This window comes from Clostridium sp. Marseille-P7770 (assembly GCF_902143525.1).
Lineage (GTDB): Bacteria > Bacillota > Clostridia > Lachnospirales > Lachnospiraceae > Pilosibacter.
Window position 1 is genome coordinate 398,125 of the sequence record NZ_CABFVC010000003.1, and the last position, 114,282, is coordinate 512,406.

At 49.1% G+C, this 114,282-nt stretch carries 118 protein-coding genes, 1 pseudogene and 1 CRISPR repeat array (2 of these 120 cut by a window edge); of the genes and pseudogenes, 12 read left to right on the forward strand and 107 right to left on the reverse strand.

Annotated features, from left to right (window positions below; translation table 11 throughout):
- On the forward strand, positions 1–1,750 hold the 3' portion of the coding sequence (locus FN001_RS08955) for a glutamine synthetase III family protein (RefSeq protein ID WP_142411586.1). The gene continues 350 nt to the left of window position 1, outside the view; only the last 1,750 of its 2,100 coding nucleotides appear in the window; its start codon lies beyond the left edge, outside the window; its stop codon occupies positions 1,748–1,750.
- 116 nt (positions 1,751–1,866) lie between these two features.
- On the opposite strand, the gene FN001_RS08960 is transcribed toward FN001_RS08955, so the two are convergent.
- The 6 genes from FN001_RS08960 to FN001_RS08985 all read right to left on the reverse strand — a co-directional run bounded on the left by FN001_RS08960 (position 1,867) and on the right by FN001_RS08985 (position 7,189).
- Positions 1,867–2,628, reverse strand: a complete 762-nt coding sequence (locus FN001_RS08960; protein ID WP_142411587.1) for a creatininase family protein — start codon at positions 2,626–2,628, stop codon at positions 1,867–1,869.
- A 358-nt stretch (positions 2,629–2,986) separates the two neighbouring features.
- Positions 2,987–3,169, reverse strand: coding sequence for a 50S ribosomal protein L32 (gene rpmF, locus FN001_RS08965; protein WP_015554505.1), 183 nt, complete (start codon positions 3,167–3,169; stop codon positions 2,987–2,989).
- Between the two features lie 2 nt (positions 3,170–3,171).
- Entirely contained in the window at positions 3,172–3,699 is a 528-nt protein-coding gene (locus FN001_RS08970) for a YceD family protein (RefSeq protein ID WP_118533007.1), read from the reverse strand.
- A gap of 371 nt (positions 3,700–4,070) precedes the next feature.
- Complete coding sequence (locus FN001_RS08975) at positions 4,071–5,264, reverse strand: acetate kinase (RefSeq protein WP_015554503.1); 1,194 nt, start codon at positions 5,262–5,264, stop codon at positions 4,071–4,073.
- 152 nt (positions 5,265–5,416) lie between these two features.
- Complete coding sequence (gene pta, locus FN001_RS08980) at positions 5,417–6,418, reverse strand: phosphate acetyltransferase (RefSeq protein ID WP_117470288.1); 1,002 nt, start codon at positions 6,416–6,418, stop codon at positions 5,417–5,419.
- Between the two features lie 438 nt (positions 6,419–6,856).
- Positions 6,857–7,189: a cyclic-di-AMP receptor gene (locus FN001_RS08985; RefSeq protein ID WP_118298009.1), complete on the reverse strand. Its 333-nt coding sequence runs from the start codon at positions 7,187–7,189 to the stop codon at positions 6,857–6,859.
- 272 nt (positions 7,190–7,461) lie between these two features.
- Between FN001_RS08985 and FN001_RS08990 the strand changes: the two genes are divergently transcribed.
- A complete protein-coding gene (locus tag FN001_RS08990) occupies positions 7,462–8,664 on the forward strand; it encodes a tRNA(Met) cytidine acetate ligase (RefSeq protein WP_185911883.1) in 1,203 nt (400 codons plus the stop codon).
- Between the two features lie 177 nt (positions 8,665–8,841).
- Here the strand turns inward: FN001_RS08990 and FN001_RS08995 are convergent, their stop codons facing one another.
- The 3 genes from FN001_RS08995 to FN001_RS09005 form a co-directional block, all read right to left on the reverse strand.
- Positions 8,842–11,649: an AAA family ATPase gene (locus tag FN001_RS08995; RefSeq protein WP_142411589.1), complete on the reverse strand. Its 2,808-nt coding sequence runs from the start codon at positions 11,647–11,649 to the stop codon at positions 8,842–8,844.
- A complete protein-coding gene (locus FN001_RS09000) occupies positions 11,646–12,779 on the reverse strand; it encodes an exonuclease SbcCD subunit D (RefSeq protein ID WP_118532999.1) in 1,134 nt (377 codons plus the stop codon). The genes FN001_RS08995 and FN001_RS09000 overlap by 4 nt, the downstream gene beginning before the upstream one ends.
- Before the next feature lie 217 nt (positions 12,780–12,996).
- Positions 12,997–13,311 (reverse strand): LysM peptidoglycan-binding domain-containing protein, encoded by a 315-nt coding sequence (locus FN001_RS09005; RefSeq protein WP_118298004.1) that lies wholly within the window; start codon positions 13,309–13,311, stop codon positions 12,997–12,999.
- 267 nt (positions 13,312–13,578) lie between these two features.
- On the opposite strand from FN001_RS09005, the gene lexA reads away from it, so the two are divergent.
- The gene (gene lexA / locus FN001_RS09010; RefSeq protein ID WP_118298003.1) at positions 13,579–14,196 is read left to right on the forward strand and encodes a transcriptional repressor LexA; all 618 of its coding nucleotides are present in this window, start codon (positions 13,579–13,581) and stop codon (positions 14,194–14,196) included.
- A gap of 396 nt (positions 14,197–14,592) precedes the next feature.
- On the opposite strand, the gene FN001_RS18440 is transcribed toward lexA, so the two are convergent.
- Entirely contained in the window at positions 14,593–14,712 is a 120-nt protein-coding gene (locus FN001_RS18440; RefSeq protein WP_243121980.1) for a GNAT family N-acetyltransferase, read from the reverse strand.
- On the opposite strand from FN001_RS18440, the gene FN001_RS18725 reads away from it, so the two are divergent.
- The 3 genes from FN001_RS18725 to FN001_RS09030 all read left to right on the forward strand — a co-directional run bounded on the left by FN001_RS18725 (position 14,671) and on the right by FN001_RS09030 (position 16,067).
- Positions 14,671–14,961 (forward strand): helix-turn-helix domain-containing protein, encoded by a 291-nt coding sequence (locus FN001_RS18725; protein WP_486463499.1) that lies wholly within the window; start codon positions 14,671–14,673, stop codon positions 14,959–14,961. The genes FN001_RS18440 and FN001_RS18725 overlap by 42 nt on opposite strands.
- Before the next feature lie 21 nt (positions 14,962–14,982).
- Complete coding sequence (locus FN001_RS09025) at positions 14,983–15,495, forward strand: hypothetical protein (RefSeq protein ID WP_182435761.1); 513 nt, start codon at positions 14,983–14,985, stop codon at positions 15,493–15,495.
- Between the two features lie 260 nt (positions 15,496–15,755).
- Positions 15,756–16,067 (forward strand): hypothetical protein, encoded by a 312-nt coding sequence (locus FN001_RS09030; protein ID WP_142411590.1) that lies wholly within the window; start codon positions 15,756–15,758, stop codon positions 16,065–16,067.
- A gap of 213 nt (positions 16,068–16,280) precedes the next feature.
- Here FN001_RS09030 and FN001_RS09035 read toward each other — a convergent pair whose 3' ends face one another.
- From FN001_RS09035 to FN001_RS18450, 4 genes and pseudogenes are all read right to left on the reverse strand, one after another.
- On the reverse strand, positions 16,281–16,928 hold the full coding sequence (locus FN001_RS09035; protein ID WP_142411591.1) for a hypothetical protein: 648 nt from the start codon (positions 16,926–16,928) through the stop codon (positions 16,281–16,283).
- A gap of 182 nt (positions 16,929–17,110) precedes the next feature.
- The gene (locus FN001_RS18445; RefSeq protein ID WP_243121981.1) at positions 17,111–17,305 is read right to left on the reverse strand and encodes a hypothetical protein; all 195 of its coding nucleotides are present in this window, start codon (positions 17,303–17,305) and stop codon (positions 17,111–17,113) included.
- Between the two features lie 25 nt (positions 17,306–17,330).
- Positions 17,331–17,654 (reverse strand): hypothetical protein, encoded by a 324-nt coding sequence (locus FN001_RS18090; RefSeq protein WP_185911884.1) that lies wholly within the window; start codon positions 17,652–17,654, stop codon positions 17,331–17,333.
- Positions 17,641–17,724 (reverse strand): annotated as a pseudogene (locus FN001_RS18450) (helix-turn-helix domain-containing protein); the annotation flags it as partial. The pseudogene FN001_RS18450 and the gene FN001_RS18090, both read right to left, overlap by 14 nt.
- Before the next feature lie 253 nt (positions 17,725–17,977).
- On the opposite strand from FN001_RS18450, the gene FN001_RS09045 reads away from it, so the two are divergent.
- Both FN001_RS09045 and FN001_RS09050 read left to right on the forward strand, forming a co-directional pair.
- On the forward strand, positions 17,978–18,256 hold the full coding sequence (locus FN001_RS09045) for a hypothetical protein (protein ID WP_142411593.1): 279 nt from the start codon (positions 17,978–17,980) through the stop codon (positions 18,254–18,256).
- Positions 18,257–18,281: 25 nt separating this feature from the next.
- Positions 18,282–18,836 (forward strand): RNA 2'-phosphotransferase, encoded by a 555-nt coding sequence (locus FN001_RS09050; protein ID WP_142411594.1) that lies wholly within the window; start codon positions 18,282–18,284, stop codon positions 18,834–18,836.
- 127 nt (positions 18,837–18,963) lie between these two features.
- On the opposite strand, the gene tnpB is transcribed toward FN001_RS09050, so the two are convergent.
- The 6 genes from tnpB to FN001_RS09080 form a co-directional block, all read right to left on the reverse strand.
- Entirely contained in the window at positions 18,964–20,067 is a 1,104-nt protein-coding gene (tnpB, locus tag FN001_RS09055; protein WP_142411595.1) for an IS200/IS605 family element RNA-guided endonuclease TnpB, read from the reverse strand.
- 17 nt (positions 20,068–20,084) lie between these two features.
- Entirely contained in the window at positions 20,085–20,489 is a 405-nt protein-coding gene (gene tnpA / locus FN001_RS09060) for an IS200/IS605 family transposase (protein ID WP_142411596.1), read from the reverse strand.
- A 149-nt stretch (positions 20,490–20,638) separates the two neighbouring features.
- Positions 20,639–20,827: a hypothetical protein gene (locus tag FN001_RS09065; protein ID WP_118529910.1), complete on the reverse strand. Its 189-nt coding sequence runs from the start codon at positions 20,825–20,827 to the stop codon at positions 20,639–20,641.
- Between the two features lie 144 nt (positions 20,828–20,971).
- Positions 20,972–21,700 carry a PHP domain-containing protein gene (locus FN001_RS09070; protein ID WP_142411597.1) on the reverse strand — a complete coding sequence of 243 codons (729 nt, stop codon included), beginning with the start codon at positions 21,698–21,700 and terminating at the stop codon, positions 20,972–20,974.
- 285 nt (positions 21,701–21,985) lie between these two features.
- Positions 21,986–22,477 (reverse strand): hypothetical protein, encoded by a 492-nt coding sequence (locus FN001_RS09075; protein WP_142411598.1) that lies wholly within the window; start codon positions 22,475–22,477, stop codon positions 21,986–21,988.
- Positions 22,478–22,618: 141 nt separating this feature from the next.
- Positions 22,619–23,218: an alpha/beta fold hydrolase gene (locus FN001_RS09080; RefSeq protein WP_118297999.1), complete on the reverse strand. Its 600-nt coding sequence runs from the start codon at positions 23,216–23,218 to the stop codon at positions 22,619–22,621.
- A 222-nt stretch (positions 23,219–23,440) separates the two neighbouring features.
- On the opposite strand from FN001_RS09080, the gene FN001_RS09085 reads away from it, so the two are divergent.
- Both FN001_RS09085 and FN001_RS09090 read left to right on the forward strand, forming a co-directional pair.
- Entirely contained in the window at positions 23,441–24,199 is a 759-nt protein-coding gene (locus FN001_RS09085; protein WP_182426747.1) for a GNAT family N-acetyltransferase, read from the forward strand.
- A 75-nt stretch (positions 24,200–24,274) separates the two neighbouring features.
- Positions 24,275–24,664, forward strand: coding sequence for a hypothetical protein (locus tag FN001_RS09090; RefSeq protein ID WP_142411599.1), 390 nt, complete (start codon positions 24,275–24,277; stop codon positions 24,662–24,664).
- 104 nt (positions 24,665–24,768) lie between these two features.
- On the opposite strand, the gene FN001_RS09095 is transcribed toward FN001_RS09090, so the two are convergent.
- The 18 genes from FN001_RS09095 to FN001_RS09180 form a co-directional block, all read right to left on the reverse strand.
- Positions 24,769–25,185, reverse strand: coding sequence for a hypothetical protein (locus FN001_RS09095; RefSeq protein WP_142411600.1), 417 nt, complete (start codon positions 25,183–25,185; stop codon positions 24,769–24,771).
- 432 nt (positions 25,186–25,617) lie between these two features.
- The gene (rsfS, locus tag FN001_RS09100) at positions 25,618–25,971 is read right to left on the reverse strand and encodes a ribosome silencing factor (RefSeq protein WP_142411601.1); all 354 of its coding nucleotides are present in this window, start codon (positions 25,969–25,971) and stop codon (positions 25,618–25,620) included.
- The gene (gene yqeK / locus FN001_RS09105; protein WP_142411602.1) at positions 25,886–26,608 is read right to left on the reverse strand and encodes a bis(5'-nucleosyl)-tetraphosphatase (symmetrical) YqeK; all 723 of its coding nucleotides are present in this window, start codon (positions 26,606–26,608) and stop codon (positions 25,886–25,888) included. The genes rsfS and yqeK overlap by 86 nt, the downstream gene beginning before the upstream one ends.
- A 114-nt stretch (positions 26,609–26,722) precedes the next feature.
- The gene (gene nadD, locus FN001_RS09110; RefSeq protein WP_142411603.1) at positions 26,723–27,331 is read right to left on the reverse strand and encodes a nicotinate-nucleotide adenylyltransferase; all 609 of its coding nucleotides are present in this window, start codon (positions 27,329–27,331) and stop codon (positions 26,723–26,725) included.
- Positions 27,332–27,459: 128 nt separating this feature from the next.
- Complete coding sequence (gene yhbY / locus FN001_RS09115) at positions 27,460–27,753, reverse strand: ribosome assembly RNA-binding protein YhbY (protein ID WP_142411604.1); 294 nt, start codon at positions 27,751–27,753, stop codon at positions 27,460–27,462.
- Between the two features lie 75 nt (positions 27,754–27,828).
- Positions 27,829–29,112 carry a GTPase ObgE gene (gene obgE, locus FN001_RS09120; protein WP_118322675.1) on the reverse strand — a complete coding sequence of 428 codons (1,284 nt, stop codon included), beginning with the start codon at positions 29,110–29,112 and terminating at the stop codon, positions 27,829–27,831.
- Between the two features lie 234 nt (positions 29,113–29,346).
- Positions 29,347–29,637: a 50S ribosomal protein L27 gene (gene rpmA, locus FN001_RS09125; RefSeq protein ID WP_015554473.1), complete on the reverse strand. Its 291-nt coding sequence runs from the start codon at positions 29,635–29,637 to the stop codon at positions 29,347–29,349.
- Between the two features lie 4 nt (positions 29,638–29,641).
- The gene (locus FN001_RS09130) at positions 29,642–29,971 is read right to left on the reverse strand and encodes a ribosomal-processing cysteine protease Prp (RefSeq protein ID WP_015554472.1); all 330 of its coding nucleotides are present in this window, start codon (positions 29,969–29,971) and stop codon (positions 29,642–29,644) included.
- An 8-nt stretch (positions 29,972–29,979) separates the two neighbouring features.
- Entirely contained in the window at positions 29,980–30,288 is a 309-nt protein-coding gene (gene rplU / locus FN001_RS09135) for a 50S ribosomal protein L21 (RefSeq protein WP_021905027.1), read from the reverse strand.
- A 258-nt stretch (positions 30,289–30,546) separates the two neighbouring features.
- Positions 30,547–31,794 (reverse strand): ribonuclease E/G, encoded by a 1,248-nt coding sequence (locus FN001_RS09140; RefSeq protein WP_185911885.1) that lies wholly within the window; start codon positions 31,792–31,794, stop codon positions 30,547–30,549.
- Positions 31,787–32,515, reverse strand: coding sequence for a TIGR03936 family radical SAM-associated protein (locus tag FN001_RS09145; protein WP_142411606.1), 729 nt, complete (start codon positions 32,513–32,515; stop codon positions 31,787–31,789). The genes FN001_RS09140 and FN001_RS09145 overlap by 8 nt, the downstream gene beginning before the upstream one ends.
- Positions 32,499–34,364, reverse strand: a complete 1,866-nt coding sequence (locus FN001_RS09150; RefSeq protein ID WP_142411607.1) for a TIGR03960 family B12-binding radical SAM protein — start codon at positions 34,362–34,364, stop codon at positions 32,499–32,501. The genes FN001_RS09145 and FN001_RS09150 overlap by 17 nt, the downstream gene beginning before the upstream one ends.
- Positions 34,365–34,502: 138 nt before the next feature.
- Positions 34,503–36,671, reverse strand: coding sequence for an ATP-binding protein (locus FN001_RS09155; protein WP_142411608.1), 2,169 nt, complete (start codon positions 36,669–36,671; stop codon positions 34,503–34,505).
- A complete protein-coding gene (locus FN001_RS09160) occupies positions 36,664–37,356 on the reverse strand; it encodes a response regulator transcription factor (RefSeq protein WP_142411609.1) in 693 nt (230 codons plus the stop codon). The genes FN001_RS09155 and FN001_RS09160 overlap by 8 nt, the downstream gene beginning before the upstream one ends.
- Before the next feature lie 102 nt (positions 37,357–37,458).
- Positions 37,459–38,760 carry a CitMHS family transporter gene (locus FN001_RS09165; RefSeq protein ID WP_142411610.1) on the reverse strand — a complete coding sequence of 434 codons (1,302 nt, stop codon included), beginning with the start codon at positions 38,758–38,760 and terminating at the stop codon, positions 37,459–37,461.
- A 96-nt stretch (positions 38,761–38,856) separates the two neighbouring features.
- Positions 38,857–40,041 carry a M20 family metallopeptidase gene (locus FN001_RS09170; RefSeq protein ID WP_142411611.1) on the reverse strand — a complete coding sequence of 395 codons (1,185 nt, stop codon included), beginning with the start codon at positions 40,039–40,041 and terminating at the stop codon, positions 38,857–38,859.
- A complete protein-coding gene (locus FN001_RS09175) occupies positions 40,038–41,786 on the reverse strand; it encodes a M28 family peptidase (RefSeq protein ID WP_142411612.1) in 1,749 nt (582 codons plus the stop codon). Before FN001_RS09175 ends, FN001_RS09170 begins: the two co-directional genes overlap by 4 nt.
- 18 nt (positions 41,787–41,804) lie before the next feature.
- Positions 41,805–43,199 (reverse strand): YfcC family protein, encoded by a 1,395-nt coding sequence (locus tag FN001_RS09180; RefSeq protein ID WP_117503438.1) that lies wholly within the window; start codon positions 43,197–43,199, stop codon positions 41,805–41,807.
- A gap of 177 nt (positions 43,200–43,376) precedes the next feature.
- Here FN001_RS09180 and FN001_RS09185 point away from each other — a divergent pair, with 177 nt between their 5' ends.
- On the forward strand, positions 43,377–44,264 hold the full coding sequence (locus FN001_RS09185; protein WP_185911886.1) for a LysR family transcriptional regulator: 888 nt from the start codon (positions 43,377–43,379) through the stop codon (positions 44,262–44,264).
- Between the two features lie 180 nt (positions 44,265–44,444).
- Positions 44,445–45,754: direct repeats of the CRISPR family, unit length 28 nt; unit sequence GGATCACCCCCGCTTGCGCGGGGAATAC.
- 44 nt (positions 45,755–45,798) lie between these two features.
- Here the strand turns inward: FN001_RS09185 and cas2e are convergent.
- The 19 genes from cas2e to FN001_RS09280 form a co-directional block, all read right to left on the reverse strand.
- Positions 45,799–46,665, reverse strand: a complete 867-nt coding sequence (gene cas2e / locus FN001_RS09190) for a type I-E CRISPR-associated endoribonuclease Cas2e (RefSeq protein ID WP_142411614.1) — start codon at positions 46,663–46,665, stop codon at positions 45,799–45,801.
- Positions 46,665–47,612 carry a type I-E CRISPR-associated endonuclease Cas1e gene (gene cas1e, locus FN001_RS09195; protein ID WP_142411615.1) on the reverse strand — a complete coding sequence of 316 codons (948 nt, stop codon included), beginning with the start codon at positions 47,610–47,612 and terminating at the stop codon, positions 46,665–46,667. Before cas1e ends, cas2e begins: the two co-directional genes overlap by 1 nt.
- Positions 47,609–48,259, reverse strand: a complete 651-nt coding sequence (gene cas6e / locus FN001_RS09200; RefSeq protein ID WP_142411616.1) for a type I-E CRISPR-associated protein Cas6/Cse3/CasE — start codon at positions 48,257–48,259, stop codon at positions 47,609–47,611. The genes cas1e and cas6e overlap by 4 nt, the downstream gene beginning before the upstream one ends.
- A 5-nt stretch (positions 48,260–48,264) precedes the next feature.
- On the reverse strand, positions 48,265–48,921 hold the full coding sequence (cas5e, locus tag FN001_RS09205) for a type I-E CRISPR-associated protein Cas5/CasD (RefSeq protein WP_142411617.1): 657 nt from the start codon (positions 48,919–48,921) through the stop codon (positions 48,265–48,267).
- Entirely contained in the window at positions 48,921–50,006 is a 1,086-nt protein-coding gene (gene cas7e, locus FN001_RS09210) for a type I-E CRISPR-associated protein Cas7/Cse4/CasC (protein WP_142411618.1), read from the reverse strand. Before cas7e ends, cas5e begins: the two co-directional genes overlap by 1 nt.
- Positions 49,999–50,598 (reverse strand): type I-E CRISPR-associated protein Cse2/CasB, encoded by a 600-nt coding sequence (gene casB / locus FN001_RS09215; protein ID WP_117471788.1) that lies wholly within the window; start codon positions 50,596–50,598, stop codon positions 49,999–50,001. Before casB ends, cas7e begins: the two co-directional genes overlap by 8 nt.
- 17 nt (positions 50,599–50,615) lie before the next feature.
- On the reverse strand, positions 50,616–52,229 hold the full coding sequence (casA, locus tag FN001_RS09220) for a type I-E CRISPR-associated protein Cse1/CasA (protein WP_142411619.1): 1,614 nt from the start codon (positions 52,227–52,229) through the stop codon (positions 50,616–50,618).
- The gene (gene cas3 / locus FN001_RS09225; RefSeq protein WP_142411620.1) at positions 52,222–54,891 is read right to left on the reverse strand and encodes a CRISPR-associated helicase Cas3'; all 2,670 of its coding nucleotides are present in this window, start codon (positions 54,889–54,891) and stop codon (positions 52,222–52,224) included. Before cas3 ends, casA begins: the two co-directional genes overlap by 8 nt.
- Before the next feature lie 184 nt (positions 54,892–55,075).
- Positions 55,076–55,825 (reverse strand): YoaK family protein, encoded by a 750-nt coding sequence (locus FN001_RS09230; RefSeq protein WP_142411621.1) that lies wholly within the window; start codon positions 55,823–55,825, stop codon positions 55,076–55,078.
- A gap of 238 nt (positions 55,826–56,063) precedes the next feature.
- Positions 56,064–57,305, reverse strand: a complete 1,242-nt coding sequence (pepT, locus tag FN001_RS09235) for a peptidase T (RefSeq protein WP_142411622.1) — start codon at positions 57,303–57,305, stop codon at positions 56,064–56,066.
- Positions 57,306–57,469: 164 nt separating this feature from the next.
- On the reverse strand, positions 57,470–58,345 hold the full coding sequence (hflC, locus tag FN001_RS09240; RefSeq protein ID WP_142411623.1) for a protease modulator HflC: 876 nt from the start codon (positions 58,343–58,345) through the stop codon (positions 57,470–57,472).
- Entirely contained in the window at positions 58,345–59,502 is a 1,158-nt protein-coding gene (gene hflK / locus FN001_RS09245; protein ID WP_486463500.1) for an FtsH protease activity modulator HflK, read from the reverse strand. The genes hflC and hflK overlap by 1 nt, the downstream gene beginning before the upstream one ends.
- Positions 59,493–60,059: a Holliday junction resolvase RecU gene (locus tag FN001_RS09250; RefSeq protein WP_142411625.1), complete on the reverse strand. Its 567-nt coding sequence runs from the start codon at positions 60,057–60,059 to the stop codon at positions 59,493–59,495. The genes hflK and FN001_RS09250 overlap by 10 nt, the downstream gene beginning before the upstream one ends.
- 103 nt (positions 60,060–60,162) lie before the next feature.
- Complete coding sequence (locus FN001_RS09255; RefSeq protein ID WP_142411626.1) at positions 60,163–61,164, reverse strand: RluA family pseudouridine synthase; 1,002 nt, start codon at positions 61,162–61,164, stop codon at positions 60,163–60,165.
- Positions 61,165–61,176: 12 nt separating this feature from the next.
- Positions 61,177–61,749, reverse strand: a complete 573-nt coding sequence (locus tag FN001_RS09260; RefSeq protein WP_243022229.1) for an O-linked GlcNAc transferase-like protein — start codon at positions 61,747–61,749, stop codon at positions 61,177–61,179.
- 105 nt (positions 61,750–61,854) lie between these two features.
- Entirely contained in the window at positions 61,855–62,619 is a 765-nt protein-coding gene (locus FN001_RS09265) for an SDR family NAD(P)-dependent oxidoreductase (protein WP_142411627.1), read from the reverse strand.
- Between the two features lie 64 nt (positions 62,620–62,683).
- Positions 62,684–64,792 carry a YgiQ family radical SAM protein gene (locus FN001_RS09270; protein ID WP_142411628.1) on the reverse strand — a complete coding sequence of 703 codons (2,109 nt, stop codon included), beginning with the start codon at positions 64,790–64,792 and terminating at the stop codon, positions 62,684–62,686.
- A gap of 194 nt (positions 64,793–64,986) precedes the next feature.
- A complete protein-coding gene (locus FN001_RS09275; RefSeq protein WP_142411629.1) occupies positions 64,987–65,643 on the reverse strand; it encodes an HAD family hydrolase in 657 nt (218 codons plus the stop codon).
- Positions 65,640–66,386: a pseudouridine synthase gene (locus tag FN001_RS09280; RefSeq protein WP_118322720.1), complete on the reverse strand. Its 747-nt coding sequence runs from the start codon at positions 66,384–66,386 to the stop codon at positions 65,640–65,642. The genes FN001_RS09275 and FN001_RS09280 overlap by 4 nt, the downstream gene beginning before the upstream one ends.
- Positions 66,387–66,657: 271 nt before the next feature.
- Here FN001_RS09280 and FN001_RS09285 point away from each other — a divergent pair, with 271 nt between their 5' ends.
- Positions 66,658–67,752, forward strand: coding sequence for a hypothetical protein (locus FN001_RS09285; protein ID WP_142411630.1), 1,095 nt, complete (start codon positions 66,658–66,660; stop codon positions 67,750–67,752).
- Positions 67,753–67,839: 87 nt separating this feature from the next.
- Here FN001_RS09285 and FN001_RS09290 read toward each other — a convergent pair whose 3' ends face one another.
- From FN001_RS09290 to FN001_RS09535, 50 genes are all read right to left on the reverse strand, one after another.
- The gene (locus FN001_RS09290) at positions 67,840–68,433 is read right to left on the reverse strand and encodes an ATP synthase subunit B family protein (protein ID WP_118297966.1); all 594 of its coding nucleotides are present in this window, start codon (positions 68,431–68,433) and stop codon (positions 67,840–67,842) included.
- Between the two features lie 21 nt (positions 68,434–68,454).
- On the reverse strand, positions 68,455–68,952 hold the full coding sequence (gene coaD / locus FN001_RS09295) for a pantetheine-phosphate adenylyltransferase (protein ID WP_118322729.1): 498 nt from the start codon (positions 68,950–68,952) through the stop codon (positions 68,455–68,457).
- A 143-nt stretch (positions 68,953–69,095) separates the two neighbouring features.
- On the reverse strand, positions 69,096–69,650 hold the full coding sequence (gene rsmD / locus FN001_RS09300) for a 16S rRNA (guanine(966)-N(2))-methyltransferase RsmD (RefSeq protein WP_142411631.1): 555 nt from the start codon (positions 69,648–69,650) through the stop codon (positions 69,096–69,098).
- A gap of 489 nt (positions 69,651–70,139) precedes the next feature.
- A complete protein-coding gene (locus FN001_RS09305) occupies positions 70,140–70,355 on the reverse strand; it encodes an alpha/beta-type small acid-soluble spore protein (RefSeq protein WP_118297964.1) in 216 nt (71 codons plus the stop codon).
- Between the two features lie 151 nt (positions 70,356–70,506).
- The gene (pgeF, locus tag FN001_RS09310; RefSeq protein ID WP_142411632.1) at positions 70,507–71,373 is read right to left on the reverse strand and encodes a peptidoglycan editing factor PgeF; all 867 of its coding nucleotides are present in this window, start codon (positions 71,371–71,373) and stop codon (positions 70,507–70,509) included.
- Between the two features lie 153 nt (positions 71,374–71,526).
- A complete protein-coding gene (locus tag FN001_RS09315; protein ID WP_118728215.1) occupies positions 71,527–71,874 on the reverse strand; it encodes a YraN family protein in 348 nt (115 codons plus the stop codon).
- A gap of 127 nt (positions 71,875–72,001) precedes the next feature.
- Entirely contained in the window at positions 72,002–72,646 is a 645-nt protein-coding gene (locus FN001_RS09320) for a ribonuclease HII (protein ID WP_118297962.1), read from the reverse strand.
- A gap of 41 nt (positions 72,647–72,687) precedes the next feature.
- On the reverse strand, positions 72,688–73,536 hold the full coding sequence (gene ylqF / locus FN001_RS09325) for a ribosome biogenesis GTPase YlqF (protein ID WP_118297961.1): 849 nt from the start codon (positions 73,534–73,536) through the stop codon (positions 72,688–72,690).
- 24 nt (positions 73,537–73,560) lie between these two features.
- Positions 73,561–74,106 (reverse strand): signal peptidase I, encoded by a 546-nt coding sequence (gene lepB / locus FN001_RS09330; protein ID WP_118297960.1) that lies wholly within the window; start codon positions 74,104–74,106, stop codon positions 73,561–73,563.
- 133 nt (positions 74,107–74,239) lie between these two features.
- Positions 74,240–74,587, reverse strand: a complete 348-nt coding sequence (rplS, locus tag FN001_RS09335) for a 50S ribosomal protein L19 (protein ID WP_118297959.1) — start codon at positions 74,585–74,587, stop codon at positions 74,240–74,242.
- 192 nt (positions 74,588–74,779) lie between these two features.
- A complete protein-coding gene (trmD, locus tag FN001_RS09340; protein ID WP_118297958.1) occupies positions 74,780–75,529 on the reverse strand; it encodes a tRNA (guanosine(37)-N1)-methyltransferase TrmD in 750 nt (249 codons plus the stop codon).
- A gap of 12 nt (positions 75,530–75,541) precedes the next feature.
- The gene (gene rimM / locus FN001_RS09345) at positions 75,542–76,057 is read right to left on the reverse strand and encodes a ribosome maturation factor RimM (RefSeq protein WP_118297957.1); all 516 of its coding nucleotides are present in this window, start codon (positions 76,055–76,057) and stop codon (positions 75,542–75,544) included.
- A gap of 153 nt (positions 76,058–76,210) precedes the next feature.
- Positions 76,211–76,438 (reverse strand): KH domain-containing protein, encoded by a 228-nt coding sequence (locus FN001_RS09350; protein WP_015554337.1) that lies wholly within the window; start codon positions 76,436–76,438, stop codon positions 76,211–76,213.
- Between the two features lie 14 nt (positions 76,439–76,452).
- Positions 76,453–76,695 carry a 30S ribosomal protein S16 gene (gene rpsP, locus FN001_RS09355; protein WP_015554336.1) on the reverse strand — a complete coding sequence of 81 codons (243 nt, stop codon included), beginning with the start codon at positions 76,693–76,695 and terminating at the stop codon, positions 76,453–76,455.
- Positions 76,696–76,772: 77 nt separating this feature from the next.
- Entirely contained in the window at positions 76,773–78,137 is a 1,365-nt protein-coding gene (gene ffh, locus FN001_RS09360) for a signal recognition particle protein (protein ID WP_142411633.1), read from the reverse strand.
- An 18-nt stretch (positions 78,138–78,155) separates the two neighbouring features.
- Complete coding sequence (ylxM, locus tag FN001_RS09365) at positions 78,156–78,497, reverse strand: YlxM family DNA-binding protein (RefSeq protein ID WP_015554334.1); 342 nt, start codon at positions 78,495–78,497, stop codon at positions 78,156–78,158.
- 223 nt (positions 78,498–78,720) lie between these two features.
- Positions 78,721–79,140, reverse strand: coding sequence for a twitching motility protein PilT (locus FN001_RS09370; protein WP_118297955.1), 420 nt, complete (start codon positions 79,138–79,140; stop codon positions 78,721–78,723).
- A 270-nt stretch (positions 79,141–79,410) separates the two neighbouring features.
- Complete coding sequence (locus tag FN001_RS09375) at positions 79,411–80,379, reverse strand: D-alanyl-D-alanine carboxypeptidase family protein (protein WP_142411634.1); 969 nt, start codon at positions 80,377–80,379, stop codon at positions 79,411–79,413.
- Positions 80,379–80,774: a methylglyoxal synthase gene (locus FN001_RS09380; protein WP_118297952.1), complete on the reverse strand. Its 396-nt coding sequence runs from the start codon at positions 80,772–80,774 to the stop codon at positions 80,379–80,381. The genes FN001_RS09375 and FN001_RS09380 overlap by 1 nt, the downstream gene beginning before the upstream one ends.
- An 11-nt stretch (positions 80,775–80,785) precedes the next feature.
- The gene (locus FN001_RS09385) at positions 80,786–81,916 is read right to left on the reverse strand and encodes an FtsW/RodA/SpoVE family cell cycle protein (protein ID WP_142411635.1); all 1,131 of its coding nucleotides are present in this window, start codon (positions 81,914–81,916) and stop codon (positions 80,786–80,788) included.
- A gap of 3 nt (positions 81,917–81,919) precedes the next feature.
- The gene (gene minE / locus FN001_RS09390) at positions 81,920–82,204 is read right to left on the reverse strand and encodes a cell division topological specificity factor MinE (RefSeq protein ID WP_118297950.1); all 285 of its coding nucleotides are present in this window, start codon (positions 82,202–82,204) and stop codon (positions 81,920–81,922) included.
- Complete coding sequence (minD, locus tag FN001_RS09395) at positions 82,205–82,996, reverse strand: septum site-determining protein MinD (protein ID WP_118297949.1); 792 nt, start codon at positions 82,994–82,996, stop codon at positions 82,205–82,207.
- 230 nt (positions 82,997–83,226) lie between these two features.
- The gene (locus FN001_RS09400) at positions 83,227–83,892 is read right to left on the reverse strand and encodes a septum site-determining protein MinC (protein WP_142411636.1); all 666 of its coding nucleotides are present in this window, start codon (positions 83,890–83,892) and stop codon (positions 83,227–83,229) included.
- A 114-nt stretch (positions 83,893–84,006) separates the two neighbouring features.
- Complete coding sequence (locus tag FN001_RS09405) at positions 84,007–86,886, reverse strand: penicillin-binding transpeptidase domain-containing protein (protein WP_142411637.1); 2,880 nt, start codon at positions 86,884–86,886, stop codon at positions 84,007–84,009.
- On the reverse strand, positions 86,879–87,409 hold the full coding sequence (gene mreD, locus FN001_RS09410; protein WP_486463501.1) for a rod shape-determining protein MreD: 531 nt from the start codon (positions 87,407–87,409) through the stop codon (positions 86,879–86,881). The genes FN001_RS09405 and mreD overlap by 8 nt, the downstream gene beginning before the upstream one ends.
- The gene (mreC, locus tag FN001_RS09415) at positions 87,402–88,247 is read right to left on the reverse strand and encodes a rod shape-determining protein MreC (protein WP_118297945.1); all 846 of its coding nucleotides are present in this window, start codon (positions 88,245–88,247) and stop codon (positions 87,402–87,404) included. The genes mreD and mreC overlap by 8 nt, the downstream gene beginning before the upstream one ends.
- Positions 88,244–88,951, reverse strand: coding sequence for a RadC family protein (gene radC, locus FN001_RS09420; RefSeq protein ID WP_118297944.1), 708 nt, complete (start codon positions 88,949–88,951; stop codon positions 88,244–88,246). The genes mreC and radC overlap by 4 nt, the downstream gene beginning before the upstream one ends.
- 110 nt (positions 88,952–89,061) lie before the next feature.
- Entirely contained in the window at positions 89,062–89,313 is a 252-nt protein-coding gene (locus tag FN001_RS09425; protein ID WP_118297943.1) for a DUF4321 domain-containing protein, read from the reverse strand.
- 110 nt (positions 89,314–89,423) lie between these two features.
- Entirely contained in the window at positions 89,424–90,704 is a 1,281-nt protein-coding gene (locus FN001_RS09430; protein ID WP_118529789.1) for a methionine gamma-lyase family protein, read from the reverse strand.
- An 11-nt stretch (positions 90,705–90,715) separates the two neighbouring features.
- The gene (miaA, locus tag FN001_RS09435; protein WP_142411742.1) at positions 90,716–91,666 is read right to left on the reverse strand and encodes a tRNA (adenosine(37)-N6)-dimethylallyltransferase MiaA; all 951 of its coding nucleotides are present in this window, start codon (positions 91,664–91,666) and stop codon (positions 90,716–90,718) included.
- Positions 91,666–93,765, reverse strand: a complete 2,100-nt coding sequence (mutL, locus tag FN001_RS09440; protein ID WP_142411638.1) for a DNA mismatch repair endonuclease MutL — start codon at positions 93,763–93,765, stop codon at positions 91,666–91,668. Before mutL ends, miaA begins: the two co-directional genes overlap by 1 nt.
- 34 nt (positions 93,766–93,799) lie before the next feature.
- On the reverse strand, positions 93,800–96,433 hold the full coding sequence (gene mutS / locus FN001_RS09445) for a DNA mismatch repair protein MutS (RefSeq protein WP_185911893.1): 2,634 nt from the start codon (positions 96,431–96,433) through the stop codon (positions 93,800–93,802).
- Between the two features lie 95 nt (positions 96,434–96,528).
- Positions 96,529–97,959, reverse strand: a complete 1,431-nt coding sequence (miaB, locus tag FN001_RS09450; protein WP_142411640.1) for a tRNA (N6-isopentenyl adenosine(37)-C2)-methylthiotransferase MiaB — start codon at positions 97,957–97,959, stop codon at positions 96,529–96,531.
- 83 nt (positions 97,960–98,042) lie between these two features.
- Entirely contained in the window at positions 98,043–99,284 is a 1,242-nt protein-coding gene (locus FN001_RS09455) for a glutamate-5-semialdehyde dehydrogenase (protein ID WP_118297937.1), read from the reverse strand.
- Positions 99,278–99,901 carry a 5-formyltetrahydrofolate cyclo-ligase gene (locus FN001_RS09460; protein WP_142411642.1) on the reverse strand — a complete coding sequence of 208 codons (624 nt, stop codon included), beginning with the start codon at positions 99,899–99,901 and terminating at the stop codon, positions 99,278–99,280. The genes FN001_RS09455 and FN001_RS09460 overlap by 7 nt, the downstream gene beginning before the upstream one ends.
- Complete coding sequence (locus FN001_RS09465) at positions 99,879–100,106, reverse strand: DUF896 domain-containing protein (protein WP_142411643.1); 228 nt, start codon at positions 100,104–100,106, stop codon at positions 99,879–99,881. The genes FN001_RS09460 and FN001_RS09465 overlap by 23 nt, the downstream gene beginning before the upstream one ends.
- Before the next feature lie 151 nt (positions 100,107–100,257).
- On the reverse strand, positions 100,258–101,103 hold the full coding sequence (proB, locus tag FN001_RS09470; RefSeq protein ID WP_118297934.1) for a glutamate 5-kinase: 846 nt from the start codon (positions 101,101–101,103) through the stop codon (positions 100,258–100,260).
- A 70-nt stretch (positions 101,104–101,173) separates the two neighbouring features.
- Positions 101,174–102,781: an NAD(P)/FAD-dependent oxidoreductase gene (locus FN001_RS09475; RefSeq protein ID WP_142411644.1), complete on the reverse strand. Its 1,608-nt coding sequence runs from the start codon at positions 102,779–102,781 to the stop codon at positions 101,174–101,176.
- Positions 102,693–104,129: a BaiN/RdsA family NAD(P)/FAD-dependent oxidoreductase gene (locus FN001_RS09480; protein WP_142411645.1), complete on the reverse strand. Its 1,437-nt coding sequence runs from the start codon at positions 104,127–104,129 to the stop codon at positions 102,693–102,695. Before FN001_RS09480 ends, FN001_RS09475 begins: the two co-directional genes overlap by 89 nt.
- A 149-nt stretch (positions 104,130–104,278) precedes the next feature.
- The gene (locus FN001_RS09485) at positions 104,279–104,686 is read right to left on the reverse strand and encodes a hypothetical protein (protein ID WP_118297931.1); all 408 of its coding nucleotides are present in this window, start codon (positions 104,684–104,686) and stop codon (positions 104,279–104,281) included.
- A 61-nt stretch (positions 104,687–104,747) separates the two neighbouring features.
- Complete coding sequence (locus tag FN001_RS09490; protein ID WP_185911887.1) at positions 104,748–106,412, reverse strand: polysaccharide biosynthesis protein; 1,665 nt, start codon at positions 106,410–106,412, stop codon at positions 104,748–104,750.
- Positions 106,402–107,532 (reverse strand): DUF3048 domain-containing protein, encoded by a 1,131-nt coding sequence (locus tag FN001_RS09495; protein WP_142411647.1) that lies wholly within the window; start codon positions 107,530–107,532, stop codon positions 106,402–106,404. Before FN001_RS09495 ends, FN001_RS09490 begins: the two co-directional genes overlap by 11 nt.
- On the reverse strand, positions 107,529–108,026 hold the full coding sequence (gene ybeY / locus FN001_RS09500; RefSeq protein WP_021904350.1) for an rRNA maturation RNase YbeY: 498 nt from the start codon (positions 108,024–108,026) through the stop codon (positions 107,529–107,531). Before ybeY ends, FN001_RS09495 begins: the two co-directional genes overlap by 4 nt.
- The gene (locus FN001_RS09505) at positions 108,023–109,045 is read right to left on the reverse strand and encodes a PhoH family protein (RefSeq protein WP_118297927.1); all 1,023 of its coding nucleotides are present in this window, start codon (positions 109,043–109,045) and stop codon (positions 108,023–108,025) included. The genes ybeY and FN001_RS09505 overlap by 4 nt, the downstream gene beginning before the upstream one ends.
- A complete protein-coding gene (locus tag FN001_RS09510) occupies positions 109,032–110,288 on the reverse strand; it encodes a sporulation protein YqfD (protein WP_142411648.1) in 1,257 nt (418 codons plus the stop codon). Before FN001_RS09510 ends, FN001_RS09505 begins: the two co-directional genes overlap by 14 nt.
- Complete coding sequence (locus FN001_RS09515; protein WP_142411649.1) at positions 110,281–110,553, reverse strand: YabP/YqfC family sporulation protein; 273 nt, start codon at positions 110,551–110,553, stop codon at positions 110,281–110,283. The genes FN001_RS09510 and FN001_RS09515 overlap by 8 nt, the downstream gene beginning before the upstream one ends.
- Positions 110,554–110,859: 306 nt before the next feature.
- Positions 110,860–112,329, reverse strand: coding sequence for a tripartite tricarboxylate transporter permease (locus tag FN001_RS09520; RefSeq protein WP_142411650.1), 1,470 nt, complete (start codon positions 112,327–112,329; stop codon positions 110,860–110,862).
- A 16-nt stretch (positions 112,330–112,345) separates the two neighbouring features.
- On the reverse strand, positions 112,346–112,810 hold the full coding sequence (locus FN001_RS09525) for a tripartite tricarboxylate transporter TctB family protein (RefSeq protein ID WP_142411651.1): 465 nt from the start codon (positions 112,808–112,810) through the stop codon (positions 112,346–112,348).
- Between the two features lie 108 nt (positions 112,811–112,918).
- On the reverse strand, positions 112,919–113,986 hold the full coding sequence (locus tag FN001_RS09530) for a tripartite tricarboxylate transporter substrate binding protein (RefSeq protein ID WP_142411652.1): 1,068 nt from the start codon (positions 113,984–113,986) through the stop codon (positions 112,919–112,921).
- Between the two features lie 259 nt (positions 113,987–114,245).
- Positions 114,246–114,282, reverse strand: partial view of a tripartite tricarboxylate transporter permease gene (locus FN001_RS09535; protein ID WP_243121982.1) — the 3' end only. It continues 371 nt past the right edge of the window; 37 of the gene's 408 nt are visible here — the last part of the coding sequence; the start codon falls outside the window, past its right edge — the gene reads right to left on this strand; the stop codon is at positions 114,246–114,248.

Here is a 114,282-nt window from a genome sequence, read left to right on the forward strand (position 1 = left end):
CGCCACCTTCGAAGCCCGCGGATATACCGCATGGGATCCTACCTCTTTCGCATTCATCAAGGGACATACACTCTGTATCCCAACTGCCTTTTGTTCTTACAGCGGCGAGGCACTCGATAAAAAGACTCCGCTGCTCCGTTCCATGGAAGCCGTCAGCAAAGAAGCTACCCACTTACTTCACATTTTAGGAAAAACAGACGTCAGACGCGTCAACACCACCGTTGGTGCAGAACAGGAATATTTCCTGGTCGATAAAGACTGCTACCGTCTGAGAAAAGATCTGATCTTCTGCAGACGTACCTTATTTGGTGCTCCGGCTCCGAAGGGACAGGAAATGGATGACCATTACTTCGGTTCCATCAAACCGAGAGTCGAAGCTTTTATGGAGGACCTGAACGAAGAGCTCTGGAAACTCGGCATCCCGGCAAAGACAGAACACAACGAGGTTGCTCCTGCTCAGCATGAGCTTGCTCCGGTATTTGAGACCGTCAATGTTGCCGTTGACCACAACCAGCTCGTCATGGAGATGATGAAGAAGGTAGCTGACCGCCATGATCTCGCGTGCCTGCTCCATGAAAAGCCGTTCGAAGGCATCAACGGAAGCGGTAAGCACAACAACTGGGCACTCTCCACAGATTCCGGCGAGAACCTGTTAAATCCGGGAAAGACACCGGCTGAGAACACACAGTTCTTACTGTTCTTAGCAGCTGTTGTTGAGGCTGTTGATGATTACGCCGATCTGTTAAGGATCTCCGTTGCCACAGCCGGAAACGACCATCGTCTCGGCGCAAACGAAGCACCGCCAGCTGTTGTATCCATGTTCTTGGGAGAAGAACTTGAGGCTGTTGTCGATTCCATTAAATCTGATACATATTTTGAAGGAAAGGGCGCTGTTCAGATGTCCATCGGACCGAAGGTGCTCCCGCACTTCACAAAAGACAACACGGACCGTAACCGTACCTCACCGTTCGCCTTCACAGGAAATAAGTTTGAGTTCCGTATGCCGGGCTCTTCCCTCTCCCTGTCCGGTCCGAACGTGATCTTAAATACAGCCGTTGCCGAGTCCCTCGCCGGATTCTGCAAAGTCCTGGACGGACTTACCGGGGAGAACCTCGATTCCGCAATTCATGAGCTCTTAAAAGATACCTTTAAGAAGCATGAGCGGATCATCTTCAACGGAAACGGCTACACAGACGAATGGCTTGCAGAAGCCGAGAAGCGCGGTCTTCCGAACTTCAAGTCCACACCGGAGGCTCTTCCGCATTTCATCGACGAAAAGAACATTGAGCTCTTCACAAAACATGAAGTCTTCACAAAAGAGGAGCTCTTCTCCCGTTACGAGATCCTTCTTGAAGATTATGCGAAGACTCTCCACATCGAGGCAAAGACTATGGAGGAGATGGTTCAGAAAGACTTCCTTCCGTCTCTGTTCTCCTATGTGAATGACCTTGCATGCACAGGAAGCTCTAAAAAAGAGCTCGTTCCCGGCATTACAACAAAGGCCGAAGAAAAGCTGATCACAAAGCTCTCCGGGCTCGCAGATGTGATCTCTGATGAGCTCGATACCTTAAAGGATATGATCGGTACCGCCGAAGGTATGGATGACTACTTAAAGGCCGGTACCTACTACCACGATACGATTCTTACCGAAATGGAAAAGATCCGTCTGGCTGTCAACGATGCGGAAGTCCTGATCCCGGAGGATTATCTCCCGTATCCGACATACGATGCATTGCTCTTCTACATTTAATTGTTTTGCTCATAGGGAAGACCGCCGGTTACCAGAGAAATCTGAACCGGCGGTCTTTTCGTATCACATTTTAAAAAAATTTCCAGCGTCACTTTCTTATCCGTTCTGACACCTCTTTATGAAAGTTTAACTTTCTTGAACTCTTCCATGAAATCAACAATATAGTTTGCTGTGGTCTCGAGCATTTCCTTGCCCCACTCTTCTGTAGCGGTACTTGGATGATCTGGTCCAATCCAGCCGCTGTCGGTAACATGCGGAGTTTTGCGAAGAATCTCAACGGTAACTCCCTTATACTCAACAGAACGGAAACCGGTTGTCTTCAGATTCTCAGACAGATGCTTAAACTGGAGTTCACCATCTATCTCACTCTTATCAACTAAAGATGGATCAATTCCAAGAATCGCAGCCGTTTCCTCACCACCGCCGTGGCCGCCTTTCCACGCCGGGTTCATATCCCATGCCATCAGCCACCAGTTAAGCATAGCAACCAGACAGCCCTTATCCTCGAATTCCATGCCAAGGCGCTGAATCATCTTGATGTTTCCGCCGTGTCCGTTCAGGAAAACGAATTTTCTTGCGCCGTGACGATACAGACTCAGGAAAACCTGACGGCAAAACTGATAGAGTACCTCGTCGTCAATATCAATTGTACCAGGATACGGAGCAAAATTGGGGCAGGAACCATATGGAATGGTGGGAGCAATCAAAACATCACTCTTCTTCTCAATTTTCTCCAACAAGTGCTCCGGAATCAGTGTATCGGTTCCAAGCGGCATGTGACGGCCGTGACACTCAATACTGCCGATAGAAACAAGTACCATATCATTTTTTTCAAAATATTCCTGAGCTTTCGGCCAAGTCAAATTTTCGAGTCTCATAGTTTCTTTCCTTTCATATATGATTTTATAATTTATATTAACTGTTAATAATCTACTGTTCCTCTTTAGTATTTGCTTTATTGTCTGACACTTTTTGGGTTTCTGAATATTTATTTATAAAACAAGTATAGTCTATGCTAATAGGATTGTCAATATTTTCAATCGACAACAATGGTTTAGCAGAATATGAATCATAAATTTAGGATGTCGATTTGTGGTTTTTACGCCATCGACATCCTTGACATCAATACGCATTTGCGTTTCAAAAGCAAAAAGCCAGACACCGCAGTATCTGACTTCTTGTTGTAGACGAAAAAATCCCCCGGGGAAAGCCGCCGGAGGATCTCATAATTCTTAATTAGTCTTCAACTTTAACGATTTCACGCTTGTTGTAGCTGCCGCATGCCTTGCATACTCTATGAGGCATCATTAAAGCACCGCACTTGCTGCACTTTACTAAGTTCATAGCGGACATTTTCCAGTTCGCTCTGCGGCTGTCTCTTCTCGCTTTGGAAGATTTATTCTTAGGACAGATAGACATGGTTACACCTCCTTAAACTGTTTGAAAATATCCTGGATGGCTGCCATCCGCGGGTCAGGAACCCATGTATCACAGCCGCAATCTCCTTTGTTGAGATTTGCTCCACATTTGCTGCAGATCCCTTTGCAATCATCCTTGCAGAGGATCTTCATAGGCAGGTACAACGATAATTCGTTGCAAACCAGCATATCGGCATCCAGATTATAACCAGATAAATAAGATTGTTCATCCAAGTCCTTCACTCTGTCCTCATCGGAAGCATTCATATCGATCTCCTGGTCGAACTCGATGTCTGTGGTGTAATTCACCGGTTCCAGGCATCTTGAGCAGGGAATCGCAAGAGTCACGGAAGTATTTCCCGTAAGACTTAAATGTCTGTTTCCAAGGTTTTTTACAGTGATCTTTACCGGGTTCGCAGAGACCACCGGATACTCAACACGGGTTCCCTTATAAGCTTTCGCCTCAAACGGTACTTCCCACGTTTTCTCTTTGCCTTCCAGAGTAAAAACTTCAGATAAATTAATCAGCATATTACGTTTCTCCTAATACGCACTAAGATATTATATATGAACAGGAACAATTTGTCAACATTTTTTCTAATAAAATATTAAATTTTAAAAGCTCTGTTTTCATGCATTTCTGCGCTAAAACCTTGTTCTTGTGACAAATTCTTAACCGCGCCAGAGCGCGCATTAAGAGCACCAGGGACGAAATATTTTCGTACCTGTGAGAACCCCAGCGTATGTCGTGAGGGCTCCAAAGCCGTCCTGAGGCCGTTAAAACCTCCAGACAGCACAGAAGCCAACCCGCTCATCTCCTGCTCTCACAGGGTTCTGAACGGGTCAGCGTCATTGCTAATCGGTTCACCGTGCAGATATCTGCACGGACAAACTGTCCAAAATTATTTTACGAGAGCCAGAGTCTCTCTTGCGATCGCAAGCTCCTCATTTGTCGGGATAACCATAACCTTAACCTTGGAATCCGGTGTGGAGATCACGATATCTTTTCCTCTTACGCTGTTAGCCTCGTCGTCGATCTTGATGCCGAGGTAGGATAAATGCTCGCAAACAGCTTTTCTCATGGACTTGCCGTTCTCGCCAAGACCTGCTGTGAATGCGATCACATCTACGCCGTCCATGGCTGCTGTGTAAGCACCGATGTACTTAACAACGCGGTAGTTGTAAGCTGCAAGAGCTTTCGCTGCGCGGTCGTTGCCAGCCTCAGCTGCTTCCTCAATGTCACGGAAGTCGCTGGATACGCCGGAAAGGCCAAGAACACCAGACTTCTTGTTCAGAACGTTCATAACGCCTGCGATGTCAAGGTTCTCTTTCTTAGCGATGAATTCCATGATAGCCGGATCCATATCACCGGAACGTGTTCCCATGATAAGACCCTCAAGCGGTGTAAGACCCATGCTTGTATCTACGGATTTGCCGTTCTTTACAGCAGAAAGACTTGCGCCGTTTCCAAGATGGCAAACGATGATCTTTAAATCCTCGTACGGTTTTCCAGCAACCTCAGCAGCTCTCTTGGATACGAAGCTGTGGGAAGTTCCGTGGAAGCCATATCTTCTTACTTTGTACTTCTCGTAGTACTCGTACGGAAGGCCGTAAAGGTAAGCCTCCTCCGGCATTGTCTGATGGAATGCAGTATCGAATACAGCTACCATCGGTACGTTCGGCATAAGCTCCTGGCAAGCGCGGATACCGATCAGGTTTGCCGGGTTGTGAAGCGGTGCAAGATCGTTGCACTCTTCGATTGCTTTCATAGCCTCATCTGTGATCACTGTGGAAGAAGTGAACTTCTCACCGCCGTGTACGACACGGTGACCAACAGCACCAACCTCTGCAAGGCTTGCGATAACGCCGCTCTTCTTGTTTGTGAGAGCGTCTAATACCATCTGGATCGCCTGTGTGTGTGTCGGCATCGGGGAAACGGTAACTTCCTTCTCTCCGCCTGCCGGCTGGTATGTGATCTGGCTTCCTTCGATACCAATTCTCTCGCAGAGACCTTTTGCAAGAACTGCCTCTGTATCAGAGTTGATTAACTGGTACTTTAAGGAAGAGCTTCCGCAGTTGATAACTAAAATATTCATGAGAGATAAAACTCCTTGTGATTATAAAATAGAATCTGTGTCTTCCGGTCTCCGGAACGAAGGCTGGATATTACAGTTGTTGCCAAAAAGGGAACGCCGTTTCCTCTTGATCGATTTTGCGTCGTTCCCCATTGTTGTTAAGTAATTATAGATTAAGCCATCTGAGCCTGTACAGCTGTAAGAGCAACTACACCAACGATATCCTCAGCGGAGCATCCACGGGAAAGGTCGTTGACCGGTCTAGCGATACCCTGGAGCATCGGGCCGTAAGCTTCTGCTTTGGCAAGTCTCTGAACCAGCTTGTAACCGATGTTACCACAGTCAAGGTTCGGGAAGATCAATACATTAGCATGTCCGGCAACTTCGCTTCCTTTTGCTTTTGCCTTTGCTACGGACGGAACGATTGCAGCATCAAGCTGTAACTCACCGTCAAGATCAAGCTGCGGGTACTTCTCGTTTGCGATCTTTGTAGCCTCTACAACCTTGTCTACGAGTGCGTGTTTCGCACTGCCCTTTGTGGAGTGGGAAAGCATAGCCACGATCGGCTTCTCACCAACAAGTGCACGGAAGCTCTTAGCGGAGCTGTCAGCGATTGCAGCGAGCTCTGCAGATGTCGGATCCTGGTTTAAACCACAGTCAGCGAATAAGAATGTGCCGTTTGCACCGTACTCGCAGTTCGGAACGTCCATGATGAAGAAACCGGATACGAGCTCTGTTCCCGGAGCTGTCTTTAAGATCTGAAGAGCCGGTCTTAATGTATCAGCTGTTGCGTGGCAAGCACCTGCAACAAGTCCGTCAGCGTCTTTTTCTTTTACCATCATAACGCCGTATGTGATGTAATCTGTCTTTAAGATCTCCTGTGCTTTCTCGAGAGTCATACCCTTTTTCTCTCTTAATTTGAACAGGGTCTCTGCGTAGTGGTCAAACTTCGGATCAGTATCCGGATCTACTACCTTAAGGCCAGTAAGGTCAACTTCCAGCCAGTGAGCACCATCCATGATCTTCTCCTCTTTTCCGATCATGATCAGGTCAGCGGTCTTCTCCTTTAATACCTGTGCTGCAGCAATAAGAGTTCTCTTATCGTTGCTCTCCGGCAGGATGATTGTCATTACATCCTGTTTTGCCTTTTCTTTCATAAGATCAATAAATGCCATGATGATTGACTCCTTCCTCAATATGGGTTTTCATACGTATTTTTATTATATCGCAGCTAAATACTGGATACAAGACTATATTCTCCAATTTTTTGCACTTTTTTCAGTACCTCTCGTTAAATTTAAAACAATGCGGTAAAAAAACGGGCGCATCGGAAGTTTGACCGAGAGCAGCTGTCTGCCTACCCGGAAATCTCATCGAACGTTCCGGTAACAAGTGAAAACACGCTTCGCGAGTTTCCCCTTGTTATCGCGACAGTCGCCAAGGTCTCGCGCAAGCACGGACTTTGGCTCGTTGTTCGCGTAAACAAACAGCTCCGGTCGACCAGGAATACTGATTGCCGGAGCTGTTTGTATCTTTTATCTTTTCTCTGCAGGACCGCAGTCATATTTATTGTTCACATTGCTGCAGCAGTCTCTGTCAGTATCATTTTTCGGTCAGATCTTCTCATACCGCTCAACATCTACAACAAAGATCGTCGCACCGCCGACATCGACCGACATCGGCATTGTTGCGCAGTGGACCATGGAGGAACCGGATACATACGGCATATTGATCGTGATCTTCTGGTGGTGGCCGCACTCCTTTTTAATAATATCGATCGCTTCATCAACCCGCGCTTCTTCCGTCACGATCATCAGGGTCGTATTCCCTTTTTTCAGGAATCCGCCGGTCGTAGAAAGACGGGTCACACTGAATTTGTGTTTTGTGAGTGATGTCGTCACATCGTCCTCGTTGTCATACCGGATAATTGCGTAGATCAGTTTCATATAGCATCCATCCTTTCTGCGTCTTATTTCGAAGATTGCGGTATGCGCCGCAAAGATATAACTGTAACGCTAAGGCAGCCGCTCCGAATTCCTTCTGATATTTTTGAATATTCTTATCATTCTGGAACAATCAGTCTTTCACACGCTGCTTAGTCGCAGTATATCACATTTTTTCTTTGAGAACAATAAATATTGCATTAAGATTTTGTTTCGACTATGATATTAGATAACGAATGCAGGCAAATGATCTGCACAAGTTGAGGAGATCTACTATGAAAACAGCTGCCATCATTGCAGAATACAATCCATTCCACAATGGCCATAAATATCAGATTGAAGAGACAAGACGCCGGACCGGAGCCGATTTCATCGCGGTCGTCATGAGCGGTGACTTCATACAGCGCGGGGCCCCGGCAATCTACAGCAAGTTTCTCCGGACTCGCTCCGCGCTTCTCTCCGGCGCTGACCTCGTTGTCGAAATGCCCGTTTTCGGAAGTCTGAGCGCTGCCCAGGATTTCGCACGCTGCGGAATCTCTTTGTTTCATCATATGGGGATCATCGATGTGCTCTCCTTCGGCAGTGAAGTAGGGGAAATCGAAAAATTGCAGGAACTGGCAGACCAGGCCGGCACAGAGACGGAAGAACAGTCGGATCTGATCCGTAAAAGTCTCCGAAGCGGCCTTACCTACCCACAGGCACTGGCTCTTGCCAGAAAAGATTCTGTTCCTGTATCGCCCAACGATATCCTTGCGGTTGAGTACCTGAAGGCATTAAAGGAATTTTCTTCCGCGGTCGAACCCTGGACCCTGAAACGCTCCGATCCCGGGTATCACTCCGAAGGGCGGGACGGCTCTTTCGCTTCTGCAACAGCGATCCGAAAGGCGATCTCTGCGCAGGATCCGGATTTTCTCTCAGCTGTTCTCCCGGATTCCCACTTTGAAAGTCTGCAGGCCGAATCCGAGGTTCCATTATTTCCGGATGATTTTTCTCTCCTGATAGAACAGAAGATCCTGACTTCCGCTCTGGAAAAAATTCAGAGCATTTCCGGTATGCCGGAGGACCTCGCCGCAAAGCTCTATAAAAACCGTCTGGAATTTCTCCGGACCGATGCACTGACCGCAGCCAGAAAAGACCGGCAGTATACTTACGCGAAGGTCAGCCGCGCTCTTATGAATCTCATGCTGGATATCACAGACAAAGACCAAAGGGGATTTGCTGCCTGCGATTACGCTCCATGGGTCCGGATCTTGGGATTCCGAAAAACATCCGCAGCACTTTTATCGGAATTGAAAAAGCATTGCGATATCCCTGTCATCGTCAAGACCGCTGATGCCAACGAGATTCTCTCCCCGGAAGTCTATCCGCTTTTTGAGAAAAATCTGACCGCATCTGAGATCTGCCGGATGGTGCGGGAGCTGAAATCAGGAAAGGTACAAAAAAACGAATTTACCCGTTCGCCGATCATGATCCCGTGAACTATATCGGCAATTGAATTACCGCGCATCTGCATTTTAGATCACCGTATCTACGATGTAGATGCTTCTTTTTTTCCGGTTCCTTTTCTCCGCATATTTGGCTGACACTTCTTCCGACTGCGACGGACATTGGCTGGAATAGCTCTCTTCCTGCCGGATCTGCTGTCACGCACGTTTTCAGATCACGCCGTCCGATATTCTGACACTGCTTCCCACGCCTTCCCGACCGCGTTTTTTTGTTATCACGATCTTTTTTTCAATCCTGTCTTTCAGCTCCGCAACATGAGAAATGATACCGACAAGTTTTTTTCCGTCCGCAAGATTTCCCAGTGCCTTTACCGCCTGGTCCAGCGCATCCTCATCAAGAGAACCGAATCCTTCGTCCACAAACATGGCATCCAGCTGGATCCCGCCTGCCATAGACTGGATCTCATCCGAAAGTCCCAGCGCCAGGGAAAGCGAGGCTTGGAACGTTTCGCCGCCGGAGAGCGTCTTTACACTCCGCTCACTTCCGTTATAGTGATCGATCACATTCAGTTCCAGTCCGCTCTTGTCCTTTTTGTTTCCCGATGTCTCACTTCTTTTCAGTTCATACTGACCGCTGCTCATCGTCATCAGCCGGATATTCGCCCGCCTCAGGATCCGGTCAAAATACGCCATCTGGACATAGGTCTCAAGTTCGATCTTCCGCTTTCCATTCAGTGTCCCGGCTGCCGTGTCCGCAAGTGAGTGGACCCAGATATATTCCTGTTCTGTCTGTTCCATGAGATTCTGCCAGGTGCAGACCTTCTCGTAGATCTTCCGGTTGTTCTGTAAAGCCGAATGGAGCTGTTCCCGCTGTTTTAATGTTCCTGTTTTTTTCGTCTCCAGGCGTTCCAGCATCTCTGAGAGTTCCGTTTCCTTCAGCTCTTCTTTTTTTCCGATCTGTTTTTCCAGTGTTTCCACCGCAGAATCCAGGCTCGCCATATCTCTCTGGTATTTTTCCATTTTAGCCTTCGCGCTGCTTTCTTCCAGCTCCAGCTCCCTTTTCTGCGTTTTCATCATTTTCAGGTTTTCTTCGATCTCTGCCGCATTTTGCCCTTCCAGCCTTTCCTGAAGCTCTTTCACCTGCACCTTCAGCATTGACAGGGATGTCAACAGGTTCTGCTCCGACAAGGCAAGCGCCGTATTTTTTTCTTTCGCCGTCTCCAGAGCCTTTTCCAGCTTCTTTATTGAATCTTCCAGCGTTTTTAGCTGTTTCAGCTGTTCTGCATTCGATCTGATACGGATTTCCAGTTCACAAAGTTCTTTCTCCGTCTTTGTTATCGCCAGTCTGGCTGCCGTCATACACTCCGTAGGATCCGATATCTCTGATATCCTGTTATACAGGTCTGCTTTCAAAACGGCAGGAAGCTCCGCTATCCTCTTTATCTCGAGATCCAGATTTTCTTTTAAGTTTCCGGCTCTCTCGCTCAGCCTCTCAGACTTCACTCCTGCCCGTTCAGCTTCCTTCTTTCTTAGTTTCAGTTCTTCCTGATCCGGGATCTCTTCTGCAAGCTCAGCAGGAGCCGGGTGATGACAGGAACCGCATACCGGACAGGGGATTCCTTCCTCCAGATCCTGTGCAAGAATGCCGGCCTGGGCATTCAGAAACAATGTTTCCAGGTGTCCATACCGTATGCGGCTCTCATCACGCAGGGAAATCGAGATTGCGTACTCTTTCTGCACATCTTTCAATTCCCTGTAAGTCGACTCAAGCCGCTCCAGGTGTTCTTCCAGTTCCTTTTTCTGTCGCAAAAGTGCTTCTTTCGCATTTGACAGCTGCTCTTTCTCCACCGGTGCTCTGGAAATCTTCTCTCTGTCCCCAGACCGGTTCTCCAGTTCTGTTTGCAGAAGATCCGTCTGTTCCTGCATCGACTTTCTATCTGTCTGAACGCTCAAAAGTGTCTGTTCTTTCCCAGCCGCTTCTCCTCTTTTCTGATCCAGTTCCAGAAATCTCTGACTATCCAGTTCCAGTTTCTGAACTTTCTTTGCCAGTTCTTCGCGAAGCTCCGACTTTTTCTCCACTTTTTTCCATTCTGCAAGGACCGCTTCATACTCCGGATTAAGTCGTTCCCGTTCCTGTTTTTTATTCTCCAGTTCTGCCTCGATCCGTCTGATCTGGGCCGCCTTTCCCTTTTTTTCATTTACCGCGCAGATCTGCTTTTCCAGGCTCTGCACAGATCCATCCAGCGTTTCCAGATGTACCTTTTCTTTTTCTGTCTCACTGCGCAGCAACTCGATCCCCCGCATTGTTTTTCCTTCAAAGTGTACCTTTTTTAAGGAATTAAATTCCTGTTCCGCCGCCGGATCTTCCTCAAAGCAGGCATCCTCCAGGTACTGGGTAATGCTCCGGCGCAGATCATCATAATCTTTTCGTCTGCGCTTTTCCTCGTCCCGCAGACGCCACTGGATCTCCTGAAAGATCTCCGTGTGAAAGATCTGACGGAAGATTTCTCCGCGTTCCGCAGTCCCTGCGATCAGAAGTTTCTGGAAATCCCCCTGGGCGATCATCGCAATCTGAGTAAACTGTTTATAGTCGAAACCCATCAGCTCCGTCACAGCCTTTGTGACCGCGCCCATCTTTGCCACTGGCTGACGTCCGTCAGGATAGATCAGTTCCGCATCCGCTTTTTTCGTTGTAAATCCGGTTCCTCGCTTTTTCGGGCATTCATATTCCGGATTTCTTCTGACGATATATTCTTTTCCCTGATAGGCGAAAGTCAGCTCCACAAACGTCTCCGTCTCTGCTTTCGCATATTTGCTCCGGAACATTCCGGCTTCCCGCACAGTTCCGCTTGCCTCACCGTACAGGGCAAATGTGATCGCATCAAAGATCGTCGTCTTACCGGCGCCGGTATCTCCCGTGATCAGGTAAAGACCGTGTTCTCCAAGTTGTTCAAAATCGATCGTGTTCTCCCCCGCGTATGGGCCGAAGGCACTGATCACCAGTTTTTCAGGTTTCATTCTTTTATCTCCCGGATCAATTGTTCTGCAAAATCCTTCTGTTGTTTCGTCATAGGCTGATTATTCTGAAGTTCATAGAACTCATAAAACAGTTCGATCTCTGTCTTTTTTTCTACGGCCTGTGCTGCATCGACCTCCTGGGTGGTTTTTGTCCTCTGATTGTCATACAAAAGCTGCATGATATTCGGGTAGATCACACGCAGTTTCTGAAGACCGTCCGGCACATCATCCTCGTCCGTCAAGGTCACCTGGATATAATCTTCACGGTTCATATCTCTGTAAAAAGAACGGTCGGTAAGTTCCAGATAAGTGCCCCGGAGCTTCCTCATATCCCGGAGAGGTTTTAACGGCAGCAGGCTGGTCCTTACTGTTCCTTTTTTCTCCAACTCCACGACTGTAATTGATTTCTCCTGGTCCACCTCCGAAAATGAATATTTTAAGGGAGTCCCGCAATAGCGAACCCGGTCAGTTCCTACGTTTTGGGGACTGTGGATATGTCCAAGTGCTGTATAATCAAACGGTGTAAAGACCGCTGCGTCAATGTTGTCGAGACCACCGACCTGAACATCCTCCGACTCGCACCTGGAAGCTCCCGTGACAAACTGGTGTGCGACAAGGATGTTTCTATCCTTCAGATCGATCTCCATATGGCGGATCACCGTCTCCGCCGCAGTCTGGACATCCGTTACCAGATCCGCCTCATTCTCAAATACATGCCGCACAGTCGAAGGGCGGATAAACGGGAGCAGGTGGATCCAGACTGTTCCGTATTGATCCTTCAGCGGAATCTTCGTGACACTCCCATCATATACAGGCGAAAGGTAGATCCCCCGGCTGTTCAACAGTCTTCCGCCGAAAGCCAGCCGTTCCGCCGAATCATGGTTCCCGCTGATAATAAAAACAGGAATCGCTCTCCCGGCAAGCCTTGTGATAAATTCGTCGAACACCTGGACCGCCTCCGCGGACGGGATCTGCTTGTCATAAATATCACCGGCCAGGATGATCCCGTCCGGCTTTTCTTCTTCCGCCAGATCAAGAATTCTTTTAAGAATATATTTCTGGTCTTCGATCATCGAAAACTCATTGACTCTCTTTCCGATATGAAGGTCCGATAAATGGAATAATTTCATTGGTTCCTCCTATTGCTCTCTCTTCTGCTCCTCCTATTGTACCGTTTTATCCCGGCAATAGCAAGCAAGGAACTTTTGGCCGCCGGTCAGCTGGAATGCAAGTATCCTGGAGAAAGAACAAGATCCCCGGACATCATTCTGCCCAAAGGATCTCTTTTGCAGCCCGGAGAGTCTTTCTCTCCGCATCCTCTCTTCTGTATCTTTCTGTCTTATATCATCACTTTATATACGGGTTTCCCGGCGTCTCCGCATAATACTCCACGGAGATCATATCACCGGCACGGAGTTCGTCAGAAACCATTCCGTTGATCAGTTTCAGCTCATATACATATTCCCGCACGGACATACCGGAATGATGATAATAAGTTTTTGCAACAGACCAGAGGGTATCACCTTTTTCCACCTCGATCGTCGTATAATAGCGGTTATAGACGGCATCATCCTCGTCTTCATTCGCCATAACCAGGGTCTTTCCAAAAAAGCAGGACATGATCATCACGATCATCACAAGAGCGATCAAATATTTCTTCATATTGGTTCCTCCTCTGTATTCAGTAAGTGCAAACTCATGTTTGGGAACATCTGTTCTGGTTTAGATTCTATCATGCGAACATATGTTTGTCAATTCTTTTTCTCCATTTTTTCGAACAAAGGTTTGCTTTTTTTCGCAGTTTATGATACTATGTATGCAGAGAAGAAATATTCTTTTGCAGATTATTACAGCGGTCGTCAAATGTCTCCCCGTGTATGCGCGGTTGCCATTTTCCTAATCGCCGTGACGAATAAAAGGAGGGGTCTCATGAGTCAGGGAAAAATTACTGATAAGCAGAAAGAAATACTTGAATATATAAAAGAAATGATCTTAAAGAAAGGATATCCGCCGGCTGTGCGCGAGATCTGTGAGGCGGTTCACTTGAAATCCACCTCCTCGGTCCACTCCCACCTGGAATCCCTGGAGAAGAACGGATATATCCGCCGGGATCCGACGAAGCCGAGAACTATCGAAATTCTCGATGATGATTTCGCTCTTACAAGACGTGAAGTTGTAAATGTGCCGGTGATCGGTACGGTCGCCGCCGGAACTCCGATCCTCGCGGAGCAGAATATCGAAGATTATCTTCCGATCCCTGCCGAAATGCTCCCGAACAAAGAAGTATTTATGTTAAAAGTAAAAGGAAACAGTATGATCGAAGCCGGGATCTACAGCGGTGATAAAGTCATCGTTGCAAAGCAGCCGGACGCCGAGAACGGCGATAAAGTCGTTGCGCTCGTTGATGACTCCGCGACCGTAAAAACGTTCTACAAAGAGAACGGTCACTTCCGTCTCCAGCCAGAAAACTCCACGATGGACCCGATCATCCTGGATCACGTAGAGATCCTCGGTAAAGTCATCGGTCTTTTCCGCATGATGAGCTGATTTGTTTATAACAAAAGAAAAATCCCCGGCAGTCCGCTGTGTTTTTGCAGTGGAACTGTCGGAGATTTTTTCATATCTTCCAGGCTGTGCTCTTGCGCTGTTGTCCCTTTCCCTATTTCGAGAATACCAGTCGAAATGTCTTATGCCCGAAATGAGATGCAGCCGTTTGTCGGGTTAAATATTATTTCATGATCTTCCAATGTATCATTTACTCCTATAGAGCTCGGCAAACCAGAATCTGCGATTCTAATGTTTTTGCTTTAATTCATAGGACGGATGATATAAGCCGGTTGGTTCGTAAAATTCGTCACCAATATAGTGAAAACCCAGCTTACGCAAAACCTTTGCAGATTCAGTATTATGAGGATTCTGTCCTGCAAACAGTGCGTCTGCTTTCTAAATGGAAAACGCGTAGTTGATGACAGCCGATGCAGCTTCCACTGCGTAGCCTTTTCTCCAGAATTGCGGAAGCAGATGAAACCCGATCTCATATTCATTCTTACGATATGGTTGCAATCCGCAGCATCCAATCGCGAGATCCAGGGTGCGTTCGGCTTTGAGAGCCCGCAGGCAATCTATAAGTGGATCGCCGGGAAATCACTTCCAAGCCTGGACAACTTTATCATTCTCAGCAGACTGTTACATACCAGCATTGAAAATATCCTCGTCATTGACGGGGATATTCCTCTTTTATGGGTTTCTTTAAACCAAGGGTTCAATGACATCTTCCCTCTCTCGCCTTATAATCGTGTCATAAGGAATTGATGCGAAGGAGGCGAATACATCATGAAAATGACTTCGGCTTATGCCAATAAACTGCTCAAAAGCCTGGCGGACGAAAAGTCCTACTGGGAAGCCAAGGAAGCGACATCCCGTACATACGTTGCCGCCGTCGGCGAGGAACCGGTCATCCCGGAGTATGACTACTCCGCCGTTTCCGAGACGTTGAAAGAAATTGATCGAAAAACCGTTATTATCAAGCACGCCCTGAACCTGGCCAACGCAACAGCAAAGATCATGGTAGGCGATACGGAAATGAGCGTCGACAGCATTCTGGTAAGGATGGCACAGCTCAACTCCCGCAAAGCGACCCTGGACACCATGCGGAAATGCCTTCCGAAAATGAGGGAATCTTCCCATGCATTCAGCTCCAGGAATGCCGTTCCTGAGTATCGCTATACCAATTACGATCCGGAACTGGTAAAACAGGATTACGAACATATCTCCGGCGAAATCATGGAAATGCAGATTGCCCTTGACCAGTACAATCAGACGTTCCTGTTTGAAGCGGACATTTAAAGAATTTTCCGTACAGGGTCTTTAAAAATGCAGATGGGATTGTTAACGTTCAGTGACATGGATTGTTTTGTTATTTTTTATCCGTTGTATCTTTCGGTTCATGGTACGCTAATTCAGCAAATATCAATGGTAAATAATCCCCCTGTAGAAAACCCGTGAGCGATCACGCTGGTGCCGGGGTACGGTTTCAGGCACCACGGCTGCGGAATGTGAATTTCGCAGCCTTTTCCTTACAGACAGCTATCACAAAGGAGGAGCCTATGAAAAATTTTCTGAGACTGGACGGCCTGTCCATCCTGTCCGTCCCATATATGTACATCGACCACAAGGACTATCTTGCGGATTCCCTGCTCGCACAGAACCATGTTTCCGTGCGGTTAGGAAACGAATTCTCACGGGACGATTCCCCGTACCGTATCATTCTCTGCAAAGTCAGAAAGAAAGATACGGCGGAATTTGAGAAATCCATGGAGTCCTTACGCAACAAGATGCTTCTTTTCGGGCACAACGATTACATGGAATTCTGCAACGGCATCATGGAAACACTGGAACAGAATCGAGATGCTGCATGAAGAAATCATTTGTCCCAATCAGCAAACAGAGTAAAAAAGCACAAAAAGCATACCATTCCGCACAGCGTTCCACCTGGGGAATTCTGAACCCGGCAACGCGGACCATGCCGAACGGCAAGGCATACAACCGGAAGAAACAGAAAGCCAACGACAGAAGCGGCAGGGGATCCTCCTTCGACTCCCCGCCGCTTCCTTTTTGCCCGTTCCTGCTGATCAATCCCACAGGTTCCAAAAATATTTCGTCATAAGCTCCATGCCCTGCTTCAGGTACCGGTCCCGGTACTCACGCAGTTCTCCCTCGGCCGCCAGCCACTTTTCCGATATCTCCGCATATTTCGGAACATCGCTCATCGTATACAGACGATGCGTATGCTCCCGCTTTTCCCTTGCAATCTCCTCTTCCGTTTTCAGTTTCTCTCCGAACATGCCGTATTTTGCCGTGAATTCTTCCCGTGCCAGGTCATGTTCTTTCTCATACGGATTTTTCTTTCTGCACGTGCCCTCATTTGCTTCCCGGAACAGAAATTCCATTCTTCCCAGAATACGGTCCCATTTCCGGATGTTTTCTTCTTCCGCTCCTTTAAAGGAGCCGGGGTAGCCATGACTGTTAACACGAAGGTCATGGATCATGTTCGAAACAACCGTAAGAAACCATTGGTCGATCGACCAGGTGTCACGGTAACAGTATCCGTACCTCAGTCTCTGATAAATGCAGACAATGTCCTCTCTCCATATGGAAATCCTTTCCCATAGCGATTCTCTCTTACGGTGCGACAGAAAAACGGAACATTCTTCCTTCCGTCTCTTTCCGTTTTCCTTCGGACTCATTCGCTTTGTAATTCTCTTTGCGGTTTCATCCATTGTGCTTTCTCCTTTCCCGTAATATCCCTGATACGACAGTTATATCACTGCACCGGAAAGACTGCATTGAACCTCTGGTTCAATTCCTGCAGGAAAAGAAAAAGTGCAAGCTGCGTGCCTGCACTTTCCTATTTTTCTTCTACCATTCTGATAAATCAACAGCCCCAAACTTTCTTGGTTTCTCATTCCTGTAAATCCTGAATATAAGACATCAGATCATCATACTGCGAAGATGACATTTCACCGTCATCGTATAATTCCTGTATATGAGCAGACAGTTCGTCAATATCATACTCTTCCATTTCTCCATTCACAATATCAACAATCTGGTCTTTCAGTTCTTTGTGTTCCCTGCAATAGATATGACTGTCATACATACATGCTCTCCTTCTGTTAACTGTGTCATTTGGATTTTCCATTCAGATATTTCGCATCCATAGTTGCTTTAACCCATGTTTTGTGTAGCTTTTTCGCAACATAGTATTGGAGAAAATTATCCTTTAGTTTGTATCGTCCATTTTTTATTTTTACTAGTACCGGCTTATCCAGTTTCTTATGCTCTTCATAATACCTCATAAGCTTTTCCAGTTCATCCGGATCCTGCTTCCACTGCTTATAGTTCTCAGTAACAACAATTTCTTTAAGCCGAATACTCTCTATTCCAGAAAATCGTTCGCAAGACTGCTGCGTTGTTTCTTCTGGCTGCTTGGTATATTCCGGCGGCATTACGCAAGTCCATCTTTTTCATGTTTTTATCAATAAGCAGTTTCCATAACTTGTTGTAACTGATTGCCACGTTTTCACCCTCTCCGCATAATTTGTGATCATCTGCCATATTTTGCAGTTTTGTGCGTTATGTTAATCAAGTCCATTATACAATGCGTTTACATAAACGACAATTAGTTTTGAAGGTGGCAATGAAATTTTGCATTCTGAAAATATTGTTTGCTCTTTTCTGGTAGAATTATGGAAGATAAATTTGCATTATTGGCAAAACACTTGTCTTCCGTTATGATAGAACTATCACTAATATTGAAGGGGATTTCTAAATGAAGATGAGCATGAACAACGGGGAATGGGGTGACCTTTATTTTGACGATCCAGACTTTCCAAGAAATCTGCATGTCTGGCTGGAATCACTGGACGATACCAACCTTGTCGTGAGTTCTCTTGCAATGTTTCTGGCTGAACACAATGTCGCAGGATGTGCAGTTCTGCTTTCTGAAGGGCTCGGCTTTTACTCGCCGGCGGAACGGATCGTCAATCAGTTCAACGAACATATGAAAGAACTTGGAATGCTGTTTGATGATACCGTTCTTCTCTCATAAAATTTTACGGAAAGGAAATACAAATATGAAGCCACAAGATAATACAGGAACAAGCAAATTCATTTCCCGTATCCTGCGTCACCATCCGGAATCCATTGGGATCCAGCTGGATGAACACGGCTGGGCTCGTGTGGATGAACTGATTGCCGGGATTGCAAAAACGCGAAAATTTGATATGGAGATGCTGGAGGAGATTGTTCGGACGGACTCCAAGCAGCGATACTCCTTTAATGAGAACAAAACCCTGATACGGGCAAACCAGGGGCACTCCATTCATGTCGATGTGGAATTGGAACAAAAAATCCCGCCGAACATCCTGTGGCACGGCACCGGAGAAAAATATGTGGAATCCATTAACCAAATCGGGCTGACCCCTAAGTCCAGACTGTACGTCCACCTGTCCAAAGACATTGACACCGCGAGAACCGTCGGAAGGCGACACGGGAAACCGGTTATCTATCGGATTGATGCTAAATCGATGTCTGCGGATGGCTACCTGTTTTATTTATCGACAAACGGAGTGTGGCTGACAAAAGAAGTCCCCGTACAGTATCTCTCGACAGAGAACAATTTTTCATAACTACGGAATTTGGTTCTCAATGTGGACTACCCATTGTCTTAAGCCAATGGGCTTCCTGCTTCATCGACCTCGTAACCTACTATCTCCACAGGCGTTAATTTGGGCAGTCCCTGCCCTATATATTTCTTTATGCTATTTGTCTTAATCCTTCTGTCAGTATATTTTTTGCGGCATTGATATCCCTGTCATGTTCTGCTCCGCATTTCGGGCATATCCATGTCCTCACTGACAAATCTTTTGTATCTGGATTCTGATACCCACAAACAGAACATAATTGACTACTGGCATAAAATGTATCTATTTTGATGTATTTCCTGCCATTCCATCTTGCCTTATACTCTAACTGTCTTGTCAGCTCATACCATGATACATCACTTATGGCTTTTGCCAGATGATGATTTTTTACCATGTTTTTTATCTGTAAATTCTCTGAAACGATCACTTGGTTTTCGCTGATAATCTCATGTGAAACTTTATGTAGATAATCTTTTCTCATATTCCTTATTTTCTCATGGCATAATGCTATCTTTTTCTTTGTTTTATAATAGTTCTTACTTCTCTTTCCTTTATGTGACAGTTGCCTTTGCAGCTTTACAAGCTGTTTCTCGTATTTTTTTATGATTTTTTGATTCTCATATACCTTCCCATCGGAAGTAATACATAAATCTTTAATTCCTAAATCGATTCCTATGTTATGATTTGTATGTGCCAGTTCCTTATGCTCCGTTTCTACAAGTATGGACACATAGTATTTTCCACTGGAAACCTGCGAAACGGTCGCTGACTTAATCTGCCCACGATATTCCCTGTGTAACCTTGCTTTTACCGCTTTTAATTTTGGCAATTTTATCTTTCCTGTCTCAAAATCTACCGCAATATTTCCATTTGTGAAGTTTGTTGTGTATGCTTTATGGTTATCGTGTTTGCTCTTGAATTTCGGATATCCTGCATGTTCCTTAAAGAATTTTTGATATGCAGCGTCCATGTGATAGATTGCGTTGGTCAGAGCAAATTTATCTATTTCTTTTAACCATTCATAGTCTTTCTTTAATTCTCTGTTACAGTAATTATTACAATCCGTTTTACTAACTGACTTTTTCTCTTTCTCGTATATTTCTTTCCGATATGCCAATGTCTGGTTGTAAACAAAACGGCAACAGCTAAATGTTTTTGCAATCTGAATTCTTTGTTCGCTATTAGGATATATCCTGTATTTATATGCTTTTAACACCCACTGTCGCCACCTTCCTACCCTTGATTTTCTATATATTTTCTCATCATCTCTTCTGATACATTTCCTACACTGCAGACAAAATATCCGTCCGTCCAAAAAGTATGTTCTTTCCAGAAATGTTTTCGTAGATAATCCGGATATCTTTTCCAAATATGATATGTTGTATAACTCTTCATCAGATTTACTATTTTACTGATAGACATTGTTGGTTCTGTTTCTATCATGTAATGAATATGATCTTTATCTGTCTCCATATGTCTGATAATGACTTTATGCTTTTGACATATCTCATAAGAAAACTGCTTTATATCATCTGATATTTGTTTTGACATCAGCAATTTCTTTCTATACTTGCATACGAAAATAATATGATACTGTAACAAATATTTGTGTCTGTTTTTTGATTTCCACGTTTCCATAACGCAAGTATAGCACAACCCTCCGCTTCCGGCTACCTTAACCCACCGTCTAAAGCCAGTGGGATTGCGGTAGCCCTATTTCAAAGAAGGATGAATGTCAGCTGATCTGAGCATTCATCCTCTTCCATTGTTTCCTATAATATTGCTATTTAGAAGTCATCATCCATATCACAATCATCGAAGTCAATGTCATCCTCGTCGTCATCATCTTCATCGAAATCTCCGGCATCTCCAAAAAGAGCCTCGTGTTCCTCTTTGCTGGTACACATTAATTCATCCCATAAGAATCTTTCAGTTGCATCAATTTTTCCATCACCGTTAAAATCCTTCCACTTCATACCGGCGCCCTCCTTAAAGATTGCTGATTTGTTTTTCTTTGTACCCTTATCATAACACAAATGCTGTCCAATAAAACGGACTATTCATATTTATTACTTTGTTTGAAATATCTTTTTGGAATCTGTAAACTCCCTATTACCTCGTTATTGGAAATCTGGCAGTTCCAGCCTTTTTAATTTGTGAGCATCCAATCCGATAACCGTCTCCACACCGTTCACTTCGGCTATCTCCCAGAACTCCTTCCAATAATGATGTTTGTGTCGCATGGAGGAACAATTCTTTTCCAGAGGCAATCCATATTTCACAGCTGCATCAATCACCCGTACAGCAACTGCTTCCATTTCCGGAGTCCAGATTTTCTGTCTTCTGAAAATCCGATCCGGATGAGCAACGATCTTGAAACAGCCTGTTTTCATTCCCGCGATCATCGCACCGCCAAGAACTGTGTATTCGTCAACCTGTAATCGTTCTTTCGGCCATTCGAACGTATAATGCTCTCTGTCTTCCGGGTCTTCTGCCATATGCTGTCCAAGCAAAAGAATTTCCAAATCCGGATTATTGGAAAGTTCTTGATAATATCCACTCTGATCATATCTGGAAAAATACTCAATCTCCAGTCCGATATGAATTTTGATTTTTCTCTGATACTGTTCCTTCAGATTTTTAAGAGTGGATATGTATTCCGGCAGTTCCTCATACTTCATCCGTCCACCAAACGGATTACCGGGGAACGGAGCGTGATCCGTAAAGCAGATATCAGTTGCTCTAAGACCAATCGCTTTTTTGATATATTCTTCATCGGATACCATCTCTGCATGTCCGCAGCGGAACGTATGCACATGGAAAAGATATCGTTCTCCTAATGAAATCATTTTTACGCTCTCCTTTCATGGTGCCAAACACATGACGGCATACCATTAAATACATTTTATAAACGGTAGGGTATCCGTTTGAATTGTAGAGCCGTATAATCCAGCTGTATAGCAGTTCTCGAGGATACGGCCGGAAACATGTCGGCATGGTTATTGCATTCATGTAATCTTCCCTCTTTCATCATTATTTTTTGTGAAAGAATTATGGAAAGAAAACGATTTGTTTTGGCAAAAAAGAAGCATGGACCGTGATGATCCGTGCCTCCTGTCGTAAGTACAAATGCTTTATATTTTGGGAATACCGAGCGAAATTTCTTCTGCCTGAAATGAGATGCAGCCGTTCTGAGTAAGGGAGAAGCCGTGAGTGATCATATTCTGGCACACCTGCATATAAACCAGTACATTTTTCTGTCTGGAAACCAGATTTTGCAGATGCAGTTTGATTTCCCAATCATTGACCTCACGACCATACTTAATTGCTTTCACAATACGAAGCATCGGATGAGCGGTCTCGCGGATCTCTTTTACCCATTTCTTCCGCTTTTCCTCAAATTCTTCCATGGACATATCCATAAATTTGCCATCCTTAATGTCCGTGATGATATCCGGATACTTTTTGGTTCCCCAGATATCCAGATATGAGCAGCGGGCTTCTACCGGAGTGAACAGCACCTCCAGCAGATACTCCAAATCGGGATCCGCGTCCACTCTTGAACCAAGCCCCAACCCGATATCATGGCTTTCTTTGGAGATCAGTTCTTCCTGTGTGTCGTACAAATCAAACATCTCATGAGTGTCCGGGATAAACATAGTTTTCCATCATATGAATTTCTCCTTTTCTTCCAGAACAATAGATTTTCTTCCGTATTCTTCGTTTTCCAGTTCAATCGCATTTGCCGAAGTTTTTATTGAATCTGATCAGATATATTTTTTGATCCATTGATCAAGGAATGCCATCTGATTGTCCGTGTGAAACCAATGTTCCCCGCCTTTCATGACGGTCAGTGTGGCACCAATCTGGTCTGCAAAACAGGAAATGGTTTCATAAGATGTCAGGCTATCCCGATCCCCGTACAAAATGTGTGTCGGAACATTCCACGCAACAGGATGTTCTTTTACATAACAAAGATATTCCCATGAAAGTGTTTCACCGAACGCTGTCGGGATATTCTTCCTGCACTTAAGCTCTTCTTCCGTAACATTGGCCCACAGCATCATATCAGAAATCAGCTTTTTCATGTCTACGACTGGTGAAATAAAATAAGCTTTGCTGATTTTTTTGTCCGTTAAAGCGTTCATGGAAAAGAAAGCTCCTATGCTGTTGGCAATGATTTCCACAGGCTGAGCATTCCGGCAGACCGTGTCAAAGAATTTCGGAAATTCTTCCCTGGCCTCCCATGGTGTCTGCGATTCATAATCAAAACCAATGACATCACAGTTGCCAAAAAGCGGCTTATAATGAATGGCTTCTTCGGCATTACCGCCTTTGCCGTGAATGTATATGATAGTTTTTGCCATAAAATGATTCTCCCAGTACGTTCAATTTATTCTGTCTCCAGTATAAGCCGCCGCACGGACTGCGTCAATCACACACTTGTGTATAAGAGAAACATAGAATCCCACGCGGCACTTCGGAGACGCAGGTTGAGTGTAATTACGGCACTCCGCCTGCTGTCCTTTTTACCTGCATTATGATAGAATGGACCCATAATGATCGAACACGCAAAGGAAATGATGGGTATGAACATTGAATTAAGAAAACTTCTGGATTCGGATAAGGAGACATACTTCGAATTGGAAAATGAAACATGGGTAAACAAGCGCATGCTGCAGGACGAAGAAGCGAACGACCGATCGTGGAAAGCCATGTTTGCCGATACCGAGGCTCATTATGCCGTTCTTATGGGCGATCAGATCTGCGGATTTGCTTCCATTCTGAAACTGGGCGAAGAAGTTCAAGAATTTGGGCTGGAACTTTTTGAAAGATTCCGTCATCAGGGGATTGGATATGCCGCTTTGGTTCGGTTACTGGAAATCTGTAAGAATGAATATCATGTGAAGAAACTCCACAGCAAGGTATACCCGGATAACTTTCCAAGCATTTTGCTTATGAGAAAGATCGGCGGTACTCCCTATGAAATCACGGAGAACCCGTGCATCGAGGAATCTTTACGGACAGAGTTTCAAAAAGACAATGCTGAACTGATTTCGGATAACGTGAAAAGAATGGCGGAACTCTTTGGCGTTGAACCGGAGCTGCTGCTTTCCAATTTGCTGGTATTTCAGATCCCGCTCCAGCCTGCGGAAATACGTTTTTCTCTTTCTTTGACCGGTGATCTCAGTTATGAGAAAAAGATAGAAACCAAAGCAATCAACCACATGTATCAGGAAACAACTCGGATTCTGAAATCCATACTGGAAAAGGCGAAAAAAGGCACAGAAGAAGATTTTAGGAAAGAAATGATGGATATGATTGAAAATCTTGAATCGCGTATGTAATACAAGACGAAGTTTTGCTAATCATCGATTTTTCAGGTAAAGAAAAATCACGGACGCTGGGTTCGTGCTTCTTCTTTGGGTAAAGTGTTGAGTTTAGATTGTTGGAATGAAGGTGCCGTTGTTCCAGGTACCTGCTCGTTTTGTGAATTTAGGATGAGACCAGTATCCTACAAACATATTTTCAAAATCGGATACATTTGTAATGTCCCAGTGTTTGATGCCGCTTTCCTGCCGATTCTGAAAGACTTTGCGGAGATCACCGGTTCCAGACTGAAAATCCAGCAAGACCCGTGGCATGACATCACGGCAACTTTCAGCAGTCAGTGCGGCATTGATATTACGCCGCGTGAAAAGAGAATGCATATGGTCATCTCGGCCGCCGATCATATCAGCATCAATAAACAGACCGATTCCGACCGGGTGGATTTTTCTCTTATCTTCGGTTTTCCGGATGATGCAGAATAAGAAACAACAGGGATGTACGGATCAATCTAAATCCGTCATCCCTGTTTTCGTATATATGATTCCATGATATCTTAGGCTTTAATCCCGGCAAATCTCCCATGAAATTATGATTCCGGTTCATGTCCGGTATTCAGAGACAATTCTTTTTCCATAACCTGTCGGATGGAATTCGATGGTCCAAACTCCTCATACATATCCGCCAACAGCAGTTTCATATCTTCATTTGGAATACAGGAATCATCCTGTCTGAAACGGTAAATGCTGTTTCTGGTAGTGAGTTTGATGATGCCGCCATCTTCCGTCTCCAAATCTCCAGGTGACGTTTTCAAATACTGTCCTGGAAAGCCGCTTGCCGGAGCTGTGAAGAAAACAAAGGCATGCTTTCCGGGGCGTGAATTGGATTCATAAATCATGAGCAGGCCGGAACGATCAATATACGGCGCCCGCCAATCCATATATGTCTCTCCTTCCCTGTTGGCTGCTCCACACAGGTATCCTTTCTTATGTTCGATCAGGTGCATGTTGTCTCCTCCTTTGCCCCAAGGACCAAACCAGACACTGATGGTGTTTGGATGATTGTTATTGCTGTTGGGAATGAATATAACATTACAGATTGGAAAATACAAGTGCTTCTGTAAAATTCAGAGTGTTGCATCCAGCAGATATTTTTCGTTCGTGTTCGCGATATAAAAGGAATAAAAAACAGCGTTTTCCAATCCTATGTTCAGGATATAAAAGGAAAACACTGTTGTGGTTTCCGACTGTCTTGTTCGCGATCTCGCGTAAATTACAGATATTCAGTTTAATACGCTTGTTCGCGATAGTTTGTAAAACATAAGATCATGTTTTTGACTGCTTGTTCGCAAAATGAAAGGAAAAATTTACACTTTCCGAACCTCTTGTTCGCGATATAAAAAGCATGTTCGCGAAATCAAGGGAAAACTACATCTCTCCTACAGCTCGTCCACCGACTCCACGATCCTTCCGTCTCTCCAGATCCTCTCAAGATCATAGAACAGACGGTCTTCCTTGGAGAATACGTGTACGATCACATCGCCGTAGTCCATGAGTACCCATGTAGAGCTCATGCTGCCTTCTTTCTGGTGGCACTCGTAACCTGCCTTGAAGAGCTTCTCCTCCACGTTATCAACTAATGCCTGTGTCTGGTTTGCGTTGGAAGCGCTCGCGAGAACGAAGTAATCCGCGATCACGGAAACGCCTTCAATGTCGATAATTTTTACATCTTCGCCTTTTTTCTCTTCCAAAGCCTCGACTGCAAGCTTTACCATTTCTTTTGACTGATTCAACTGATTGTTCCTCCTTGTCTTGATCGGTCTCTCCGGCCGCGCCGGCTGTCTCTTTCTGTTTTTCTGAAACGACACAGCGCATATCCTGGCAGGCCGCCTCCGTCATCGGATCGATCTGGCACCCGGTGCTCTTCAGATACTCGAGAATGCTCTCCATGATCTCAAAGCATGCCTGATCCAGGTCAATAAAGGCAAGCTTCCGCATTTCAGGAAGATTTGCCGCCTTGGACCGTCTCGGTTCAATATAATCCGCCACATAGAGGATCTTGTCGAGCAGACTCATGCCCGGCTTTCCCGTCGTATGGCAGGTGATCGCGCTTAAGATCTCCGGATCATCCACTCCATATTTGTTCTCAGCCATCCACGCCCCGAGTTTCGCATGGAGCAGGGACGGGTCGCGCTCTTCCTCGGCTGTCACCGGGATCCCGCGGTCCAGACATTTCTGAAGCATGACCGGATTTTCAAAGCGTTTTGCCGAATCATGCAGAAGTCCCGCAAGATCGGCTTTATCAAGATCGTACCCATACCGCATTGCAAGCGCCTGACAGGTAAATTCTACGCCGAGCGTGTGCTCGTACCGGTACGCATCGAGTTTTTTCTTTAAATGTTTTCTGATTTCAGGTACCCGACTATCCATAATGAATCTTCTTTCTGAATCTGCCCCGCCGGGATATCTCCCGCACGGGTCCTTCGTTTTCACCTGTTTTATTACAGTCAGGAGCCGGACTGTCTCCTTGCAGTTTACCTGCCTCTATTTCCTGTACAATCCCGTTTCCCTGATGTAATTTGCAACGGCTTCGGGCGTGTCTTTCGAGAGGTCCTCCCCCAGCGCCGCCCGTTTCCGGATATCCGCGGACGCTTCCTCGATCTTCGGGTTGTGGAGGATCCGGATATCAGCCCCATATTTTTTATTGAGGTAAGAAACCTCATCTTCAAGGGAAACACCGCCGTCCTCGTATGTCCTTCCGGAGACCAGGAGTACCGCCTGTGCCATCACCTGTTCGGGATGATACCAGGATTCCAGCTGATACAGGGAATCTGCCCCGATGATAAAATAGACCTCGATATCCGGGTACGCTTCCTTCAAAAGCGCCAGTGTCTGCGCCGTGTAGGTATTTCCTTCGCGTCCCATCTCAAAATCGGAGACCGAAAAATACGGAACGGATTCCGTGGCAAGCTCCAGCATCCGGATGCGCGCCGCTCCGTCTGTGATATGATGATCTTTTTTGTGCGGCGGAACATGAGACGGCATGAACCAGATCTCATCCAGCCCATACTCCCGGTAAGCCTGTTCTCCAAGGAGCAGGTGTCCGTTATGGACCGGGTCAAATGTTCCCCCAAGAATACCAACGCGTCTCATAGGATCCTCCATTACCGACAGGATTATCGTTTTTCCTGTTCTTCCCGTTCCGCAGTCCGTGCGGAGATCACTTTCGCAAATTTCCGGCACAAGGCGGACATTCAGGAATACAGGTATTTCCGCGGCAATTACGGAAGAACGATCTTCCGGTCTTTCTCTTCCTTCGCCGGTTTGTACAGAACGATCATCTTTCCGATCACCTGTACAACCTCAGAATGAGTACGCTCTGCAAGGATCTGTGCAAGGTCTTTTCCGTCATCCGCGCAGTTCTTCAGAACGTGGATCTTGATCAGCTCTCTCGCGTTTAATGCTTCCTCAACGGATTTTGTGATCTCCGGTGTGAGGCTGAATTTACCGATCTGTAAAACGGCATCCATCGTCATTGCAAGTCCCTTTAAATAGGAACGCTGTTTGCTTGTCATAATAACTCCTTTTCATATATGGAAAAGCGCGGCTCCCTGGATGTTCCCACGAAACGCCCGGGAAGCTCCGGCGCATTATTTATAGTAATCAAATACGAGTCCGTACATGCGGACGGTATCGCCCTCCTGGATCCCCGCTTTTTCAAGATCTGCAAGGATTCCGGACTGCTTTAAGAATTTCTGGAAGAAGTCAAAGCCTTTCTCGGAATCAAGATTCGTGTATCCGAGCATCTTCTCGATCCTCGGTCCCTCGACCACGTAAATGCCGTCCTCATCCTTCTCGACCGTGTACGGAAGGGAACGATCGCCGACATACTCGATCTCGAACTCTTTCTCGAAGATCTTCGGTGTGCGGTCTGTATTTTTGATCACGTCATAGAGATAATACAGAAGATCGTTCACGCCCTCGCCGCTGACTGCGGAGATTCCGAATACCGGGATCCCCATCGGCTCGAACTCTTTCTTTAAATCTGCAAGCGGATCTGCGCCCTCATCATAAACTGCATCCAGCTTGTTGGCTGCGATCGCCTGCGGAAGCTTTAAAAGCTCCGGATTGTAGGCGGAAAGCTCATCCATGATCGCATGAACATCCGCGATCGGATCACGTCCCTCTACGGAAGCCGCGTCAACCACATGGAGCAGGACTTTCGTGCGCTCGATATGACGAAGGAACTCATGTCCAAGACCGGCTCCCTCGGATGCGCCCTCGATCAGTCCCGGGATATCCGCCATTACAAAGCTGTTCCCGTCACCGAGATTTACAACGCCAAGGTGCGGATTCAGGGTCGTGAAATGGTAGTTTGCGATCTTCGGTCTCGCATTGGAAACGCGGGATAACAGGGTGGATTTTCCGACGTTCGGGAATCCGACAAGTCCCACATCCGCGATCACCTTTAACTCCAGCTGTACCCAGAGTTCCTGTCCCGGCTGTCCCGGCTGGGCATATTTCGGAACCTGCATCGTCGCTGTTGCGAAGTGCATATTTCCGAGGCCGCCCTTTCCGCCCTTTAAGATCACTTCACGGCGATTTTCGCCGGACATATCCGTGATCACTTTTCCGGTTTCCAGGTCCTTAACGACAGTACCTTCCGGGACCTTGACGATCAGGTCCTTTCCGTCAGCGCCGTGGCAGCGGCGTTTTCCGCCTTCCTCGCCATTTCCGGCCGCATATTTTCTTACATGACGGAAATCTACGAGCGTATTTAATCCATCATCCACTTCGAAGATGATGTCTCCGCCTCTTCCGCCGTCACCGCCGTCAGGTCCTCCATTCGGAACATACAGTTCACGCCGGAAGCTCACATGTCCGTTTCCGCCGTTTCCTGATCTGATAAATACTTTTGCACTGTCTGTAAACATGGAAAACCGTCCTCTCAATAAATCTTTTGTAACTACTCAGTATCCTCAAGCCTGTGTCTTATTGCGGTCAGCGCAGCAAGTGCGCAGACCTACTGGATTGTTACAATCTTTTACCTATAAAAAATGTAACAGCAAAACCTTTCTTTCCTGTTTCCATGAATCCCGAGTCTCACTGTTACACTGCCATCTAATCTTAAAAAAGCTCCATACCATCCAGTATGGAGCTCTTCGTTATTATTCGTTGATTGCCTGAGGATATACAGAAACCTGTTTTTTGTCTCTGCCCTTTCTCTCAAACTTAACAACACCGTCAACTTTTGCGAATAATGTATCATCGCCGCCGATGCCTACGTTAAGACCCGGATGGATCTTTGTTCCGCGCTGTCTGTAAAGGATGTTGCCAGCTAATACGAACTGTCCGTCTGCTCTCTTAGCTCCAAGGCGTTTGGACTCAGAATCACGTCCGTTCTTTGTGGAACCAACACCTTTCTTATGAGCAAATAACTGAAGGTTCATCTTAAACATATCGTTACACCTCCCTGAATCGAAATTTGATATATTCTGCTCCATATTCATCCCGGATATTTTCGAGTCCGAGAATCAGGGATTTCATGAGGAGCTGCGACTCAGAACTTATTTTGTCCGGGAAGGAAAAAGAAAAGCTTCCACCATCTTCCCCCACACTTCCTTCAAAGTGATCGTCCGTAAATGTTTCAACGGAGTTTGCCATGTTGAGAACCAGTGCGGAAACAGCAGCACAAATCACGTCCTGTCCGTATTCTGCATAGCCAGCATGACCATTGATATCGATTCCCTTTACTACTTCGTTCCTGTCACGCAGGATATTTACCTGAATCATAATCTTAATTAAGCATTGATCTTTTCAATCTTAACCTGAGTATAAAGCTGTCTGTGACCATTTTTCTTATGGTAGCCAGATTTGCGCTTATACTTGTAAACGATAACTTTTTTGCCCTTGCCAACTTTCTCTACTGTTGCAGATACTGTTGCACCCTCAACGGTCGGGCATCCGATTGTAAGCTCTCCGTTGTTAACAGCAAGAACCTGATCAAAAGTTACTGCAGAACCAACCTCTGCGTCAATTCTCTCGATCTTGATGCTGTCGCCCTCGGCTACTCTATACTGCTTACCGCCAGTTGCAATAATCGCGTACATATTGCACCTCCTATTATCATTACTCGCCAGTTATGGTGTCCTCCGTTATGGAGTCCTTGGAAACCTCACTGTGCGGCACACTAGATAACTATATCAAATACTTTTCTTGTTGTCAATCACTTTTTCTGCAATTTTTTTACATTTTTATTTTCTGTCTCCGGTGCTTCTCTCTTCATATCTGAAATCCAGCTCTCCCAGTGAATATTTTCATTCAGAGTGAAGATTTTTTCCGTTCACCAACTGTTATCTTCTTTCTGTCTACACCCGCACCTGCTCATGCAGTGGCCGCCGGATCTTCTTTCTCGTGAGCTCTACAAGGCCTAACGGCGTCATGTCCACGAGGACTGTCTTTACGGGATCGGCAGCAACCGCCCGCCGCATCGCCGCCAGGAGCGCTTTCCGGCTCTCCTCCTCTTTCATGTCGATAAAATCAACGATGATGATCCCGGAGAGATTCCGGAGTCTCAGCTGGACAGCGATCGCCTCCGCCGCCTCCAAATTCGTCTTCAGATACGTCTCCTCCGAAGTTTTCTTTGAGACACTCTTTGCCGTATTGACGTCGATCACCGTGAGCGCCTCCGTCGGCTCGATCACAAGATTTCCGCCGGATTTCAGCCAGATCGTCTTCGCGAGCGCCTGCGACAGGATCGTCTCCAGGTGATAGAGCGCGGTGAGTGGAAATTCATCCTCATAAAACCGGATCACCGGTCTCCCTGCGCCCATGCCTGCGGCGTGCTCTCCGGAGCCAGCCGCATTGGGAGATGCACCGGAAATCGCATCCGGAAGAACCGCCGTTCCCAGTGCATCCTGAAGTTCCTTATAAACTTCCGGCAGGTCCGTAACAACCTCAAGACCTTCCGAAATCTTCAGATCCCGAACCGTGCGGACTGCAAAGCTCTCCGGCCGGTACAGCACGCTGCAGCATGTCCGGCTCGCCGCTATCCTGCAGATCTCCCGGTAACGCTCAAACAGCGATTCAAACTCCGCAAACACCGCGTCGAGCCCGGCTGTCTCCCCATTTGTGCGGATGACGAGACCGCAGTTTCCGTGGGAAGTCTCTTCCCAGCGGCGTTTTGCCGCCTCCCGCCATTCCTTGTCGCGGATCTTTGCGGAGATCCCGAGGGAACTCTTCCCCGCAGTGAGCACCGCCGTCTGCCCGGACAGTGTGAGATTCGAGTTGAGGACTGCGTCCTTCGTCTTCACGGCGGACCGCTCCACCTGGACAAGGATCTCATCCCCCGCTTTTAACGGGCCATGATCCGGCTTCCCGTCCGCATACAGCGGGCAACTGTTCTCCTTCAAGCTGTAAAACCCGTTGACTCCCGGCCGGTACTCCACGAAGGCCGCGTTGATGTTCTTTGCGATATTCTTTACTTTTCCGACGAAGATGACCCCCGTCTCTTCCTCCGCCGCCTCCGGCTCAAAATCGATCCGGACGGCACGTCCATTTTCAAAAAGCACTGCGGCGGTCTTCCCGCGCAGTGCCGTAATGATCAGCTTATCCAATCTTTTCTCCAATTTCTTCCCCGAAGGATTCCAGAGTCACAAAATCATGGTCTCCTGCATCCGCGTAAACTTCCTCACGGTTGATGCGGAATGCAAACTGCGGATACTCTTTTCCGATGGACTTGCAGTACGCCTCAAGAACGAGCTCCGGCTTTACGTTGGCGGCACTTCCGGAGGATAACTGAAGGAACAGTCCGTCTCCGTTCTCCGCGCGGTGTGCCTTGTAGATCAGAGGCTTTAAGTCCATTTCCTTCTCGCCTTTTTTCGTCTTTTTCACGATGTTCAGGTTCCCGTTTTCGATGAAATCAAGGATTCCTGTATAGAACTCCTCCGCCGTCATGGAGAGTCCGTTCTCGTAATCATCCCTCAGGACGATCGTGTAGTCACAGGCTGCGACGATACTCATCGCATTCTCCGCATTGTCCGGGAGCAGACGGTAGCTTAAGACCTCCACGCCCTCGACCATCGTCTCATTTAAGCGTTTTACCATCTCCACAGAGGAATCCGTGGACAACACTTCGATATCGAGGTACTCTCCGCTTCCCGTGAGGCCGACACCGAGCGGAGCCGCAAAGGACATGATCTGGTGCGGGGAGAAACCTTCCGAATAGCGGATATCCACATCCGCGCGGCGCATGGCCTTCTGGAAATAGCGCATCGTGTCGAGATGTCCGATGAACTTCATGGCTCCCTGCTTGGAAAACTTAATTCTGATCTTCATAACAGACACCTCCTCCAAATCTTCTCACACCGCAGCCGGAACAGCGCATTCTGCAGTTCGGGGTGACAGTCTCTTTTGTCGCGTTGATCCACTCTCTCTTTAAGAATTCCTTCGTCACACCTGTGTCGATGAAATCCCACGGGAATATCTCATCAAGAGAGCGTGCTCTCGTCGTATAGAAATCGATGTCCACGCCGCATGTCTCAAATGCGTTCATCCAGACATCATTCTTAAAAGTCTCAGACCACGCATCATAGAGTGCACCCTGTCGGTAAGCCTCCTCGATGACAGCGGCAACCTTCCTGTCTCCTCGGGCCAGAACGCCCTCAAGGACGGTCACATCCGCCTCATGCCAGTTGTACTTTAAGCTCTTGTGGTTTAACATCTCATGCATCTTGTGGTTTACGACGCGCGCTTTTCCGAGGAATTCTTCCTTCGTGCTCATCTGCGCCCACTGGAACGGGGTAAATGGCTTCGGAACAAAGAAGGAGGTACTTGCAACGACCTGCACCTTTCCGTTTCTCTGGTCCTTCGGGATCTCGTAGTACTTCTCCGCGATCTTCTCGGAGAGCAGGGCGATTCCTTCCATATCTTCGACCGTCTCCGTCGGAAGTCCGAGCATGAAATAGAGCTTTACACGGTTCCAGCCGCCCTGGAAGGCCAGTGCGGATCCGTTTAAGATATCTTCCTCTGTCAGTCCTTTATTGATAACATTTCTCAATCTCTGGGAACCCGCCTCCGGCGCGAAGGTCAGGCTGCTCTTCTTGACATCCTGAACCTTGCTCATAACGTCGAGGGAGAAGGCGTCGATACGCAGGGACGGAAGGGAAACGTTCACGCCCTTTCCATGGAAGGTATCAATTAAGAATGTCACAAGTTCTTCCAGACTTCTGTAGTCACTGGAACTTAAGGAGCTTAATGAAATCTCCTCATGTCCCGTATTCTTTAACATCCTATAAGCCAGCTCTTTTAAGCGTTCTACGTTCTTCTCGCGGACCGGACGGTAGATCATCCCCGCCTGACAGAAACGGCAGCCGCGGATGCAGCCGCGCATGATCTCAAGAACCACGCGGTCCTGGGTCGCCTTGATAAACGGAACCAGCGGTTTCTCCGGGTAGACGGACTCTGTCATTTCCATAACAAGCTGCTTTTCTACCTTCTCCGGCACCCCCGGCGCTGTCGGCAGAAAGCTCCTGATCGTGCCGTCTTCCTCATATGTCACTTCGTATAAGGATGGAACATAGATTCCAGGAATTCCCGCTGCCTTTCTTAAGAACTCCTGTCTGGAATCCCCGTTCTTTCTGGACTCCTTGTAGATATCAAGAAGCTTCCGGTAGGAGACTTCTCCCTCTCCGATATAAAACATATCAAAGAACACCGCGATCGGCTCCGGGTTGTAGGAACACGGACCTCCACCGATGACGACCGGATCATCCCAGGTACGATCCTCCGCATGAAGCGGAATGCCGGAAAGCTCCAGCACCTGTAAAATATTCGTGTAGCACATCTCGTACTGAAGCGTGATTCCAAGGAAATCGAATTCCTTCACTGGGTCCTGGGACTCAAGGGCAAATAATGGGATATGTTTCTCCCTCATGATCTTATCAAGATCCGTCCACGGGGAGTATACGCGCTCACAGTACACGTCCTCGTACTTGTTAAACATATCATAAAGAATCTGGATTCCCAGATGGGACATTCCGATATCGTATACATCCGGGAAACACATGGCGAATCGGACGTCCACAGCGGACGGATCCTTCTTCACCATATTCACCTCACCGCCGATGTAGCGGGCGGGCTGCTGGATACTCAAGAGTATCTCTTCTGGCAATGCTAATTTTCTCATAATTACCTGTTTTTCCTGTCTTATTTAAAGTTTGCTGTTTCTATCTATCCTGTTGCGGACACACGAACCCGCAGAAACGTAGTCAATCCGCATCATTATACGTTATTTTCCTGTTTTCCGCAAGGGATTATTCTCGGTTTACCCCTCAAACATCTCCGCAAATTCCTCCGCAAACTCATCTTTCAGCATAAACCGGTCGATCATGCCGTTGTTCAGATACCATTCGAAATCGGCTCCTCTCTGTTCCGCGATGAGAATCAGGCGGATCTCCGGATTGATGCGCCGGACCACCTCACACAGCTCGATTCCGTTCATGGTCGGCAGTGTGTACTCCGCGATCAGAAGATCATAGGTTGACGGATCTTTCTGGACCCGGTCGATAAGGGCCGCCGGGTGTGCGTACAGATCTACCGTCTTCCGGCTGTGAGATGCGGCCGCTTTCCAGGTCTTCGCGGACTCTTCACTGGAGACAATCGCAATCTTTTGTACATGCTTCAGCCGTTTCCGGCCGTCATCTTCTACCTCTGTGCTGTTCTGCGGGATCTCCAGGATAAATGTGGTTCCCTCTCCCGACTTACTCTCCACACGGATCGTTCCACCCACGGATGTTACCATATTTTGAACCACCGAAAGACCAAGTCCGGTACCCTGTCTGGATCCTTTTGTCGTGTAAAACGGTTCAAAGATCTTCTGCATGGCATCGTCCCCGATTCCACAGCCGGTATCGGACACCTGCAGACAGATCATATCGTTCCCTTTTGCCTCCAGCCGTATCAGCAGTTCCTTTCTCTCCGTCTTTTCCATGGCCTGAAAGGCATTTTTACTCAGATTCAGCAGGATGTGTTCCGCCATCCGTCTGCGTCCTAAAACATATAGCGGTTCCTCCGTGATCTCTGTTTTCAACGTGATCGCCGCCGGGGCAAGCTGCCGCACGATGGATACCGCATTCCCGACTTCTTCTGTAAAGTTTAGCGGTTCCAGACGCACGCCGGTATCCTGTCTGGAAAAGGCAAGCAGTTCTTTTGACAGATTCGATGCCTGATCCACCGACTTCGTGATCTCATGGATCATCTCCTGATTCTCGGAAGAGATGGATTCATCATTCTCAAGAAGCTCCGCATAGATCAGCACCGGTGTCAGATAATTGTTGAATTCATGCGCAATGTGGCTCGCCATCATTCCCAGTGACTGGATTCGCTGGTAATGCCGGATCTCGTTGTTTTTCTGGACCAGCATCTCCATTCCGTGATTGATCTCTTTTAAGTACGTGATCTCCTTTTGCTGGGATTCCGCCAGAAAACGGTTTCTCAGGAAAAATACCATGATCACCACAAGGATCATCATGTACAGGATCATCACGCCGATCAGCATGGTCATCATGCTCTCAAGCGGTCCCGAAAGTTCATGGATCGGCAGTGTGGAATTGACGATCCAGCGTTCTCCCTGAATCGAGATTGCCTGAAACGCAACGACGCGGCGGACTCTCTTTAATTCAGGATCATCCCAGACATATGTATCGATCACACCGGTTCCGGAGTCCTCATTTTCCTGCCTCATGATCCAGGCATTCAGGCTGCTCATGTCAAGATATGGATACCTCTCAATACGTCCATCCACCGCTTCAAGACCGATCTGGTTTTTTACATGATGCATGATGATGTTCATATTCTGGTCTTTGACGCTGGAATATCCGGCTTCTCCGATCTTTACCGGCGCGACGATCTTCTCATACAGCGCTCCAAGATCCATGGCAAATGTGAGCATATAGACCTCAGATCCGACAGAGACATTCTTCTCAATATAAAGCTCATACCATCCCGTCTGATCCGATATTTCTTTTCCTGTGATCTCTGCAGGGTGATTTCCGTCCTTCGGATCCACTGCTTTCACTTCTCCGTCCGCAGATTCCCGAAACGTCTTTTTCCCCGGTTCATACCGGAATTTTGTTCCATCTGGTTCCGTCACAGTAATCCAGTTATAGACCCCTGCATTTTCCTTTAAAAAGTAAGCTGTCCTCGCATTGATTCCGCCAGACTCCGCCCAGACATTTTCCGGCATTCCTTCCCGGGAATAAAACAGGTCAATCTCCTCAAGCTGCTGTTCCATGTAGGAATTGAGGTTATTTCCGACGATTCCCGCCATGGTTAAAAGCTGGCTTTCCTCCGTCCGGATCACCTGCTCCCGGTACTGACTGTAAAGCCGGGAACCTGCAAATATCACAACCACTGATAAAATGATCAACAGACTGACCATCACCAGTCTTAATTTTCTTTTATTTAAAAATTCTTCCATTTTTTCTCTACACATTCAGCATATATCCGATTCCACGTACCGTCTTCAGATACTGGGGCTGCTTCGGGTCATCCTCGATCTTGTTCCGGATCCGTTTCACATAGACGGTGATGGTATTGTCATCCACCACCGCCTCATTCCACACCTGGGTATAAAGCTGTTCCTTCGTAAACACCTGTCCCGGATGCTCCATCAGGAATCGGAACAGGGTCATCTCTCTGGCAGTAAAATTTAACGGCTCACCGTTTTTCAGGCACTCCATCTTTAAGGTATCTACCGTAAACGGACCCTTACGGATCCCGGCGTCTCCGGATGCTCCCTGGCTGTAGATCTGACTTCTGCGGATCAGTGCCTTTGCTGTCTGGATCAGGATCGCAGTATGAAACGGCTTTGTCAGATAACTGTCCGCGCCAAAGCCCAGCCCCAACACCTGATCCATCTCATCGGATTTTCCCGACAGCATCATGACCGGCGTGTGGTCTCCCGCGGCGCGCATTGCCTGCAGCACATCATAACCACCCACATGTTCCATCATTACGTCCAGAATCACCAGGTGGAACTGTTGTTTCTTTAAAAGTTCCAGAGCCTCGCTTCCATCGGCTGCCTCCGTCACCTGCATTCCTTCACGGGTCAGGGCGGTCCGCACAGCCAGCCGGATCGCCCGCTCATCGTCCACCAGTAGGATTTTTTCTGTATTCATAAACTTTCTCCTGCGTCATTTTTCTTTCATTATAGCAAAAAATCCCGTTCTGCGGTACAAGATCCGTACTGCAGAACAGGATTTTCATTCGTCATGTATCGTTTAGATGGCAACAATGCCAAGGATCACACCGAATACCAGCATGATAAGGCTGATAATGTAGTACGGCGGAATGCTGAATTTCATATGATCTTTCAGCTCTGTTCCGGTCAGACCGATCGCAAGGTAAGTTGCCGGTACTAACGGGCTTACCATTAACGCAAGGTTCTTACCGATCAGCATGGTCAGGGCAGTATTCAGGGAAGCCACGCCATAGGTCTCGCCTACCTGCATGACTAACGGCATAATGCCATAGAAGTATGCGTCTGTTCCAACGCAGAGACCAAGCGGAAGCGCCAGAATACCAAAGATGATGTGAACGTACTTTCCGAGAGCTGCCGGAATGATCGCCATGATCGCATTTGCCATTGCTTCCAGCATACCGGTTCCGTCGAAGACACCTACCATAGCACCTGCGGCAAACAGTGTTGCGGAAATGATCAGGGCTGCCGGAGCGTGCTTCTTGATCAGCTTGTCCTGAGTCTTCTGGTTCGGGTAGTTGACAGCCAGAAGGATGCAGAGACCAAGCATGAAGATTACATAGGATTTACCGATACCTGTGGATAACAGGGCAATCACACCTACTGTAAGTAAGAAGTTGAAGATCAGGTAAGCGTTGGATTTTCTTAAATCAGCCGCCTCTTTCTTCGCTTTCTCATCGGAGTCTACCTCTACGCCCTTTCCGGCGCCGGCACCATGCTTGATCGCTAACATGCCGAGAAGTACAGCAAGAACGATGTTCATCATCAGGCCGACAACCTGAAGCGGGATCAGCATGTGCCATAACTCAGTGGCATCCATAGCGAGTACAGTAGCCGCTCTCGCTGTCGGACCACCCCACGGAAGCAGGTTCATAACGCCCATGCAGGCACCTGTCAGGCAGAGAAGGATACGGGAGTCAATGTTCATCTTCTTATATACCGGGTACATTGCCGGAATCGTAATGAGAACGGTGACAGCCGTAGTACCGTCCAGATGAGCGATCGTTGCGATCAGCGCTGTAACTACAGTGACCGCGATCACATTGTTGCCGGCTTTTTTAACCAGCCATCCTACGATAACATCAAAGAGTCCGGTGTCTGCCAGAACACCAAAATAAATTACTGAAAAGATAAATAAAATACCATTGCTTGTGGTGGTTTTGATTCCATCCGCAATGAAGTCCATGACCTCTACCGGGGAGAAGCCGAGAATCAGAGCTGCAATGACCGGAATCACCGCAAGTACCACGATCGGAGACATTTTGCCCTTTAAGAGCAGTGCTACGATCGCGATGATCATCAGAAAACCAATAGCTGCTGTCATAATCATCTTCCTTTCTGGATATTTGTTAAATTCCTTACAGATTCATATTTTACAGACAGCAGTTTAATTGTTCATGACTGGAAAATGACAATTTTGTCATATTTTTGCGTTTTCTTCCTGTTTCCGCTTCCAAAACTCCTCTTTGATCTGTTCCAAAAGCTCCGGTCTTTCAATTATGTCGATGCATGTTCCCGCAAGGATCTCCGAACCGGACCGGATCGCTTCATGGGCCCGCTCCGTCTTTCCCGCATCGAGATATTCCTGCGAATGCGCCGCGGTACCCTCCGGCACAAACGCTGTGCGGATGCAGCATCCGGGCACATCATACATGACATTTCCAAAGTCCGTGGAGCCTGTCTTTTCGCGCGGTCCGGCGAGCTGTGGTGCCTCAAATTTTCTGGCATTTTCCATGATCAGGTCATTCAGGGTGAGACACGGAATCTTTGCCTGAAACGGATAGCTTCTCTCTGTCTCACAGGTCGTTCCCGTCATCAGGCACGCACCCTTTATGATGTCCTGAAATCTCGGAACGATGACCTTCTCCAAGTAATCTGTACTATAAGAGCGAAGTGTATACTCTGCCTTTGCCGTTCCCGGAACGATGTTTGATGGACCGCCGGCGTCAAGGATCGTGTAATGCATTCTGGAATCCTCAAGGACATGTTCCCTCATAAACTCGATCCCCTGAAAGGAAAGAAGCGCGGCATCAAAGGCGCTCTTCCCCTTATGCGGGCTCATGGCGGCATGGGATTCTACCCCATGGAAGGTAACGTAAAAACACTCAAGGGCCATACAGCGGACATCGACGCAGGTATTGGGAGCTGCATGCATCATAAGCGCAAGATCGATATCCTGAAAGCACCCTTTCTCCTTCATAATGATCTTTCCGCCGACCGTCTCCTCCGCCGGTGTCCCGTAGATCACGATCTTATAGGGCTGATCCTTACAGAGATCCCGAAGTGCCAGGGCAGCTCCGATCACAGACGGTCCCTGCATGTGATGACCGCAGGCATGACCGATCCCTTTCAGCGCGTCGTACTCTGCCAGAAATCCAAAGGAGGGTCCTCCCTTTCCCTGTTCATAGACAGCACGGAAGGCGGTAGGAAGATCTGCGATCCCACGCTCGATCTGAAATCCTTTTTTTTCCAGATAATCTGTAAGGATCGCACTGGAGCGGACTTCCTCAAGCCCCGGCTCCGCCAGATCATAAATCCTGTCTGCCATTTTGGCAAGCTCTGCCATGTAAGGCGCAACGGCCTGTTTTATTGTTTCTTTATTCATATCTCCATTCTCCTGTCACAATTTCGTGAAGATCCAAAGCGGTCCGATCCATTCCTGAATTCCAGATCGATCTCTTTCAGCAGCTTTCTAAGCTCCGTCACCATCCGGTTTCTCTGTCTCACGAACGTCGTCTGATAGAACAGGTTCCAATCCGCGGGGCTATTTTCCGGAAGCGCCTTCGCGGAAGCTTTAAGGAGCTGCAGCGGACCATACGCAAAAGAAGTATCCTGTTCGTACGCGGAGCCTGTGGAGTGCATAAGACGGCTAAAAACTCCTCCGACAAGACGGCAAAGGCGGTTGTGTTCTTCGATCTTCTCCGTTCCCCATATATGTTCAAGCGTTTCACAACGATCAAGAACCTCTTTTAGAAGCGTTTCGATCTCATCAGCCGCCTGTTCATGCTCCTCTGAATTTTTCAACGTTTCAAAGTATGGAAGCCAGGTCCTTGCATAGCCGCGATAATCGGCAGGAAGCTTCTCCTTCGAGAGGAGTTCATACAGCAGAACGCCCACGACTCTTCCGTCCCGCAAAAGCCCGTCAAAATCGATCTTGTCAAAGGTATCGTCGATCGTATGCCACCAGTACACGCCGGGTCCGGGAGCATCCGAGTGTTTTCGTTCTTTTTTCGCCTCATAACGGGGATTGATGTGATATGGAATCTCCGCACCCCAGAGCGACTGGTCCGCTCCTCGCCCGATGCGGCCAAACATCATTTCAGCCGCCGGATCCACCTTCCGTACCTGCTCTTTCAGCCATTCCTCGCCCTCAAGCCCCGCTGTCCGGATCGCAAGCGTATGGTCTGCTCCTTTTGATCCCAGAAGGTCAAGATTCAGGTGAGCGATACAGTGCTCCTCAAGCTCATCCCAGTGATGATCACAATACCAGGTGGATCCCATATAGCGTCCGTTGGAATGTCCCGGCCACCAGGCGATCCGCAGGGAATAGAACAGCTCATCCTGATGTTCCTTCATATAACGCGCAAGATCCAGAGCCAGTGCATTTGCCGTGCAATTGTCAAAAGCGCCACGGTACCAGGTATCATAGTGACCGGAGAGCAGGACAAAATCCCTGCTCTTTCCGGGGATCTCGGCGATCGGCAGTGCGACGTTTTTTACGCATGTGTCCACCTCGCTGGAAAGCTGCGCAAAAAGCTGTTTTCCTTCTGCCTCATATGTTTTCAGCTTCCGAATCAGTTTCTCCCCGCAGGGCTTCGAGACGGCGACCACCGGCATTCGTAACTGGAACAGAGATGAGTCCATATCCGGAGTTCCCCAAACAGGACTTACCGTGTCCTCATGAACCGCGTCCTCGTCGGAGGTCCAGATCTGGATCCACCCGGCCGCTCCATGCTGCTCCAGCAATTTTGCGTAACGCTCATCAAATCCATACCCGAGGACAAGCTTTCCGGCAACTGTTTCCATAAAACGCTTCTGCTCTGAAAGGGAGACCTCCGTTTTTGTTCCGGGATCGTAGATCAGTGGGACCTCCATCATTTCTTTTGTGCTCTCCGAGAAAGACCTTGGACGGCATGCGAACTCCTCACCATCTGCGATAAGGACACTGCTCACCGGATTGCTCAGATAAGCCGGAAAATCCTCCTCATGGCAGGAGATCCCGGATTTCTCCAATACATCAAGTATATACTCGACTGCGCGATACGCCTCAGGTTCACCGGAAAGCTTGTCGAACGAACAAAGGTATTCCAGATGTTCTCTTAAGTGCTCCTTCACTTCAAAATCCTGCATGTTCTCTTTTCCTCCGCTTTAATAGCCGATCATGAGTGCCCCAAGCATGAACAGACATCCGAAGAATGTCCAGATCAGGAATAACGGCATCATGAATTTTAACCATTTTACATACGGGATCTTCGAAACGACGAGATAACCCATCAGCGCGGAGGATGTCGGAAGAACAGAGTTTGAAAATCCGTCTCCGAGCTGGAACGCAAGAACGGCTGTCTGTCTTGTGATACCGATCAGATCCGCAACCGGTACCATAAGCGGCATGGTAACCGCAGCCTGTCCGGTACCGGAGGTGATCACACAGTTGACAAGTGACTGTGCAAGGAACATTCCGATGGCTTTTAAGGACTGCGGAAGAATGTTTACGATGCTTGCGATCGCATGGACGATGGTGTCAAGGATCATCGCGTCAGATAAAGCAAGCTCAACACCGCGGGCAATACCGACGATCAAAGCTCCCACAACGATTCCCTTCGCTCCGTTTCCGAACGTAGCGGCGATCTTGTTTGGGCTATAGCGGTTCACGATACCGCAGAGCACACCCATCGCGATGAAGATCGCAGACATCTCCTCAAAATACCAGCCGAGTTTACTGAGTCCATAGATCAGGACTGCAAAGCCTGCTACGATCACTGCCAGAGTCAGTCCATGGGTCAGGGTCATCGCTTCTTCCGTATCATCGAAAACAAATTCCTGATCATCCGGCTCTCCGTAAATGATACTCTTTGTCGGGTCCGCTTTCACGCGCTTTGCGTACCAGGTAATGTAGACCGTATCGATCACCAGAAGAACCCCGAGAATAAAAATACGGTAACCCATACCGGAAAACATCGGGATCTCCGCAATATCCTGAGCAACACCGACATTGAAGGGATTCAGGATTCCAGCTGTAAATCCGGATGCAGCACCCATAGCGATCATTGCGGTACCTGTCACCTTGTCAAGTCCCAGAGATGCCGCGAGGGCAATTCCGATCGGCACAAAGATCATGACCTCAGCGGACATTCCCATCGTTGTTCCAAAAACAGAAAACAACAGCAGAAATGCTGGGATCACAAAATACTCACGGCCGCGGAAGGCTTTCGCCATCTTCTTACAGAGAACTGTGAGGATCCCTGTGGACGTGATGATCTCAAAGGATCCGCCGATGATAAGGATAAACGTAACTGTGCTTGCCGCCTTTACGATCGCCCTGTAGATCAGTGCCGGAACGGTTAAAAAGCTTACCGGATGAGATTCGACATAATGGAAGCTCCCCGCTTCCACCAGCGTTCTGTTTGTCGCCTCATCCGTGTACCGGGTATACTCTCCGGCAGGCACAACATAGGTGGCTGCGACTGCCAGAAGAATCAGCGCTACAAGGATCACAAATGTGTGCGGCGCCTGAAAAGGCTTTTTTTCTTTTAATGGTTTCATACTTCCAATCCTTCCTTGATTTGTTTTCTTTCTTAGACTATAATCAAGATATAAAATTAAAGCAAGTTTAATATTTTTATTGTTTTATTTAATATTGTTTATTTTTATGCGAAATTGCAAATATTTATTCAGGGAAAGGACCAGCGAAACGCCATGGATATGCGGGAACAGCTCTATATGCTTGAAATTGAAAAACACAGGGGAATTAAGGATGCGGCTCAGGCCCTGCACATCTCTCCGCCTGCACTCAGCATCTTTTTAGGGAATCTCGAAGAACGCACCGGGACAAAATTTTTTGACCGGATCGGGAAACAGTTTGTCCCAACCGAGGCCGGAAAGATCTATTTGGAACATGCAAAAGAAATGATAAAAATAGAAGCCCATTATGAAAATGAGCTTCAAAAATACCTGGGCGGTTCTTCCGGAACGATCCGTTTCGGAATCCATCCCAGAAGGACACTTTATCTTCTTGCGAAGGCACTGCCTGTCTTTTCCGCCCGCTACCCGGACGTGAAGCTGATCCCATATGAGGAATCCACTGAGCAGATGATCCGGCACCTGCTTGCTGGAGAGCTTGATTTTGCCATTGTCAACGAATCCTCCAGCCATCCGCTGCTGGAATACTGCCCTCTCTATGAGGACTATATGGTCGCTGTTGTCTCCGCCGACCATCCGTTATGCGCCGGAGCGGCAAAGAAAAGCCGGAAAGAACCATGTCCGAGGATTGACCTCAAACAATTTAACGGGGAACGTTTTATCCTGCAAAAGCCGGATCAGTCCTCCAGACACTACACAGACCTTGCCATCGCTTACGATCACGCCGAACCGGGACAGGTCTTTCTCCTCGAGAATCTTGAATCTGCCTGTCAGCTCGCAGCAGAAGGCTATGGGATCGCTTTCAATTTCTACCAGTATATGAAACATTTCCACTATCCCAAGCCGGTCCGTTGCTTCCGGATCGGAAATCCAGATGACACCACCAGCTACTCCATCGTTACGCTGAAAGGAAAACAGACACTTCCGGCGATGGAGGAGCTGATCCGGCTGCTGCGGGAGTCCGCGTGAGGGCTATTGATTGTTCATAAGCATAAAAGAGTGGATAGTGCCCCGTTCTACTACGGCAGGCAAAATGCCCAACACATAGCGGCTGCATCTATCCACTCATATTATAAGTATACGCAAAATAGCGGAGAATTGCAATGGGGGGATGGATTTTTTCTTTTTAGAGGCCCATGCTTTAATACGGGATCACCCCTGCTTGCGCGGGGAATACGTCACCGGCTGGCTGGTCTTGAAGTACCCGATGGGATCACTCCCGCTTGCGCGGGGAATACAAGTATCTGGATACCAGATCGGATCAGAATCCAGGATCACCCCCGCTTGCGCGGGGAATACTCTCGGCGATTGCTTTCGGCTTCTCCGAATCAAGGATCACCCCCGCTTGCGCGGGGAATACAATGCGGAACCAAGCCACCCGTGGGGCGGATGAGGATCACCCCCGCTTGCGCGGGGAATACGCGATCCCCGGTTTCGTACTGTCCGGATTTATGGGATCACCCCCGCTTGCGCGGGGAATACAATGCGGAACCAAGCCACCCGTGGGGCGGATGAGGATCACCCCCGCTTGCGCGGGGAATACGCGATCCCCGGTTTCGTACTGTCCGGATTTATGGGATCACCCCCGCTTGCGCGGGGAATACGCAGGCGTACTCATATAAGCAGTTATCACAGCGGGATCACCCCCGCTTGCGCGGGGAATACAGATTTTTGCATTTTAATCGAAGATCGTTTACAGGATCACCCCCCGCTTGCGCGGGGAATACTCCAGCTTGACACATTGCGGTATCACTGCGCTGGGATCACCCCCGCTTGCGCGGGGAATACTCCGCCGTGGAGATCTGCGGAACCTGCGAGATAGGATCACCCCCGCTTGCGCGGGGAATACGGCGTTTTTCTGGTTTAATGGACATACCGCTAGGGATCACCCCCGCTTGCGCGGGGAATACATCGTCAGCGTATAATTGTCCAGTACGGTATCAGGATCACCCCCGCTTGCGCGGGGAATACCGTGCACAGACGGTCGTTTCTTCTGTGAGTACGGGATCACCCCCGCTTGCGCGGGGAATACCGGTTGGAGCTGGAAAACTTGCAACGTCTGGCGGGATCACCCCCGCTTGCGCGGGGAATACACTATTCTAATGGCAAACGGATATTCCAACATAGGATCACCCCCGCTTGCGCGGGGAATACTCTTCGTGAATCCGCACTGTGTAAACGTCCTAGGGATCACCCCCGCTTGCGCGGGGAATACCTACTGTTCGCTGGTGGGGCATTCCTTCTATTAGGATCACCCCCGCTTGCGCGGGGAATACGTATTTTTATGGAATAAGCGACCAAATCAGCAGGGATCACCCCCGCTTGCGCGGGGAATACAATAAGGTCCTCCAGAAACACATTACAAGATGGGGATCACCCCCGCTTGCGCGGGGAATACCCGCTTGCCGTGAGCTTGCGGATATCCTGCTTGGGATCACCCCCGCTTGCGCGGGGAATACACTAAAAAAATCCCATATTTACAGCCTTTTCCCAATCTCCACATCTAAATTTCATTTAGTTTCTCAAACACCTGAAATGTCGTAATGCAATCACTTAATGCCCTATGTTCCTCTTCAACTTTTATCTGAAAATAGTCTGCCAGTGTATGCAGCTTATAATCATCAATATCGTCGATTCGCCTTCTCGCAAGATCTAATGTATCTTTTGCTGGATTTTTCAGATTCATTCGATTGGTCTTTCGACAAGCTTCCTTTAAAAAACTGCGATCAAATGCGATATTATGTCCCACTATTGTGCTTTCTCCAATAAATTTACAGAACATCTCCATCGCCGAAGAAAGAACCACCCCCTTTTCCTCAAGAATCTCCTCTGTAATCCCCGTAAGTTCAGTAATTACTTTTGGAACTTCTTTTTCTGTTTTTACTAGAACTTCCAATTTGTCTGCAATTTTGTGGTTAATAATTCTGATCGCCGCCAACTCAATAATCTCATCTGATGAACTATTTAATCCTGTTGTCTCTAAATCTATTACCACATAACCTTCCTGTCGTGCTTTATATGTTTGAGATTGCTTTTTCTTAATCAACATCTGTTGAACTTCTGCCCGGTTTGCTCGCGCTTTTGTTTCGCATTGTGCATGTTCTGGCCGCATAACCAATTGTATTCCATCAAAATCCATAGGTTTCCAGGCTGAGTTGTGAACACAGAATTCCATTCCCTGTTCATTATTAGTGCTATACACCATTGTTGCCCGTCCCTGCGACAGATTCTCACAGATTCGCATCCAAAGCATTTCCCGAATTCTTGCGCTCACCTTTCCAACGTATACTCCTGTATTGATCTCCATAAGCCACTTTGTAAGATCTCCGCGCAGTTTAGGTGGGCAATCAGTCAGTGTTACAACTACCATTATTCACCTTCTTCAAGATCTTCTCCATATGAATGTCCGTTCTCAACTTCCCCAACTCTGTTATCCCACAAATATACCGCATCCGAATCCTCAGCTTCTCCTTCTTGGGCAAGCAAAGATTTGATATCATGCACCATTTGTTTCAGAATATTCATTTTTACCATTTTATCTCTGGTTTTTCTCCGCATCACAGATGGAATTTCTTCCTTGGAAATCGTTGCAGCCACCTCAAACGCTAACGGAATCGTGATATCTGCCTTATATAAATCTGCAATATCATATACAAATGAATTTTCATGTCCGACATGTACAAATCCCAAACCCGGTGAACACCCTAACGCAGCAATTACCGCATGTGCCAGACCATAAAGACATGCATGACCGGCGGATAATGCCTGATTAACAGGATCTCCACTTGTAAAATCCTCTGGATCGTATTCGCGCCCATTCCAAGGTACATTCCACTCTTTTGATGCTTTTTTATATACTGCACGAATTCTTGCTCCCTCTCGTCCTCTCAACTGCTGAAGTGTGAGACGGGAAACATCTTCATTTGGAAATCGCATGCAATACATCTGCCTGACAACATTTAAATGCATTCTCATATTGCTGACTAATTCTGCCTGTCTCTGCAATAAAGCTGCACGGTGGGTGAGTGGACGCCCTGATGCATAATAACGCACCCCATGTTCTCCCACCCATATCACTGTGACCCCGGCATCTCCAATTAATTCCATCGCTCGATGAGTGATCTTCGTTCCAGGTCCCAACATAATCACACTGATCGCTGCTGCCGGCACAAAAACTGTTCCTCTATCATCCGCAACTGTAATTGCACTATCTTGTCGATTTAGTACACATCTCTCTAAGTAAAGAAATGTCAGGCGATCTGCAACCTGCGGCAGCATCTGGATTTCCGGCCGTATCATTCCAGGAATATTTGTCATACTGTTCCCTTCTCTACATGTACCAGTGTCATAAGACCTACTCCATATGCCTTTTCACGTCCAATACCATCTGTCAGCACCTTTCGTACTTTCTCTTCATCCACTACTTTTAAAATGCCTTCATATGTTACAGACAGCATACTAACCTGATTCTTTCCAGCAGTCTTATTAAAGTGGTACCATTTAGATTCCCTGATCTCAAAAGAATCTTCACTCACTGCAAAGCCATGCAGTTCACCCTGTTTTATAAGCCATTTTCGCTGATTATCTGCCGTAGTATGTGCACAAATTCTGCCTCTTTGATTTTTTCCCGCAGCTTTCTGGTATGTTGGATTTGCCGTCAAGCGAAAATGCCACCGTGAATCAGCTTTGATTTTCTCCAGAAAAGGATCATACTCTTTCGTTGCCCATCCTTCACCTTCCGGTGCAAATTGAGTTATCGCTTCAGAGAGATCCGGTTTTTCCCGGCTAAGAATAAGCAAATAATAATTTCCATTAAGTCGATCGATTCTCCATAGATTTCTCTGACGAACCGCTTCCGTCATATCAAACGAGGCCTCAACTGCTCCATGGAACAAGTTTGGTGAGCTTAATGCCCGCAATGTTTTCCTTTTAGTCACATCCAATGTCATTCTGCTTAAATACAAACCAATCACCCCAATTCTGCCATTGGATCATGGCATTGAAGCGGTTCTCGCACCACTCGATATTTCTCTGTCACTTTTCGAAACGTATGTTTTCTGTGCTCTGGATTGTAGGATAACGGAAGATCCTTAACAATATTTCCGTCTTCTCCTTCTTTTGCATCCATCACTATGCGTACTGTTTCAATTGATTCATTCCGCAATGCTTCTTCAAGCAAAGCTTCGTCCAATTCCAATTTTCTGATACCAAGGCATAATCTTCCAGTCGGCGGACACGATCTTCGTCCCAGATATAACGGAAACACTGGATTCAATAATGCATATTCGATCTTTTTCAAAAGTTCTTCATCCACACTTTCAAAACCTACCAGAAATTCTGCATCCGCAAGATAATAGCGATTTGTGACATATGGTTCTCCCTTTTTTGGTTTTACCATGTGAAAATCACGCACAAAATGCCCCTCTTTATCCACACGCACACCAAATCGCAGTGTTGCTAACTGGCTCACCATATCATCATCATCTCTCTTAATTCCAAGTGCTGCACAGATAAGTCCAATCACCCCGCTTTTGCTGGGTTCCCGTCCTGTCCGACGAATATCAAACTTCGAATCAATTCCCCATGACTGAAGTGGTGCTGCCAACCGAAGCAGCAATGTACTCATTATTCCTTCACCTCTTCCAGATCATTCAAAACCTGTTTTTCCAGTTCATCTAATAATTTTGTCAGATTCATTGTTGCCGCAAGCGGCTCCAACTCTCTTCCCACTGCAAATGCCATTTCCGGTTCATTTACATAATCTTCATAAGATTCCTTTGCATAATCAATCAACGCCTTTATTGATTGCTCCACATATCCACCCTTTGTGATAACAGGTTTCTCAAAAGCGCCTGCCATATTAACCGGCTGATCTCTGCGAACCGTCACATAAACAGCATCCGGACGTGTTCTGTTTGCAAATGTGTTTTGTTTTCCTGTCGGCATGCTAGTGATAAATGCCTCTGCAAAATTTCTAACTGCTTTCGGAGTATCTTCTCCCAAGTATCTTACAAGTTCTGCTGCATTCACAGTCGCATAACGATATAAGGTAGATGAATTATATTCTACCGTACCAAGATGTCCTGCCCCGGAATTGTCTTCCGATGTACAATCATCGACAGCCGTAAAGTAATCATATTCATTATGTACAGCATGTGTTGATATAGCATGAGCCACTTGTGCCGCCGCATCATAATTCAAGGAAGGTTCATCTGCCACCATGCGGCCAAACAATGCGAGATCAACTGAGGGGGAGTTTTTTAATGCCTCCTGCAATTCTTTTTTATCCTCTTTTTCAAATTTTCCATCCGGATGGGCAATGGCCTTTTCTGCCAGTTTTTCAATTTGTTTTGCACTAATAAAAAACAGAGCTCCTGTTTCTACTTTTCCATTTTTCTCTGTTAATTTAATTCCGGCTGCTTCTAATACCTTTTTTGCCAATTTTTCAGTACTCTGAATTTCCGAATCCAGCTCAGATATTTTCTTTGCAAGCAGATCTACAATTTTCTTTGTTCGAATTCCCTTTTCTTCTTCTGTATACATATCAGCAAACATAAGGCGCATTGCACGTTTCCAAGACTGACTTGAAACCCTCGCTCTGGTTACACCACCATAAATTGCTGTCTTTGGGCTGCCTGTATCATCACGATTTACGCAACTCGGCGGAAGTGTTTGAATTACATGAAGATCAATATACAAATTTTTACTCATTTTCTTTTTTCTCCTCTTCCTGTTTTACTACTCGATAAAAATCCTGTCCCCAGCGAAGCTTAACCTTCTGGGCACCATTCTCCGTTTGAAATTGATATAGATCATATGCCAGCTGAATGTAGTCCATCGGCACGCCCTTTGCCCGCAGAAGCTGTACTAATCCTCGAAGATAATACGCACATTCTTCCATATCTGCCGATGTTGCAAAAACAGTAAATCGTTTTCGAATTCGTGCCAGTTCTGATTCATCCTGTAAGGCTGCCAGTTTTCTAACTGCTTTTCCTAATGATTGCTGTTCACTATGCATGTTATTTTGATGAATATCACTTCCCTGCTGATGCAGAGCATACATGCATAACGAAAGAGATACCGCCCACTCAGCCCAACTGGGTTCTCCATTTCTGCTCATCAATTCTTCCGGAAATCCGTTAAATAAAAGTTCCCACATTTCAGGAACTTCTCCTGGCTTTTTTCCAATTCCATGACGAAGCTGAGCCAGCTCCCCTTTGACGCGTGCATCATTTGGCTCATTCTCCCATTGTTTCAGACGCATGGCCATATATTTTCTGACCATCTGTCCCTGGTTTCCCATACAATAATCCCTCCTTGCTACAGCTCAAAACACTTTTTTAATGACCACTTAAATATATTAAAAGCACTTGAAGATGAATAATAAACTTTTCTTTCAACTCCATCCTTTTTTTCTTGTATTTCCCGTCCAACGAAAGCCTTATCTCCTGCTTGTTCAACATAGTTCATACCAAGCTTTTCCGCTATCCGATATGCCTGGATTCTCCACTCACTTCGAACATTCTCATAATAATCAGAATCACTCTCACCTATCGGATCCAGTTCCTTTAACCAGCTGCGGAATGGTATATCTATCTGGTAAAAGTACTCTTCTTTTCCATATTGAGTTTTTTCACCTGAACAGTCTCCTGCTGCCTTCTTTAAGTCTTCTATTAAATGCTTAACTATATTTGCCGCCTTTTCACATTTTTCAATTTCTTCGCGTATGATTCTTACCATTTTTTTTCCATTTGCAGTTAATAGGTCTGTATGAAATTCCAGGTAATCGCCAAGAACATCTTTTACAAAAAAGTCTTTGTCCCCATACTGTACAGAGGCTGTCTTAAAACAAATGATTTTCTTTTTATCAATCATTTTCTTATCTTTCAACCAAGCGACCCATTCAAGTACTCCCGGTGTTCTGTTTTCCTGATCTGAAATAACAAGGTTTGAAAAATCGCGCCACATCTGTTTTTCTGGCAAATGTCTTCTTGGCTGATAATACGGAGCGGCATTTCCTTTCGGCTCATATCTTTTCCATACAGTCATTTGTTCCATATATGCTGCTTCTTTTGGAAAAAAATCACCTCCCAACACATAATAACCACTGACCCCTTGCTCCTCTTTTTTTAGAAGAATTCTTCTGGATTGTACTGTCAGTAGTTCTGCCTGATTTGATGGGACCGCGATCTCAGTTCTCTCCGCACCTTTAACTGTTTCTGCTTCCCACACAGGTTTTGGACTGTCCCAACATTCTTTATCTGAAATATTAACCAATACAAGATTCAACATCAGGGTTTCAAATAAATTATTTCCATCTGCATAAATTAATCCCAGTTTACCAAGCCATCCTGTTCCGGGTGATGGGAGTCCCTTTTCCTTTGGCTTTGCAGATGTATCATCATATCCATTCAGATACAACAACCATCTGGCTGCTTCTGAATTACTTAAAAATTCTTTTTCTTTTCCCGCACGATTTGAAAACAAGCGCAGCTTATTACTACTCTCTGAGATTTCACCATTTAACTTTGCTGCTTTACATTCTGTTCCAATTGCAGCTTTCGGCACCTGATAAAAGGGCCTGTCGCTATCATATAAATAGAAACGTGCCTTCCACTTTGTTAAATATTCCTGAATTGGTTTATCCGGCAGTTTTCCATCATTCCAAATTTCTTTCCACCGCTCATATGCATCTTCTGTTTCAACAAGTTCATCCTCATTGCCATCTGTATCATATCGGTAAACAACCGTTTGCAACACAGCCAGAAGCAATCTTAACACCGCAACATCCTGCGTCGGCAACTCTCCGGCCAATCTTCGGTACTGATGTGCATGGAGCAACACGTCCATCAGTGAAAGTTCCTTCACTTCTCCATTTTCTTTCATGACGCAAATCCATGGTTCGTCTAATAAATTATATTTTTTATCATCCACATTTCTCAACCTCCCATTCTAAGCCCTTCTTTTCATCATAAAACAGCCGAATCTCATCCAAACTCGCGTGATTTGTCGCATCTAAAAATAATATCAGCTCACCTTCAAGCATAGGGTTGTTTTGCCACTCTTTTGTATGCTGTTCCATATCTATCCGCAATTGTTTGACTACACGCTCTGCACACCATGGCTGTGCTAATCTTTGAGGAAGGCGAAGTTTTTGCTCTGATATTTCTCTGGCTTCGTCAATTGATATTTCTGCCATGAGATTATATTTTTTCCCTTTTAATTTTCCGGCAATTATAGATGCAAAACCAGATTCTGCTTCTTTTACAACAATCACTTCTATTGATGGATTTCCGTCTCGCACTGCAGCCTGTGCCTTTACATCATCAAGCCCGACAGACTTGTCCAAGAGCCCAACCAAAGTCCCTCCATATTTTCCTATCTCTGGTTTCTCCAGACAATATGGTTTCGCATTCTGCTTCCTAAGCATACACTCCTTCTTATACTCTTCATATGCAGTCTGAAAGCGTTGATTCTCATCTATTTCGCAATAGGTTTTCTGTACCAGTGAGCAGATGTCGGATGGTATCATAATCTTTTCCGGCAGGAGCGCTGATGTTTGCAACAGCAGATACTCTCCATAAACTGCTGTCGCTCCCTTTTCCAGATTATCTAACTCTGAATTCCATACTATACATCTGGCACTTTTAAGCATTTCCGGTCTTTTTCTCTCATGGCGATGAAGACGACCGATTCTTTGCAGCAAAAGATCCATTGGGCATAGATCTGTTATCAGTACATCAAAATCAAGATCCAATGATTGCTCCAGCACCTGGCTTCCAACTACAACCACATCTCTTCTCTGCTCATTCGCCGAATGTTTTCCAACACAGTTCAAAATTTTTTTCTCATGTTCAAGTCGATCCGGAAGTATAAACTGCGAATGATCAATCAATACTTTTGCTTCCGGAAATTTATCCTGTATGAATTTTGCAATTTTCTGCACTCTTGAAACAGTATTTAATATAATTCCCATACAACCGCCATGTTTCAATACATTGCGGACTTCTTCTTCCAGTTGTTCTTCATTCTCTCTAACAATCTGAACAACCCTGTCTTTTTTATCATAAGGAATTGGCATTAATTGTACCCGTTCATGATCTGACCATGTAATCAACGGGTATGAAGTTGTTTCCTTGAGCAAGACATTTTTACATTTTTTCTTTCCGGCATATGCCTGCATCAAAGCCAATCGTTTATCCCCCGGGAGCGTAGCTGACAAAAGAATTACTGGAATATGATAAATCCCCAGCCACTGCAAAATACGTTCCAAATATGTATTCATATAAGGATCAAATGAATGGCACTCATCAATCACTGCAACTTTTCCTGCAAGCCCCAGATGACGAAGCATCACATGTTTCTGCATCAATGCTGCCATCAGAAGCTGATCGATTGTGCCAACCACAATATCGGATAACATTCTTGTTTTCTTTCCTCTAAAAAAGCTGTGAACCATCAAAGCATCCTGATCATCGTCTTCTATGCAGACATCCCCATATTCCAGTTTTCTAAAATCTTCATTTAATTCCGCATTGGAATGATAAAGCTGGATCGAAACCTGATTAATATCTGACTGACCTGTTAGCCAGGAAATGATTCTGGTAAACATGGCATTCGTTGTTGCCTGTGATGGGAGAAAAAATGCAATTCCTTTTAAATCGAAACGATTCATAAGAATCTCAGCTGCTGCAAGAGCCGCCTCCGTTTTTCCTTCTCCCATTGGTGCCTCCAGAATGATCAATCCTGGTTTTTCCATTCTGGCTGCAACACCATACATTTCCTTTTGTACTCGATTTGCAGTAAAATGGAACCTCTCTTCAAAAAAATCCTCCTGTTTCCACGCAGAACCCATCAAACATCCGTCGGGCAGATTAAGATGCCTCATTGCGTCCCTTGACCGATTGTTATCATATGGTTCTGTATCATCTGTTACAGAAAGCAAAGGAAAATAGTAGCTGTTGCTTGCAATCCAATCTGCCATAATCAAAAGGCCGCAAAAAATCATCTGAGCCGCTTCTGAAATATCTGGAATCTCTCCCTTTTCCGAATAACCCGCCTCTTCTAATGCCCATTTCAAAAGTTCCTCTTGCATTTTCCGCCATATAGAATTTTTATCTCCATATTTTTTTCGTTCCAATGTTAATTCATCGAATGCATCATCATCCATGTTATTGGGTTCGGGAGAACCATGGTGTGCGCCTACAATTGCTGCCACTGATTCCGGATATCCCATTGCTCGAAGAAGGACAGCCCCTGCATGTGCATGTTTAATATCCATCTGTGTTCTATTCAAGTTTGTTTCAATTCCGGCCGATTCTTGAAAACACCTGATGTCCGGAAGCTGTTCCATTATTCTTGTCTGGAATGCCGGGATACCTTTCCCTATATCATGCAGCAATGCGAGCAGTTTTGCTAATCGTATTCCCTCTTTTCTTGAAATCTCCAGCTCATCATATACAGAGCCCGGCAGCCATCTGCTCGATAGGTACTCTATAACTCCAGCTGTATCTTTTAAGTGATCTAACAGTGGAAGCCACAAATTATCATTCTCCCTGCTGGTCTTTGCTGCAAGCAAGCGAATCTCAGGAATCATTTATACCCTCCATGACAATTTATATTTTGAATCATATAAGATATTCTAACACTACTGGTATTTTTGTAAACCATAAGCCATATAATATATTCAAAATTCCATAGTATTTCCTCTGTTACACAAAACAGGCAGCCGACCCATCCCTGAATCAACTGCCCATTCCCGTTCATCAAATATCCAATTTTTAAATTTTCTTCTTTTCTTCCTTCTCCAAAATCTTCGCCTCTTCCAGCATCTCTTCTGCCTCTTCCTCTGTCTCCTCCGGAGTCTCATCTTCTACCGGAAGTTCACCGATGCTGATAAAGATCCTGGCGACAGCAAGGGGAATAAAACCTACACAGGCACCGAGAGCGTTGCCGAAGGCCGCTACACCGGTGACACCGAGGAGAGCGCCGAGGAAGAACATAAGTACCGTGTTGCTGTAGAGCACCGCTTTTCTCTTAAATTCTTTATCTTTTGTCAACGCATACTGCGTCCAGCCGAGGACGGATTGTTTGAAGTTGTTTGTGATGAAGACCGTCGCGCTGTTGAAACCATCTGCGCCGGAATATACACCCCACTGGAATGCTGAGCAGAAAAAGATCGGGTAAACACCCGCAATCGGCGCGAACCAATCCGGCAGCAGGGCCGTAAGTCCGAGACCGGCCGCATCCACCCAGATCGCCAGCTTCCGCATATGTAAGTTTGTATAGTTTGTCAGCAAATAGGAGGCGATCACACCGCAGGCGAAGATCACCATCGCCAACAGACGGAGTCCCAATTCCTCCCATTCCATAAATCGGACGTTCGAAGCCATCTCCATCAGGTTCCCCGTCTGCGCGGAGCCGAAGACTCCGGCATGGGAAAGGATTGCATAACCGCCGAGGAAACCGCCCACAAAGGAAATATTCCAATGCAGGATCGCGTCCAGACGTCTTTGAATCGTTTTTATCATAATCTGTACCGCCTTTCTGCGCATGATTATATCGTGACTTCGTCACTCACTAATTTCGCCGTTCGCCATAACCGTGCAAGCACGCTTCTGACTCACTTTCGCTCATTATATCATGAATAATCTGCCCCTTCAACATGAAGCCATGTTCTAAATTGCATTCATACATCCAAAAAGAAAAGCGGGAAGCGATATCCAGCGTCTCCCGCATTTTCTAAACAGCCATATTCTGATCCAGATTTTATGCCCGCTTCTCAACCTTTGTAAATTTCTCTGCGATCTTAAGAAGCAGCTCCACGGTCTTCTCCATAGACTGGATGCAGATGAACTCATACTTTCCATGATAGTTATGTCCTCCGGTACAGAGGTTCGGACATGGAAGTCCCATGTAGGAAAGCCTTGATCCATCCGTGCCTCCGCGGACCGGATTGATCACCGGAGTCTCGACCCCAAGCTCCTTAAATGCCTCAGCAGCCACATCCATCAGGTACATATGCGGACGGATCTTCTCAGCCATATTGTAGTAGGTATCTGCAATCTCCACCTCGACTGTTCCCTCACCGTACTTCGCGTTCAGGAACTCGCCGATCTTCTTTCCGAGCGCTTTTCTCTCCTCAAACCGCGTCATATCATGGTCGCGGACGATGTAGTGGAGAGTCGTATTCTCCACGTTTCCGCCGATGTGGTTTAAGTGGAAAAATCCCTCGTACTTCTCAGTATACTGCGGCTTCTCGTTCTCCGGCAGCATCGACTGGAATTCCAGACCGATCAGGATCGAGTTTTTCATCTTGTTCTTCGCGCTGCCCGGATGAATGTTGCTTCCATGAATCGTAACTTTCATAGATGCCGCGTTGAAGGTCTCATACTCCATCTCTCCCCACGCGCCGCCGTCAACGGTGTAAGCCACATCTGCGCCCCAGCCGGGAACATCAAAGAAGTCAACCCCGTGTCCGACTTCTTCGTCCGGTGTGAAAGCAATCTTGATGGTTCCGTGCGGGATCTCCGGATGTGTCAGGAGTGTCTCCGCCATGGTCATGATCTCGGCAATTCCCGCCTTGTCATCTGCACCTAACAGTGTCGTTCCGTCGGTGGTGATCAGATCCTGTCCCACATAATTTTTTAAGAATGGGAACATCTTTGTTGTCATCTTTACACCGAGTGCCTTATTTAAAGTGATATCCTTTCCGTCGTAGTGCTTGACAAGCTGTGGGCGGACATTCTCATCCGGACAATCCGGTGAAGTGTCCATATGCGCGAGGAAGCCGACGGTCTGGCAGTTATAATCCCCGTTTGCCGGAATCGTTCCGTATACGTAACCGTGCTCACTCATGGAGACGTCCTTCACCCCGATATTCTTTAACTGTTCAGACAGAAGCTTCGCCAGAGCGAACTGTTTTTCCGTACTCGGAACTGTCCCCGCATCCTCTGCGGACTGCGTATCGAATGCTACATACTTGAGGAAATAATCAACTACTTTTGACATAACCCTTCTCCTTTACCGTATCATTATTTATCAGACATCCCCGGTCCTTTTTACTGGCCGCGGTTATGTCCCGCAGCGGCCTGCTTTGTCCGGATCGTTCCGGGTCCACGGCATCACTGCTTCACAGGAATTTTCCGCTGTTGCGGTTTTATCCTGTCCGTTCCTTAATAGTTCCCCCGGAGAATCTTCGCAAGCTCTGAATTTTCATCCAGAATGATCGTCTTATTGTCTCCCTTGAGACTTGCCTTTAACGCGTCCAGACTGCGGATATAATTATAGTAATCGGCCTTGCCCTCGTCATTGTATGCGCCGGAGAGGATCCGCATGTACTCCGCCTCGCCTTCCGCGCGGATCTTCTCCGCCTGGGCCTGGGCCTCGGAAATGATGATAGAGACTTCTTTATCCGTACTGTTCTTGATGACATTGGACTGGTACTCACCGTCCGCGATATATCCGGCGGCAATGTTCTGGCGCTCGGAGATCATGCGCTGGTAAACAGCCTCCTTGTTGGAATCCGGGAGATCAAGAAGCTTTGTCTCCACCTTCTTTACCTTGATCCCGTAACTGTCTAAGGATGTACCGATCTTTTCCGTGATCATCTCCGCGAGCTTTCCGTCGCGTCCGGAGATCACATCCGCCTGATCCGTCGATGAGATCACGTTTTTTACCGCGTTGTATACAACAACGGAGATCCTGCTCTCCGCATTCGCCTTGTTGGCGCCGAGTCTGGAGAGATATGCGAGTGGGTCTGTCACGCTCCAGAGCGCGAAGGAATCCGTCACCATGACCTTTTTATCCCTGGTGTTGACCTCACTCGGGATCAGGTCATAGATCATCTCATAATTCGGGATCGACTGGGTCGTCTGTAAAAACGGGATCTTAAAGCTCAGTCCCGGCGTGTCGATGACACGGACCACCCGCCCAAACTGGAGGACCAGCTTGTACTCGTCATTGTAGGTGCTCACCATACTGCCCTGAAGGACGATCAGCGCGAGGAGAAGAACGATAACTCCAATGATCTTTCTGCCTGTTTTTTTCATCAGTTCTCCCCTCCTGTCTGTGCTGCCGCTGCCGCGGATGTGCCGGAAAACGGTTCCAGCGGAAGTAATGTCTGTGTGCCGTTTCCACCTGTGATGATGACTTTGAGATCCGGAAGGACTTCCTCCATGGTCTCATAGAACATCCTTTTTTTCGTGATCAGCGGGTACTTCACATACTCCGCGTATGTGTCCTCGAAACGTGCCACCTGACCGTTCGCCTCGTTGATGCGCTGTTCCTTATAGGCCTCGGCATCCTGCAAAAGCTTATCGGCTTTCGCCTTCGCCTCCGGGATGTTCTCGGACTGATATTTCTTCGCGGAGTTGATCGCGGTCTCCATGCCCTGTTTCGCGTCCTCAACAGCTTTGAAGGCATTTGCCACATCATCTCTCGGCATCTCCGTATCCTGGATCGACACGTTGTAGATGCCGTATCCGATGTTCTCATCGACGAGACGGTTCGTGAGCTGCTCCTTGATCCGCTCCTGGATCTGGGTCTTTCCGGTCGTGATGACGTCATCCACGTTGTAGACGCCGACCGTGTCACGGATATAGCTCTGTGCGAGGTTTTTGATGATCGATTCGTACACGCTTCTGTGGCGTACCGCCTGGATCGGATCCGTAACCATGTATTCCACATAGAAATCAACATTCGTCAGGTTGAAGTCCTTTGTGATCATGAGACTCTCGTTCTCAATGGATACCGGATTGTCGATGGACGCGCCGTCCGCCCGGGACGGATCCGTCGTATATCCGATCTGCATGCCCGTGATCGCCTTGGAGACCTTTGTCACGCGCTGGATCACCGGGAGCTTAAAATGAAGACCCGATGCCTCCTCCACAGACGGTTTTCCGAAGGTCGTCACCACCGCCATCTCCTCCTCGGAGAGTGTGTAGAAGCTGTCGAAGGAAAGAATGGCGGCCGCAAATACCACCACGGCGACCGTCACCGCAAAGCCTGTATGCTTCGGTATCCGGATCTTTCCGCCGCTCTTCTTTTCCTTGTTCCCGTTTTCTTCTGTCTGTTCATATACCACGCGTTCAGCCTGGTTTTCTTTTCGCTTCTTTGCCCCGGCAAAGAGACCGTCGAGTGTTCCGTTCTGCTTTAACGCGCGGAACACGAATACCGCGATCACAACGAGCCAGATGATCAGTTCCATGATTCGCTGTCTCCTCCTTTTTCATCTTTCCGGTCAAGATCCTTCTGGATCCCTTCCAGGTAATGGACAAACATATCCCGGTGGCTCCGGATCCGGAAAGATTCCGGCACCACCTCTTCGTAGGTAAAGCTTTTCCTTCCTCCCTCTTCCATCCGCCTCCAGAAGCGGTACATCGTGTCAAACGGAACGTAGTAGATCTCGTCTTCCGACGTAAAGGAGAGGATAATGAAGGAGATCCCGCCCTGCGCCTCAAATTCCTTCATGAAGGCGATCTGGTGCGGATGGATGTTCTGGAGCGGAAAGGTCCGCACCGCACATTCCTTCGCGTCAAAACAGACCGGGAGTCCCTGGACTGCCCCGATGTAGTCCACGGTACTTTTCATGTCGAAATACGCCAGTGTGATATGGCGGCTCTTTTTGTCGATCTCGATGGGCGTGATCGGGGTCGGGATCTTCTGGATCAGCGCCAGCTTCTTTTCCCGGTAGCTGTCGTTGGTCCGGTTGATCAGATCTTCCAGTGTGGAACCCCTGAGGCCCCTGGTCTTCCATGTTCCCATAAATGTTCCTTATCTTCCGGATGCGGATCCTTTTTCCGGTCCCAGGGATCATCCCATAGAGGTCCACCCCGGGTTCATAAAGGTTCTGTCTCCGGACTTCTTTCTATTCCGTCCTGATCTCTGTCTCCTTTAAAACAGAGACAAAATTTCCCGGAAGCGGCGCCTCAAATGCCTTGCCGGAAAGGTAGGCAAACGGTTCCTCAAGCTTCGGGAACTCCAGCCGGTAAGAATGTAAAAGCTGATACTTTACCGTCCGGCCGGATGGGGAAACCTTTGAAACTCCGCCGTATTTGGAATCCCCGACGATCGGATGGCCTAAGGACGCCAGATGGGCTCGGATCTGGTGGGAACGTCCCGTCAGAAGCGTTACTTTTAACAGCGTGAATTTTCCATCCGACGAGATCGGCTCATATTTCGTCTGGATCCGCTTCGGCGCGTTCTCGGGATCGCCTTTTCCCGCATACCGTTTCGCCTCGGATTCCGTGAGGATCCGCACCTGATTCTTTCTCTCGTCCTTCAAAAGCCAGCCGTCCACGGTCTTTACATCCCGGATCACGCCGGAGACGAGACACTTGTAATATTTGTGGATCGACCTGTCTTTGAATACGCCGGAGAGCATCTGAAGACCCGCAAGGGACTTTCCTGCTGCCACGATTCCGCTCGTATTTCTGTCCAGACGGTTGCTGACCGACGGACGGAAGGCCCTGAGACCGCTCTCCGTGAGCTTTCCGCTCCCCAAAAGATAGTCGATCAGGTATTCCACGAGGGATTCATCCGTCTCCTTCGCCTTCTGGGACAGCATTCCCGCAGGTTTATTGATCAGGATGATCTCACTGTCTTCGTATAGGATATCGAGATCCACCTTTTTTACCGCCTGCACCTGGACGCTCGAAAATTTCCCGATCGTCTCCTCCGCAAGAAACAGCTTCACGACATCGCCTTCGGCGAGTTTTTCATTTCCCTCACACTTTTTCCCGTTCAGCGTGATGTTCTTCTTGCGCATCATCTTATAGAAAAAGCTCTTCGACGCCTCATTCATGTACTTCGCAAGGAACTTATCCAGGCGCTGTCCCGCCTCGTTCTTCTCAATCACGATCTCTCTCATTTTTTTATTCCCCTACATGGAAAGACTCTTTAATAACTTTAAAACATGCGGAGCGCTTCCGTCATCCTCTTCCTCTGTGACGGTCTTAAGCTCAGAAAGCCTCCGTAGGAACTTTTTCTCCTCGTTCATGACCTTCGCATTTCCGTCCAGCTTCCAGCCGACTAACATCTCGTTTAAAAATTTCTCCGCTTTCTTCCGGTCCACTTTCGGGTTCGTGCAGTAGAGATACACTCCGGTCGGATGAACGACCGCCGCATCGACCGGCATGATCAGATCGTTGGAGGTGATGACCAGATCATATAAGATCGGGAATTTGTCCTCGTACGGGAGACACGCCTTGTGGAGCTCCTCCGGGACCTCCGGGATCCTCGATGCGACGACAAGCGGGGATGCCAGGTTCGCCATTGGGAGTACCGTGAGGATCGCACTGATCGTGACGAGATTCTTATAGATCTGCTCCGTGACAAAATTTCTTAAGATAAGCTGTGCCACGATCGCCAGGATGAACAGGACAACGAAGAAAAGCTGACGCTTTTTGTAGGCAGTCCTGTATCCATAGGTTCCTTTTTCCAGTCGTAATTTCAAATTTTTTTCCTCTTTTCCGGGAACTGCTCAGATGTCCGCAGTCCCTTTTTCTATTGCTGTATGTGATGCGTAAAACCAGCCCGCATGCGGTGTGCGGTCCGGCAGTTACCAGTTGATAAACCCCATTAAGATCTCGTGGGGAACGATACGGCAGAGAACGTAAAGCGCCTTCATCCACGGTCCGTACACTGAGATCCGTTTGCCTTTCATGCTGTCCATGAGTGCCTTTTTTACTACCTTTTTCGGCTCCGCCATCGTGAGCTTCTTGATCGGAGCGAGTTTTCCCCCATCCAGGGCGATCCCGAAGAATTCCGTCTCCACCGGCCCCGGACATACTGCCGTCACATAGATATTTTTCTTCTTCAGCTCCACGGCCAGCGCCCGGCTGTAGCTTAACACAAAGGATTTTGATGCCGCGTAGACAGCAAAGCCCGGCTGGGGCATAAACGCCGCCGCGGAGGCAAACTGGATGATCCTGCTGTTCTTTGAGATATACGGAAGCACCATCTCCGTCACGGCAACCAGCGCCTCGTCGTTTAACTGCACCATGCCGACCGAGAGGTCCCGCCGGATCGTTCCGACCGCCCCGGTCTTTCCGTATCCTGCGCCGTTTACCAGGATCTTGACGTTCGGCTGCTCTCTCTTTAAAAGGACGGAGAGCGCGCCGATATCCTCCTCACTCGTGAGATCAAGCGGCAGGATCCGAAGATGGACCGGAACCTTTCCGACAAGCTCCTCGAGTCTCTCTTTTCTCCTCGCGACTACCCAGATCTCCTCCAGCGCTGCGAAATGATCCGCGAGAAGATACACCATCTCCCGTCCCATTCCCGATGACGCGCCGGTCACGATCGCAATTTTCTTTCCGCTCATGTGATCTGCCTTTCTGAATGAAATGTTGACCGGTATCTGTTCTGATATGATCCCGGACCGTTCTTTATTTCCTGTTTCTTCCCTGCTGCGGTCTTGGTTTCGGCTTCCTGCCGCCGGTCTGGCCTGCCATCCCTTTCGCCCTGCCGGATACAGCCTGACGGCTGTTTCCTGCTGAGCCGCCCTGACGGCTGTCAGTTCTGGTTTTTCCGGTCTGCGATGCGAAGCGGCTGTCATTTCTGCTCTTCTCGGACCGTGACGCAGCGCGGCCGTTATTTCCGCCATGTCTTTCGCCATCTCTCCGGACGGAACCGCCTCTGCCGGAAGCTGCCTTTCCCGAATGACCGGAATGGTCTCCGCCCGCCATGTCTTTCGCCATCTTCCGCGGCTTGATCAGGCATTTCTGGTCGAATCCGATCAGATCCTCTCGTCCGGCTTTGATCAACGCCTCTTTCACAAGATCGTAGTTGTCCGGATTCCGGTACTGGATCAGGGCGCGCTGCATCGCCTTTTCATGCGGGTTCGTCGGCACATAGACCGGCTCCATCGTCCGCGGATCGAGTCCCGTGTAGTACATACAGGTCGATATCGTCGAAGGTGTCGGGTAGAAGTCCTGTACCTGCTCCGGCATGTAGCCGAGGTCTCTCAGGTGTTCCGCAAGCTCCACCGCCTCTTTCAACGTGGAACCCGGGTGGGAGGACATGAGATACGGGACAAGGTACTGCTTTAACCCGAGCTTCTCATTCATCTTTTTATATTCCTGCGCGAACTTCTCGTAGACCGCATTTTCCGGCTTTCCGAGAAGGCGGAGGACCTGGTCGGAGACATGCTCCGGCGCGACCTTCAGCTGTCCGCTGACATGGTACATGCAGAGTTCCCGGAGGAAATCCTTCTTTTTATCCGCGAGCACATAGTCGAATCGGATTCCGGAACGGATGAAGACCTTCTTGACCTTCGGAAGCGCCCGGAGTTTCCTGAGGAGTGCAATATAATCCGTGTGATCCGCGATCAGGTTCTCGCATGGCTTCGGGAACAGACACTGTTTTCCCGGACAGGCTCCGTATTTCAGCTGTTTCTTGCAGGCCGGGAAGCGGAAGTTCGCCGTCGGACCGCCGACATCATGGATATAGCCTTTGAAATCCGGCTCGTTTGTCAGATATTTGGCCTCCTCGATAATAGACTCATGGCTCCGAACCTGGATGATCCTGCCCTGGTGGAAGGTCAGCGCACAGAAGCTGCAGCCGCCGAAACAGCCGCGGTTGCTGATGAGGCTGAATTTCACCTCAGAGAACGCCGGGATCCCGCCCGCCGCGTCGTAGGACGGATGCCATTTTCTCATATACGGGAGCGCGTAGACATCATCCATATCCTGGACGGAGAGCGGTTTTGCCGGTGGGTTCTGGACCACATATAAATTGTCGCGGTACGGCTCCACCAGGCGTTTTCCGGAGAACGCATCCGTATTCTTATACTGGATCCCGAAGCTCTCCGCATACCGTCTTTTATCCGTTTTGATCTCATCATAGGACGGCAGGATCACCGCATCGTAGACGGAATCCAGACTGTCCGTTTTATAGACGGTTCCGTCGATGAATGTGATGTCCTTCACATCAAGCCCGGAATTTAAGGCGTCCGCGATCTCAACGATCGACTTTTCCCCCATTCCGTAGGAGATCAGATCCGCCTGAGAGTCCACGAGGATCGAGTGTTTTACTTTGTTTGACCAGTAATCGTAGTGTGCGAGACGACGTAAGCTCGCCTCGATCCCACCGATCACGATCGGGATGTCTTTGTAGACCGAGCGGATCAGGTTGCAGTAGACAACCGCCGCGTAATCCGGCCGTTTTCCCATCACACCGCCCGGCGTGTAGGAATCTTTATCGCGCCTTCTTTTCGAGACGGAATAATGGTTTACCATCGAGTCCATGTTTCCGGCGCTCACGAGGAAGCCAAGTCTCGGTCTTCCGAGGATCTGGATGCTTTCCTTATCCTTCCAGTCCGGCTGGGCGATGATCCCGACTTTATATCCGTAGGATTCCAGCACACGGCTGATGATCGCCGATCCGAACGACGGATGATCCACATAGGCGTCCCCGCACACATAGACGAAATCGCACTGATCCCAGCCTCTTTTTTCCATATCTGCCCGGCATACCGGGAGAAAATCATGTATCATATTCTATGTCCTTCATATATTGTTTCCAGCCACCGCCAGTCTGACATATTTGTTCCGAACTTACCGTGGTCTGCCGTAGGCGGAGAACCCAAACTTTCATCCCCCGCCGTTATTATGTTTTTGTATTTCTTTCTGCATCTCCAGCGAATTTCCAGCTTAGGAAAGTCACTGTTTTCACTGAAATATTTGCAGCTTTATAAAAGTTCTCTGTAATCCGCGATCACCGCGTCCGCGAGTGCTCGTTTCTCGTCCATCAGGTCTTTTGAGAAATCATCCTCCACGGCGATCACCGGCATTCCTGCCGCTTTGCCCGCCATAATCCCGGCCGGGATATCCTCAAATACGAGGCACTCCTCCGGCTTTACGCCAAGGCGCTTCGCCACTTCCAGGTAAATATCCGGCTCCGGTTTTCCGTGAGCCACCTCGCAGGCCGTCACCACCACGTCGAAATATTCCTTCACGTTTAAGGAAGTCAGGACCGCGTCCACAATCTCGCTTCCGTTGCTGGTCCCGATCCCCGTGCGGATCCCGTTCTCTCTGCAGTATTTTAAAAACTCCGGCACACCCGGCTTCAGCGGGACCTCATAGCGGTACTTGTCGATCGACATCTGAACCCAGATTGCCTTGATCTCGTCCAGGCTTAACGGAAGCTTAAACCGTTCCTTAAAATACATGGCCGTCTCCGAAAAGCTCATTCCTTCAATGGCTCTCTGAAGATCCTCCGGGCACTCGTAACCATACGCTCCAAGGAATTCGATATCGATGGCTTCCCACATCCACATGGAATCCACCAGGGTCCCGTCGAGGTCAAAAAGCATCGCTTTTTTATGATCCAAAAAATTTTTTATCATAAGTTTTCCAACAACTCCCGTTCTTTATCCGTCAGTTTCCGGTACTCACCGGGTTTTAATGTCGCATCCAGCTTCAATGGTCCCATGGACAGGCGTTTCAGGTGGACAACCGGACAGCCGACTTCCTCCATCATACGCTTTACCTGATGGAATTTTCCCTCGTGAAGAGTCAGACTCACCAGACTCTCCGCCTCCGTCCCTGTCTCCGGATCCCCTGCCTTCCTCTCCAGGATCTCGAGTTCCGCCGGCATGCAGGAAAGTCCGTCCGAGAGTTCCATCCCGTCACGGAACTTCTGTACCGCTTCATCCGGGACAAGTCCCTCACATCTCGCCTCGTAGACCTTATCTACATGGTGACCCGGGGCAAGAAGGCGGTGGGCAAGCGCCCCATCGTTTGTGATGAGGAGCAGTCCTTCCGTATCGATATCAAGACGTCCCACCGGGAAGAGATCTTTCCTCTGCTTTTCATCGATCAGGTCCACGACCGTCTCCCTGCGGCGGTCCTCCGTCGCCGAGATCACGCCCTGCGGTTTATTCAAAAGATAATATTCCAGTTCCACGTACTCCACCGGCGCATTGTCGAGCAGGATCGTATCTTCGCCCTTCCGGATCTTTGTCTCCGGTTTTTTCACGACCTCGCCGTTCACCTTGATCCGTCCTTTCCGGATCATCTCCTTGAGCTCCGTTCTCGTACCTTTTCCCATATCAGCCAGATATTTGTCCAGCCGGATTGCTTTTTCCAAATATTTCTCTCCTTCCGATCACGCACTCTCCGACATTTCCACAGCCGCACCCGCAGACTTTCCAGGTTTCAGACTTTATCCCGGAAATGCATTTTAAACAGGAAAGCGCACTATATTTATCATATCAAAATTCCGGGGAAAGTACAATGAAAATAATAGAAAGAGTTCTGCAGCATCGGCGGGCAGGTTACAGTACGCGGGCAGTGCTTTTTTTTCGTAAGATCCTGATGCGGCCATGAATCCTGAAAAAATTCTGCAAAAAGGAGTGTTTATGATAAAACGAGCTTTTCTGATCTTGCTCTGCCTGATCTTTATGATCTTTCACGCGGATCTCGTAACAAAAGGGGCTGCGTCCGGACTTCTTTTGTGGTATTCCTCCGTCGTCCCGGCGCTTTTTCCGTTTATGGTACTGTCTTCCGTTCTCTCCGCCTCCGGCGGGGTCCAGGCACTCATGCGTCCGTTCCCGGTAATCTTCCGCTTTGCCGGACTGTCGGCGGACGGCTGGTATGTTCTCCTCACCGGTCTTCTCTGCGGCTGCCCCATGGGAGCAAAGACATGTGCCGATCTTTACGCGGAAGGGCGGATCAGCTCCGGGGAGGCGAAATTTCTCTTTGCACTCTGCAATCATCCAAGTCCCATGTTTCTCGCAGGTTTCGTCTGTCCCATGTTTGCTTCCCAGGTCCCGTTGTCATATTTTGTCTTTTCTATCTACGCACCTCTGCTCCTTCTCGCGGTCCCGGCCAGCCTGATCTACCGGAGAGAACACGTCCGGGCCTCCTTTCCGGCCAGCATCACCGCAAAGGCACAGACGAAGCATTCCGCGATCGCTCTCAACGCCGCGATCATGAATCCTGACGCCCCATCTGTCAGCAGGCTGACCAGACCCGCGATCACACTCGACGCCGCGATCATGAATTCCGCGGAGATTCTCGTAAAAATCGGCGGATATCTTATCTTTTACTCCATCCTGATCCTCGTTGTCCGGAACATTTCCCGGATCCCTGCCCCGGTCCGGCTGTTTCTCTGCGGCAGTCTGGAGATCACCACAGGGATCCGTACGGTTCATGGCTCCCTTCCGTATCCGGTTTCCGCCGTCGCCGCAGCTGCCATCTTTTCCTTCGGAGGCTTTTCCGCCCTGTCGCAGACAGACGCGGTGATCCAAAGTGGGAAGTCCCATCAGAACTTTCCGGCAGATAAAGAAGAAGGTTTTCCGGTGCATGGAAATTTCCCGTTAAACAATAAGCGAATAAAAAAAACTGCCGGACTCTCCATCCGGCAGTATCTTCTCTGGAAAATTGCCCATTCCGCCCTGACTGCTGCATTTATGGCAGTTCTCACCGGCATTCTGGGATTTCACTTTTTTTAAATATCGGTTCTCATAAAATACCACTCCCGCATCCTCTCGCAGATCCGGTCCGGTCAGGCCGGTACGCCGTCGACAGCGTTTCCGCAATCAAGCCTCAGTGGAATCCTGTTTTTCCGGCTCAGCGCTCTCCTCTTTCTCAGTGATGATCCCGGAGGAAAGCTCCTTTCTGTTGGAGGAGACGATATCGTAGCTGGACTTCATGGAATTCATGAATGCGTCGAAGCGGCCCTGAGCGCCCTCCATCGTGTGGTTCATGATCGTCTGGAGACTCTTTAACATATCATCGGTATACTGGATCGAACCCTGACGGACACTGTTCGCATCAGCGACCGCATTGTCAACGATCGTCTGAGCCTGCGCCTGCGCCTGCTCGATGATCTCATTTGCCTGGGCATAGGCTCTCTGCATGATCTCGTGTTCATTTACAAGCTCGTTTGTCTGAGCAGTTGCCTCTGCGAGCATCGCATCCGCTTTGCTGTGAGCATCGGAAAGGATCGCGTCCTGATTGCTGATGATCTTCTGATACTGCTTGATCTCATCCGGGATTCTTAAACGGAGCTCGACTAAAAGCTCGTCCAGTTCCTCTTTATTTACGATGATCTTTGATGTAGATAACGGCTGAAATTTACAGCTGTCGATGTATTCCTCAATTTCATTGATTAACTGTTCAATTCTGCTCATGTTGTTTCCTTTTCCTTTCCCTTACGCCTGACTGCCCTGTCTCTCACGCAGTCTCTTATGTACTTCATCCGCCACATAAGGCGTTACAAAATTTGAAATATCGCCGCCGTAAGCCGCTACCTCTTTCACGGTACTGGAACTTAAATACGCGTACTCGAGACTTGTCGTCAGGAATACTGTATCGATACTCGTATCCATCACGCGGTTTAACTGGGCGATCTGGAGCTCATATTCAAAGTCAGTGATCGCGCGGAGTCCGCGGACAACGGCGTTCGCGCCGCATTCTTTCGCGAAGTCAACGGTAAGACCCGCAAAACTTTTTACCTCCACGTTCGGAATGTCTTTTGTGACCTCTTTTAACATCTTAACACGTTCTTCCACGGAAAACAATGGCGTTTTCGCACGATTATTAAGAACGCCGATGATCAGATGATCAAACAGCTTTGACGCACGTCTGATCACGTCGATATGTCCCAGTGTAACCGGGTCAAAACTTCCCGGATAAATTGCTTTTTTCATAATTTCTGTCTCACACCGCGAAAACCCGCGGTTTTTCTCCTCGTTTTATATCGTTCCGTTTTTGTATTTTGACCCGGCTTCAGCCTTCAGTCTCTGACCGCCGGATCTGTCTTCCCTTTTTCAGTCCCCTGAACAGATGATTCTTAATTTTTTCTCAGGAATACATGCTTATTCGTCTTATATTCCTTACTCTTCTCAATCTCATACCCGAGCGCTCCGGCCCAGGAAAAATCAGTATCGAGAGCTTCCTCGACGATGATCAGCGTCTCCTCATCCGCAAGAGAAGTGTCCCTCAGCGCTTCCAGCACCTTCTTCGGAAGATCCATCCGGTACGGCGGATCCATAAAGATAAAATCAAACGCCCTTCCTTCCCGGTCAAGCTTCCGGATCGCCTCTGTCACATCCGCGGACATCACACGAGCCCTCTCTTCCAGATGGGTCGTCTTCAGATTATCCCGGATACAGGAAATCTGTCCGTCTCCCTTGTCCACAAAGACCGCTTCCTTCGCCCCGCGGCTCAGCGCCTCGATCCCGATCGCCCCGCTTCCCGCAAAAAGATCCAGAAATCTCGCCCCGTAAAGATCATTCTGAAGCATATTAAACAGAGTCTCCTTGATCCTGTCCGTAGTCGGCCTCGTCTCCATTCCCTCGACCGTCTTTAAAAGCAGCCGTCTCGCGCTGCCTGCGATTACTCTCATATCTCAACCTCTAACTCATAAAATACCACTGCAATTTTTATTCTCCGCCCCATTATAATCGTATTTTTTCTATTATACAAGTGTTTTCTGAGCCTTTTTCAGACATTGCATAAACCAACGATAAACTCCTCCCCGCTGTCATAACCTCACTTTTCAATCCGCCATCCCACAGCGGTGAGCTTCCGCCTGGGAGCGTCTTGATCCGGGGATCTGGCTTCCTCTTAGCTCGCGGGTGACTGCGTTGGAAAAAAGATGCTACTTGTTTGAGCGCAGCGAGTTGTATCATCTTTTTTCCGCCTTTAGCAGTCTCCCGCAAGCTTAGAGGAACCATCCCCGCATCCCCGGGCGCTCCCAGGCGGAAACTCACCGCGTACCCCTCGCCAATACGTTAATCACCACGTACAGAAAAAAGCCCCCGCGATCAGATAGAATCTCTGAAATCCCATCCCATCGCGAAGGCCTCTCCCTCAGACGCTCAGGCTCTAACCCTTATTTGCCCGCCATCTTCTTCTCCTGTTCCTCGATCATCTTCTTAACCATATAGCCGCCGACGCTGCCGTTCTGGTAAGAAGTCAGATTGCCGTTGTAGCCGTTTGTAAGCGGCACTCCGAGCTCATCCGCGATCTCCATTTTGAATTTGTCCATCGCTTCCTTTGCTTCCGGAACTACTACACGGTTAGAAGAAGAACTGCTTGTGTTAGACATAAGATACGCCTCCTTTTAGTGTAATGCCTTTCCTGCTCTCGCATCGGGCATGTTTGATGGTACGTTCCTAGTATGAGCGTCCTGAAAAATAATACACTGGAAGGTTTTTCGTCAAATGTCATTTTTTGCGAACACCCGCATTCTCACACGCCTAATTCTCCTTAAGCGCAAGAAACGCGCAGAGATTCCCTCGCTTCTCTCCCATCGCCCGGTGGGAAAACAACTTATCCGGATTGCATCTTGTGCAGATATCGGTGACGGAAATATTTTTTTCCGGGACTCCGGCCTCCAGAAGGATCCGCCGGTTCGCCTCCCAGAGATCCAGCTGCCTCTTTCCGATCATGCCCATCTTCGACGGCAGAACGATCGCCCTGCAGTCTTCCTTAGAAAACGCGTCATAAAACTTGTCCGCAACATCCTCTCCAACCTCGTAGCAGTCACTGCAGATACTCGGTCCCACACAGCAGACAAGGTCCTCCGGCCGGCTTCCGTATTCCCGCTTCATAGCCGCCACCATCTTTTCTCCCATACGGTTCACGGTTCCTCTCCAGCCCGAATGGGCGAGTCCGATCGCACGATGCTTCGGATCCACAAAGTATAACGGCACACAGTCTGCAAAAAACGTCACGAGCGTCACACCCGGCATATTGGTCAGGAGACCGTCAATATCCCGGTAATCCCGTTCCTTCACAACTCCCTTTCCAAGATCATCTTCCGATACAACGCGGATATTTGTCGTGTGCGTCTGCCAGGTTAAGACCATCTTTTCCCGCTTTACGCCGAGCGCCGCCGCCATCCTGCTGTAATTTTCCAGCACATGTTCCCGGTTGTCACCGCGTGTGAAAGAGAAATTCATGGTCGAATACCAGCCTTCGCTGACACCTCCCATCCGCGTGGAAAACGCGTGAGTGACGATCCCGGTTGCATCAAGTGCCGGGAATGTCAGGTAGGTGACACCGTTATTTGTCACTTCCTTCATATGATCCGCCGCATCTGTTTTTCTGATCCACTGATCCATAATTTTCCCCTTTCCGAGATATCTCATGCAGAATTTTTTCATTCACCGATATGCGCCGTTCTCAGCCATGCGGAAAGTACGCATGCTTGTTCCGGATACACGATCAAAAGCATAATGGATTTTTGCGAGTCCCACGTACATTTGGCCTGAACCTTAAAATGCATCCCTGATATATGTGATCTCATCCCCATCGATCCCCGCCGCATCAAACCGGCACGGTGTCTCCTCCGGAAGCTGGTGGGAATACAGATAATAGACTGCCGCATTCCGGATCCGAAGAGCCTTTCTGTGGTCGATCGCTTCCAGCGAAAACCCAGCTGAACCACTGGCACGGTATTTCACCTCGATAAACACGAAATATCTTCCATCTTTCGCAATAATATCGATCTCGCCCTGTTTACAGCGGTAATTCCGCTCCAGGATCACAAATCCGTTCTGTTTTAAAAAGGCAGCAATCTTTTCCTCGTAGATGCTGCCCACTGCCCGATTATTTCTTGTCACAAAAATCCCCCATCGATGACTCGCTCATCTTTGTTTCTCTGATACCGCATTGCTCCGCACTTCGTGCTCCCGCAATGCTCAAAAACATTCATAATCCGCTCATTTTTCTTCGAAAAATGGCTGCTTATCACACAAACTTCGTAATAAATGTCCGTCTGTGGATCGGGGTCGGTCCGAACTCTTTCAGCGCCGCGATATGTGCGGCAGTTCCGTATCCCTTATGCTTTGCGAACCCATACTCCGGGTACTCCTTATCATACTCTTCCATCATGTGGTCCCTGGTGACCTTTGCGAGGATGCTTGCCGCCGCAATGGAAACGCTCTTCGCATCGCCCTTGATGATCGGCACCTGCGGGATCGCAACCTGCGGGATCGTCACCGCATCGTTTAAAAGGATCTGGGGCGCCGGGTCAAGTTTCGCGATCGCCTGGCGCATCGCCTCATAAGTCGCCTGCAGGATGTTGATCTCATCGATCCGCTCAGGACCCACGATCCCCACCGACCAGGCGATCGCTTTCTCCTTGATCTCCAGGAACAGTTCCTCTCTCCGGCTCTCAGAGAGCTTTTTCGAGTCGTTTAAATAAAGGATCTGGCAGTCCTTCGGCAGGATCGCCGCACCGGCCGCAACCGGCCCTGCAAGAGGTCCGCGGCCCGCCTCATCGATCCCGCAGATAAACGCACAGTCCTCATACTGTCTCTCGAACTCCCGCATGAGGGAGAGGCGTTCCAGCTCCTTTTCCAGTTTTTCTCCGGTCAGCACACGTCTTGCCATATCTCTTTACTCCTTATCCCTGCGTATTCATGTTCCACACTTTATTCCGCCGGCATCTCCAGCGTGATCCTTCCGAGCTTTCCGCCGCGGAACTCATCAAGAAGAAGTCTCGCCGCCTTTGTCAGGTCATTCACGCCTCCCTTTGTCAGGCATGCACGCGCCGTTGCAATCTCATCGAGGAGCTCATACGGCTTCTTTCCTTCCTCCTCGATCCCGTAACGCTCTTTTAAGAGACCAGGAGTGATCTCCTTAAGATATCCCGCAAGTTCGGAAGCCAGTTCATCTTTCTCCAGGATCTCATCGTTGATGGAGCCTAAAAACGCCAGTAAAAGACCAACTTTCTGGTCCTCAAATTTCGGCCATAAGATACCCGGAGTGTCGAGAAGCTCCACCTGCTTATTTAAACGGATCCACTGATTTCCCTTTGTGACGCCAGGTTTGTTTCCCGTCTTCGCAGCTGCTTTTCCGGCAAAGCTGTTGATGAACGTGGATTTTCCGACGTTCGGGATCCCGACCACCATCGCACGCACCGGGCGGTTTAAGATGCCGCGCCTTCTGTCGCGCTCGATCTTCTCCTTACACGCCTCCTGGATCAGGGCATTCAGCTGTTTTAACGTCGCTTTCGCTCTTGCATCGATCTTCATGACCTGGAAGCCCTGTCCCTCAAAATAGGAGATCCATGCTGCATTTGCCTTCTCAGAAGCAAGATCTGCCTTATTTAAAAGGATCACACGGCCTTTTCCGGCTGCGAGGCTGTCAATATCCGGATTCCGGCTGGCAAGCGGCGCTCTCGCATCCACAAGCTCGATCACGAGGTCTACAAGTTTCACGTCCTCTTTCATAGCGCGTTTCGCCTTTGTCATATGGCCTGGATACCACTGTATATTCATAGTAATCGTCTCCGTCCTTTCCTGCTACCGGACGAAACCAAGTCTGGAAAATGGCTGAAACCGCAGCCAGACGCGTCCGATGAGATTTTCCCGTTTTATATTTCCAATGCCGGAAAACCGGCTGTCTTCACTTGATTCCCGGTTGTCACCCAGGAGAAAATATTCATCATCCCCGAGCTCGACCGGATACTCGGCTGCCCCGGCGATCGTCGCCTCGGCAAGTCCATTTTCCGCTTTTAAGAGTTCCCCATTGATATAGACGGATCCATTTTTGATCTGGACCGTCTCACCGGGAAGTCCGATGATCCTCTTGATCCCCGGCTGCTGTCCTTCCCGTTCAAAGACGACAACATCAAACCGGACCGGTTTCCCGACATCATATGCGAGTCGGTTTATCAGCACCACATCTCCGGACTCCAGCACGGGTTTCATGGAACTTCCATTCATCTCAACCCTGCTCCCAAAACAAAACACGAGATAGCACGCAAGAGCGATCATGACTGCGCAGTCGACCGCCCATTCCGTGATCCGGTGAAGTCTGTTCGGTTCCTTTTTCTCAAAAAATTCCATGAAGGGACCTCCTGAATCCATGACAGAACATCTGTACTTTAATGCAAGGGGAATTCCTGCTGTTTTATTAAAAACAAAGGGACAATTTTCATTGCCCCTTTGATCTACTGACTCTCTGTACAGTTGTTATGAATTATTTTACTAATTCTTTAACCTTTGCAGCTTTACCTACTCTTGTTCTTAAGTAGTAAAGTTTCGCGCGGCGAACTTTACCTCTTCTTACAACCTCAACGTTCTCAACAGACGGAGAATGAAGCGGCCATGTCTTCTCAACGCCGATACCGTTGGAGTTCTTTCTTACTGTGAAAGTCTCTCTAACGCCGCCGTTCTGTCTCTTGATAACAGTTCCCTCGAAGATCTGGATTCTCTCACGGTTTCCCTCTTTGATCTTAGCGGATACTCTTACAGTGTCACCTACGTTGAAGCTCGGTACAGACTCTTTTAACTGTGCAGCTTCGATATTCTTGATAATGTCGTTCATTGATATGAACCTCCTTAAAGTATTCGATGTTCTTACCCGCATCTTCTTTTCCTGCGGCAGCGGAACATCTCTTATGATTTAAGTCTCCGTATTGACAGGGTTCTCCCGTCTTTCGGATACCACAGTTTTGTATTTTATCATACCGCAAGCCAAAATGCAAGCGGTTTTCTCATATATCGTGCAATTTTTTGGTCACGGTTTTTCGGTCTCCTGCTGTCTCAGCAATTCATCCAGGAATTTCTGCTCCTTTTTCGAAAGGACAGCGTCCTCCAAAAGTTCCGGGCGGTTCTTCAGTGTGCGGATGATCGACTGCTCCCTGCGCCATTTCTCGACATTTGCATGATGCCCGGAAAGAAGGATATCCGGCACTTTTTTGCCCATGAACACTTCCGGGCGCGTGTACTGCGGATACTCCAGAAGGTTATCGTGGAATGTCTCGAACTCCGCAGACACATTGTTGTTCAGCACTCCCGGGACAAGTCTTGAAATACAGTCGATCATCATCATCGCCGGAAGCTCTCCTCCTGTGAGGACATAATCTCCTGCGGAGAGGTAATCCGTCGCGATCATCTCCAGAACGCGCTCATCGACCCCCTCATAATGACCGCAGAGGAACACCAGATCCTCCTCCTTCGCGAGATCTTCCGCAATATTCTGATTGAAAGTCTTTCCCTGGGGAGTCATGTAGATCACACGCGGTTTCTTTCCGATCTTCTCGACAAGTGCCTCATAAGCGCGGTAGATCGGCTCCGCCTGCATGACCATCCCGGCGCCGCCGCCGTAAGGATAGTCGTCCACCTTTCCGTGGCGCTCCAGCGTATAATCGCGGATATTCACCGCCTCAAACGATACGATCCCCTTCGCTGCCGCGCGGCCGAGAATGCTGGTCTCCAGACCGTTCATGATCATCTCCGGGAACAGGGTAAGTACATGAAAATTCATCGCGGCCTCCCCTTACAGATCCAGAAGTCCCGGAAGAACATGGACAAGCATCTCTTCCTTATCAAGATCCACATCGAGAATGCAGTCGTGGATCGCCGGGAGAAGAAGTTCCTTTCCCTCCGGTGTCTTTACACAGTAGACATCGTTTGCTCCGGTCTCCATCACATCCGTCAGCGTTCCGAGCGTATCCCCTTCGTCCGTGACAACAGTAAGTCCGATGAGGTCGGTGATAAAGAATTCGTCCTCCTGAAGAGGCACTGCCTGGTCTCTTGTGATCAGAAGGTCCTTCTGGCGCCATCCTTCCACCTCGTTCATAGTGTCAACCCCGTCGAATTTCAGGATGACCATGTTTTTGAAGAATTTTACCTGACGGATCTTTAACTCCCGGCTTTCTCCTCTTCCGAGGTCCAGGATCACATGATCTAATTTTTTAAAGCGCATCGCGTCATCGGTGGTCGGATAGACCTTCACCTCGCCGCGCACGCCGTGCGGGGAGGTAATGACGCCTACACGAAGATATTTTTCCATATTTGTCTCCTATCGTAACTGTGAGGGAACCCGGGCAGTCAGCTCCTGTCATTCTATCAAGCACGGCACGGCTGATACCTGCCCGCAGAAACCGTCTCTGATAACAGAAAGGGGACTGCAGCCGGGAAAAATCCTGTCCACAGTCCCTCACGATTACTGAATTTCAACAATCACTTTCTTATCCATCTTGGAAGAAGCCGCCTTCACAACGGAGCGGATGGCTTTCGCGATCCTTCCCTGCTTTCCGATCACCTTTCCCATATCGGTCGGGGCAACCTTGAGCTCGATGACGATCTCTTCTTCTTTTTCAGATTCCGTAACAACGACTTCATCTGGATTATCAACCAGCGCTTTGGCGATAACTTCTACCAATTCCTTCATTGAATCCACCTCGATTACTGGATACCGGCTGCCTTTAAGAGTTTAGCAACAGTCTCAGTCGGCTGAGCGCCTGTTCCTAACCACTTCTTAGCTGCTTCCTCGTCGAATTTGATGGTGCTCGGCTCTGTGTTCGGATCGTAGTATCCAACCTCTTCGATGAAGCGACCGTCTCTCGGGGAGCGGGAATCTGCAACGATAATTCTATAGAAAGGAGCCTTCTTCTGACCCATTCTTCTTAATCTCATCTTAACTGCCATGACAATTTCACCTCCTTGGTTTCTTTGTGTATCAGCCATGCGGGAATCGCATTTGCCTTCTTATCATAATGCGGTACTTAGAATGGTAATTTCATCTTTCCAAGCATACCGCCCAGCCCGCCAAGCCCTTTCCGCTTTCCGCCTCCCATCATTCCAGGAAGCTGCTTCATGAGCTTTTTCGACTGTTCAAACTGTTTGACGATCCGGTTCACCTCGGCAATATCTACGCCGGCTCCCTTCGCGATCCTCTGTTTTCTCGACGGATTCAGGAGTGACGGATTCGCCCGCTCCTCCTTTGTCATAGAGAGAATGATCGCCTCCACTTTATCCATGGATTTCTCGTCTATTTCAACATTTCCCTTCATCTGAGACATTCCCGGCATCATGTTTAAGATGCTGTTCATGCCGCCCATCTTTTTGATCTGGCGCATCTGATCCAGGAAATCGTTAAAATCAAATTCTGCTTTGCGAAGTTTCTGGCTCATTTCTTTTGCCTTCTCTTCGCTCACCTCAAACTCGGCTTTCTCAATCAGGGAAAGGATATCACCCATTCCAAGGATTCTCGAAGCCATACGGTCCGGATAAAACTGTTCCAGGTCAGAGAGCTTCTCGCCCATACCGACGTAGAGGATCGGTTTTCCCGTCACGGCACGGATCGATAACGCCGCACCGCCTCGTGTATCACCGTCAAGCTTTGTTAAGATCACGCCATCGACGCCGATCTTGTCATTGAAGCTTCCGGCAACATTGACTGCATCCTGACCGGTCATCGCGTCGACAACGAGGATCGTCTGGTCGACATCGACTGCTTCTTTGATGTTGACGAGCTCATCCATCATGGACTCATCAATCTGAAGACGTCCTGCCGTATCGAGGAATACAAGATTCATGCCTTCTTTTCTGGCATGTTCCACAGCGGCTTTTGCGATATTCACCGGATTCTGGTTATCTCCCATTGTGAAAACCGGAACTCCGACTTTCTCACCGTTTACCTGTAACTGCTTGATCGCAGCTGGTCGGTAGACGTCGCAGGCCGCAAGAAGCGGCTTTCTGCCTTTTGCCTTGAACTTTCCGGCAAGTTTTGCCGTAGTCGTTGTTTTACCTGCGCCCTGAAGACCGATCATCATGATGACCGTGATCTCATTCTGGGGCTTTAAGGCAATCTCTGTGGTCTCGGAACCCATCAGTTTTACGAGTTCTTCGTTTACAATTTTTATTACCATCTGTCCCGGAGTCAGGCTCTCTAAGACATCCTGTCCGATCGCTCTCTCCTGTACAGAACTGATAAACTGTTTAACAACTTTAAAACTTACGTCGGCTTCCAGGAGAGCCATCTTGACTTCCTTCAGGGCAGCTTTTACATCCGCCTCTGACAGTCTTCCTTTGCCTCTTAAGTTTTTAAAGACATTCTGTAATTTATCGGCTAAACTTTCAAATGCCATGAAAACTCTCCCTCTGGCTTACAGCTTCCCGATCTCTTCGGAAATCGCTTCGATCCTGTCGATCAGGGATCGGTCGCCGTCCTTTTTGTATTGGCCAGCCAGTTCCTTAATCTCTTCTACCATTTTCTTTGTCTGGTTGAATTTCTCGACAAGCTTCAGTTTTTCCTCGTATCCGGAAAGAATCTTGTCACAGCGCTTCACCAGGTCATGCACGCCCTGTCTGCTGATTCCCTGTTCTTCGGCGATCTCGCTGAGGGACATGTCATTAAATACCACATCTTCATATACACGCCGCTGGTGCTCCGTTAAGAGCTCTCCATAGAAATCATACAGAAGACCCTGTGCTACAATTTTTTCCATATCAGGTCACCTGCGATATCATACTATAAACGGAGATGGTTGTCAAGTGTTTTTGCTTGACATTTTATTTATTTTAAATTTTTTCTTTTCAGATACCTGATATATATTTCTGCTAGTCTGGAAATATCCCATTAAACCGGGCTTTTCATTTTTTTCTGTAAAACATAAACACCCGCCGTCAGGCAGGTGTTTATGTACTCTTATATAGGAAGGAGCGATTATTTTATAAAGCTACCAGCACCATATCTTTTGCAGATTCCGGAAGTTCTTCACCATCCATGGATACGCTTAATACAAAGTTTACATGGTACTTTGTACTGATCTGATCCAGCTCTGCGAGAGTTGCAGTGATATCTTCTCCCTCAAGACCGGCGAGCTTTAAGAAACTGTCAAGATACATAGCCTCGAGATCGTGATCCTGGGAAATAATTCCGCAGATGAAACCGATAAAGCCTTCAGCCGTACTTACGGAGAACTCAGCCACGTTGATTAAACGGATCTTGTTGTTAAGCTCGTACATATGTTTCGAACTTTTATCAAGGTAAACGATTGAACCTTTTGCCTCTTTTACAGCTGTGTTAGCCATGTCAAGTAAATATTTAGTTTTTCCTTTTCCCTTCCGTCCTGCGATGATCTGAACCATAATGCACTCCTCCTTGGATTTTATATATTTTGTATAAAAAATCTCTTGTTTGTAAATTTATTATAGACTATTTGCTGAAAATTTGCAACCATTATTTCTAAATTTCGAAATAATTTCATACAAAAGCAGAATGTACTTCCAACACCGGTAGAATCTGCTGTCGACAGTTCTTTACGGTTGCCCGGGAGTAAAAACAGGACATGAAAACCTTCGGATCCCCCGAAAACTTTCATGTCCTGTTCATTCACGTATTCTTCCTCCTGTTTTCTGCTACCGGTCGATCTTCTCCATGATCGTCGACATATCCGAATAGAGGGCATCGCGGCTGTCCGCATGCATCACGACAGATGCGTACTCTTTCCCGTCCGCGTCCTTCTCCCCCATGATCAGGCAGTAGCCCGCCGCCTGGGTGGTTCCGGTCTTTCCTCCGAATACGGAGAGTCCCTCCGGCGTCTCCTTCTTTCCGAGCATGTAGTAGTTGCTGACACTCCAGGATGCGGTTTTATCCGATCCGTCCGCCCCTTTATAGGACGCCGTGTATGTCTTCGTTCCGATAATATCCCGGAACTTCTCATACTTTAACGCCTCATGGAACATCAAATAAAGGTCGTAGGCGGTCATATAGTGGTCCTCGTTCGTCAAGCCGTTGGCATTTGCAAAATGCGTCCCTGTGGCACCGATCCGGGCTGCTTCCTCGTTCATCATTTCAACAAATCCTTCGATCGATCCGCCCATATGAACTGCGATTGCGTTTGCCGCGTCGTTTCCCGACGGGATCAAAAGACCATAAAGAAGCTGCTCCAGTGTCAGCTTATCTCCGGGAACAACCCCCGCCATGGAGGAACCGCTCTCCGTGATTACCGACTCCTGAGGAACCGTCACCATATCTTCAAGATTTCCATATTTCAGGGCGACAAGCGCCGTCATGACCTTCGTCGTGCTGGCAGGATTTCTGCGTTCAAAAACATCCTGCGCAAATACGGCATTTCCCCCATCGAGCGGAAATACCCCGGCAGACTGCGCTGTGAGTGTTCCGTCTCCGTCGGTCCCATCCGTTACCACCGCCAGGTCTGCCGCAAAGCCGTCCGCCGTTCTTCCGCTGCCTGAAGATGCGAACGTCTCGATCCTCTGATCCAGGGCGTAGGTATTTCCCATATCTGCAAGTCCGGCGCAGCCAGTCGCGCCAAGGATCAGGCAGAACCCCACGATCCCCGGGATCCATCTTTTCTTCTTACTCATTACTTATACATCTCACGCCACTCAAGATCTCCGCGATCCAGAGCCTTGATCAGAAGCTCTGCTGTCGCAAGGTTTGTCGCAAGCGGGACGTTGTGGATATCGCAGAGTCTCACAGCCTTGTTGACATCCGGCTCGTGGGACTTCGGTGACAGCGGGTCTCTCAGGAAGATCACAAGATCGATATCATTGTTCTCGATCTGTGCTCCCATCTGCTGCTCCCCGCCAAGGTGGCCAGGAAGGAATTTATGGATATTTAAATTTGTGACTTCCTCAATGAGTTTTCCGGTCGTTCCGGTCGCATAGAGGTTATGTTTACTTAAGATCCCTTTATACGCGATACAGAAGTTCTGCATCAGTTTCTTTTTGGAATCATGCGCGATCAGTCCAACATTCATAAGAATACCTCCTAGAATTCCAGTTTATTTTGCTGCAGTCCGACGTTTAAAAGAACGCCGATGCCGATATAAAGACTTACCAGAGAACTTACACCATAACTGATAAATGGAAGCGGAAGTCCGGTATTCGGGAAAATCCCGGTGGCAACCGCAATGTTTGTAAATGCCTGGAATCCAACGAGAGCAGCCATCCCCGTACAGAGGAGCTTTCCGGTCAGATCTCTCGTTCTCCCTGCCATTCGCAGGCATTCAAATACGAAGAGAATGTAGAGGACCAGCACAAGCATGCAGCCCACAAACCCCATCTCCTCACCGATCACGGCAAAAATAAAATCGGTGTGTTCCTCAGATAAGAAATTTCCGTTTTTTACGGAAATGGCCGTCTCGTTGAGCAGACCTTTTCCATACAGCATTCCCGATCCGATCGCCATCTTTGAGTTATCCTGCTGGACATTTAAGTCTGAGAATTTTCCCGGATTGATGAAGGCGAGGATTCGGTTTACCTGATATCCTGTCAGGAACGGAACAGCGCCCCGCTCAGCAAGAAATACCGTGAGTGCCAGCCCCGGGATCCCGACAGCAGCCGCGCCGATGATCCACTTATAGCTGAGTCCTGCGACAAAGATCAGGCATACAATAATGAACACGATAACGATACTCGTGGACAGGTCCGGCTGTTTCATAATGAGAAGCAGCGGAACCGCAGCAAAAGCCCCGACGATGATCAATGTGCGGGGATCGTTGATCTTCTCCTGATTTCGCTGCAGAAACCAGGAGAAGAAAATGATCAGACCGATCTTAACAAATTCCGACGGCTGGAAGCGTCCGATCACAGGAAGTGTGATCCAGCGTCTCGCACCCGTTCCGGCTCCTCCAAACTGTCCTGCGACAATGATCGCCAGCAGGATCGCCACACAGGCAAGATAGATCACGCCGGTACAGCGCATCAGTTTGTGGTAATCCATCAGAGCCAGGAAGATCATGATCACCAGTCCGCCAAAAAGGCCGATCAACTGGCGGTTGATATAGCTTCTGTCTCCGTTTACCGCACTGTTGATCACAAGAAGCCCGATCACATTTAACGCCAGGGCGTAGAACAACAGACGGAAATTGAAGTTTTTAAAATTGTATTCTGAAAGCATGTATTAAAATGTCCCCTTAACCAGCAGTTCCCGAACCGGAACACTGGCATACAGGACCGGGAGCTTTTCTCCCGCCTTTCTCTGATCCATGTGGATCACCTTGACCTCCAGTTGTTCCGGATCGATCATCATATATCTTGATATGACTTTTATCATGTCGTTTTTTAACATCTCCAGGATTTCCGGCGTACATCCGGCCCGGTCCGCGATCAGCAGAAATTCAAGCCGTTTTTTCGCGATACTTCCGGAATTTCTCCCTGTCAGGATATGGAACAGTCTCTTTTTCATTTATGCCCTCTTTAAGAGGCCGCTAAACATATGGAAGAATCCTTTGTTTTTCTCAAGCCCCATAAGCGGCACCTCCTGACCAAGTATCCGCTTACAGATGTTAAGATAAGCCTGTCCGGCAAAGGAATTCATTCCCACCAGAGGTTCCCCCTGGTTCGTGGAGATCACGATCTCCTCATCGTCCGGGATCGCGCCGAGGATCGGGATTCCAAGGATATCCGTCACATCTTCCATCGACATCATATCCCCCCTCCGGACCATATCCATCCGGATCCGGTTCACGATGAGATCCATCTTTGAGATTTCTTCCGCCTCCAGCAGGCCGATGATCCGGTCTGCGTCACGGATCGCCGATACCTCGGGAGTCGTGACGACAAAAGCACGGTCCGCTCCGGCAATGGCGTTTTTAAATCCCTGCTCGATCCCCGCAGGACAGTCTAACAGTACATAATCACACTCTTCTCTCAGATCATCCACCAGCTTTCGCATCTGACCGGGAGTCACGGAGGACTTGTCCCTGGTCTGGGCGGACGGAAGTAAAAACAGGTTCGGATATCTTTTGTCCTTTATCAGTGCCTGCTTCAGACGGCAATTCCCCTCCACGACGTCCACAAGGTTGTAGACGATGCGGTTCTCCAGTCCCATCACCACGTCGAGATTCCTGAGACCGATATCTGTATCGATCAGGATCACTTTCTCCCCGAGCATGGCAAGTCCTGTACCGACATTCGCTGAGGTCGTCGTCTTGCCAACACCCCCTTTTCCGGATGTAACAACAATGACTTCACTCATAAGAATATCCTCCTGTATTAAGTTATGAATGTACTCGCATCTCCTCTGTTTTCAGAGATTGATACCGGATTGGCAAAAGCTCAAAAATTTTCCTGCGGGCAGACCTGCACCCGTTTTCTGATCTTTGCCCCTGGTACCACAAGATATATTTTACATGAAAAAAGCAAAAAATTCCAGTAAAAAATAGATTTTATAAAAGCTTTATAAAAGGAAACTGATACGGACCTCTTTTATATAAAATTCAGCGCACTCAGAAAGCTCTTTTTGATCGGTTCTTCGACAACTTTTCCGTTCTCAGAGAGGATCATCATCGGACCGCGCCCAAGATGGCGTCCTTTCTCCGCTTTTTTCAGGGAAAGTCCCGCGATCCGGACCGATATCGGTGCCATCTCAAAAGCAACGATCACCGCATCCTCATTTCCGCAGATCCCCGCATGGGCCGCCCCACGGAGCGCTCCTAAAATGATGATGTTCCCTTTTGCGCTGACTTTTGCTCCTTTTTCCACATCACCGATCACCACGATGCTGGTCTCTGATTCCAGCTCGTCCCCGTCCCGGAGATTCCCTTTATAAAACTGACCTGTGAGGGAAGACAGCTCCATTAGTCTCTCATTGAGTGCTTTCTCACATTTTCTCGTCCGGTTTCCGTCCGTGTCGAGAAGACACAGCACCTCGATATCGGAATTTTCCGTGATCGTCTGCACAACACGGTACTCTTCCTCCGGAGTCAGGTCCCGTCCCTCCAGGGTCAGCGTCATCTGGGCAGCTCCCCAGAATTTCGCCGTCGCCTTGAACTTCTTTGCAATCGCCTGAAGAACCTCCTCAAAATCCAGGTCTTTCTCCAGATAGACCGTCATTCCCGCTTTATTTCCCTTGATTACGACAGCATCTTTCATCTTGAAATCCCCCTTTATGTAACTTCGGCAGGTAAACCAGACCGCCGGTCCGTCAACGCCTTACAGCCCGGCAGATTCGCCGGGCTGCAGCTTTTTGTCTGTGCAGTGCGTGGACTAGTCTCCGATCTCTACGTTCGAAGAGTTCAGCGCACTGTTATTCAGAATGTAATTCAGGTCTGTATATCCGTAGTAGAACCGGTAAATATTTTTCGCCGCCGTCGCCGCGTTGGAGGAAGAATATCCGTATAGGATATTCACCGTCACCGCGATCTCCGGATTCTGGTATGGAGCAAAGGAAACGAAGAACGCGTGGTTAATGCGGTGTCCGTTTTTAATCTCCTCAGCGGTACCTGTCTTACCGGCGATATCGACTTCCAGGTCACTGAAGATCTTTCTCGCAGAGCCGTCAGAGATTACACGGCGCATTCCGGTGTGGACAGCGTTCCATGTGGAATCTTTGACGTCGATGGTCGAACGTACTTCCGGTGTGAAATCTTTTAAGAGATTTCCCTGGGAATCCGTCATCTTGTCGAGCAGACTCAGTTTGAATACCGTTCCCTTATTGGCAACTGCCGTGATATATCTGGAAAGCTGGATATTGGAGTAAGAGTTTTTACCCTGTCCGATCGAAGATGCCTCCGTTTTCTCCGTCGTCATCTGCGGCTCTCTCTCAGCAATCTCGATTCCGGATGTCTCATCGAGTCCGAACATGGACGCATACTTTTGGATCTTCTCGATACCGAGTTCCGGTGAATAGTTTCCGTTTTCATCCATGGAGAGGCGGTGTCCCATCTCAGAGAAGAACACGTTGCAGGAGTTCTGGATGCCGTGGACCACATCGAGAGGTCCATGCTGTCCCGGGTAGATCCAGCAGCGCAGCGCCGGTGTGATCTCCTTGTAGATACCGGTACAGTTCACCGTATCATTCAGCCCGATCACGCCTTCCTCAAGAGCCGCCACCGCGATGATCGGCTTGAAGGTCGATCCAGGCGCCTTCTGTGCCTGTGTGGCATTGTTAAAGAGCGGCAGGGACTGATCGTTATTTAACTTGTTGTAGTACTCCGCATCCACGGTTCCGGAGAACTTGTTGTTGTCGTAGCTCGGGTAGGTCACGAGTGCCCGCACCTCACCGGTGTTGACGTCCGTGATCACGGCACTGGCAGAACACGGGTCCAGGGCAAGCTGGGCAGGTGTGATCTCGATATCGGAGATCTTGTTTCTGATAAACTGGAATGCGTACTCATCTCCGCCCGCCTCCAGCATCCGGACTTCATTCTCGTCGTAAGCCAGAATATTCTGGTCATAGAGGGCGAGGCAGAGTTCCTTTCCGGACACGGTGCCGTTATTGACAAGGTAGCGGAAGATCTTCTTCGTGAACGCCGCATCGTTCTGCAGGTCATCCATCACATATTCCACGATCGTCTGGTAAATACTGTCCGCATCAGAGTATCTGGACTCGATCTTCAGCTTTGTCGTATCGATCCAGCTCTCCGCGATCCCGTCGTACAGGTAATCCCTGAGGCTGATGGAATCGTTCTTCCATGCGTTGTATGTGTCAGACTCCTGGTCGATCTTGTCTGTCTGTATGATCCCACGGTCGGAAAGCAACGTATAGATATACTGCATGTAGGCAAACATGTCTTCCGGCAGGTCTGCCATCTTTCTCGCGGATCCATCCGTGAGCTCGCTCCGGATCTGTGCGAGGATCTGTTCTCTCGACTGGCTGTACTTCGCATAGATGTTTTTCTCTGTCTGGGACGCCTCCGGCGCGGAAAACGCTGCAAGGTCCAGGACATTGTTGTTGATCAGCTGGTAGTAGACATCCTTCACAGGGATCGGGATATTTGCCGCCTTCTTGTAATCGTTGTCATCAAGATCACGGTTCACGAGCTTGTCCGTGATGATACCGGCAAGCTGCTGCTCCAGAATGTGATACACACCGATCTGGAGATCGCGGTCCAAGGTCAGGTAGATGTCATGTCCTGCCTCCGGCTCTGTTCTCTCAACGACCTCAAGGATCCGTCCCATACTGTCCACATACATAGTCTGGGAACCTTTCTTTCCCTGAAGCTCCGTCTCCATGGACGCCTCGATACCGGTCTTTCCGACAAGGTCCGTCAGCTCATAGTCCGGATTCGTCTCCCGGAGTTTTTCGAGCTCATCATCCCAGACTTTTCCGATGTATCCGATGATCGGTGCAAAATAAACGCTGTCATTGTATACACGGATCGTTGATTCCTCGATGCCGACGCCTTTTAAGTTCGCGGAGTTTTCCAGAACATCCGTCATGGTCTCTTTGCTGACATCGGAGGCGATGGTCGTGGACTCATATTTCCGGTACGCGGTGAGTCCCATCGTATAGCGGATATTGATGATCCCGAGAGCTTCCTCATCGGTAAGTTTGATCGGGTTGTCATTGTCATCCTTCAGCTGGTCCAGACCGTAATATTTTACCCTGGCGTCAAAGACTTCCCTGGCCGTCACATCGGACGGATATTTTCCATCCGCGTCATCCAGTTCATCCGTCTTTTTTAATCCGTAATAGTCACTCAAAAAGCGTTTTCTCGCCGCCTCGCTGGTGGTCGTGAAGATCATATTCCCGGAGGAGTCATAACCCACGGAAAAATCTCCTTCCACGTTCTCGCCGTGACGGTTTAAGATCCGGACAAGATCCAGGAGCATCCGGTTTCTGTCGTTGGATCTTTTGTAATCTCCGTTATCCTGAAGCGTCACATTGTACGACAGTTTATTATATGCAAGAAGATTCCCGTTTCTGTCATAAATATTTCCGCGGGTACCGGCAAGACTGATCTTTTTTTCCGTCTTTGCCATATAGTTTTCCTGGTACTGCTCTCCTTCCATGATCTGAAGATTGAACAGGCGCATGCCAAGGATCGCGTACAGCCCCACAAATACCACCGCCAGGATCACAAGTCTTGACGACAGCAGCTTTTTCATAAACTCTTTCAGAATTTCAGAAAAATCGTTAAACAATCGTTGTGTCTCTCCTTTTTTCCATCTCTTCCAGTCTGCGGCTGATATAGAGGAACAGCCGGTACAGGATCAGTGTTGTCACCACGGTGAAGATCATCTCCGGCAGGATAATGTTGATGAAATAATAGCCGAAATGTAATCTTCCCCGCACCAGGAAGCCGAATACATAAAGATAGAAATTATAAAACACTTCGTTCAGCGCTGAAAGCACCAGCGGCAGCGTAATATAGTCCTCATAATAATACTTCGTGCAGATTCCGTTTACATAGCCCATCCAGATAAAGATCAGCGTGTGAAATCCGAGCGGACCTCCGGACGAGAGGTCCATCAGAAGTCCCGCGATCAGTCCGTATCCCATCCCCCAGGCACTTCCCCGGATAAACCCGAAGGAAAAGACAAGGATCACCATGAGATTCGGATATACCGCCAGGAACGGCAGCAGCGGGAAAATACAGGTCTGCACGATAAATGCCAGGATCACCAGCAGAAAACTCGCGATGATCCGCTTCATATTGCTATTCATTGATCTCCGGCCCCGCATCCTTTAAGTCTGTGATCACCAGGACCTCCTGAAGTCTGTCGAATCTCGCGGCAGGGATCAGGTATCCTGATTTTGTCAGGTTGTCATTGTAATCTACCGTGATATCCGTCGCATATCCCACGAGGATTCCTGGCAGGAATTTTCCGCTGATATTGGAGGTGACGATCATGTCACCGTCCTTGATATCATCGTCCTTTTCCATATAGGAAAGCTTTAACCGGCCGTCTTTAAACAGCTGAAGATCTCCCGCGACGATACAGGAATCCCCGGACTGCTGCGCCATGGCGCTCACACGGCTGGAGTCATCGATGATCGAGCGGACTGTCGCGTAGTTCGCTCCCACATCTGTGACGATACCGACAAGACCGCCTCCGGCGATGACGTTCATATCCTCTTTGATCCCGTCATCGGATCCTTTGTCGATCCGGAATACGGAAAACCAGGAACTCGAGTCTTTTGCAATGATACGGGCACCGATCTTATGGTACTGCATATATTCCTGATCCAGTTCATAGAGACTTCTGAGGCGCTCCAGCTCGAACTGTTCCGAGCGGAGTCTCGTATTTTCCTCCGTCAGCTCATCCACTCTCGTCTTTAAGGTCTCATTCTCTGCCAGAGCCGTCTTCAGTTTTCCGACGCTGCTCAGTTCATTGTAGAGTCCGCCGCCGACCCTGTTCACACCGGACTGGATCGGCACCAGCACATATCCCACCGCGGTCCGCAGCGGATTTAAGATGCTTCCCCTGATCGTCGTAATACCGATCATACAGATACAGAGAAGCGACAGTCCAAATAGAAAATATTTCGTATTGTTTTTCATGTTTCAAAAATTCCCCGTTCTCTCAGGCTCACATAGGAATTATCTCCGATAATGATATGGTCCAGAAGCGGGACTCCCATGAGCTTTCCTGCTTCCATGACACGTTCTGTAAAGAGGCAGTCCTCCCTGCTCGGCGTCGGATCCCCGCTTGGATGGTTGTGGAGCAGAATGATCCCGCAGGCCCTGGACCGCAGCGCCTCGATAAAGATCTCCCGCGGCGTCGCGCAGGAGGCATTCACCGTTCCGATCGAGACTGTTGTATCCTTTAACAGAATGTTCTTTGTATTCAAAAGCAGAAGTTTCAGATTCTCCTGTTCCAGATGGCGCATTTCCTCCATATAGAATGCAGCCACCTTTGACGGCGCATCAAAAACGACCGTCTTTTCTGATGCCGCCGTTTTCCAGATCCTCGCCGAAAGTTCTCCGACGCACGCGAGCTGGATCGCTTTCACTTCCCCGACCCCGCGGATCTCTTTATAATCCTCCACGGCGCCATGGAGGAGTCCCGCCAGCCCCGGTGGATTTCCGGAATTCAGAATCTCCTCCGCCATCTCCCGCACCGGGATATTCTTTGTCCCGGATCGCAGGATCACGGAGAGGAGTTCCGCATCAGAAAGCGACGCCGGGCCTTTCTCCAGCACCTTCTCATAAGGGCGCTCCGAGACCGGCAGCCCCTTCATCGTCTTTCCACATTTCTTTTCCATACTGACATCCCGCCTTTCCGGTCTCTCCAGGTACACGGTGCGGCAGATATCCCCTTTTTGTTATCCGTACATTCCCCGGCTGACAGAAGTTTCCCGGAAAACAGATCTTCCTACAGGAAACGGTAGATCAGGATCGCAACGATCACGCCGATGATGCTCGCCATCGTGATCCGGATGCTGAGTCCGAACGTGATCACAAGGATCCCGAGGTTTAAGACGAGCGGATCGTTCAGTCCGAACGATTCCCCGAAATTTAACCAGGAAAGTCCCGGCACTCTCGCTGTCATCTCTCCGATAAAGCCTCCAAGAACGATCCCGGAAAGCAGAAGGAGAAGCAGGACCCAGGAGCTTTTACTTTTCATACTGTTGATTCCTCCCGATCGCCGGGACCGCATAGCAGTCCCGGCACTTTATGCACAGAAGTTTAGCATATTTCCGGCTCAAAAACAATGAGTTAAGAAAAAGTTCACATTTACAATGTCACGATACCAGCATCGACTAATTTCTGCAGGGACATCAAAATACCGAGTTTTGCGTGGAACCAGGTAAGTCCTCCCTGGAAGTATACCGCATACGGCGGCTTGATCGGACCATCGGCGGAAAGCTCGATGGAGGATCCCTGAACGAAGGCGCCTGCTGCCATGATGACGTCGGAATCGTATCCCGGCATCGCCCACGGTTCCGGAGTCACAAAGCTGTCCACCGGCGCTGCCGCCTGGATGCCCTCACAGAATTTGATCACGCCTTCCGGTGTGCCGAAGGTGATCGCCTGGATGATGTCGTGACGGCTCTCCGTTCCGTTCGGAACGACGCCGAATCCAAGCTTCTCATACACATTTGCAGCAAAGATCGCACCTTTCAGTGCTCCCGCAACAACGGTCGGGGAGAGGAACAGTCCCTGATAGAGAGACTGGCTGACGCCAAGGCTGGCGCCGACCTCTTTTCCGAGTCCCGGAGCTGTCAGGCGGTATGCCGCTCTCTCCACACAGTCCTTCCGTCCGACGATATAGCCGCCGATCGGGGCAAGTCCGCCGCCCGGGTTCTTAATTAAGGAACCGACGATCATGTCAGCTCCTACATCCGTCGGCTCCAGCTCCTCGACAAACTCCCCGTAGCAGTTATCGACCATGCAGATCACATCCGGCTTGATGGACTTGATAAAGGAGATCAGTTCGCCGATGCGCTTTACGGATAAGGTCGGTCTCGTCGCATATCCCTTGGAGCGCTGGATCTCGATGAGCTTTGTGCGCTCGTTGATCGCTTTTCTGATGTTCTCGAAGTCGAAATCTCCATTCGGAAGAAGATCCACCTGGCTGTAGGTGATGCCGAATTCCTTTAAGGAGCCGACGGAATCACGGATCCCGATGACTTCCTCCAGCGTATCATACGGCTTTCCGACCGGGGAGAGGATCTCATCGCCCGGGCGGAGATTTCCGGAAAGGGCGATGGTAAGCGCGTGGGTTCCGGAGATCAGCTGCGGGCGAACAAGAGCGTCCTCCCCGTGGAATGCCTTCGCATAAACCTCTTCCAGCGTGTCACGGCCAAGGTCATTGTAACCGTAACCGGTCGTTCCGGCAAAATGAATATCGCTGACTCTCGCCTCCTGCATGGCTTTGATGACCTTCAGCTGATTGTACTCCGCTGTTTTATCGATCGCCTCAAAGCGGTCATGCAGACTCTTTTCGATCTCCCTTCCGTAATTTAAAACTTTCTCAGAGATTCCAAGCTCTCCGTACATCTTTGTAAGTTCCATGTCTTCTCCTTTTACTTTATCACAATTCCTCTGTCCTGCAGATCTTTTAACATCCACGCGAGGATCTTTTCTCTGTCAAAATCAAAGTTCCCCTGGTCCACCCAGGTCACTTCTTTTTCCCTCTTAAACCAGGTAAGCTGGCGCTTCGCGAAATGTCTCGTGTCGCGCTTGATGATGTAGACGGCCTCATCCAGGGAAATTGTCCCTTCCAGGGCATCCAGAATCTCCTTGTATCCCAGCCCCTGCATGGATACCATCTCCCTCGTGCAGCCCATCTCTTTCAGTTTTTCCACTTCCGCCAGCAGCCCGTTCTTCATCATGAGGTCCACCCGCAGGTCGATCCTCTTATACAGGCGGCCGCGGTCCATGTTGAGCACATAGTAGGCAAAATTGTAGGGCGATTCCTTTTTGCGCTCCGCCTCGTTGTGGGAGGAAATCTTTGTCCCGGTCTTTTTATAAAACTCCAGGGCGCGGATCACACGCTTTACATTGTTCTCATGGATCGCCTCCGCTGATTCCGGATCCACTTCCTTTAACATGTCGTGGAGAGCGGAAGCTCCTTTCTCTGCCGCCAGGCGCTCCAGCTCCTCCCGGTATCCCGTATCCCCGTCGTTTTCCGTGAAGTCGATGTCATTCACCAGCGCCTGGATATAAAATCCAGTCCCTCCGGCGATGATCGGGATATGTCCGGCCGCGTAGATCTCCTCCATAGCCTCTTTCGCGAGTTTCTGGAATACGACAACGTTAAATTCGTCCCACGGGTCCAGAACGTCAATCAGGTGGTGGCGGACACCGTCCATCTCCTCCTTCGTCACCTTCGCAGATCCGATATCCATGTGGCGGTACACCTGCATGGAGTCGGCGCTGATGATCTCCCCGCCGATCTTTTTCGCGAGTTCCACGGAGAGGGCGGTCTTTCCGGACGCTGTCGGCCCGGTGATTATGATCAAAGGCTTTTTCATCATACGATCCTCTTGAATTTCTTTTCCATCTCATATTTGCTGATCGCAACGATCGTCGGTCTCCCGTGCGGGCAGTTATATGGATTCTCCAGTTTTAACAGTTCATCGATGAGCTGATCCGCCTCCGCGAAGGACAGCTCGTTGTTTCCCTTGACTGCGGCTTTGCAGGACATGGTGGCGATCCGGTCGTAGACGGACTCCACATTCTTCCCCATGCTGTCGTCGGAAAGACCGTCGATGAGCTCCATCAGGAGATCTTTCTTTGCCAGGGAGAACAGGTTGTCCGGCACTGCGCGCACCGCGTACTCATTTCCGCCGAACGGTTCGATCTCGAACCCGATGTCCGTGAACACCTTCATGTGGCGCTTTAAGAGGTCTGCCTCCTGAAGGGAAAGTGTCAGGATGATCGGCGGGCTTATGAGCTGGGAAGTGTACTCTCTCGTCTTTAATGACGCAAAATTCTTCTCAAAGAGAACTTTCTCATGGGCGGCATGCTGATCGATGATATAGAGGCTGCCGTCATATTCCACGAGCCAGTAAGTCTCAAAGACCTGCCCGATCAGGCGGTGGCGCTTTCTCGCAGATTCCGAGAGGAGACGGTTGTCGAACATCTCCATCTGGGTCGGCTGGAGGTCTTTTGTTTTTTCCGCCCGGGGTGTGATTCCCGGCTGGTCCTGTTCAGACCGTACTTCCTGACTATCTTTTCTGTCCGCAGAGTCAGCACTCTTTGTCACGGCACCGGAAATTCCGGCTGCCGGAGGAACCGCACTCATTTTTCTTTCTGCCTGATCCGTTCCCGAAAGACCTTCCATGATATACTCTGCCGTCTGTCCGGTCGATTGTCCGGCCGCCGGCTCCGGTTTCAGTTCCCTCGTGAGCGGCTTCGGAGGCAGGATCCATTTGCTCTCCTGCTTCTTCTCCCCGTAGGTCGGGCGTTCTTCGCGGATGCCCATCGCCTCCATGCGGCGGTGTTCAAACGGCTCCGGTCCATGGGCGTTTTTCGCCGCCGGATTCATTCCACTCCCCGGCACCGGATTCCGTGCCACGGCAGCTTCTTCCTTTGCAAGCTCGCGCTCTTCCTTTTCCGACATAAGACTCACATTCGGGATCAGCTCTTTCCCGGAAAGCGCGTCGAGAACCGCCTGCGAGATCACTCGGTACATATTCTCGCCGTCTTTGAATCGAAGCTCCATCTTCGAAGGATGAACGTTCACATCGATATACTCCGGCTCCACCGTGAGGTGCAGCAGCGTGAACGGGTATTTATGCTGCATCATATAGCTCTTGTACCCATCCTCGATCGCTTTGGAGACGAGTCCGCTCCTGATATAGCGCCCGTTGATAAAATAATTCTCAAAATTCCGGTTTCCCCGGGCGATCACCGGCTTTCCGATAAAGCCCGAGATCTTCACGATCCCGGTCGACACCTCGATCGGAAGAAGGTTTGCCGCGATCTCCCGCCCGTAGACCGTGTAGATGATGTCCTTCAGGTTGTGGTTTCCCGAGGTGTGGAGACGGCTCTGGTTGTTCACGATGAGCCGGATCGAGATCTCCGGGTGGGACAGGGCGATCTTTTCCACGAGATCCGCCACATGAGCGCCCTCCGTGGCCTCCGTCTTTAAAAATTTCCGCCTTGCCGGCGTATTGAAAAAGAGGTTTCTGGAGATAAACGTGGTCCCCTCCGGTGCGCCGATCTCCTCGAGACCTTTCTCCTCACCGCCTTCGATCCGGTATCTCGATCCGGTGAGACTTCCGGAGGTTTTTGTGATCAGTTCCACCTGGGAGACTGCCGCGATACTGGAAAGCGCCTCACCGCGGAATCCCAGGGAAGACACGGTAAGAAGATCTTCTGCCGTCCGGATCTTGCTTGTCGAGTGGCGCAGAAAAGCCAACGGCAGTTCTTCCTTTTTGATCCCGCAGCCGTTATCCGTGATCCTGATAAACCCGATGCCGCCCTGGCGGATCTCCACAGTGATCGCCGTGGAACCGGCGTCGATGGCGTTTTCCATTAACTCCTTCACCACGGAGGCCGGCCGCTCCACGACCTCGCCCGCGGCGATCTGGTTGATCGTACTCTGATCCAGAACCTGAATCGGCATAGTCTCTCTCCCTCTCTTTCTTTTTCAATCCCTGCTACTGCCAGCGGTTTTTCAGCTTCGTCTGCAGCCGGTACAGGGTATTTAACGCATCGATCGGGGTCATGCTGGAAAGCTCCAGATCCCCGAGTTCTTTTATAATGTCATCGTCCTTCACGGTATCAAAGATCGACATCTGGTTGAGATCCACCTCGTCCGGCTTCGCCACCGCCTTATGCTGCGGGGACGCGCTCATCTGGGCAATCTCTTTTGCCTGGGCTGTGATATCGGCGCTCGCGAGCTCCTCAACAAGCTCCTTCGCGCGGGCGATCACCGGCTCCGGAACACCCGCGAGTTTCGCGACCTGGATTCCGTAGCTCTTATCTGCCCCGCCCTTTACGATCTTTCTGAGGAATACGATATCATCCCCCTGCTCCTTGACGGCGATGCAGTAGTTGTTGACACCGCTGATGGTCCCCTCAAGCTCCGTGAGCTCATGATAATGGGTCGCAAACAGCGTCTTAGCGCCGAGGATCTTCGGGTTGCTGATGTGTTCGATGACTGCCCAGGCGATCGAGAGACCGTCAAAGGTACTCGTGCCGCGGCCAATCTCATCGAGGACGAGGAGACTGTTCTTCGTGGCATTTCTTAAAATATTTGCAACCTCCGTCATCTCGACCATAAAGGTACTCTGTCCGGATGCCAGGTCATCGGAGGCGCCGACTCTCGTGAAGATCCTGTCACAGATCCCGATGTTCGCCTCGTCAGCCGGAACAAAGCTTCCGATCTGCGCCATGAGGACGATCAGTGCCGTCTGTCTCATGTAAGTGGATTTACCCGCCATGTTCGGTCCCGTGATGACGGCGATCCGGTTCTTTCCGTTATCCAGATATGTGTCGTTCGCGACAAACAGGCTGTCTTTGATCATCTTCTCGACAACCGGATGACGGCCGTTTTTGATGTTGATCAGTCCTTTTTCATTGATTTTCGGCTTCACGTAGTTATTCCGCATGGACACTGTGGACAGGGAGGTAAAGACATCAATGCCCGCGATCGCTTTCGCAGTGCTCTGGATCCGCAGGACCTCCGCAGCGATCTTATCGCGCACATCGCAGAACAGATCGTACTCCAGAGTGTACAGGCGGTCCTCCGCGCCCATGATGATGTCTTCCAGCTCTTTTAACCGGTCTGTCGTGTAGCGCTCTGCATTTGTCAGAGTCTGTTTGCGGATAAAATAATCCGGGACCAGGTCCTTGAAAGAGTTTGTTACCTCAAAGTAGTATCCGAACACCTTGTTGTATTTGATCTTTAAGTTCTTGATGCCGGTCTTTTCCTTCTCCTCGGTCTCAAGATCCGCCAGCCATGCCTTTCCTTCCGTCTTCGCCTTCCGGTACTTGTCGGCTTCCTCGCTGTATCCGTCCTTGATGATGTTTCCCTCACGGAGCGAGATCGGCGGCTCATCGACGATGGAGCGGTCGATCAGCTCATAGAGATCCCTCAGCGGATCCAGATCCTCGTTCATTTTCTTTAAAAGCTCACAGGAGAACTCCCCGAGAATATCTTTAATATACGGCAGCATCTCCAGGGAATTCTTAAAGGAAAGAAGGTCCCTCGGATTTGCCGTCTTATAGCTGATCCGCCCCATCAGGCGCTCCAGGTCATAGACGGAATTCAGGTACTCCCGGATCTCCTCCCTGGAGATATAGTTCATGTTCAGCTCTTCGATCGCCTGCTGCCGGCGCTCGATCTCCATCTTGTCGATCAGCGGCTGTTCGATAAAGGAGCGGAGAAGTCTCGCCCCCATGGCCGTCTTTGTCTTATCGAGGACCCAGAGAAGGGAGCCTCTCTTCTGTTTTTCACGCAGTGTCTCCACAAGCTCCAGATTTCGTCTTGTGGAGGTATCGATCATCATGAACTGCCCCGTTGTGTACGGTGTGATCTTCGTCAGATGGGACAGGTCATTCTTCTGCGTCTCATAGAGATACTGAAGGACCGCACCGGATGCGATCATTCCGTTCTCATAATCTCCGAGTCCAAGTCCCTCGAGACTCATCACATGGAAATGCTCTTTTAAGATCTTCCTGCAGTCATCATCCGAGAAAAACCGGTTCTCCAGTGCCGTCACGGCAAAATGATACCGCTCTTTTAACTCATCCATATCAAGTCCGGACATGAAGAGTGCCTCATTGCACACAAGCTCCGACGGCGTGAACTTGTTGATCTCATCGAGAAGCGCCCGCTCACTCGTCACCTCCGTGACAAAAAAATCGCCGGTCGTGATGTCGACCGTCGCAATCCCGTAATTGTTTCCGGTATACACAACTGCCATCAGGTAGTTGTTCTTTGTCTCGTCCAGAGCCTGGGAGCTCGTAATCGTTCCCGGCGTCACAACGCGGATGACTTCACGCTTTACAAGACCTTTCGCGAGCTTCGGATCCTCCATCTGCTCCGCGATCGCAACCTTATAACCTTTCTGGACGAGTCTTGTGAGATAGCCTTCCACCGCATGGAACGGGACTCCGCACATCGGAGCCCGTTCTTCCAGACCGCAGTCCTTTCCCGTCAGTGTCAGCTCCAGCTCCCTCGAAACCGTCTTCGCATCCTCAAAAAACATCTCGTAGAAATCACCCAGCCGGTAAAAAAGGATACAGTCCGGATACTGCTTTTTTGTCTCGAGATAATGTGTCATCATTGGTGAAATCTGTCCCACGTCTTTTCTCCTATTCCATAACATGCCCACAGCGCCCGAAGCACTCGGCTCCGGGCGTCACATGTTTTTCATCCTTATTATTTAACAAGGGAACCCATATAGTAGAATCCCTTTGCCTCGTCTAAAGAGACATCCACGCTCTTTCCGATCAGGGACGCGTCCCCGGCGAAATGTACGACTGTGTTGTTGGAAAGCCTTCCTGTCACAAAGCCGGCCTCGTGGGTATCGATCTCCTCCACAAGGACTTTTTGTACCGTTCCCTCATGGCGCTTTACAACCTCAGCCGCAATATCCTGGACTTCCTTTAACAGGCGGTCAAAACGGTTCTTTACGATATCCTCCGGAACCTGGTTCGGCATGGCCGCCGCCGGAGTTCCGGTGCGCTTGGAGTAGATGAAGGTGAAGGCGCTGTCGTAGCGGACCTTGCGCACCACGTCCATCGTCTCCTCGAAGTCTTCCTCAGTCTCCCCTGGGAATCCCACGATGATATCCGTAGTCAGGGAGATATCCGGGATCGCCGCGCGCAGTTTCTCCACCAGTGCAAGGTACTGTTCCTTCGAATATTTCCGGTTCATGCGCTTTAAGATCTCACTGCTGCCGGACTGGAGCGGCAGATGTAAATGGCTGCAGATCTTCTTCGAATCCCGCATCGTCTCGATCAGCTCGTCGGAGAGATCCTTCGGGTGGGAAGTCATGAAGCGGATGCGCTCCAGTCCTTCGATCTTCTCGACTCTTCTTAAGAGCTCCGCAAAGGTGATCGGATGTTCCAGATTCTTTCCGTAGGAGTTGACGTTCTGTCCGAGAAGCATCACTTCCACAACACCGTCAGCCACAAGCTCTTCGATCTCTTTGATAATGTCCTCCGGCTCTCTGCTCCTCTCGCGTCCGCGCACATACGGCACGATGCAGTAACTGCAGAAGTTATTGCAGCCGAACATGATATTGACGCCGGACTTGAACGGATATTTTCTCTCGACCGGGAGTTCCTCCACGATCTCATTCGTTCCTTCCCAGACATCCACCACCATCTTCTTTTCCATGAAGCGCTCGTAGAGCAGCTCCGCAAGTTTGAAAATGTTGTGGGTTCCGAAGATCAGGTCAACATGGCGGTAACTCTTTTTGATCTTTGCGACAACCTCCGGCTCCTGCATCATGCAGCCGCAGAGCGCGATCATCATATCCGGATTTTTTCTCTTCACGCCGCTCAGATATCCAAGACGGCCATACACCTTTAAGTTCGCGTTCTCACGCACGGTACATGTATTGTAGAGAACGAAATCCGAGTTCTCATCGGTTCCCTCCACATATCCCGCTTCTTTTAAGATCCCAAGGAGCTTTTCGGAGTCTCTGGCATTCATCTGGCACCCGAATGTATTGATAAAACAGGTGAGCGGGCGTCCTTTTTTCGCGCTCTCCGCCTCCACGAGCTTTTTCACCTGTTCCATAAAGTACTGCTGTCTCGCCGGTTCCTCCGTCGGAGCCCCTGCGATGATATTTTTATCTGTCATTCTTATGTTTCTCCAAATTTCTAAATTCAATCCTGAATGATTATAACCAAGATTCTCCGAAAATGCAACCTTGTTGTTTCACCTTACTTCCGGATCTGCCCGTCTCCGTAGATGATGTACTTCGTGGACGTCAGCGCAGGAAGTCCCATCGGACCTCTCGCGTGGAGTTTCTGGGTACTGATCCCGATCTCAGCTCCGAATCCGAATTCGAAGCCGTCGGTGAATCTTGTGGACGCATTGACGTAGACAGCTGCCGCATCCACCTCATTCAGGAATTTCTGGGCATTCTCGTAATCCTTCGTGATGATCGCCTCGGAGTGACCGGTATTGTAGTGGTTGATGTGGGCGATCGCCTCGTCCACGGAATCCACGATCTTGCAGGAAAGGATATAGTCCAGGTACTCTTTCCCCCAGTCTTCCTCCGTCGCCGCCGTAAATTCCGGTACGATCGAGCAGGCGTCCTCATCTGCGCGGATCTCCACGTTCTTCTCATCCAGACGCTTTTTCATGAGCGGCAGGAATTCCTTTGCGATCTTCCGGTGCACCAGTGTGGATTCGCAGGCATTGCAGACGCCGATCCTCTGGGTCTTCGCGTTGAAGATGATGTCGAGCGCCATATCGAGATCTGCACTCTCATCCACATAGATATGGCAGTTTCCGGTTCCGGTCTCGATCACCGGCACTGTGCTGTTCTCCACGACCGTGCGGATCAGTCCGGCCCCGCCCCGCGGGATCAGGACATCGAGATATCCGTTCATCCGCATGAACTCGCGCGCCGTCTCATGGCTCGTATCTTCGATCAGGGCGATCGCATCCTCCGGGATATTTTCCTTCTTCAGTCCATTCCGGATCGCTGCGACGATCGCCTTGTTGGATTCCAGTGCATCGCTCCCGCCGCGGAGGATCACAGCATTTCCTGCTTTAAAGCAGAGAGCGAACGCATCCGCCGTCACATTCGGTCTCGCCTCATAGATGATCCCGATGACGCCTAACGGGACGCGTTTCTGTCCGATCAGCAGTCCGTTCGGGCGTTTTTTCATGGAGATGACCTCACCCACCGGATCGTCCAGTCCGACAACCTGGCGCATGCCTTCCACGATGCCTTCGATGCGTTTATGGTTCAATTCCAGGCGATCCACAAGTCCCGGAGCCATTCCTCTCTCCTTCGCTCTCGCAACGTCCGCCGCATTTGCCTTTAAGATCTCGTTCTCCTCATCCAGGATCTCCTGAGCAGCTGCCAGAAGTCCTGCATTCTTTAAATTTGTCCCCATTTTTCCGAGAACATAGGAAGTTTCCTTTGCTTTCTGTCCGATTTCTGTTAACATGGCTGTTCCTCCCTGATCCGTGTTCCGGCATCCCGGTCTTTGCACCGGATCACACGCTTTTCTGTCACGATCAAATCTACATTCTTATCATACGGTCCCACCGGGATCTCCCCGAGGATCTGGAACTCATAGGCCAGCGCGATCGTCATATGACCGTCATGCTGTTCCAGATACCGGTCATAGAATCCGCCGCCTTTTCCCAGACGGGCACCGGTTTCCACAAATCCCATTCCCGGGACCAGGATCGGCGCCGTCCGGAGGATTTCTGATCTGGTCTCATCCGCTTTTCGGCATCCGTTCTTTGGTTCCATGATATGAAATGAACCTTCCGAGAGATCCTGCTCCGACTCCGTCACAAAAAACTCTATCGTCTCCCCGGTAACTTTCGGAAGACAGATGATGTATTTTTGTGCCCGGAGTTCCTCCAGAATCTCCCCGGTTCCCGCCTCCCAGCTCAGGGACGCATATCCATACACGGCTTTCGTTTCTGCAATCTCCGGAAGACCCAGGACGCGTTCCGCGATCTCCCTGTCAAGTATCCTCTTTTCTTCTTCCGGCATCGCTTTCAGACGGCTCCGTATGTCTTTTCTGAGCTCAGCTTTCTGTGTTTCCCACATTTCCGTATTTCTTTCCGAGGTCTGTCACGGAGCCGTCCTTCTCAACGATCGAAATGTTGTTCAGATGGCCTCTGAGACTTGCCTTGATGTCAGCGACATACTGCTTTCTGAGCGCCGCCTGCTCCTCTTTCTCCGTATCCGTAAGTCCTACGGACTGGGATTTATGGTAAAGTTCATTGATTCTGTCGATCTGTTCCTGTTTCATGTAATTTTCTGTCCTCTCTGTTTGTTTCCGGGATCTGCGGTTTTCCCCGCTTCCGGAAGGCAGGTTCCTGCCATCTGATGCACACTCACGCGAAGATGATGATCGACGCAAGCGACTGCGCAAGGCACCCGAATATGCCGGGATACCTTTTTTACGCGTGAATACTCTGGATATAATCCAGCAGCGCAAATTCGCTGCTCTTATTTGCTTTAAAGAGTGTTCCGATCTCCTCACCCTTTAAGATGCGCCACATGACTTCCACATCGTCTGCGTTCGCGATCACCATGTCGGCACCGCTCTCTGTCGCGATCTTTGCCGCGTGAAGTTTTGTCGCCATTCCTCCGGTTCCGACGTCGCTTCCTGTGGTCCCTTTGCCCATCGCCATAAACTCATCAGTCAGGTCATCCACCTGGCTGATAAACTTTGCATCCGGATTTTTCTTCGGGTCATCCGTGTAGAGCCCGTCGATGTCGGAGAGAAGGAATAACAGATCTCCCTCGACAAGAGCCGCAACGATGGCGGAAAGGCGGTCATTATCACCGAATTTGATCTCATATGTAGATACGGTATCGTTCTCGTTTACGATCGGCACCGTTCCGAGTTTTAGAAGTTCATTGAACGTATTTTTCGCGTTTGCGCGGGAAGTATCGTCCAGGATCGTCGCCTTTGTGATCAGGATCTGTGCCGCCGTCTGGTTGTACTCGGAAAAGAGTTTCTGATATACCATCATGAGGCGTGCCTGACCGACCGCCGCGTAAGCCTGTTTCTCGGCAACCGTCTCCGGCTTCTTTCCGCCGAGCGTCTGGCGCCCCGTCGCGATCGCACCGGAGGAGACAAGGATCACTTCTTTTCCCATTCCTCTCATATCGCTGATGACGCGGACCAGTTTCTCGATCTTTGCAAGGTTCAGGTCTCCGGTCTCCGCATGTGTCAATGAGGAAGATCCGATTTTGATCACGATCCTCTTTTTATCTTTTAATAATTCTCTCTCTGTCATATGAAAGTCCCCTTTCCAACGGAATCAGGCAGTACCGCCTTTTTCTCCGGCGCACTGCCGCTTTTACAGTTTAACCTACCGCTGCATACCGCTTGATGATCTCTTCCGCAACCTTCAGGCCGTCCATGGCCGCCGATGTGATCCCTCCGGCGTACCCGGCTCCCTCGCCGCATGGATAAAGCCCCTTTAAACTGCTCTGAAGGCTCTCATCGCGGCAGATCCTGAGCGGTGATGACGTACGGCTCTCGATTCCTGCAAGGACAGCGTCCGCACGGTCGAATCCTCTGATCCGCCTTCCGAACTGCTCCATCCCTTCAAGAAACGCTCCGTTTAAGGCCTCTGGCATCAGTTCCCGCAGGTTCGCGAAGGAATATCCCCCGCAAAACACAGGTTCCACATCTCCCAGGGCCACCGTCGGTCGGTTTGCGGCGAAATCGCCGTAAAGCTGGACGGGGATCTTTCCTCCGCCGAGCGCGAATGCACGCTCTTCCAGGGTTCTCTGGAATGCGATGCCGCCCAAAGGACCGGCTGTCGGGAAATCGGCCGGAGTGACCGCCACGATCAGGGCACTGTTTGCGATGCCGCTGTCCCGCTTAAAATTGCTCATTCCGTTGACCGCCAGTCGCCCTTTTTCCGATGAGGCATTCACCACCATTCCTCCCGGACACATGCAGAACGAGTAGACGCCGCGGCCGCTGGTTGTCTTCGCGGTCACTTTATACGGCGCGGCGCCGAGTTTTCCGGCGTCCTCCAGCCCGTACTGGTTCCGGTTGATCTGCGCCTGCGGATGCTGGATCCTGAGTCCCACCGCAAACGGCTTCGGCTCCATAAAGACCTTCATCCTGTCAAGTTTCTCAAAAAGATCTCTGGCACTGTGTCCCACAGAGAGAATGACCTTCTCTGTCTCGACCACAGTCCCATCCGCGAGCTTTACTCCGGAAACTCTGCCGTTTTCCTCCAGGATCTCCGTGACTTCCGAGCGGAAATGGACCTCCCCGCCTCCGGCGATGATCCTGTTTCTCAAATTTCTGACCACATCTCTCAGCACATCGGTCCCGATGTGAGGTGCATGGTCATAAAGGATCGACGGATCCGCCCCCATCTCCACAAAGGTGGAGAGGACTTTTCCGTTCCTTCCCGAAGTATCTTTTACAAGTGTATTTAACTTTCCGTCGGAAAATGTTCCGGCTCCGCCCTCACCGAACTGGACGTTCGAGCGGATATCGAGCGCCGGATCCCCGTTTTTCCAGAAATCTTCCACTTTTTTCGTTCTCTCCTCAACGGCATCTCCCTGTTCAAAAAGGATCGGGGCATAGCCGTTTTCGGCGAGTGCCAGCGCCGCGAACATCCCGGCAGGACCTGCCCCGATGATCACCGGGCGCTTTCTCATCTCCTGCGTTCCATGTTCCGGGTACGCATATAGTTTCGAGTCTTCTGCCCGGACATTCTGGTTTGCCGCCTTTTTGATGACTGCTGCCTCTTTTTTTCCGCCTGCAAGTGTCACATCCACAATATAACTGAACAGCAGATTCGGCTTCTTTCTCGCGTCGATGGACCTGTGGACGATCCGGATCTCCCCGATCGCCGATTCATCGATTTTTAAGAGCTTTGCCGCCTTTTTCTTTATCGCCTCTTCCGCGTGATCCACGGGAAGTGTGAGCTGATTGATCCGGATCATATGTATGTTTTTTCCTTTCCTGTCTTCCCCGGGCTCTGTTTCCTTCCGATCCGGAGAATTTCACCTGTTTTTCCTGTCCCCGGACAGTTTTTCTGTATCCTGGGACGACCCCTGCGGCTGCATGCGATCCGGCTGCATATCCGGATGACCATGCCCACTGCAGGTTGTATCCGCCGCAGATCCCATCGACATCCAGAAGCTCCCCGACCATGTAAAGTCCGGGAACGCGTTTTGACTGCATAGTTTCCGCTTCTATCTCTGTTGTATCGACACCGCCTGCACAGATCTGGGCCTGTTCAAAAGGATTTGTCTCCTTCACCGGGATCACAAACTCCCGGATCACAGAAGCCAGACTGTCCAGCTCCTCTTTCGTCAAGAGTCCCGTCTGTCTTTCGGGCCGGATCTTTGCCGCTTTTAAGAGCACCGACGCGAGTTTCTTATTAAAAATACCGTTTAAAAATGTCTCGGCAGTTTCCCCCGAAAGGCAGGATCTCTGCTCCTTCAAAAGATCCCGGACTTCTTCTTCATCCAGATCCGGCAGAAAGTTCAGGACCGCAGACACCTTCTGCTTCCGATCCAAAAGCTTCGCCGCATACCTGCTCACCTGGAATACCGGGATGCCCGAGATCCCGTAGTCCGTGATCTGGAGTTCTCCCCGGTCTTTTGCCGCTGTCTTTCCGTCCCCGGTCCGGATCTCCACAAGGCAGTCCGTCCGGACTCCGGAGGCTTTCGGGAGGAGATTTCCTTCGCATTTCAGCTGGACAAGCGCCGGGAGCGGCTTGATGATCCGGTGTCCAAACTGTCTCGCGAGCTCATAGCCGCTTCCGTCGGATCCTGTTCCTTTTGCCGCCATGGAACCGCACGCTAAGATCAGGAAATCACCTGTATAGATCCCACGGTCTGTCTCGACCGAAAAACGGTCTTTCTGTCTTTTCGCGTTTCGGACTTCACATTCCGTAATGATCCGGACTCCCGCACGGTCCGCTCCCCGGAGCAGTGCATCGAGGACCGTCTGCGCCTGGCCGGACATCGGATATATATAGCCGCCGCGGTCCATCGTCAGGACACCAAGTTCCCGGAAGAACGCTGTCGCGGCGGACGGTGGAAAATTCCGGATGGCAGCTGTTTCAAATCCGCTCTGATCACTCCTGTAGCAGGACGGATCCATATAGAGGTTTGTCAGGTTGCACTTGCCGTTTCCCGTTGACAGGATCTTTTTTCCCGGTCGGGCCGTGTGCTCCAGGACCGTCACATCCGCACCCTGTTTTGCCGCAGTGATCGCGGCCATAAGTCCTGATGCACCGCCGCCGATGATGATCCCTTTCCGTCCTCTGAAACTTTCCGCCATTCTATCTCTCCCCTGTACCTGATTTACGGCAACCGTTCATCTGTGCGATGATCCGCGCATGGAACCCAATCACAGATCATCCGGGGATCATCCCGCCGAACGGTTACAATTTATATTAGTATATCGACCTGAACGCAAAATTTCAAGTATCAACTGCTGTAAGATTCCAGATAACTGAATATTTCTGCCATTGTCGGAAACCAGATCCCGGTCATCAGCCGTTCCTGTTCTTCCTCCGGAAATTCTGCGAGCGGCATGTGGGTAAAGAGATCCGTGGTCTCCTTTCCCTTATCGTATACGATCAGATATCCTTCCTCGGCAACAAGAAAATATCGTTCTTCGTCCTCCGCCATCGTCTCATGTTCCACCTGTTCCTGGTTTAAGACCACATGGATCTCCTCCGTCTCCTTCGCGAAGACCGGCTCTTCCACAGACTGCTGCATCTGTACCTCCTCTGTTCCCCGGGCTTCCTCCCCCGCAGTCATAAGGAACAGCGTGATCAGGCTGGCGGATGTCAGAAAGAAAAAGAAAAGAAAGCAGGATACATACTTTTTCATAGGAATATTCCTCCTTTTATGAAAGTATCTGCTTTCTTTTTCTATTTTAAACATATATTTTTTACATTAAATGAAGCTTTCTGAACCCCCTGAGAAGTTTCGTTCCGCCCGGCATGGTCTTAAGTTCCGCCGCAGACAGGGCGCCAAGCTTGATCAGGAGCACACCGTAAACGATCACTGCGACCATCATCGCAAACATCGTAGAAAGCGCATTGCTCTTTACCGCGAGATGCACAAGCTGATAGGAGCCAAACGTGAAGAGTCCCATCACTGCAGAAGCGATCACCGGGATCACAACGGTCTTTTTCATCTCCTGCCGGTAACCGAGAAGATTCCGGATGGATCTCGCATTCATCAGGCACATGAACACCGCGAACAGGATATTCGCAAATACCATGCTGTAGATTCCCATATGGAATCCCAGCGCCATGATCTCAAGTGCGATCAGATGGAGGACAAGGGAGATCACCGCGTGAAAGATCGGAAGACGCATTTTGTCGATTCCCTGAAGGATCGCGTTCGTCACCGTAGAGACGGAGTAAAATACGACCGCAAGAGAACCGTAGATCGTCATCCGGATCGCCAGGGTATTATCTCCGGAGAACAGCAGGTTATTCACCGGTCCCGCAAGTACCGTAAGTCCCACAGTGGACGGGATCGCCACAAAGCAGGAGAAACGGATCGCAGATGCCACGCGCTCTCTCACAAGCTTTTTGTCTCCCATCGCCACTGCCCTGGATACGGACGGGATCAGGGAGGACGAAAGGGCATTGGAAATCGCCATCGGCACATTGATCAGCAGATGGTATTTTCCTGTATACACTCCCCAGATGGAGGCAAATTCATCTCCCTGTCCGAGAGTCTTAAAGTTGTATGCGAGGATCCCGTTATCCAGCACGCTGTTTAAGTTGTAGATCGCGGAACTAAGGATAACCGGAACGACCGTGAAGAACAGGACTCTCGTGATCTCCTTATAGCTCTCCACAAATTCCGTCTGATCCCTGCGGATCTGACGTCTGCGGACGTTTCTGCTGATCGCAAAGAGGAAAAGCAGAAAGATCAGCGCTGTGAAGGCGCCCGCACCTGTACCGATCGTTCCTCCGGCAGCTCCCCAGGCGTTGGAATAGCCGGTTCCTGTCTGGTTCTTTAATACTTCTGTCTTTAACGCCTCGTTAAAGAGAAAGCTTCCTGCAGCCACGCTGATGATGGCATTTACGATCTGTTCAAAGACCTGGGAAAAGGCCGTTGGCACCATGGTTCCCTGTCCCTGGAAATATCCGCGGAACACACCGAGATACGCCATGATCCAGACCGTCGGGGCTAATGTCTTTAATGCAAATGCCGCATAAGGCATAAAGAATACGTCTTTCGCAAAGAAATCAGCGCCGAACCAGATCACTGCGGCCGCAAATGCACCAACGATCGTTGCATAGCAGAGTGCCGCGCGCAGGATCCTCGCGGCGTTCCGGTATTGTTTTCCTGCAAGTCTCGCGGAAACCATCTTCGACACGGCGAGCGGCAGGCTGTAGGAGGACAGGAGCAGCGCAATATTGTATACATTAAACGCAGTTCCGTAATACCCCATTCCCTCATCACCGATGATGTTGATCATCGGGATGCGGTATGCGATACCGATGATCCTCACCACGATGGACGCCACCGCCAGGATACTTCCCTGGACGACGAAATTGGATTCCTTCTTCTTTTTCTGTCTGTTACTTTCCATAAATTTCAGCTTTATCGAACCTGTCTGCTCCTACAATGCAGATCCAGGTCTTTCCTTTGTTAAGCATAACTTCCTTTCCTTCAGAGTCATAGTAGCGGGTCGGTCCGAAGTCCCCATCCTTTTTCCAGGAGACCGGAACGCACTTTCCTCCTGTAAAGACATAACCCGCTCCGCCTTTGTGGACGTTGATGTTGAGGTAATCGGTGCTGGCATAATGTCCCCACTCCACGTACTGGAAGATGACATTTCTGACAGCGATCTGTCCGCTGTCGCCGTTGTGTTTTCCGCCGTACTGGAAGCGGTAATATTTTCCGTCTCCCTCATTGTACTCAAACCACGGATTGTTCATCGCATAGGACGGATAGAACTTATACGCGTCCTTTGCGTCTGATTCTGCCGGGACATAAGCGTTTTTTGAGAACTGGAAATGTCCGCTGTAGGTATCGCTGTAGGAAGTGCGGTAGCCCAGCTGACCGATGGTCTTGTTTAATTTCGCGCCGCTTGTGTAGGCGTTATGCGGTGCCTTCTTGTCCTTTGTGCGGTAGAACGCATTTCCGCCTGTGCCATCGACACCGTTGATATTGTCCACATTTTTGAGGTACGGAACCGCGAAGGTACTCTGCCCATAGTGGGCATAGATCGCGTCATACTCTCTTGCGAAGTATGTATAGTAAGTACGGCAGCTTCTGACGGAGCCGATCCTCTCAAGATCGTCGTAATCCTCAAAGATCGACATAAACCGGTTCATATCGCCTTCCACCGGCGCCTCATAGACTACATCCGCCCGGTTAATCCCGTACTGGGGCAGAGATGCCTTATCATTGCTCATCATGACCGCGACCGGGCGTCTGTTAGCTTTCGCCACATCCACCATCTCACCGGTCAGGTAACTCTGGATCTTTCCGTCGACTTCTTTGCGTTCCTCCGGACCTTCCGGTTCCGTCTCCGCCTCCGTCGTCGGCTCTGTCTCGAGGACGATCGTTTTTGTCTCCTTTGGCGTCTCTGTCTCCGCCTCCGTCGTCACGACTGTTTCCTCCGCTTTCTTCCCGCATCCGGAGAGCGCTGCCGCTGCCATCATGATTCCAATACCAATAATAAATGCTCTGCCCCGTTTTCTCATCTCCTGTAACCCCTCCGTTCCAGAATTTCTCTCTGCATGTCCTCCATCTGGATCCGCTCCTCATCCTCCATATGGTCGTAGCCGGATAAATGAAGCATACTGTGCGCTACTAAGAATGCCAGTTCTCTCGTCTGAGAGTGGCCATACTTCTCAGCCTGCTCTTTCACCTTATCCACGGAAATTACAATATCCCCCATAAGTAATTCCCCTGTATCCGGGTCGAAGTATTCCTCCGGCGTCTCTTCCAGGTGGGAAAAGTCCCCCGGCGTCTCAAAATCACACATCGGGAACGACAGCACATCGGTCGGGTTGTCGATCCCGCGCATGTCAAGATTGATCTGGTGGATCCCGGCGTTGTCCGTCAGGAGGACATTCACCTCCGCGTCATACGGGCATTCCACGTAATCCAGGGATTCCTCGATCACATTTTTTATGATCTCCTCGTACGGGAGATCCAGCTTTTCTTCTGCTTCGTACTCCACTGTCACTGTCATCTCTGTTCCCGTCCTTCCCGGCCGTCCTTCTGATGTTCCCCGCGAGATCTTCTCTCCGGTTTCTCACGGCCTTCATATTCATCATATGCTTTTACGATCTTCTGAACAAGCGGATGTCTGACCACGTCCTCGTTTGAGAAACGGCAGATCCCGATATCGTCGATATTCTTTAATACTTTAAGCGCCACATCAAGCCCCGACACCTGACCGGCAGGCAGGTCTTTCTGGGACTGGTCGCCGGTGATGATGACCTTGGAACCGAAACCGATCCTCGTCAGGAACATCTTCATCTGGGCCTGGGTCGTGTTCTGGGCCTCATCCAGGATGATGAACGCGTTGTCCAGGGTTCGTCCGCGCATGTACGCGAGAGGCGCCACTTCGATCAGGCCTTTCTCCGAATTGTGGAGGTAGCTGTCCGCGCCCATGATCTGGTAAAGAGCGTCGTAGAGTGGGCGCAGATACGGGTCGATCTTACTCTGCAGGTCGCCCGGAAGAAAGCCAAGCTTCTCTCCCGCCTCGATGGCCGGGCGCGTCAGGATGATCCTGCCAACCTCCCCGTTTTTGAAGGCCTGGATCGCCATGGACATACCGAGATATGTCTTTCCGGTTCCCGCAGGGCCGACGCCGAACACGATCATCTTTTTCCTGATCAGGTCGATATACTGTTTCTGTCCCAATGTCTTCGGTTTTACCGGTTTTCCGTTTATGGTATGGCAGATGATATCGCGGTCCAGGGAAAGCATTTCCGTATCCTTATCGTCAAAGGATAGCGCCAGAGCGTAGTCCACGTTCTGTTCCCCGATCTCCTCGCCGCGCTTCGAGAGCTCCAGCAGTGTCGAAAACACGCTCTTTGCGCGCTTTACTGCGTGATCCGGTCCGATGACCTTGATCTCTCCGTCACGCGCCACCATGGATACGTGAAGTGTCCGCTCGATTTTTTTCAGATAACTGTCAAACTGTCCGCAGACTTTCCGTTCATGTTCTGCCGGAATGTCTATGATTGTCTCAATGATGCTCATCTAATGTCTGAATCTCCTCCTGATCTTCCGGGATGGGGGAGCTTTTCGTGATGTCCTCCACCACCGTCAGTGTTCCATGGATCTTCCAGTGGGATCCACTTCTCTCTATTTTAACATCACTACCAAGGATTTGTATACCTTTTTCCGTAAGATTTTGCATATATTCGTTCAAATAACGGTCCGCAGCGTCTGATACTTCCGTTTTTGTGAGGACTTTTTCATAGGGGACATATTCCCTGGCGGTGAGGATCCCGACGTAGACCGGAAGGTGAAAATTTTCCGAAAGTCTGAGCTGGGTCTCCTCCATAAAAAGTTCCCAGGTGCTTTCTTTTTTTAAGTCCGGCATCAGAAAATAAAATTCTGCGCCGGCAAATTTCAAAAAGAGTCCCCGGCGTTTCTTTCCCGTCGCTGCACGGATCTCCTCCGTCTCCGGGATCGTCCACCCGGCAGTCTTTGTCGTCTCAGCATATATTTCCGCATCCGCATGCACCTTATTTGTCTTTACGAGCGTCTCCGAGTCGTCGTAGATCGGAAGTTTCCCCGATACCAGGATATCACCAGCCGCCACCGTGTCACCGGCTTTCACGCACGCGATCCCGTTTCGCACGATCATTTTTATCACGGTACCGTCCGCTTTCGCCGCAAGATTACAGGGCGTCTCCGGCTCTTTTTCTGCTTTCAGGATCCCGTCATTTTCCCGGATATGGACGGTAAGTCTTGTGCCGGTGAGTTCCGCGGACACCCAGCTGATCTCCGGAAAAGCGTTTCTGATCCTGTTTTCCAGGTCCGCACAGGAGATTTCGCTCTTTCTCATCCCGCACCGGACCGGGACCGCGTCTATGAAGTGCAGCAGTGTCTCATCCGTAAACCGGCAGTTTCCGTCAAAGGAGATGTCCCACACATAAAAAGATGAGACGAAGATCAGCAGAAAAAAAGCAGCAAGTCCTCCGACCCAGAGGCTCCGGCGGCGTCCGGTGATTATCCAGAAGGGAAGTCCGTGTTTCTCTGTGATCCTCAGGCGGACCCCGGTCTTTTCGGCAATAGATTTTAAGTGTTTAAAATCCCGAGGCATGATCTTAAAGTACACGGACCGTTTCCCTCCGCACTTCTTCTCTCTTTCTTCGGTCTCGATGTCCCAGATCTCAATTTCTCTCTGTGCCGCGATATTAAAAAAGCGCTCCATCCCTCTCCCATCGATCCGGACTTTCACGCTTCCCTCCCGCATATCTCTGATCTTATTCAAACCGGATCACCTCCAGGCGGCCGGATATCTTCATCTCATCTTTATCATAATAGCAGATCTTTAATTTTTTTCCCGAAACAGAAAGGATATCATGTCTGCACCGGATCCGGATCTCCGTATCGGTATAGACGAGAATACTCCTGTAATTTTCAATATGTACTGCCCGTGTCCCGATGAACGTCAGGACTGTCTCCCCGCCCACCGCATCCGCGAACACACCCGCGGAGTCCAGCCGGGGAAAGCCGCCCTTTTTCTGCTCTCTCATACCATGCTCCGCCGGATCATGCCTTACAGAAGTTTATGTACAGTTCCTTTTTATTATTCCAGGAGAACAAAGAATGTTCCTAAATAAGAATGTGCCTTGGCGCATTCTCGCGCCGAGCGCGGTCGCTTGCGACAACCTTCATCTTCGCGCGAGTGCGCATCTTAGGCACGCAGTGCCTTTTTGTTTAACAGGAAGTTCCAGCGGAATTTCCTGTTAAATAAAAAACCGCACCCACCCTCCGGCACATAGCCGAAAAGCAGATGCGGTTATAATGTTCATTTTCAACCGTAAAATGCGGTTTTTCCGTTAGTTTTTCTTCTTGAGCTGTCCGCGCACTGCACCAAGAAGTGTGAATGCGATCAGCGCCAGGAAGAACCAGCAGATCGGGGTGTTGAAGAATACGACCGGATTACCGCTGGACTTTAAGAGTGCGGTACGGAAGTTCTTCTCCGCCATCGGTCCAAGGATCAGACCGAGGATCGCCGGGCTTGTCGGGATCTTTACTTTACCCATGAGCCAGCCGATCACGCCTGCAATTAACATCGTTCCCACATCGTAGAAGTTGCTTCTCATCGCATAGCTTCCTACGACGCAGAGGATGAAGATGACCGGTGTAAGGATCGTCTTCGGAACGCTAAGTACCTTTGTGAAAAGGCGGATGCAGGAGAATCCAAGGAGTACCATGATGGTGTTTGCCACAAACATTCCAAGGAAGATCGTGTATACAAGAACCTTGTTTGTCTTAAAGAGCATCGGTCCCGGGGTAAGACCCTGGATCGTCAACGCACCGATCATGATGGCTGCTACGGCATCACCAGGAACACCGAGTGTCAGCATCGGGATCATTGCACCACCGGTAACACCGTTGTTTCCGCCCTCGGAAGCAGCAACGGCCTCCGGGCTTCCTTTACCGAATAACTCCGGATGTTTGGACATTCCGCGGGCTGTGTTATATCCAACGAAGGATCCGATATCAGCACCTGCACCAGGGATGATACCGATCATGGTTCCGATCAGTCCTGTTACCGGAGCAACACGAAGGATCGTCTTTACATCGTCCTTTGTCGGAAGAAGTCTCGTTACACTCGCATCAATCTCATCCGTGCTGTAGATATCCTCGATCGTCTCGAACGCCTGGCTCATTGCGAAGAGTCCGATCATGACCGGGATGTACTGGATACCGGAGAGAAGGTTTGCGTTGTCCGTGAAACGGATGTAGCTTGTTACGCTGTCGATACCGACAGTAGCTGTTAAGATTCCTAAGAATCCGCAGATCAGGCCTTTTGCCATGTTCTCACCGGAGATGTTGGCAATGATACAGAGACCGAATACTGCAAGTAAGAAGAACTCAGCAGAGCTGAACTTTAATGCAAGTTTTGCGAGCTGCGGGCTGATGAGCCATAAGCAGAGAACGCTGACAACACCGCCGACATAGCTGGAAAGTGTTGCGATACCGAGGGCACGTCCTGCCTCACCGCGTTTGGAAAACTGATATCCATCAATAGCGGTTGCAGCGGAGGCCGGTGTACCAGGTGTATGTAAAAGGATCGCGGAAATAGATCCGCCGTAGATTGCTCCCACGTAAATTCCAAGTAACATGAGGATACCTGCTGTGGCATCCATACCGAATGTAAGCGGCAGAAGAAGGGCTACACCCATAGTTGCGGTAAGTCCCGGCAGTGCTCCGATACAGATTCCGGCTGCTACGCCTGCGATCATGTAGAACAGTACCATGGGGCTGAACGCGCTCTGAAATACTTCTAAAAAGAAACTCATTCTGCTACCCCTTTCTTTAAATGCTGAACATACCGAAGTCGATCGGCACATTCAGGAAGCTCTTGAAAACAAAGTAGATTGCCAGGATCACGATCACGGAGATCAGTGCATTTTTCCAGATCGCTCCCTTATGGAACCACTGGATAAAGCCGAATAACATGATAACGGACGGAATGATAAATCCAAGTGTGGATAATACCAGCATGTATACAAGCAGGATCGCCATGGAAATGTATACACGTTTTGTACCCGGTGTCCACATCGGAAGCTCCGGGAACTGGTCTTTCTTCATCATCAGGGTAACGACGATAAGGCCTACGGAGCAGATCAGAAGAAGTGCTGCGATGATGCCCGGCCAGAGTCCCGGACCCGGAACGCCTGTACCGTAAGCTTCTGCTCTCGGATAGCCAAGACAGGTAACGATCACATAAACAGCTAAAGCTGCGCAGATCAGACCTGCGATAATATTTCCTTTTCTCATATTGAAACTCCATTCTAAAACAACTGTCTCGCAGAGGTCTCCCTGGGGAAAGCCCTCGCAGACAAAACCGGGGAGTGGGTTTCCCACTCCCCGTTAAGTCAGTTTACATTACTGTACTTTCAGACCAAGATCTGTAACCAGAGCTGTGTAAGTCTCAAGGTCAGATTTGATACGCTCCTCAAATGTAGCGCCGTCAAGAACGTCGATCACGTTGTTGGACTTGTTCATGAAATCAACGAATGCGTCAGACTCTGCTGCCTGAGAGAAGATCTCATAGAGCTGGTCAACAACCTCGTCCGGAGTATCCTTCGGAACGCCAAGACCTCTCCATGTACCAAGAACTACATCGTAACCAGCTTCCTGGCATGTCGGAACGTCCGGGATGGAATCAAGACGTTTGTCGTTCATAACTGCAAGAACCTTTAAATCGCCGGACTCAACGTAGTTAGCAACCTCAGCGTAGGAAACTGCTACTGCATCGATGTGCTCGCCGAGAAGGTCTGTGATCGCACCTGCTGCTCCATCGTAAGCAACGTGTTTGAACTGAGCGCCTGTCTCTTTTGCAAGACCTGCTGCTGCAAGGTGCCAGATAGCGCCGTTACCGGAGTTACCCATGGAAACCTCGTTCTCTTTTGCGTAGTTGATGAAGTCTTCGATCGTGTTGAAACGGTCATCCTTCGCGTTTACTGTGATAGCTGCGCATGCGCTGTTTACCATCATGATCGGTTTGAACATGGAATATGTAAGACCAGCGTTTGTTCCCATAGCCTCAAGAGTTGCAAGCTCTACTGTGATCATGGTAACGGTTGTGCCATCAGCCTTAGCGTTTGCGCCAGCGAGCATACCGGTTGCTCCGCCGCCGCCGGAACGGTTCTCTACGGAGATGTTTTTGAAGGAACCCTTCGCTGCGTCTGCTAAAGCACGCATAACTGTATCGGTACCGCCGCCTGCATCGTAAGGAACGATACATGTAACTGTTTTATCCTTCCATGCGGATGTGTCAACGCCAGAAGCTGCTGCCTCTGTTGATGCCCCCTCAGCTGCTGCAGTTGTCTCTGTTTTTGCTGCCTCTGTCGCTGCTGCAGTTGTCTCTGTTTTGCTGGAGCTGCTTCCGCAAGCTGTCAGGGAGAGAGCCATAGCTGCTGCCATTGCGAGCGATACTACTCTTTTTCTCATAAAACTACTCCTTTTCTTTCCTAATACTTTCTTAACGATTTTTTAGGATTCTTTATGAAATTTTTACAAAAGATATTTTAGCCGTTTGTGAACAAATTGTCAATGCCTTTCTGGCGCTATTTACAAAAGATAGTTTCGTTTTTCCTTTGTTTTTCATGATTTTTGTAAGTTTTAGACAAAAAAATGTTCTGCCCGCTGGAAATGAATTCCGGATCCGGGCAGAACATGGTCAATTTTTATGCAATATTTTTTTCAGCTGTCATTCTGCTTTCTTCTTTAGCTTTATCTGGCTGCGC

What these genes read in the sequence shown, in the direction of transcription:
- cas1e (WP_142411615.1), bottom strand. Translation starts at nt 47,612, where the DNA reads ATGACAAATATTCCTGGAATGATACGGCCGGAAATCCAGATGCTGCCG.
- FN001_RS09165 (WP_142411610.1), bottom strand. Translation starts at nt 38,760, where the DNA reads ATGACAGCAGCTATTGGTTTTCTGATGATCATCGCGATCGTAGCACTG.
- FN001_RS09035 (WP_142411591.1), bottom strand. Translation starts at nt 16,928, where the DNA reads ATGGATGAAACCGCAAAGAGAATTACAAAGCGAATGAGTCCGAAGGAA.
- FN001_RS09515 (WP_142411649.1), bottom strand. Translation starts at nt 110,553, where the DNA reads ATGAGAGAGCAGAAAAAGGGCGGCTTTCCCCGGCTGGACTCCGCGGGT.
- FN001_RS08990 (WP_185911883.1), top strand. Translation starts at nt 7,462, where the DNA reads ATGAAAACAGCTGCCATCATTGCAGAATACAATCCATTCCACAATGGC.
- rplS (WP_118297959.1), bottom strand. Translation starts at nt 74,587, where the DNA reads ATGAACGACATTATCAAGAATATCGAAGCTGCACAGTTAAAAGAGTCT.
- FN001_RS09370 (WP_118297955.1), bottom strand. Translation starts at nt 79,140, where the DNA reads ATGGTTCAGATCATCGCAGGACGGAAGGGAAAAGGAAAAACTAAATAT.
- FN001_RS09480 (WP_142411645.1), bottom strand. Translation starts at nt 104,129, where the DNA reads ATGGCGGAAAGTTTCAGAGGACGGAAAGGGATCATCATCGGCGGCGGT.
- tnpA (WP_142411596.1), bottom strand. Translation starts at nt 20,489, where the DNA reads ATGGAAACGTGGAAATCAAAAAACAGACACAAATATTTGTTACAGTAT.
- FN001_RS09230 (WP_142411621.1), bottom strand. Translation starts at nt 55,825, where the DNA reads ATGATAAAAACGATTCAAAGACGTCTGGACGCGATCCTGCATTGGAAT.
- FN001_RS09525 (WP_142411651.1), bottom strand. Translation starts at nt 112,810, where the DNA reads ATGAGAAAAGGAAATATTATCGCAGGTCTGATCTGCGCAGCTTTAGCT.
- lexA (WP_118298003.1), top strand. Translation starts at nt 13,579, where the DNA reads ATGAGTCAGGGAAAAATTACTGATAAGCAGAAAGAAATACTTGAATAT.
- minE (WP_118297950.1), bottom strand. Translation starts at nt 82,204, where the DNA reads ATGAAAAAGAGACTGTTCCATATCCTGACAGGGAGAAATTCCGGAAGT.
- mreD (WP_486463501.1), bottom strand. Translation starts at nt 87,409, where the DNA reads ATGAATAGCAATATGAAGCGGATCATCGCGAGTTTTCTGCTGGTGATC.
- miaB (WP_142411640.1), bottom strand. Translation starts at nt 97,959, where the DNA reads ATGACAGATAAAAATATCATCGCAGGGGCTCCGACGGAGGAACCGGCG.
- FN001_RS09375 (WP_142411634.1), bottom strand. Translation starts at nt 80,379, where the DNA reads ATGAGTAAGAAGAAAAGATGGATCCCGGGGATCGTGGGGTTCTGCCTG.
- mreC (WP_118297945.1), bottom strand. Translation starts at nt 88,247, where the DNA reads ATGAAAAACAATACGAAATATTTTCTATTTGGACTGTCGCTTCTCTGT.
- yqeK (WP_142411602.1), bottom strand. Translation starts at nt 26,608, where the DNA reads ATGGATAGTCGGGTACCTGAAATCAGAAAACATTTAAAGAAAAAACTC.
- FN001_RS09085 (WP_182426747.1), top strand. Translation starts at nt 23,441, where the DNA reads ATGAACATTGAATTAAGAAAACTTCTGGATTCGGATAAGGAGACATAC.
- proB (WP_118297934.1), bottom strand. Translation starts at nt 101,103, where the DNA reads ATGACAGAGAGAGAATTATTAAAAGATAAAAAGAGGATCGTGATCAAA.
- miaA (WP_142411742.1), bottom strand. Translation starts at nt 91,666, where the DNA reads ATGAAAAAGCCTTTGATCATAATCACCGGGCCGACAGCGTCCGGAAAG.
- casB (WP_117471788.1), bottom strand. Translation starts at nt 50,598, where the DNA reads ATGGGAAACCAGGGACAGATGGTCAGAAAATATATGGCCATGCGTCTG.
- ffh (WP_142411633.1), bottom strand. Translation starts at nt 78,137, where the DNA reads ATGGCATTTGAAAGTTTAGCCGATAAATTACAGAATGTCTTTAAAAAC.
- FN001_RS08995 (WP_142411589.1), bottom strand. Translation starts at nt 11,649, where the DNA reads ATGAAACCTGAAAAACTGGTGATCAGTGCCTTCGGCCCATACGCGGGG.
- FN001_RS09250 (WP_142411625.1), bottom strand. Translation starts at nt 60,059, where the DNA reads ATGGGAACATGGAAGACCAGGGGCCTCAGGGGTTCCACACTGGAAGAT.
- FN001_RS09050 (WP_142411594.1), top strand. Translation starts at nt 18,282, where the DNA reads ATGAAGCCACAAGATAATACAGGAACAAGCAAATTCATTTCCCGTATC.
- FN001_RS09425 (WP_118297943.1), bottom strand. Translation starts at nt 89,313, where the DNA reads ATGAAAAGTAAAAGCTCCTGGGTCCTGCTTCTCCTTCTGCTTTCCGGG.
- FN001_RS09170 (WP_142411611.1), bottom strand. Translation starts at nt 40,041, where the DNA reads ATGAATAAAGAAACAATAAAACAGGCCGTTGCGCCTTACATGGCAGAG.
- FN001_RS09070 (WP_142411597.1), bottom strand. Translation starts at nt 21,700, where the DNA reads ATGATTTCATTAGGAGAACGATATCTTTTCCATGTGCATACGTTCCGC.
- FN001_RS09495 (WP_142411647.1), bottom strand. Translation starts at nt 107,532, where the DNA reads ATGAGAAAACGGGGCAGAGCATTTATTATTGGTATTGGAATCATGATG.
- pepT (WP_142411622.1), bottom strand. Translation starts at nt 57,305, where the DNA reads ATGTCAAAAGTAGTTGATTATTTCCTCAAGTATGTAGCATTCGATACG.
- FN001_RS09485 (WP_118297931.1), bottom strand. Translation starts at nt 104,686, where the DNA reads ATGAAAAAGTATGTATCCTGCTTTCTTTTCTTTTTCTTTCTGACATCC.
- FN001_RS08960 (WP_142411587.1), bottom strand. Translation starts at nt 2,628, where the DNA reads ATGAGACTCGAAAATTTGACTTGGCCGAAAGCTCAGGAATATTTTGAA.
- FN001_RS09265 (WP_142411627.1), bottom strand. Translation starts at nt 62,619, where the DNA reads ATGAGCGGAAAGAAAATTGCGATCGTGACCGGCGCGTCATCGGGAATG.
- rpmF (WP_015554505.1), bottom strand. Translation starts at nt 3,169, where the DNA reads ATGTCTATCTGTCCTAAGAATAAATCTTCCAAAGCGAGAAGAGACAGC.
- FN001_RS18725 (WP_486463499.1), top strand. Translation starts at nt 14,671, where the DNA reads ATGAAACCCGATCTCATATTCATTCTTACGATATGGTTGCAATCCGCA.
- FN001_RS09430 (WP_118529789.1), bottom strand. Translation starts at nt 90,704, where the DNA reads ATGGAACTTACAAAGATGTACGGAGAGCTTGGAATCTCTGAGAAAGTT.
- ylxM (WP_015554334.1), bottom strand. Translation starts at nt 78,497, where the DNA reads ATGGAAAAAATTGTAGCACAGGGTCTTCTGTATGATTTCTATGGAGAG.
- FN001_RS09160 (WP_142411609.1), bottom strand. Translation starts at nt 37,356, where the DNA reads ATGAATACAGAAAAAATCCTACTGGTGGACGATGAGCGGGCGATCCGG.
- rplU (WP_021905027.1), bottom strand. Translation starts at nt 30,288, where the DNA reads ATGTACGCGATTATTGCAACTGGCGGTAAGCAGTATAGAGTAGCCGAG.
- lepB (WP_118297960.1), bottom strand. Translation starts at nt 74,106, where the DNA reads ATGGAATTTTTTGAGAAAAAGGAACCGAACAGACTTCACCGGATCACG.
- cas7e (WP_142411618.1), bottom strand. Translation starts at nt 50,006, where the DNA reads ATGAGTAAAAATTTGTATATTGATCTTCATGTAATTCAAACACTTCCG.
- FN001_RS09150 (WP_142411607.1), bottom strand. Translation starts at nt 34,364, where the DNA reads ATGAGAAAATTAGCATTGCCAGAAGAGATACTCTTGAGTATCCAGCAG.
- FN001_RS18445 (WP_243121981.1), bottom strand. Translation starts at nt 17,305, where the DNA reads ATGTATGACAGTCATATCTATTGCAGGGAACACAAAGAACTGAAAGAC.
- FN001_RS09000 (WP_118532999.1), bottom strand. Translation starts at nt 12,779, where the DNA reads ATGAAATTATTCCATTTATCGGACCTTCATATCGGAAAGAGAGTCAAT.
- nadD (WP_142411603.1), bottom strand. Translation starts at nt 27,331, where the DNA reads ATGAGACGCGTTGGTATTCTTGGGGGAACATTTGACCCGGTCCATAAC.
- FN001_RS09185 (WP_185911886.1), top strand. Translation starts at nt 43,377, where the DNA reads ATGCTTGAAATTGAAAAACACAGGGGAATTAAGGATGCGGCTCAGGCC.
- FN001_RS09030 (WP_142411590.1), top strand. Translation starts at nt 15,756, where the DNA reads ATGAAAAATTTTCTGAGACTGGACGGCCTGTCCATCCTGTCCGTCCCA.
- FN001_RS08985 (WP_118298009.1), bottom strand. Translation starts at nt 7,189, where the DNA reads ATGAAACTGATCTACGCAATTATCCGGTATGACAACGAGGACGATGTG.
- FN001_RS09285 (WP_142411630.1), top strand. Translation starts at nt 66,658, where the DNA reads ATGATAAAACGAGCTTTTCTGATCTTGCTCTGCCTGATCTTTATGATC.
- pgeF (WP_142411632.1), bottom strand. Translation starts at nt 71,373, where the DNA reads ATGGATCAGTGGATCAGAAAAACAGATGCGGCGGATCATATGAAGGAA.
- rpmA (WP_015554473.1), bottom strand. Translation starts at nt 29,637, where the DNA reads ATGTTTAAGATGAACCTTCAGTTATTTGCTCATAAGAAAGGTGTTGGT.
- mutL (WP_142411638.1), bottom strand. Translation starts at nt 93,765, where the DNA reads ATGCCGATTCAGGTTCTGGATCAGAGTACGATCAACCAGATCGCCGCG.
- minD (WP_118297949.1), bottom strand. Translation starts at nt 82,996, where the DNA reads ATGAGTGAAGTCATTGTTGTTACATCCGGAAAAGGGGGTGTTGGCAAG.
- FN001_RS09145 (WP_142411606.1), bottom strand. Translation starts at nt 32,515, where the DNA reads ATGAAGATCAGAATTAAGTTTTCCAAGCAGGGAGCCATGAAGTTCATC.
- FN001_RS08970 (WP_118533007.1), bottom strand. Translation starts at nt 3,699, where the DNA reads ATGCTGATTAATTTATCTGAAGTTTTTACTCTGGAAGGCAAAGAGAAA.
- FN001_RS09455 (WP_118297937.1), bottom strand. Translation starts at nt 99,284, where the DNA reads ATGTTAACAGAAATCGGACAGAAAGCAAAGGAAACTTCCTATGTTCTC.
- FN001_RS09385 (WP_142411635.1), bottom strand. Translation starts at nt 81,916, where the DNA reads ATGCTTTCAGAATACAATTTTAAAAACTTCAATTTCCGTCTGTTGTTC.
- FN001_RS09130 (WP_015554472.1), bottom strand. Translation starts at nt 29,971, where the DNA reads ATGATTCAGGTAAATATCCTGCGTGACAGGAACGAAGTAGTAAAGGGA.
- FN001_RS09095 (WP_142411600.1), bottom strand. Translation starts at nt 25,185, where the DNA reads ATGCACCTGATCGAACATAAGAAAGGATACCTGTGTGGAGCAGCCAAC.
- FN001_RS09520 (WP_142411650.1), bottom strand. Translation starts at nt 112,329, where the DNA reads ATGAGTTTCTTTTTAGAAGTATTTCAGAGCGCGTTCAGCCCCATGGTA.
- FN001_RS09475 (WP_142411644.1), bottom strand. Translation starts at nt 102,781, where the DNA reads ATGATCCGGATCAATCAGCTCACACTTCCCGTGGATCACGCGGAAGAG.
- trmD (WP_118297958.1), bottom strand. Translation starts at nt 75,529, where the DNA reads ATGAATTTTCATGTACTTACCCTGTTCCCGGAGATGATCATGAACGGT.
- hflC (WP_142411623.1), bottom strand. Translation starts at nt 58,345, where the DNA reads ATGAAAAAAACAGGCAGAAAGATCATTGGAGTTATCGTTCTTCTCCTC.
- FN001_RS09045 (WP_142411593.1), top strand. Translation starts at nt 17,978, where the DNA reads ATGAAGATGAGCATGAACAACGGGGAATGGGGTGACCTTTATTTTGAC.
- FN001_RS09180 (WP_117503438.1), bottom strand. Translation starts at nt 43,199, where the DNA reads ATGAAACCATTAAAAGAAAAAAAGCCTTTTCAGGCGCCGCACACATTT.
- FN001_RS09080 (WP_118297999.1), bottom strand. Translation starts at nt 23,218, where the DNA reads ATGGCAAAAACTATCATATACATTCACGGCAAAGGCGGTAATGCCGAA.
- FN001_RS09320 (WP_118297962.1), bottom strand. Translation starts at nt 72,646, where the DNA reads ATGGCAAGACGTGTGCTGACCGGAGAAAAACTGGAAAAGGAGCTGGAA.
- FN001_RS08975 (WP_015554503.1), bottom strand. Translation starts at nt 5,264, where the DNA reads ATGAATATTTTAGTTATCAACTGCGGAAGCTCTTCCTTAAAGTACCAG.
- FN001_RS09350 (WP_015554337.1), bottom strand. Translation starts at nt 76,438, where the DNA reads ATGAAGGAATTGGTAGAAGTTATCGCCAAAGCGCTGGTTGATAATCCA.
- FN001_RS09465 (WP_142411643.1), bottom strand. Translation starts at nt 100,106, where the DNA reads ATGAAACAGGAACAGATCGACAGAATCAATGAACTTTACCATAAATCC.
- cas5e (WP_142411617.1), bottom strand. Translation starts at nt 48,921, where the DNA reads ATGAGTACATTGCTGCTTCGGTTGGCAGCACCACTTCAGTCATGGGGA.
- rimM (WP_118297957.1), bottom strand. Translation starts at nt 76,057, where the DNA reads ATGGAAAAATATCTTCGTGTAGGCGTCATTACCTCCCCGCACGGCGTG.
- FN001_RS09005 (WP_118298004.1), bottom strand. Translation starts at nt 13,311, where the DNA reads ATGAAGAAATATTTGATCGCTCTTGTGATGATCGTGATGATCATGTCC.
- FN001_RS09530 (WP_142411652.1), bottom strand. Translation starts at nt 113,986, where the DNA reads ATGAGAAAAAGAGTAGTATCGCTCGCAATGGCAGCAGCTATGGCTCTC.
- pta (WP_117470288.1), bottom strand. Translation starts at nt 6,418, where the DNA reads ATGGCATTTATTGATCTTATGAAAGAAAAGGCAAAACAGGATGTAATG.
- FN001_RS09155 (WP_142411608.1), bottom strand. Translation starts at nt 36,671, where the DNA reads ATGTGTAGAGAAAAAATGGAAGAATTTTTAAATAAAAGAAAATTAAGA.
- FN001_RS09400 (WP_142411636.1), bottom strand. Translation starts at nt 83,892, where the DNA reads ATGAAAGATGCTGTCGTAATCAAGGGAAATAAAGCGGGAATGACGGTC.
- FN001_RS18090 (WP_185911884.1), bottom strand. Translation starts at nt 17,654, where the DNA reads ATGCCGCCGGAATATACCAAGCAGCCAGAAGAAACAACGCAGCAGTCT.
- radC (WP_118297944.1), bottom strand. Translation starts at nt 88,951, where the DNA reads ATGGAAAAGAAATGTGGAAAGACGATGAAGGGGCTGCCGGTCTCGGAG.
- FN001_RS09275 (WP_142411629.1), bottom strand. Translation starts at nt 65,643, where the DNA reads ATGATAAAAAATTTTTTGGATCATAAAAAAGCGATGCTTTTTGACCTC.
- obgE (WP_118322675.1), bottom strand. Translation starts at nt 29,112, where the DNA reads ATGTTTACAGACAGTGCAAAAGTATTTATCAGATCAGGAAACGGCGGA.
- FN001_RS09490 (WP_185911887.1), bottom strand. Translation starts at nt 106,412, where the DNA reads ATGGAAAGTAACAGACAGAAAAAGAAGAAGGAATCCAATTTCGTCGTC.
- FN001_RS09270 (WP_142411628.1), bottom strand. Translation starts at nt 64,792, where the DNA reads ATGATACATGATTTTCTCCCGGTATGCCGGGCAGATATGGAAAAAAGA.
- mutS (WP_185911893.1), bottom strand. Translation starts at nt 96,433, where the DNA reads ATGATGACACATTATCTCGAGACAAAAAAGCAGTATCCGGACTGTATC.
- FN001_RS09460 (WP_142411642.1), bottom strand. Translation starts at nt 99,901, where the DNA reads ATGTGGGAAACACAGAAAGCTGAGCTCAGAAAAGACATACGGAGCCGT.
- FN001_RS09025 (WP_182435761.1), top strand. Translation starts at nt 14,983, where the DNA reads ATGAAAATGACTTCGGCTTATGCCAATAAACTGCTCAAAAGCCTGGCG.
- FN001_RS09065 (WP_118529910.1), bottom strand. Translation starts at nt 20,827, where the DNA reads ATGAAGTGGAAGGATTTTAACGGTGATGGAAAAATTGATGCAACTGAA.
- FN001_RS09380 (WP_118297952.1), bottom strand. Translation starts at nt 80,774, where the DNA reads ATGAATGTTGGACTGATCGCGCATGATTCCAAAAAGAAACTGATGCAG.
- rpsP (WP_015554336.1), bottom strand. Translation starts at nt 76,695, where the DNA reads ATGGCAGTTAAGATGAGATTAAGAAGAATGGGTCAGAAGAAGGCTCCT.
- FN001_RS09255 (WP_142411626.1), bottom strand. Translation starts at nt 61,164, where the DNA reads ATGAGAGAGATCGTGATTGAGAAGAACGAGGCGGGACAGCGCCTGGAT.
- coaD (WP_118322729.1), bottom strand. Translation starts at nt 68,952, where the DNA reads ATGAAAAAAGCAATTTATCCGGGAAGTTTTGACCCGGTTACACTGGGA.
- ylqF (WP_118297961.1), bottom strand. Translation starts at nt 73,536, where the DNA reads ATGAATATACAGTGGTATCCAGGCCATATGACAAAGGCGAAACGCGCT.
- hflK (WP_486463500.1), bottom strand. Translation starts at nt 59,502, where the DNA reads ATGGAACTGATCATCTGGCTCGTTGTGATCGCGGTATTCGTGTTCCGC.
- cas3 (WP_142411620.1), bottom strand. Translation starts at nt 54,891, where the DNA reads ATGATTCCTGAGATTCGCTTGCTTGCAGCAAAGACCAGCAGGGAGAAT.
- FN001_RS09305 (WP_118297964.1), bottom strand. Translation starts at nt 70,355, where the DNA reads ATGTCTAACACAAGCAGTTCTTCTTCTAACCGTGTAGTAGTTCCGGAA.
- yhbY (WP_142411604.1), bottom strand. Translation starts at nt 27,753, where the DNA reads ATGACAAGCAAACAGCGTTCCTATTTAAAGGGACTTGCAATGACGATG.
- FN001_RS09505 (WP_118297927.1), bottom strand. Translation starts at nt 109,045, where the DNA reads ATGAGCATCATTGAGACAATCATAGACATTCCGGCAGAACATGAACGG.
- FN001_RS09175 (WP_142411612.1), bottom strand. Translation starts at nt 41,786, where the DNA reads ATGCAGGATTTTGAAGTGAAGGAGCACTTAAGAGAACATCTGGAATAC.
- ybeY (WP_021904350.1), bottom strand. Translation starts at nt 108,026, where the DNA reads ATGACAGTGACAGTGGAGTACGAAGCAGAAGAAAAGCTGGATCTCCCG.
- rsmD (WP_142411631.1), bottom strand. Translation starts at nt 69,650, where the DNA reads ATGAGAGTAATCGCAGGCAGCGCGAGACGGCTGCTTTTAAAGACGGTC.
- FN001_RS09290 (WP_118297966.1), bottom strand. Translation starts at nt 68,433, where the DNA reads ATGAGCAGAATTGAACAGTTAATCAATGAAATTGAGGAATACATCGAC.
- cas2e (WP_142411614.1), bottom strand. Translation starts at nt 46,665, where the DNA reads ATGGTAGTTGTAACACTGACTGATTGCCCACCTAAACTGCGCGGAGAT.